Raw genomic sequence first — 114099 nt, 5'->3', positions numbered from 1 at the left:
CAGGTACAGCGTGTCGGCCCCGGACGGCGTGATGCCGTAGCCGACCCAGTACCCCTCACGGTCCGGCGACCCGAGGATGATCGAGATGAGTGACCAGGTGAACGCGGACAGCACGCCCAGCGACACCAGGGTGTCCATGCTGGTCGAGCCGTGCCGCAGGTTGCGCCACGCCGCCTTGTGGAAGGGCAGTGCGGCCCAGAAGACGACCGGCAGCGACAGCAGCACGAGCAGCCATTCCCAGCCGGGGAAGCGCATCTGCGGGGCCAGCGCCAGCACGATGGCGATGTCGCCCAGCGGCACGGTCAGCAGGGCGGCCACGACCAGCCGGTTGCGCAGCATCCGGACCCGGTCCTCGGCGCCGGTCGACTCCTCGTCGTCGGTGACCTCGGTGGCGCCGTACCCGGCCTTCTCCACGGTGGCGATCGCGTCGGCGGCCCGCTCGGGGGCCAGGCCGGTGACGACGGCGCGCTCGGTGGCGTAGTTGACGGTGGCGCGTACGCCCTCCATCTTGTTCAGCTTCTTCTCGATCCGGTTCGCGCACGCGGCGCAGGTCATCCCGGAGATGTCGAGCTCGATGCGCTGGTCCAGGCCGGCGTACGTGGGCACCGAGAGGATGGGCGCACCTGCGGTCACGCCGGCCGGACCAGTGCTGGCCGGATCGGTGGTGGCCGGATCGGTGGTGGCCGGATCGGTGGTGGTCACCGTCGGAGCCTCCGCTCCTCGAGCTTGCGTTCCTGGTCGCGCGCCGACAGCTCCTGCAGCATCGCGTTGTAGGCGTCGTACGAGTCGTCCAGGCCGCTGTCCTGCGCCCGGTCGAGGCGGACCGCGTCGCGGCTGTCGGCCTGGAACCACTGGAGCGCCAGCGCGATGATCACGATCAGCAGCGGCACCTCGCCGACGATCCAGGTGATCTGGCCGGCGATCACCTGGTCGGCCAGCAGGTCCGGGATCCAGCGGATGTCGATGGCCTGGTAGAAGGTCGCCCCGAGCACGTGCTCGGCCTGCAGGATCATCACCGCGAACATGGCGTGGAAGGGCATCACGCCGATCACCAGAGCGAGCCGACCCATGTGAGGCAGGTTGGTCCACTTGTCGATCCCGATGACCAGGTCGAAGAACAGGTAGCCGGTGACCATGAAGTAGAGCAGCATCAGCTGGTGCGCCCAGTGGTAGCGCATCAGCCACGGGAACAGCGGGGTCATGTAGACCAGGAAGAGCGAGCTGACGTACAGCACCCACACGACCAGCGGGTTGAGGACCTTGCGCAGCGAGGTGGCGCCGTGCAGCTCGACGGTCACCTCGCGCGGGCCGGGCATCTGGCCGTGCCGGCGGATCCGCGCGGCCGCCTGCAGCAGGGTGACCGGGGCGCCGAGCAGGCACAGGACGGGGACCAGCATGTTCACCGTCATGTGCACCAGCATGTGCCACGAGTACGCGACGGTGGAGTACTCCCACAGGCCCGAGGTGGCCAGGAAGAGCACCAGTACCCAGCCGAGGGTCCAGAAGAGGGTCCGTACGATCGGCCAGTGGTCGCCCTTGGCATGGACCTTGCGCAGTCCCCAGTAGTAGGAGGCGAGCGCGATCACGGCCAGGCCGATCCACAACAGGTTCGGCCGGCCCAGGGAGGCGAGCCGGGCCGCGGTGGCCGGGATGTCGACCTGGTAGCCCAGGTAGTTCACCTGGATCGACTGCGGGATCAGGAACCGCGGCGGCGGCAGGTGGTTCTCGGCCGTGCGGAGCGCCGCGTACGCGACCATGAGCAGGACGTCGCGCAACGCCGAGCGGGCCGCGACCACCGGGGTCGTACGGGCCGGGTCGGCCTCGCCGCGGACCTGGCGCCACACCCAGCTCAGCGCGAGCAGCGCGAAGGTGACGTAGAAGCCGATCGTGGCCCAGCCGTACGCCCCGGCGAACGGGGACCGCCCGGCGAGCTGCTGCCAGGCGATCACGGTGTGGCCGGCGGCGGCCACCACGAGCAGCAGCGGGACGGCCTTCTGGTAGCGGCGCAGCCGGTTCACGGCGGTGGTCACACTGTCCGGGGCGGTGACGTCGTTGGCCCGCAGGACCACGGCGACCGCGGCGCCGGCCAGCGGGGCCCAGGCAAGCGACACCCAGATCGAGGCGTCCGTCGCCCAGTCGTGGTTCAGGCCGACGCTGACGTTGCCGGCCGACGCGACGAACGCCGTCGACACGGTGGCGGCCAGGAACAACAGCACGTATGCCGGGTAGCGGTTGGATCGGTACGCGACCACGACGGTGGCCAGCGCGACCAGGGCACTGACGAACCAGGCGAGTGCGGCCGGGGTGCTGGAGATGAAGTCGAACCAGGACGCGGGGGTGAGGGTGTAGGCCAGCGGGACGCCGTTGACGTACGCGGCGTTGGCCGCCGACAGCAGCAGCGAGCTCCACAGCCAGATCTGGGCGGAACGGCCGACCCAGCGACGGATCCGCTTCCCGACGGGGGTGAGCTGGTGGTGGGGGCCGATCGGGGTGAAGCCGATGATCGCCATCAGGCCACCGAGGGTGGCCAGCACCGCGAGCCGCGCGACGACGTCGGCGATGCCGGAGACGTACCCGGTGAAGGGGTCGGTCTCGGGGCGGGCCGGCAGCGGGGGTTGGCCGGCGAGGTAGCCCATCACCGACCAGACGCCGATCACGGCCAGGACGGCGACGACCCCGATCGTGGCCTTCGCGGCCCGGCCCAACGGGACCGGCGCGACGGGCACCTGCGGGCGTGTGATGGGGTGAGAACCTGGCACATCCACTCTTTCTGCTTGCACTGACGACTCAGGCTACCTCGCACCACCAGCAGCCCCCGGCGAGCGCCGGTGCGCGGGCCTCAGGAGCGGCACAGAGCCCGGGCCGCGGCCTCCAGCAGCATCCATCCCCCGACCTGCACCGACAGGTCCCGCTCCGGTAGGAGCGCGGCACCCACCGCCGCGGCCGAGGCGCCCGGCGCGATGGCGTCGCCGGCGCGCGGGATCCGGGCCGGCACCCGCGGATCGGGCCCGAACCACACCCCGCGGGCATCGACGGCCCGGTGCCGCCAGGTGGCACCCGCGCTGGCCGCGAGCAGGTCCGCGGCCAGCCTCCGGGCGGCCACCGCCTGTGGGCCTTCGCCGGGCAGGTCGGTCACCACCCGGCCCAGGTAGCGCGCGAGGATGCCGCGGAAGAGCCCGCCGTCGCCCCCGAACTCGGCCCGGCCCTCGAACCCGACGACCACGTGGTCGACGGCCATCCAGCGGTCCACCGCGCCGACCAGCCGGTACACGCGCCCGGCGGTCGCCTCGACCTCGGGGGCCCCGGCCCGCCCCAGCGCCAGGGCCGCGGTCAGCACGGCCACCTCGGCGCCGAGCAGCAGGCCCTGGTTGTATGTGTGGAAGGCGCGGTCGACCCGGTACGGCTCCCCCGGCGCTCCGGGCCGGATGCCGTCCACGACCAGGCCGGTGGCCGGATCGAGGTGGCGCGCGTCGAGCCATGCCAGGGCCGCCCCCGCCCGCTCCAGCTGTCCGCGGCGGGCCAGCAGGATGGTCATCGGGCCGTTGGCCGGGACGTTGCGGAACTCGTCGCCGACCCGCCACGGGATGCCGCCGCCGAGCGGCCCGTCGTCCCAGGCCCGGTCCAGCGCGGCGGTGATCCTGGCCAGCGGGCGCCGGAAGTGCATCCCGAGGTCGCGTTCGGCCCGGTCCAGGGCCAGCCCGAGCCAGGCGATGTCGTCGTAGTAGGGGTTGAGCCAGCGGCCACGGTTGCGCAGCGCCATCGCGGCCGGCCACCGGGCGATGACCTGTCGGCGCCACCGGCGGCGGTCGCGCAGCTGGGCATCGACCAGGGTCTCCAGCACGTGCGCCTGCCACCAGTAGTAGAAGGCCGCGAAGGTCCGGTGCGCCAGGTCCGGGGGCTCCGCGGCCCGGGCCAGCCGGGCCCACGGCGCGAACCAGGGCCGGCGCAGGTGCCGGCCGAGGACCGAGCGCTCGGCCTCGGCCGCGTACGCCCGCCAGTCCTCCACCGGTCGGGTCAGGCCCGGGCCAGCCAGCGCAGGAAGTCCTCGCCGCCGGCCGGGACGAGCTGGTGCACCCGCTCGACCTCCCAGCTGCTCAACGGGCGACCGTCGCCGTAGCCCATCGCCAGGACCAGTTCCTCGGCGTTCTCCACCCCGGCCACGACCGAGGTGACCCACGGCTGGGCGGCGGCGTACGCCAGGCAGAGTTCGACCGGGTCGGTGCGACCCAGCGCGGCCGCGGCACCCTCGACCGCTGCCCGCAGCGCGGCGGCCTCGGCCGGCGCCCCCTCGGCCAGTGGCGTCCGGGTGGTCAGCACGCCCTGGGCGAAGACGCCGTGGACGGTGATCACCACCCCGGCCTCGGCCAGCGCGGTGAGCTCGTCGGCGACCTGCTCGGCCCGCCGGTCGACCAGCGAGAACGGCAGGGCCAGGTGGCCGAGCCCGGGCAGGTCCTTGACCCGGTGCACGTCGGCCGGGTCGGTGAGGACCACGCCGACCTGGCCGACGTCGCCGTCGGCCTGGTAGCGCTGCAGCCGCTGCCAGGCCGCCCCGTCGCCGGCGAGCGCGTCGTCGGGGATGGCGAACAGCACCGCGTCGGCGCGCCGGCGGCCGAGTTCGGCGAAGGAGCGCTCCAGGGAGGCCTCGACCGCGTACCCGAGGGCGTCGTCGGGGATGCCCGCCAGCGCGTGCACGGTGGTGATCACCCCGACCCGCTGGCGCAGTGCCGGGTCGTACGCGACCCTGACCGCTGACTCGGAGAAGCCGTCGTCGCGCCCGGCGACCACGTGGGTGATGCCCCGGGCCACCGCCGCCGACAGGATCGCGCGCGCCTCGGCGGCATCGGGACGCCGGCGCTCGATCGCCCCGGTGTCGCGGCCCAGCTGGGAGGCGCCGAGCAGCAGCCGGGACAGGGTCAGTCCGCCGCGGCTGATCCGCGGGATCGCGCCGCCGGAGATCTCGACCTCGCGGGCGATCCCGGCGACCAGGTCGCGCCAGGACACCTGCACCGAGTCCTCGTAGCGGTCGACCAGCTGGGAGACCCGCACGTAGTCGGCCAGCGAGTCGATGGTGCAGCGGTAGGTGACAATGTCGAAGTCGATGCCCTCGGGGGCGTACGACAGTTCGCCGAGGTTGCGGCGGATCCAGGGGGTGACGTGCTCGTGGTCGTACGCCGAGGTGGCCTTGGCCGCTGCCTCGCGCAGGTTGCCGACGGTGCAGACCTCCACGCCCAGGCCCTCGGGCACCCGGGCCAGGTCGATCCGTCCGTACGTCCAGGCGGAGGCCTCCACGGCGTCGATCAGCTCATCGACGAGCTCGGCGTCGACGACCGGGTTGTCGCCGGTCAGCCGGACGACCCGGTCGGCGTCCTCCATGTCGGCGGTGGCGGCGATGAAGCGGGACAGCACGTTGTCCAGCGACCCGCGCAGCACCTGGATGCCCTGCCGGGTCAGGTGGTCGGCGATCCGCTGGTCGTACTCCTCCCGGCTGGTCGCCACCACGACCTCGTGGCCGCCCCGGGTGGCGCGGCGGGCGACGAGCTCGATCAGCGGCATCCCCCCGATGGTCATCATCGCCTTGCCCGGCAGGCGGGACGAGTTGAGGCGGGACTGGATCACGACACGGGTACGCACGGAAGCCTCCTGGACGACGTAGCGCTCAGCGTATCCGCTGAAGCGCGGGACGGCGCCATAGGCAGGGCGCCGGACGGTGTCACGAGCACAGCACCGGATCGCCTCACGGTCGGAGCGCCAGCATGGCATCCGCGACGCGGACGCGGCCATCGCCGTCGACCAGGGCGGCACCGCGTGCCCCGAGTCCTTCCCGCCAGGCAGCGTCGGTGACGAACCGGTGCAGTACCTCGCGGCCGGTCGACGCGCCGGGCTCCTCACGCAGGTCGGGCAGCAGCCCGACCGGGGCGACCAGGTCGGCCTCGAGCACCTGGTCGTAGCCGACCAGCTGGTTGGGCACCACGGCGACCAGGGCTGTCGGCACGCCGAGGCAGAAGAACTCCCAGATCGAGGTGCCGGCCGCACTGACCACCCCGTCACAGGTGGCGGCCAGGCCGGGCAGGTCGGAGACCGGCCCGATCACCTCCAGCACCTGGTCGGGGCCGGTCGGCGAGGTGCGCAGCTCGGCAGCGATCCCCTCGTTCGCGGCGACGGCGACCACCTCCACCGGCGCGCCGGTGGACAGCAGCAGCGGGACTACTGTCAGTGCCGCCCCGTACGCGTCCGTTCCGCCGAAGACGCACAGCACCCGCGGTCGGCCCTCGGTAGCCGGCGCGGTGTACGGACCCCGCGCTCCTGGGGTGTCCAGGGGTCCCGAACGGCTCCGGGCCCCGCGCCGGGACCGCACCACGTCCCGCAGCAGGGCGTACCCGATCCCGGCCAGCACCTGCCGGTCGACCGGGATCCCCGGGTCGCGGACGGCGCCGAAGTTCTGGTCGATGTAGAGGTCGGCGTCCTGGTCCAGGCCGAACCGGCCGTCCACCATCGTCGCGACCGGGATCCCGGCCGCGCGCAGTGCGGTCCCGAGCGCGACGGGAAGCTGGTAGCCGTCCAGCATCACCACGTCCAGGCCGAGGTCGCGGACCGTGGCGACCAGGGCTGCGGCATCATCCCCGACCGGGGTCATGGCCAGGCCGTGTGCCCCGAGCAACCCGTCCACCAGGGGGGAGCCCTGCACGGTGCCGAGCAGCGTCACCTCGATCCCCCGGGCGATGAACTCCTCGGCCAGGGCGAGCTGGCGCAGCACGTGGCCGACGCCCATCTGCGGGCCGCCGTCACACCTCAGTCCGATCCGGGGGGTGGTTGGGTCGTCCGTCCCGGTCCTGCCGTCGTTCCTCACGGTTCCACCCTAGAGCCAGTCGGCCGCCCACCCGACGAGTCGGTTTGCGCGCGCGGGCCGGGCCCGGTAGCGTTCTTCCGTCGGCCCGTGCGCACCCCCCAAGCGCGCGGGCCGGCTTGATTTCCCGCGGACGTCATCGACACGTCCCAGCAGGAGGGTCCGGCGGGATGTTAGCCTGATGGACGCCAGATCCGCTGCGCGGCCGGACCAGCCTGTCCGGCCCGCATCACCCAGTCCGGAGCGCCCGGCGCTCCTCGATCGTCCGGAGCACACGTGAGCATTCTTTCGGGTTCGTCCATCCTGGTCACTGGAGGTACCGGATCGTTCGGCAAGGCATTCATCTCGAAGCTACTTGCCGAAGTGGACCCGAAGCGGATCGTCATCTACTCGCGCGACGAGCTGAAGCAGTACGAGTGCCGCCAGCTCTTCAAGGACGACCCGCGGCTGCGATGGTTCCTGGGCGACATCCGTGACCTACCGCGACTGAACCGCGCGATGCACGGGGTCGACTACGTCGTCCACGCGGCCGCCTACAAGCAGGTCGACACCGCCGAGTACAACCCGTACGAGTTCGTCAAGACGAACGTGATCGGCTCGCAGAACGTCATCGAGGCCTCGATCGACGCCGGCGTCAAGAAGGTCGTCGCGCTGTCCACCGACAAGGCCTCCTCCCCGATCAACCTGTACGGCGCCACCAAGCTGGCCGCCGACAAGCTGTTCATCAACGGCAACCACTACGCAGCCGCCTACCCGACCCGCTTCGCCGTGGTCCGCTACGGCAACGTGATGGCCTCGCGCGGTTCGGTCATCCCGATGTGGCGTGCACTCGGCGCGGCCGGCAAGCCGCTGCCGATCACCGACGAGCGGATGACCCGCTTCTGGATCACCCTGCCGCAGGCCGTGGACTTCGTGATGAACAGCTTCGAGCTGATGAGTGGCGGCGAGCTGTACGTGCCCCGGATCCCCTCGATGAAGCTGACCGACCTGGCCGAGGCGATCGCACCCGGTGCCGAGCTGAAGAACATCGGCCTGCGCCCCGGCGAGAAGCTGCACGAGGAGATGATCTCCCTGGACGAGGGCCGACGCGTGCTCCAGCTCGGCGACGAGCGCTACGTGATGCAGCCCGACCTGGCGACCTGGGGCTACCAGCCGCCGAAGGACGGCGTGCCGGTTCCGGAGGGCTTCCGGCTCGACTCCGGCAGCAACGACCTGTGGTACAGCGTGGACGAGATCCGCGCGATGATCCCGGAGGACTGACCCGATGCTGCCGTACGGCCGCCAGTGGATCGACGAGGCCGACATCGAGGCGGTCACCGAGGTCCTCAGCTCCGACTGGCTGACCACCGGCCCGTGGGTGCGTGACTTCGAGCAGGCGATCGCCCGGCAGGCGCACGTCGAACACGCCGTCAGCTGCACCTCCGGCACCGCGGCGCTGCACATCGCGTACGCCGCGGCGGGCCTGGGCCCCGGCGACGAGGTGGTCACCACCCCGATGACGTACGTGGCGACCGCGTCCGGCGCGATGCACCACGGTGCGACGATCGTCTTCGCCGACATCGAGGCGGACACCGGCAACATCGACCCGGCGGCCGTCGAGGCCGCAATGACGGATCGTACGAAGGTGGTCGCGGGCGTCGACTACGCCGGCCAGCCCGTCGACGCGGACCGGCTGAACGAGATCGCCCACCGCGCCGGCGCGCTGACGCTGCAGGATGCCGCGCACTCGATCGGCTCCACCTACAAGGGCCGTCCGGTCGGTTCGCTGTCCGACCTGACGACGTACTCGTTCTTCCCGACCAAGAACATGACCACCGCCGAGGGCGGTGCGATCGTCACCGACGACGCGGCGCTGGCGCTGCGCGCGGACGAGTTCCACAAGATCGGCGTCTCGCGGGACCGCTCCTCCTACCGGCACCCCGACGAGGGCGCCTGGTGGTACGAGGTGCCGGCGATCGGCCTGAACTACCGGCTCTCCGACGTGCACGCGGCGCTCGGCCTCAGCCAGCTCGGCAAGCTCGCCGACTTCAAGGCACGCCGGGCCGAGCGGTTCGCCCGCTACCAGGAGGGGCTGGCCGGCATCGACGGCCTGCGCCTGCCGACCGTACGGGACTGGGCCGACCCGACCTGGCACCTGTACCCGGTGCGGGTGCTGGGCGGTCGCCGCCGCGAGGTGTTCGACAAGCTGCGCGAGGCCGGCATCGGCGTCCAGGTGAACTACATCCCGGTCTACTGGCATCCGGTGTTCGAGGACCTCGGCTACCGGCGGGGGATGTGCCCGAACGCCGAGCAGTTCTACAGCGAGGAGATCTCGCTGCCGATGTTCGCGCACCTGGAGCTGTCCGACCAGGACCGCGTCATCGACACGCTGCGGTCGATCCTCGGCGCCTGAGCGCCACCTGCGACCGCGAGGAGGACGACGCGTTGACTCGTGACAATCCGATCGGCCAGGGACCCTGGGTGCTCGGCACCGTCCAGCTGGGCCTGCCCTACGGCGCGGCCAACACGACCGGGATGCCGAGCGGCGAGCAGGCCGGCGAACTGCTCGCCGCCGCGGCCGAGGCGGGGATCACCCACCTCGACACCGCCCGGGCGTACGGCCTGAGCGAGGAGCGGATCGGCGCGGTCCTGGCCGCCGGCCCCGCTGGCCGGCTGCGGATCGTCACCAAGGTCCGCCCCCTGTCGGAGATCACTGCCGACGCCCCGCCCGGGCAGGCCGCCGCCGCGGTCCGCGCATCGGTGCAGGACTCCCTGGCGGCCCTGGGGACCGACCGGGTCGACGCGCTGCTGCTGCACCGCTGGGACGACTGGGCCAAGGGTGGCGAGGCCGTCGCGGACGTCCTCGAGCAGCTGCGCGCGGAGGGGGTGGCCACCGTGGTCGGGACGTCCCTGTCGACGCCGGCCGAACTGGTGGCGGCGCTCGGTGACCGCCGGGTGGGCTACGTGCAGTTCCCCTACAACCTGCTGGACCGCCGCTGGCTGGCGCCTGCCGTGCAGGACGCCCTGGCCGCCCGGCCGGACGTGGTGGTCACGGTCCGCAGTGTCTTCCTGCAGGGGCTGCTGGTGGCCGGCGCCGCCGCCCGCTGGCCGCTGGCCGCTGAACGCCGGCGTCGACCCGTCGGACCTCTCCGACCGGATCGCCCGGCTCGTGCACCGCCTCGACCGCGACTCCGCGGCGGACCTGTGCGTGGCGTACGTCCGGGGCCACTCCTGGGTCGACTCGGTGGTGCTCGGCGCGGACACCGCCGACCAGGTCCGCGACCAGGCCCGGCTGGTCGCGCTCCCGGCACTGACACCGGAGCAGATCGCACGGGTGCGCGACGAACTGCCCGCCGGATCAGCCGACCTGATCGACCCCGCCCGCTGGCGGCACTGACCTCGAGGAGCAGAGATGACCGACCCATTCGACCTGACGGGCACGATCGCCGTGGTGACCGGAGCATCCGGGCATCTCGGCCCGGCCATGGTGGCCGCACTGGCCGAGGCTGGCGCGACCGTACACGCCGTCGCCCGCAACGCCGAACGTCTTGCCGCCGCGATGCTTCCGCTGCGCGAGGCGGGACTGGACGTCGTGGACGCTCCCTGCGACGTAACCTCCCCACAGTGGGCAGATCTGCTCTCCGCGGTCACAGCCGAGCATGGCCGGCTCGATGTCCTGCTGAACAACGCCCACATCGGCCACGGAGGATCGCTTCGCACTGCTACCGAAGAGCAGTTCGACGAGGCGTACGCCCTCGCCGTGAAGTCCACCTGGCATGGCATAGGAGCGGCCCGGCCAGGGCTCCGGGCGGCAGCCGCCGCCGGCGGATCGCCGGTCGTGGTGAACGTCTCCTCCATGTATGGCCTGGTCGCGCCCGACCCGAGGCTGTACGACACCGAGGAGGGACGGAACCCTCCGTACTACGGCGCAGTCAAGGCCGCCCTGGTCCAGCTGACCCGCTATGCGGCCGCCGAGCTTGGTCCGGAGGGGATCCGGGTCAATTCGATCACCCCGGGCCCGTTCCCGGCCCGCGCCGCGCAGGCCGACCCGGCCTTCCTGCGCCGGCTGGCCGGCCGCACCATGCTGGAGCGCATCGGGAGGCCCGATGACCTCCAGACCGCCGTGTTGTTCCTCGCCTCGCCCGCGTCCCGCTTCGTGACGGGGATCAACGTACCTGTCGACGGTGGGTGGACCGCCTGGTGACCTGGATCCGACCATGCCGCGGGGACTCCCGGTCGACCGTATGGCCGTCCGTCCGTGACCTGCGCGGATCACGGACGCCGGATGAGGGCCTGCCCGTCCGGTCCTGCACCGCAGGACCGGGTCCCCAGCGTCACCACCGGGCCGCCCGCCCATACCAGGGGTCGAAGCTCGCCGTCGGCCCCCCGGCGCGCAATCGTACGCACACTCGCCCCGGTCCAGGGATCGTCTGCGACCGTCCCGAACGCGGCTGCCGCCTCCACCGTCGCAGCGAACCGCGTGCCGTCCCAGACCGCGGGAATCTCGACAGGCGCTTCGGGACGCGGACCAGAGCTGACCAGGAGTCCGGGACCGTCGGGACAGGTCCCACGCAGGACCAGACCGGCTCCCGTGGGCTCGGCCGCCTCGACCCGGGCAGGGTCCGGCACAGCGGTGAAGCCGAGCACACCGGTGTCACCGGCACCGGCGACGACCCAGCCCTGCTGCTCCCCCACCCAGCCGGACACCTGGTCCGACAACGGCGCAGCCGGGTTCCGGGGTCCGGAGGCGAGGGGAACCAGGACGGAACGCCGGACGCCTCCACTGCGGACGTCGAGTCGAACAGTGCACCGACCCCCCGAGGCCAGCGCGGTCGCGACCGCGGATGCCGGCACGCGCAACTCGAAACCGGAGCGGTCGGGCCGACCGAGTTCATCGGACCCCTGGCGCCGCTCGACCGGTAGCTCGACGGTCAGGTCACCGGGCCCGACAAGGACGGCCCGCACGGCACTCCCCCGCCCCATGCTGAGATCACCGATCCAGGCTCTGCCGCTGATCCTCCACTCGCCGACCACACCGTCGGCGGTCACGGTCGCGGTGAGCGGGTCGACCACGCAGTGCGCGGTCCACGTACGGCGGAGGATCTGGTAGCCCTGACGGGCGAACCGACGGCGGCGGCGGGCGGCGGGATCGTCCCCGGCGACACGCAACGCAGCCAGAGCGCGGGTGGTACGGACGTCGCCTGCCTGCAGTGCACGCAGCATGAGCCGGTCGACCAGGGGCCGGCGGGCCGCGGCGGCCGGTTCGACCCGGCGGGCCAGTTGCCTGCCGAGGGCCGCGATCGTCGGCCACTGCTCGGGGGGAACGCTGACCAGGGCCCGGGCGATGGCGGCCAGGTCGACGCGCAGCAGGAGCACCTGCAGTCCCCAGCGGACCTCTGCCGGCGCCCCGGTGACGATGTCCAGGGTCCGAACGGCTGAATCCACCCGGTCGGCGAGGTTGCCCAGGTCGTGGACGGCCTGGGTGATGGACCCGCCCGACTCGCGAACCCGCCAGTAGTAGATCGGGTCACTGAGGATGTCCACGGCTCGCGCGGCGAGGTGGGCGGCCATGGACACGGGGTAGTCCTCGTAGCGGATGGCCGGGAAGGCGAACCCGTGCCGCTCCCAGAAGTCCCGCCGATACACCTTGTTCCACGCCATCCGGTCGCCCACCAGGTCGGGACGTTGGCTGATGGACGTCCCGATGTCGTCGACGGCGAAGGCTTCCCGATGCGCCCAGGACGGGCGAACACCGTCCACGGCATCGAATCTGCAGGCATTTCCTGCGGCGAAGTCGGACCCGGACCGCTCGAGGGTGCCCACCATCAACTCGTACGCCCGTGCCGGCACGAGGTCATCGGAGTCCACGAAGGTGAGGTAGCGGCCCGAGGCCAAGGCGGCGCCGGTGTTCCGCGCCGGTCCCAGGCCGGCGTTGACCTGCTCCACGACCCGGAACCTGTCGTCGGCCCGGGCGTACGACCGGGCGATGCGCCAGCCCTCGTCATGTGACCCGTCATCGACCAGGATCACCTCGAGGTCGGCGAGCGTCTGCCTGCGCAGCGACTCCAGGCACTCAGCGAGGTAGTCCTGCACGCCGTAGAACGGGACGACGACGCTCAGCAGGGCGGCCACGGTCAGGACCTGCGCAGGCGCCGCTTGATCATGCCGCCCACCTTGATGCCCCGGCGCAACACCCCGCCCAGACCGGCCGCCCGCAAAGTCGAGCGGACCGCCCGGCCGGTGCGGAAGAGTCGCGAGGACCGCCACTCCACGTTCTCGCCACGCAGCCGACGGATCGTCTCCTCCCGGCTCTTCAGGGATGCGTCACGGAACTTCAGGGTCCGCTCCAGGCCGAAGATGTGTCCCTTCAACTCGGCCATGTCGTGCAGGGCCCGGTCACGGTCGGCGAGGGCCTCACGGACGGTGAGGGGCCGGACCACCAGGGCGGCGCGACGGGACGAGGCGGCCTCATCGGCCAGCCGGCGGCCGGTGTCCAGGAGTCGCGCATCGGCCTCCACCCCCGACATCGCCAGCCAGGTCCGGACCAGGTCACGGCCCTCCATCCACGGGGGCCAGGGGTGACGGCGCTGGGCTCCGACCAGCAGGTCGTGGAAGGTCCACCAGGCGGCGGCGAGGTGCTCCGCCGCCGACGCGGGCGCACGGCGGACCCACGGCGAGGCTCCGCCGACGACCTGGTCCCCGTCGAGCCAGAGATCACCCAGGTCGAGGACCTGGGTGGAAGCGTCCCCCTGCCGGCGCGCAGCGCTCCCGATCCGGGCCGCGAGGTCGCGGAAGGCCGGCACGTCGTCACGGGCCGCGAGGCGGACCAGAATCGTGGCCACGTCCGGGCCTGCCGGCCAGGAGTCGGCCAGTCGAGCCGGCTCGGTGCCGAGCAGCACCGGCCCCGGCTCGGGAAGATCCTGCAGCAGGGGCTCCGGCGGCTCGAAGCCCTGGCCGTCCCCGGGCGGCATCCTGGCGGGTTCCGGCGCCGGCCGGGGCACCAGATCGGCGAGCGAGCGGGCGGGCACGGCCTCGGTCGCACCGAGCAGCGTCCATCGGCCATCGGCGGGCGCCGCGCGAACGACCGTCCCGGACCCGTCGTACGGGCCGACGTGGGCCACGACACGGGCAACGGCGGGGGCACCGGCGAGAGCGGGCCCGGCCACCACGAACCAGGAGTCCGCAGTAGCGGCCAACTGGCCGGAACGGGCCGCCGCCCCGATGGCTTCGGCGGGGTCGGCGAGCAGCGGACGCCCGGACGCGCGGGCGGCGTGGACCGCCCGGGCGACGAGCCATCCCTCCTGGAGGGGAACGGAGACCACCGTGGTGTCCGCGAGGACCTCGGGCTGCGCCGCGGGCCCGAGGCCCACGGTCGTGAGCACGACCTCGGCGCCCAGGCCCCGGACAGCGGTGACGAAGGAGTCGATCGACCCGGGACGGGTCTCATCGTCGTGGAACGGGAGCCATTCCTCGTCACCGAACCGGCGCTGGAGCGGGCGGGCATCGAGGGTGTTGCCGATCGCGAAGGTGTTGTCCGCCGCCACCACCACGCGGGAGCCCGGCTCCGCCCGGTCGAGGAGGAGGCGCAGCGCGGCCTGCCAGGAGAGGTCGGCACTGTCCGTGGACAGGGTGCGTTCGACGCCGGCGAGGGCGAGGACCAGGTCCCAGCGCCCATCGGCCCGGTCAGAGGCGAGCCCGTCCAGCGGACCGGCGAGGACCTCCACCGTTGAGGGCAGGACGGACACGAGGTCCTGGGCGTCCTGCACGCCCCGGACGACGAGGGTCGTACGATCCGACCGCTCGACGACGCGGGAGATGATGCCGAGGTCGTGAGGGCCGACGATCAGCGCATGGCGGTAGGTCCGGTCCCCGAGCAGGTCGACGAGCCAGGCCTCCAGAGCCGGGCCGCCCGCAGGGCGCCGGTCACCCCGGTAGTCGGTCCAGGGCTGCATCTCGCCGGTCACCAGACCGAGTACCGCTGTCCCACCCATCGGGACCGATTCCGTGCTGTCAGTCATTGTTCGTCTCCGCGTCGTAGAGCAACATCGCCAGTTCCTGGGGCGGCAACCGGTAGCGGACGCCCAACTCCTCGTCCGTGATCGCACGGGCCACTGCCGGGTCGATGACCTTCTCGACCATCTCCGGCCACAGTCGTCTCACCCGTGGGTAGCCGCCGAAGAGCGGGTCCTCGGTCGGTAGGCTCATCGGATCGCCGTAGACCGAGGGCTCACACCCCACGGAAACCCCGTAGAAGATCGCGGTGGCGAGCCGGTTGGACGCCACCCGCTTGAAACCGCGGAAGGCCTCCAACTGCTTGTAGAGGAAGCGAGTGTCAGTACCTTCGTAATTCCAGCCTCGGCGTCCGAAACACATGACCTCGAAACCTGCGTCGAGGTAGATCTCGCGGATCTCGGGTTGGTCGTACTCCGTGTAGTACAGGCTCATGGTCACCGGCTCCGTCTCGGTGTCCTTGATCTCGTCGATCAGCGCCTGGTGGTCGCCGGTGATCTTTCCGCCCTCCCAACCGTGGAAGGGCATCCAGAGAGTGCCGCGACGCTCGTCCTCGGGTACGACGCCGAGATCGGGTTCGAGCTCCAGCAGGTAGAGCCACGGTGCACCGATGACGTGGTAATTGTGTCGCCGCTCCGAGTAGCCCCGACGGGCGGGCCGCTCGCTCCACACGTACCGCCAGGCCCCGTCGAAGAACTCGTGCTGGGGGTTCCAGCCGTCACCGACGTTCCACCCGTGCTGCAGGTACCCGCGGATGCGCGGCGGGAACTCGTCGTCGAAGCCGCAGTAGCGGGCGAGGATGTGCGCCTGCCCGTAATAGTGGTTGTGGTGGTGCACCGACCTATCCTTTCCGCCATGGCAGGCCCGGGCGCCGGCCAACGGTGGCGGATCCCCGTTCCGGCTCGGATTCCCGCATGATCGTCGCGCGCAGTGCACCCGTGGCCTGGGTCAGGGTCGGTTCGCCCTGCACCCACCCGTGCAGGGGGTGGCCGTCCTCGGCGGTGCCCTCGAACCTGACCGGAAGCCTGCCCGCCGCGAAGGGATCGACGAGGACAGCCCTCGCGCCGCCGTCGTTGTACTCAAGCAGGTGCCACAGCAGGCGTTCATCCCCACCCAGCACGCTGTCCTCGCTGGTGAACGACGCCAGCCGGCGCAGCGGCACGCGTATCGACCAGCGATCCCCGTCGACCGATGCGCGGACGCCGGCGTCCACCGGATCGTCGGACCCGACAGGGAAGTGGCACCAGGCCAGTGAGGCGGCGGTGGGGTCCCCGATGGTCACCCGACCCTCGACGACGAGGACGCCTCCGGCCACCTCCACCCGATCGGCGTACGTGGCCAGGAGGTCGGTCTCCGCGACCGCCACCTGGCTCGTGGCCGTACGACTCAGGCGCAGCACCCGCCCGTCGCGGGGCACGGCGATGGTCCCCTCTGCGAGACCCCACAGCAAGGGTTCGAGCGGCCGGACGACGATCGCACCCTCATCATCGACCTCGGTGGGAGGGTCGGGTACGACGCTCAGCGAGCGCACCCGGGTCAGCGGGATGGGCTCGTCGTGGTCCGCTCCGGCCACCAACTCACCGAAGCCGAGCCGGACGCTGCCGACCGCCCCCGCCCCATCGGGATGCCAGTCACAGGGCCGACGCAGCTCGGGGATGCCGGGACTCCAGGCCAGGACGATGTCGCCCTTGCTCCGAGCGGTGGCCGCCCGGAGCGTGAGCAGCACTCCGTCGGGCCGGACGTCGACCCCCTCCAGCAGGATCGGCTCCCGGTGCCAGGTGATCGCGTAGGGCCAGCCGCCGCGTTGTCCGGGCATGGCCACCAGCGTTGCGTCCAGGCGGCGGAACTCCGGCCACCGGGGGCTGCCCGGCTTGGTCGCCCTGAGAATGCCGGTGCGGTGGTAGCGGCCGGAACGGACCTCGACCCCGAAGGTCAGCTGGTCGGACGAATCGGCCCAGGTGCGCATGTGGTCGAGGGGGACGTCGACCTCGAAGCCGACCGGTGCAAGGTTCCCGTGCGAGTCGATCGCAGTGGAGCGCCGCACCTCCAGAGGGATGGAACTCTCGCCGGCGATCGCCCGGACGGCGATGGAGGAACGGTCGGTGGTGGGGACGTGGCGGATCTCAGCGGTGCCCCCCAGCCGCAGGGAGGGCCGCTCACCCTCCACCCACTCGACGGACCCGACGGTGGCGCGCAGGGCGACGGCTCGCCGCGGGACCCGGTAGAGGGAGGTGGAGGTCCAGGGGCGATCGCGGCCGGGATAGTTGTATTCGAGCCGTCCGAGGGGAGGCACGGTGTGCGCCCTGCTGAGGTCCCCCAGGATGCCCTCGTCGCGGCGCTCCGCGAGGACGCGCAGCAGGTCCAGGTCACCATGGCGCATCGCCTCGACCTGGAGCCGGTCGTAGGGGTGCCGCTTGCGCAGCGCCCGCGCGCCGAGGAGGTCGACGAGTTCCTCGCCGAGGGCCATCAGGTCCTTCGCACTGTCCTCGGGCACCCGGTAGAAGGCCTGGAGCACGGCCAGCAGGTCGGAGTCGGCCAGCAGGTCGGCGACGAGCGGGCGCAGGACGGGCGCGGACCGATCGACCACGGACAGCACCATGGCCGCCGACGTGATCCGGTCACGCAGGTTGTCGTAGCGGAAGACCTGCTGGGTGATGGAGTCCCCGGACTCGCGCTCACGCCAGCAGTACACCGTCTGGGCGAGGCAGTCGACGGTCACCGCGTCGATGTGGGCAGCCAGGGTGACCGGATAGTCCTCGTAGCGGATGGCGGGGAACCGGTAGCCGAACTCGTCCCAGAAGCTGCGCCGGTAGACCTTGTTCCACACCATCCGGTCGCGCGCCAGGTCCCGGAACTCGAGCACGTGCGTCGCCTCGCGTGATCGGGCGTAGGCGACGCGGTGCGCCCAGGAGGCCGTGACGTGCGAGGAGTTGAACCTCCACGCGTTGCCGCCCGCGAGGGATGAACCTGAGTGGTCGAGGGAATCCACCATCGACTCGAAGCCATGCCGGCTGACCAGGTCGTCGGAGTCGACGAACGTGAGGTACTCCCCGACCGCCTCCTCGGTGCCGGTGTTCCGCGCCGGCCCGAGGCCCTGGTTCTCCTGGGTGACGATACGGAAGCGGGGGTCCTCGGCGCAGAACTCCTCAGCGATGACGCGCGAACCGTCGGGCGAGCCGTCATCGACCAGGATCACTTCGATGTCCCGCAGGCTCTGGTCACGGATGGACGCGAGACAGTCCCGGATGTATGCCTCGACGCCATAGAACGGCACCACCACGCTGAGTCGCGGTTGCCCGGCGCCGAATTGCATGGACGTCACTCCCTCCAAGTAAATCGTGGACCGGCGCCACCCTAGCAGCGCCTGTCCCGCGTCGGCCTGTTCAGATGAGGTCCCAGGACAACGCGGTCCCCCTCGCCACGTCCGTGCGGAACCTCCTGCCCTCCACCACCGAGAACAGGTCGGGGGCCAGTCCCAGCGCGGGACGGACGGACCGGACGTTCTCGGCACTGACGACGTCGCCGGCCTTCACGTCGGCGGTCACGTAGAGCGAGCGGCGGAAGCGGAGGCCCTCTGCCTCCACGTCGCGGGCGCCGATCACCGGCTCACCCATCGCCTGCCATGCCGTCCGGGTCTCGCGCACCAGCGCGGCCAGCTCCGGGGGCTCGAGGGAGAAGGCCGAGTCGACGCCGCCGGAGGCGCGGTCGATGGTGACGTGCTTCTCGACCAGCACCGAGCCGAGCGCGACCGAGGCGACGGCCGCACCGATGCCGAGGGTGTGGTCGGACAGGCCGATCATGGTCCCGAACGCGTCCCGCATCACCGGGATGCCGCGCAGGTTGGAGTCCCGCGGGTCGGCCGGGTAGGAGGTGGTGCAGGAGAGCACGATGATCTGCTGGTTGCCGGTCGAGCGGGCCGCCTCGACCGCGGCGTTGATCTCGCCGAGCGAGGCCATTCCGGTGGAGATGATGATCGGCTTGCCGCACGCGGCCGCGCGGCGGACCAGCGGCAGGTCGACGATCTCGGAGGAGGCGATCTTGTACGCCGGCACGTCCAGCGACTCGAGGAAGTCGACGGCGGTCGGGTCGAACGGGCTGGAGAAGGCCAGGATGCCGCGCTCGGTGGCCCGGTCGAAGATCGGCTTGTGCCACTCCCAGGGGGTGTGCGCCTCCTCGTACAGGTCGTAGAGCCGACGCCCGCCCCACAGCGCGTGCTCGTCCTTGAGGCGGAAGTCGGGGCTGTCCACGTCGAGGGTGATCGTGTCGGCGGTGTAGGTCTGCAGCTTGATCGCGTGCGCGCCGGCGTCGGCGGCCATGTCGACGATCTCGAGGGCCTTGTCCAGCGAGCCGTCGTGGTTGCCGGACATCTCCGCGATGATGAACGGCTCGTGGCCGGGGCCGATCGCGGTGGGGCCGATCCTGATCTCGTCGAGCATGGTCACTTCTCCTCCTTGCGGGCTGCCGGACGGGTCCGGCGGACGTGGTGGACCAGCACGGTGGTCCCGTTGATGTCGCGGTCGTAGGTCTCGACGTCCACGAAGCCCTGGCGGGCGTTGAACGAGCGCACGCCCTCGTTGATGTCCAGGACCTCGGCGTCCATGGTGTCGATGCGGTGCCCGTCCAGGTCGAGCGCGTCGACGTACCTGACCGCGTCGCGCTGGATCTGGATCCAGGCCGGCAGCAGCTCACCGCGAGCGGTGAGCCCCTCGTTGTCGAGGTAGTAGCCCCACCACAGCGATCCGGCCTCGCGGTCGATGTCCCACAGGGAGACGACGCCGGCGGGGATCCCGCCGCGCTCGTAGACCAGCACCTCGCGGGTGGGGTCGGTCCTGACCCGTTCCCACCACGCAGCGTGCTCCGCGGGGCCGATCTCGTGCTGGGTCAGGGAGACCGCCCGTACGTCGGGGTGGTTGCGCCAGACGCGGACGTGTTCACGGTCCTCGTCAGTAGCGGGACGCAGCATCTTGGACTCCTGCCGTATCGGATGCCCCAGCCTAGCGCGCGCCGTGAGCCGCCCCCGGGGTCTAGACTGCGTGACCGAAGCTTTTCCTGACCAGGGTGGAGACCATGAGCCAACTCAGCCGCGAACAGATCCGCACCATGATGGGTGAGGTCCTGGCCAACCAGGGCAAGGAGCTGCCCGCCGACGACTCGGCCTCCCTCGACGCGATCGGCTTCCGCTCGCTGGACTTCTCCGAACTGGCCCTCTCGGTCGAGGACGAGCTCGGCACCGAGCTGAACTTCGACGCGCCGGGCCTGCGCTCCATCACGACCGTCTCCGACGTCCTGGACTTCATCGAGCAGCTGCAGAGCGCCTGATGATCCAGGGCAGCAATCGGATCGTCTCCCGGGGGTTCACCGGCACCTGGGAAGAGTTGGGGACGTACGACCTGCCGCCCGCGGCTGCGGTGTTCGTCCGGGACCACGCCGAGGGCGTACGGGCCGCCTGGACGCACGCCACCTCCGAGCGGGAGACCCTGGTCGCGTCGGTGAGCCGCGCCGATGACGACCTGGTCACCGACATGGTGGGCAACGGCCTGGCCATCGCGCACACCGAGGGTTCCAGCGTGCAGGTGGTGCCCGCCACCGCTGCCCGGGCCCCGCACCCCGGCCGGCTGTGGCTGCTCACCTCCGGGTCGACCGGCCGCCCCAAGCGGGTCGCGCACACGCTCACCTCCCTCACCACGGTGAAGGGCGACCAGCCGGCGCGTACGTGGCTGTGCCCCTACACCCCCGGCGCGTACGCCTGGTGGCAGGTCGTCACGCTGGCACTGGCCCACCCAGGCAACGACATCGTCTTCGTCGAGCCCGACCAGCTCGAGGACTGGCCGCAGCTCGCGCTCGAGACCGGTGTCACCGCAGCCTCGGGCACGCCGACCTTCTGGCGCCAGGCGATCCTGCGCTCCGGCGACACCATGGCCCAGCTTCCCCTGGTCCAGATCACCCTGGGCGGCGAGCCCGTCGACCAGGGGATCCTGGACCGCCTGCACGAGATCTATCCGCAGGCCCGGATCTCCTGGATCTACGCCTCCTCCGAGGCCGGCGCCTCGATCGCCGTGCACGACGGGCGCGCCGGGTTCCCCGAGGCGTGGCTGGAGCGGCAGACCGGGGACCGACCGCGGCTCAGCGTCGTCGACGACGAATTGGTGATCGAGTCGCCCTACCGCGCCGAGGGCATGGACCGCGACCTGCACACCGGCGACCGGATCGAGGTCCGCGACGGCCGGGTGCTGATCGTCGGCCGACTGGCCTCCGACGAGATCAACGTCGGTGGTTCCAAGGCCTCCGCCTCCGCCGTTCGTGGTGCGCTGCTGGACCATCCGGCCGTGGCCTGGGCTGCGGTCCGCGGCCGCAAGGCCCCGCTGGTCGGCCACATGGTGACCGCCGAGGTCGTCCTCGAGCCGGGCGCCACCGCCACGACGGAGGAGCTGGCCGCCTGGTGCGCCGAACGGCTCCCCGAGTACGCCGTCCCGCGGCGGCTGAAGATCCTCGCCCAGATCCCGATCAAGGAGAGCCTGAAGTCCGATGTCTGACGCAGTGACCGAGAACCAGCAGACCGAGAACCAGCAGGCGGCGACCGAGCAGGCCATCTCCGACCAGGCTGCGGCCACCAATGCCGCCGCAGCCCCCGTCCCGGCCTGCCAGGTCGTGCTGATCAGCGGTGGCTCCCGAGGGCTGGGCCTGGCCCTGGTCCGGATGGTGCTCGACGCCGGTGCCAAGGTCGCCACCTTCGCCCGGACGATCACCCCCGAGCTGGAGCAGCTGGCCGCGCAGTTCCCGGACCGTACGTACGTCGCCTCGGTCGACATCACCGACGTCGACGCGGTCAACGGGTTCGTCAAGGACGCCGCCGCCAAGCTCGGCCGGATCGACGGCATGATCAACAACGCCGCGGTCGGCCAGGACTCGATGCACATGCAGACGTCCCCTGCCGATATCGCCCGGATCATCGAGACCAACCTGACCGCCCCGCTGGTGCTGACCCGCGCGGTGCTGCGGAACATGATCCGCCGCAACGGCCGCGGCCGGATCGTGATGATCACCACCGTCGGCGCCCAGCGTGGCTACGCCGGACTGACCACGTACGCGGCCACAAAGGGCGGCCTGGACGCGGCGATGCGGACCCTCGCGCGGGAGATGCACGGCCGGGTGCTGGTCAACTCGATCGCCCCGGGATTCTTCGCCTCGGAGATGAGCTCGGTGCTCGGCTCGGAGCAGCTGGGCGCGATCACCCGTCGGACACCCTCGGGCCGGCTGGTCGAGCCGGAGAACATCGTTCCGATCGCGCGCCTGCTGATGTTCGAGGACACCAACCTCAACGGCCAGGTGATCACCGTCGACGGGGGCAGCTCGATCTGAGGCGTGGCCGCGGCCACCACGACGGTCCTGCGGACCTTGGCCGCCGTTGCGGACCTTGGACGTTCGCTGCCAGCCTGTTGGTGAGACAGGCGGGCAGCGAACGCGGGGATTAGGAGCGCTCAGATGATCGATGTAGAGATTGGGATGACCCCCACCGGGCAGCGCACGTTCCCGTTGGGGTTCAGGATCGAGTTCTTGCGCCAGTGGGACCAGTGTCTGGAGCGGGGCGACAAGGTTCGCCTGTTGCGTGAGCATGGGTTGCATCGCAGCACGATCGACCGCTGGCTCCAGGCGCGTGAGCGTGGGGAGTTCACCCGGTCGGCGCTGGCAGCAGCAGAAAGGTCACCCCACCGGATGGACGGCAAACAACGCGCCGAGTTGGCCCGGTTGCGCGCGGAGAACCAGGCCCTGCGCGCCAAGGTCGCACAGGCCGAAGCGGCCCAGGAGATCCTGGGAAAAGCATTCGAGCTCTTGGACGGGATCAACAAGGGCGAGATCAGCTACGACCAGATCCCGCCGGGGCTGATCAGCCCCGAGGAGTACCAGGCCTGGCTGGAACGCCGCAAGCTGTCCTGACCGGCACGGTGACTGACCTGGCCACCGCAGGAGTACCACTCACCCGGGCCTGTCGGTTGGTCGGGGTGGCGCGGGCCTCGTACTACCGCCGGGTCCGGGGCTACCGCCACTACCAGCCGGTGGCCGACCCGGTCCCCCAGGCCGACCGGTATCAGCCGGCGGCGTTGAGCCAGGCCGAACGCGACCAGGTCCTGGACGTGCTGACCGACCCCGACTATGAGGACCTGTCGGTCGTCGCGTCCTACTGGGCGGCGTTCGATGCCGGCCGGTTGGCCTGTTCGCAGCGCACGTTCTACCGGGTCGCGCAAGCCAACGGGCTGGTCAAGGACCGTCGCCGGGTCCGACGCCCCGGCACCGGTGGTGGCCGCAAGGCCCCCGCGGTCGCCGCGGCCGGGGTCGGGGACCTGTGGTCCTGGGACGTGACCGAGCTGGCCGGGCCCGCACGCCAGCGCTACCAGTTGTATCTGGCGATCGACGTCTTCTCCCGCTACCCGGTCGCCTGGCGCATCGAGCACGACCAGTGCCGGTTCAAGACGGTGGAGATGTTCACCCAGGCGATCGCGGTCCACGGGGCGCCCCGGACCCTGCACGCCGACAACGGCTCGATCCAACGAGCCGGCGACACCATCACCGCGCTGACCAACCTGGGAGTGCTGACCTCGTTCTCCCGGCCCCGGGTCAGTGATGACAACCCGTTCTCCGAATCACTGTTCAAGACCATCAAGTACGACCTGTCCTGCCCCGAACGATTCACCGACATCGAGCATGCCCGGACCTGGACCGCGGCGTTCCTGCACCGCTATGCCACCGCGCACCGCCACTCCGCGCTGGGCCGTCACACCCCACAACAGGTCCACGACGGCACCGCCGCCCAGGTCCAGGCCACCCGACAAGCACGCCTCGACACCTACTGGCAGGCCCACCCCGAACGCTTCCGGAAACCCCCGCAAGCCCCACCACTACCCAAACCAACCGGTATCAACACCCACCTGCTGTCTCAGACAGGTTGACAACTACCGTGGAACGTCCGCAACCCGCACCAACGTCCGCAGGGCCGGGCCGGCCACCAGAGGGCCGGGCCGGCTCCGCAGAGGGGTCACGACCCGTCGCGATCAGTGGCGCGGCCCGTGGTGCGGCTCGATGTGCTCACCGGCTTCCATCGCGGCCACGGTGGCCGTCCCGGCGGCACTCATCGGCCGGACCAGGATCGTCCTCGCGATGGCGTAGCTGACCGGCACCGCCAGAACGGTGGCGACCAGCGGGGCGATCCGCTGGTCCCAGCCGAACACCTCCACCATCAGCAGCACCCCGGCCGAGGACAGCACGATGTTGGGGATGCTGGACAGCGGGAACAGCAGGAAACCGCGCCAGGTCGGTCGTACGTGGTAGGTGAAGTAGCAGTTGAGCAGGAACGACACCAAGACGCCCACCACCCAGCCGAGCACGAACGCCGCCATGTAGGGCATCACCAGGCGCAGCCCGAGGTAGACCAGGTACGAGATCAGCGTGTTGACCACACCGACCATCAGGAACTTGATGAAGGGCCAGTACCGCACCCACGGAGCTCTCACGGTGGCCTATCGGTCGGGGGGGTCGTACGGGTCGGGCGCCACCGAGCGGTCAAGCCGGTGTGCGGTTGGCGCCGGGCGGCGCGTCGGGGTGCCGTACACGGCCTGGAGGCCATACAGGGGCCGGCCCTTCGCCTCGGTGTAGATCCGGCCCACGTAGGAACCGATGATACCGATCATCACCGTCTGCACGCCGCTGACGAACAGGATCACGATGATGGTGAAGGTCCAGCCCGAGACGACCGCCTCGGGGTACACCACCTTGCGGACCACGGCGTAGCCGATGCCCAGCAGCGCCAGCAGCGCCATCAGCCAGCCGACCCGCGAGATCAGCTGCAGCGGCTTGCCGGAGAAGCCCATGATGCCGTCCGCGGCGAAGCGGATCATCTTCTTCAGCGGGTAGCCGGTCTCGCCGGCGTGGCGATCATGCCGGTCGAACAGGACGGGCTTCTGCCGGAAGCCGATCTCGGCGACCATGCCACGCAGGAAGCGGTCGTGCTCGCGGTAGCGCCGCAACTGTTCGGCGACCTTGGCGTCGATCAACCGGAAGTCGCCGGTGTCCTTGGGGATCTCGACTTCCGAGAGGCCGTTGAGCACCCGGTAGAAGGCGCTCGCGGTCCAGCGCTTGAACGCGGTGTCCTGGCGGCTGCGGCGCTGGGCGTAGACCACGTCCCAGCCTTGCTCCCACTCCCCGATCAGCTCGAGGCTAACCTCGGGCGGGTCCTGCAGGTCGGAGTCCATGATGATGATCGCGTCACCGACGGCCGCGTCGATGCCCGCCGTCACTGCGACCTGGTGGCCGAAGTTGCGGGACAGGTCCAGCACCCGCACCCGAGGGTCGCGCTGGGCGAGCGAGGTCAGCAGCGCTAGTGAGGCGTCCCTGCTGCCGTCGTTGACGAAGATGAATTCGACCCCATGGATGAGGTGCGCGGTGACCTCGTCCATGGTCGACCAGAGCAGCTCGATGTTCCCCTCCTCGTCGTGGACGGGAAAGACGTAGGAGATGAGTTTCACGGGACGCTCCGATCGGTCGATGCAGCGACGCTATGTCCGCGTTCCGTGTGCACCGTGTGGCGTTTCTGTGCGGTTGCCGACCCGTAGGACGACACCGGGCCCGGCCGGAACAGCTGCCCCTCGCCACCCACTACCCTTGGCACCAGCCAGCCACCCGGAGGTCCCGATGTCCCTGCCCACCGTCGCCGCCGTCGTGCTCTCCCAGGGCACCCGCCCGGTCGAGCTCGCCAAGGCACTGGACACCCTGCTGGCCCAGACCGGGATCGAGCTGGACGTGCTGGTGGTCGGCAACGGCTGGGTGCCGGAGGGCCTGCCCGAGGGCGTCCGGTCCCACCACGAGCCGCAGAACCTGGGCATCCCCGAGGGCCGCAACGTGGGTGCTCGGCTCTCCCACGGCGACATCATCCTGTTCTACGACGACGACGCCTGGCTGCCGGCGCCGGACACGCTGGCCCGGCTGGTGGCGACGATGGAGTCCGACCCACACCTGGCGATCGTGCAGCCGCGCCCCACCGACCCGGACGGCAGGCCCGGACCGCGCCGCTGGGTGCCGCGCCCGGGTGCGAACGGCGCCGAGGTGGGCGGCGACATCGTGCAGTTCTGGGAGGGCGTGCACCTGGAGCGCCGCACCGCCTTCGACCAGGTCGGCGGCTGGCCGGGCGAGTTCTTCTATGGCCACGAGGGCATCGACCTGGCCATGCGGCTGCTGGACGCCGGCTGGCGGATCCTCTACGCCCCCGGCATCATCGTGCACCACCCGGCGCTGCCGGCCAGCCGGCACGCGGTGTTCTACCGGATGAACGCCCGCAACCGGGTCTGGGTCGCCCGTCGGAACCTGCCCCACCCGCTGGACTGGACGTACGTGGCGGTCTGGGTGCTGATCACCCTGCTGCGGACCCGCGACCGGGAGGCGCTGCGGATCTGGTTCGCCGGGCTGCGCGAGGGCTACACCACCGACGCCGGCCCCCGCCATCCGATCTCCTGGCGGACGGTGGCCCGGATGACGGCGCTCGGCCGCCCGCCGATCATCTGAGGGTGCAGCCGATGCCCGCCGCCCCGCTGTCCCCGCAGGCCGCCGGGATCGTGCTCACCACCGAGCACCCCGAGCGCCGGCGCGGGCCACAGGGTGGCACCCGTCCCCCGTACGGCGCCCCCGTCCGAACCCACCTGCCCGACGGCACCGTGCTGTCCTGGCGGCCCCTCGAGCTGGACTCGATCGTCCGCTACGCGATCGACGCCGAGTACGCCGACCGACCCCTGCCGCGGGCCCTCACCCGCCGCTTCGGTACCGAGGACTTCTGGACCCGGTGGACCCGGGGCGAGGTCTGCGCGAAGCTCACCGACACCCCGATCCTGCTGTGGGTGGACACGTACGGCCTGCCCGCCGACCCGGCCGCCGGGACCGCCCTGCGGGTCAGGTCCTTCGACCTGGCCGGCCCGGACGGTCGGACGATCCGGGTCAGCGCCGGTGTCGCCGGCGGTGTCGTCGCCGGCCGATAGGCTGGGCCGGTGAGCGAGCCCCAGGACGTCCCCCCGCCCGACGACCGCACCGTCGCCGTGACGCTGTCCGGGGTCCGCAGCCGGACGCACCTGGTCCACGTCGCCTCGTACGTCCGCCAGCTGCTCACCACCCGCACCGGCGCGCTCGTCGTGCGCAGCCTCGGGACCGGTGGCTTCCTGGGCCGCACCACAGTCACGGCCGAGGACGTCGTCGCGTTCCTGCCCGACGATCCGCGGCTGGACGTCCGCACCGACCCCGATCCGCACACCCTTGCCCCCGGGACCGACGTGGACTGGGTCTACCTGGCCGTCGGTGCCCCGGGCATCAAGCCGTGGGCCCGGATGGTCGCCCACCAGCCGCTGCACCGGCCAAGGGTCGTCGTGGTCGACGAGGGACTGGGTACGTACGGCACCTGGCGCACCCGCCGCGACGCCTGGGTACGCCAGGGCGGCGGCCGGGTCTGGCCGACCGTACGGGCCCTCGCCGTGACCGGCGCCGGCAGGCTGCTGACCGACGAACGCTGGCCGCTGTACCTCCACACGCCCCACCCCGCTCGTACGGGCCCGGGCAGCACCGCCGGTACGAGCGCGGCCGGCGGGCCGGCCTGGACGGTGAACCCGCTGGTCGCCGAGGAGTTCCGCCGCCGGACCCCGGCGCCGGCGACCCTGGCGGACCGGGCGCTGTACCTCGCCCAGCCGTGGGTCGCGATGGGCGTCCTCGACGCCGCCGACCACCGGCACCACCTGCAGGCGGTCCAGGCCGCGGTGCGGGCCGCCGGGCTGGACTTCGTCATCCGCCCGCACCCGGCCGACCCGGACGGCATGTACGAGGGGTTCCCGGTCGCGCTCGGGACCGGACCGGCGGAGATGGATCCCGACGTGGTCGGCTCACGGGTCGTGCTGGGCACCACCAGCACCGCCCTGGTCAACCTCGCCGCGCTGTACGGGACCCATGCGGTGCGGATCCGGCACGAGGCGCTGGGCCACCTGGACGACGAGCTCGGCCCGGACCAGCGCTCCCTGCTGGAGCAGTACGTCCCACGTACGGCCACGGCGGCCGGCCTGTCCGCCGCGATTCGGGCGCTCGACTGACCACATGACCTCTCCGGACCGCCCGGCCCCTAGAGTCAAGACGACACCCTGTCCCCCACTGCCGCTCGGCGGCCCGCGCACCAGAGGAAGCCCGATGAGCCAGGACCCGTACCCGACCGGACCGAACGAGCCCTCCCCTCGCCCGGCCCGGGACCTCCCCCCGCAGGCCCCGGACTTCGCAGCGCAGGCCCCGGACTTCGCACCCCCAGCCACGCCCCAGCCGTACGGACGGCCGGGTCCTCGGCACCAGCCCCAGCAGTACGAGGCCGGGACGCCCTACGGGGCGCCGGGCCAGTACGGCCAGCCTTCGCACGGGCAGACCTATCCGTACGAGCCGGCCGAACCGTACGACCAGCCCTATCCGCCCGCCGGGCAGGCCCAAGGCCCGTACCCGGCGCCGGCCCCGTTCGAGTCGCCCGCCAAGGACGACAACCCCTTCGCCGCCCTGCTCGACGTGGGCTTCACCCAGTTCGCCACCCCCGCGGTGACCAAGTTCCTCTACATTTTGCTGGTGCTGGTCGGGGTGATCGTCTGGCTGTTCGCGATCGTGACCGGCTTCGCGTGGAGCGGGGCGTCCGGCCTGGGCGCACTGGTCGGCGGCGGACTCGGCCTGGCCGCCTGGATCCTGCTGGTCCGGGTGTCGCTGGAGTTCTTCCTCTCGATCGTCCGGGTCGCCCAGGACGCCCAGGCGATCCGCGAGGGGCTGGACGAGCTGCGCGCCGAGCCGCGGCACGACGAGGGAGCCGCGCCTTCCGAGCGTGACTGAGGCTCCGGGGCCCTCATCCAGGTGGGCATTCGTTCGCGACACCTGCTGGAGGTCTGCGTGCAGCGCAAGTGCCACACGTTGTTCACCGGGAGGACAACCTGAGTTCTTCCTGTGCTCGTCGGCCCTCCCTACGGTGAGGCTGCGACACCACTCCGGTGCCGCGTCCAGCACTTCGGAGGGTTCATGAAGCGCACTCTGTCCACCATCACCTCGGCCTGCGCGGCCGGGGCGCTCGTCGTCTCGGGGCTCGGCTCCGCGATGGCGACGCCGGCATCAGCCGCGCCGACCGCCGCCACCACCACCAGGTCTGTCGCCGGCGCCAACAACGGCCAGATCCGGAACGTGATCTACCTGCTGGGTGACGGCATGGGCCGTACCCACGTGACCGCAGGCCGTGAGCGGTTCTACGGCAGCAACGGCAAGATGGTCATGGAGACCATGCCGGCCCAGGGCTACGTCAGCACCTATGCGGTCGAGAAGAAGTCGGGCCAGCCCGGCCAGGCCGATTTCCGCCCCAACTACGTCACCGACTCCGCGTCCGCCGCGACCGCTTGGTCCTCGGGCGTGAAGACCTACAACGCCGCGCTCGGCATCGATGCCAAGGGCACCGTCGTCCCCACCGTGATGGAGATGGCCAAGCAGGCCGGCTACCGCACGGGCAACGTCAGCACCGCCGAGATCACCGACGCCACCCCGGCCGGCCAGATGAGCCATGCGCTGGCCCGCGGCTGCCAGGGACCGGTCTACTCCGACAAGTCCTGCCAGGACACGGCCGTCACCGGCGAAAAGCTCCCCACCAGCGACGTGCGCGTCACGCCGATCGCCAAGCAGATCGCCCGCAACGGCACCGCCGACGTGATCCTGGGCGGCGGCCTGAGCCGCTTCGACTCCGCCGATGAACAGGCCCTGAAGGACCAGGGCTACGACGTCCTCGGCTCGCCCGCCTCGCAGACCGTCGCCACCGGCGCCGATCTGGCCGCGGCGCAGGGCGACAAGGTGTTCGCCCTGTTCAACAAGGGCAACCTGACCGTCGAGAAGTCGAAGCAGGACGCCCCGGCATCGACCGAGGCGAAGGAGCCGACGCTGGCCGCGATGACCCAGAAGTCGATCCAGCTGCTCGACTCCGGTGCGGGCAAGCAGGGCAAGGGCTTCTACCTGCAGGTCGAGGGTGCACTGATCGACAAGCGTTCGCACGCCAACGACGCCGCCCAGACCCTGGAGGAGATCAAGGCCTTCGACGACGCCGTCGCGGCCGCCCTCGACTTCGCCAAGAAGGACGGGCACACCCTGGTCATCGTCACCGCCGACCACGAGTGCGCGGGCTTCAACATCATCGAGAAGGGCAGCTTCACCAACGCCGAGGCCGCCAACCCCCCGGGGAACGTGGACGGCAGCAACACCGCCAACAACTCCACCCCGACCCGTCCCTACAGCGCCAACACCAAGGACGCCACCCGCTCCAGCGGCATCGTCAACGGTGCCGGCGCGGGCGACCCGCACAACTTCGCCCCGGCCACCTTCCGCACCCCCGATGACGCCGCGGGCGTGAAGGACGGCAGCCCCGAGGCCAGCCTGTGGCTGTCCTACCTGTCCGGCAACCACACCGGCGCCGACGTCCCGGTCTACGCGTACGGGGCCGGCTCCGAGAAGATGCAGGGCTCGGTCGACAACACCGACCTGTTCGACATCATGACCGGCGCACTCCGCGTCAGCTGACCGACCGACGACCAGGTGGGGGACGGCGAGAGCCGTCCCCCACCGCGTACCCCAGGACAACGATGAAGTCCCTCCTCGCCCCCACCCTCCTGACAGTCGTCCTGCTGGCCGGCTGTTCCGGCTCGCCGTCCACCGACGGACCCGAGCCGGCCGCCACGGCCCGCCCGGCAGCTGCGGTCACCGAGTTTCCCGGCCTCGCGGCCGCCACCGGAGAGCCCGACGTACCCTCGCTGGCGCAGGTCCACCCCCGGCCGGGCCAGGCGATCCGGGCGGCCGGCCCGTTCGACGACCGCTTCCAGATCAACGGCCTGGCGTTCACGGACGGCCGGGTGAGCGGTGCCGTCCGGATCACCTCGGACGTCAGTACCCTGCTCGAGCTGCAGGTGGTCGCCGGCTTCTACGACGCCGACGGCAAGCTGCTCGGCACCTCCCGGTTCGAGCACCACACCGACGAGTCGGCCGGGGACACCCATACCGGTGCGCCCAGCGAGTCCGAACCGTTCAGCATCGCGGTCCCCACGGAGGCCGCCGCAAAGGCTGTCTCCGCTGCCGTGGCCGTACCGATCCTGGTGAACGAGTAGCCGCCGCCCTGCGGCGGCTGCGCCGGGCCGGGGCCGCCTCCAGCCGCCGCGTCACGGGCGGGGCCGCGCCGGCAGCCCACGCCGACAGCACCGGACACCGACCGGTGAACGGACGAGGTCCCGGGATCCGAACGGACCCCGGGACCTCGCCCTGACGACCGGCCACCCCCCGGAGGGCCGGCCGGGCTCAGAAGAGCAGCGCCAGCGCCGGATCGGCCAGCAGCCGCGCCACGTCGGCAAGGAACTTCGAGCCGCCCTCGCCGTCGACCAGCCGGTGGTCGAAGGAGACCGCCAGCGTGGTCACCCAGCGCGGCTCGATCCGCTCCGACGAGCCGGTGCCGATCACCCAGGGACGGCGTGAGATCGCACCGAGGCAGAGGATGCCGGACTCGCCGTTGTTCAGGATCGGGGTGCCGGCGTCGACGCCGAACACGCCGACGTTGGTGATGGTGAACGTGCCGCCGCGCAGCTCGGCCGGCTGGATGCGACCCTCGCGGGCGGTATGGGTCAGCTCACCGAAGTGGCGGGCCAACTCGAGCAGGCCCATCTGGTCGGCGCCCTTGATGTTGGGCACCAGCAGGCCGCGCGGGGTGGCCGCGGCGACGCCCAGGTTCACGTCGCCGTAGTAGACGATCTCCTGCGCCTCCTCGTCCCACCGGGCGTTCAGCTCCGGATTGGTCCGCAGGGCCAGACAGGCGGCCTTGGCCACCACCAGCATCGGGGACACCCGTACGTCGCGGAACTCGCGGGCACTCTTCAGCTTCTCGACCAGGTCCATCGTGCCGGTGACGTCACAGGTCAGCCACTCGGTCACGTGCGGTGCGGTGAACAGCGACCGGGCGACCGCCTGCGCGGTGGCCTTGCGGACCCCGCGGACCGGAACCCGCCCGTACGACAGCTTCGGCGGCCCGAACAGCTCCTCACGCTCGGTCCCGGTGTCGCCACCGGCTGCGACCGCCGCGGCGACCGGGGAGACCGGAGGCTCGATGTGCGGGGCCGGGGTCGGGTGGCCCTGCCGGGACAGCCAGGCGTCGACGTCGGCGTACGTCACGGTCCCGCCCGGTCCGGTGCCGGGCACCTCGCGGAGTCGTACGCCCCGGTCGCGGGCGTACTTGCGGACCGGCGGCTTCGCCATCGCGGGGCCGGGCTTGCGCGGGCGACGGGCCGTCGCAGCGGCCTCGGGGCCGTAGCCGACCAGGTTCGCCTTGGCGGCGGCGGGCGCCTCCGGCTCCGGCGCAGCGGCCGGGGCGGCAGCGGTCCTCGGGGCGGCCGGGGTGGAGGGCCCGGCGGACGGGCCGGCAGCGGCGGGGGCCGCCGGAGCCGATGCGGCAGGAGCGGCCGCGGCCGGCGCGGCGGGTTCGCGGGCCGGCTCCTCGTCGCCGGTGCCGTCGTCGATCACGACGATGTCGTCGCCGACCAGGACCTCCTCGCCGACCTCGGCGAGGAGTTCGACGATGCGACCGGCCCACGGGCTGGGCAGCTCGACCAGGGACTTGCTGGTCTCGACCTCGACGAGCGGGTCGTTGACCTTCACCTCGTCACCGACGGCGACGAGCCAGGTGACGATCTCGGCCTCGGTGAGGCCTTCCCCCGGGTCGGGGAGCGGGAAGCGCTTCATGGTCTGTCCTTCCGGGTCAGTAGTCGAGGGATCGGTCGACGGCGTCGAGCACCCGGTCCAGGTCGGGCAGGTGGTGGCGTTCCACCTTGCTCGGAGGATAGGGGACATCGAAGCCGGTCACCCGGAGGACGGGGGCTTCCAGCGACCAGAAGCACTGCTCCTGGATCCGGGCTGCGACCTCCGAGCCCAGGCCGAGGGTCTGCGGCGCCTCGTGCACGATGACCAGGCGTCCGGTGCGGCGCACCGAGGCCTCGACCGGCCCCAGGTCCAGCGGGGAGAGCGTGCGCAGGTCGATCACCTCGATGCTGTTGCCCTCCTTGGCCGCGGCCTCCGCGGCCTCCAGGCAGGTCGGGACGGTCGACCCGTACGCGACCATCGTCACGTCGGTGCCGGGCCGGACGACCGCCGACTCGAACAGGCCACGCGGCGGCGCGGACGGGTCGACCTCGCCCTTCATGTGGTAGCGACGCTTGGGCTCCAGGAAGACCACCGGGTCATCGGCTGCGATGGCCTGCTGGATCATCCAGTAGGCATCGTTCGGGGTGGAGGGGCTGACCACCTTCAGGCCCGGGGTGTGGATGAAGTAGCTCTCCACCGACTCCGAGTGGTGCTCGATGGCACCGATGCCGCCCTGGAACGGGATCCGGATGACCACCGGCATGTTCACCCGGCCCGCGGTGCGCGAGTGGATGTGGGCCAGCTGGGTGGTGATCTGGCTGAACGCGGGGAACACGAAGCCGTCGAACTGGATCTCCAGCACCGGCCGCCAGCCGCGCATGGCCATCCCGATCGCGGTGCCGACGATGCCGGACTCCCCCAGCGGGGTGTCCCGGACCCGGTCCTCGCCGAACTCGTCGAGCAGGCCCTCGGTGATCCGGAACACGCCACCGAGGGTGGCGACGTCCTCACCGGCGATGATCACCCGGTCGTTCGCGGCCATCGCGGCGCGCATCCCGGCGGTCAGGGCCTTGCCGAAGGTCAGCGTGGTCGGCTCGGTCAGGACCGGGGCGCGGCGGGTGGTCTCCTTGGTGCTGCGGGCGGCGCTCATCGGCGCACCTCCTCGTCGTCGAAGGATGCGGCGTACGTACGGTAGGCCTGCTGCTGTTCGGCCAGCTCATCGGTCTGCTCGGCGTAGACCTGGTCGAACCAGTCGGCGAAGTCCGGCGGGTCCAGGGCCAGGGTGCGGGCGCGCAGGTCAGCGGCGAAGTCGTCCACCTCGACCTGCAGGGCGTCCAGCCATGCCTCGTCGATCGCACCGGCGCGCATCAGGTAGGTCCGGACGCGCTCGATCGGGTCCTTCGCCCTCCAGCGGTCCTCCTCCGCGCGGGAGCGGTACTTGGTCGGGTCGTCCGAGGTGGTGTGTGCGCCCATCCGGTAGGTGAACATCTCTATCAGCTGCGGGCCACCGCCATGGCGGGCCCGCGCGAGGGCTGCCTCGGTGACCGCCTGTACGGCCAGCACGTCGTTGCCGTCGACCCGTACGCCCGGGATGCCGAAGCCCTCACCCCGCCGGGCCAGCGGAACGACGGTCTGGCGGGTGGTGGGCACCGAGATGGCCCACTGGTTGTTGGTCACGATGAAGACGACAGGCGCCTTGTAGCTGGCGGCCCATACCAGCGCCTCGTTGACGTCACCCTGGGCGCTCGCGCCGTCGCCGAAGAACGCCAGCACGGCGCCGTCATCGGCCTTGCCGTTGCCGGTCAGTCCCTCCAGCTGCAGGCCCATCGCCCAGCCGACGGCGTGCAGCGGCTGGGAGCCGATCACGATCGCGTAGCGGTTGAAGCGGGTGGCGATCGGGTCCCACCCGCCCATGTCGACGCCACGGAACAACGACATGATGTCGACCGGGTCGACCCCGCGCATCAGCGCCGCACCGTGCTCGCGGTAGGTGGGGAAGCACATGTCGGACGGCTTCATCGCGTGCATCGTGCCCACGCCGACGGCCTCCTGGCCCAGCGTCGGGGGCCACAGGCCGAGCTGTCCCTGGCGCTGCAGCGCGGTGCCCTCGGCATCGAGCCGGCGCGTCATCACCATGTCGCGCAGGGCGCCGGCGATGTCGGTATCGGTTCCCCGGTACGCGTGGTCAGCGTCCTCGACCCGTACGCCGTCGGGGCCGAGCAGCCCGATCATGCGTACGCCCGTGCTGTGGTCCGCCATGCGGCATCCTCCTGAACAATCCGAAACCTACGGTGGCGTAGCTTCACCGCTGAGGCTACGGGACCGTAGGTTGCCACGTCTCCACAGGGTCGACAAGAACTCCCGGGGGCGAGTTGGCGGGTTCCCACAAACACGGGGAGCGGCGCCGCACCGCTGCCGGTAACCTGCAGTCCATGGAGCCCACCCCCTCGCCGACCGAGCCCACCGGCGCAGCCCAGCAGGTCACCCCCGAGCCAGGTCCGGTGCAGCCCGCCGGTCGCCACGTCACAGTGGTGGGGGCGGGCGTGTCCGGGCTGGTCGCCGCCCGCGACCTGGCCCGGGCCGGGTTCCGGGTGACGCTGGTCGAGTCCGCCGACCGCCTGGGCGGCCAGGTCCGGACGATCGACTTCGCCGACCGGCGCGTCGACGTCGGCGCCGAGGCCGTGTACGTCCGCCCGCCGCACCTGGCCGGGCTGGTCCGCGAGCTGGGCCTGTGGGACTCCGCTGTCGGCTCCCACCCGGGCACCACCCTGCTCGGCCACCCGCACGGGGCCCAGCCGATGCCGGCAGGGATCGGCCCGACCGGACCGACCCAGCTGATGCCGGTGGTCCGCTCCGGGATGCTGTCGCTGCCCGGCATGGTCCGGGCCGGCCTGGAGCCGTTCCTGGCCCGGATGACCCCGCCGCTGCCGGTCGACCAGGACATCAGCGTCGGCGGGTTCCTCGCCTCCCGGTTCGGGCACGAGGTGGTGCGCCGGTTCGTCGACCCGATGCTGGGCAGCCTGCACAGCGGCGACGTCTACCAACTGTCGTTGCGCGGCAACGCCCCGCAACTGGTGGCCGCGGCCGAGCACAACAAGTCCCTGATGCTCCAGCGGACACCGAAGGCGACCACCAGCGGCCCCGGCTTCCTGTCCTGGACCGACGGCCTGCAGACCCTCACCAATGCCCTGGCCGCCGACATCGTCGCCCACGGCGGGACCATCAGCACCGGCGTCGACGTACGCCAACTGGCCCGCGTCGCCCAGGGTTGGCAGGTCCGCACCTCCGCCGGCGGGTTCGAGACCGACGCGGTCGTCCTGGCCACCCCGACCCAGGTCACCGCCGACCTGCTCTCACTGCTGCGCGGCAGTGCCGCCGAGACCCTGCGCAAGCAGCGCGCCGCCAGCATCGCGAACGTGCTGCTGGCGATGTCTGCCGACCAGGTCTTCACCCACCGGCGCGGCGACCGGACGCTGCTGCGGGCCACCCCGGAGACCAACGGCATCCTGCTGCCCTCCGACGCCCCGTGGACGATGAAGGCCGCCACCTTCCTGACCACCAAGTGGCCGCACCTGCGCCTGACCGCCGACGGCCGGGACGACAACACCTTCCTGGTCCGGGTCTCCGCGGGCCGGGTCGGCCGCCACGAGATCGACGACCTGGACGATGCCGCGCTGGTGGCGCAGATGGCCGACGACCTGCACCGCACCACGGGGATCAGTGCCGAGGTCCGCGAGTCGAAGGTGGTCCGCTGGCCGGTCGTCCCCCAGTGCGAGGTCGGCCAGCCGGCCGACGTCGCCGCGATCCGCGCCGACCTGGCCCGCCAGCTGCCGACGCTGGCCCTGGCCGGCGGCGGCATCGACGGACTGGGCATCTCCTCAGTGGTGCGGTCCGGCCAGAACGCCGCCCGGACGATCATCGACGCCCTCGCCTGATGGCGGGCGTCCTGGTCGCCGGGACCTCGTCGGACGCCGGCAAGTCCCTGCTCGTCACCGGCCTGTGCCGGGCCCTGGTCCGCCGCGGCGTACGGGTCGCGCCGTTCAAGGCACAGAACATGTCGAACAACTCGATGGTCGTCGCCGGCCCGGACGGACGCGCGGGCGAGATCGGCCGGGCGCAGTGGCTGCAGGCCCGGGCCGCCCGCCTGGAACCGACGGTCGACATGAACCCGGTCCTGCTCAAGCCCTCCACCGACCGGCGCTCCCACGTGGTGCTGCGCGGGCAACCGCACGGCACCCTCGAGGCCGGCCAGTACGCCCATGGTCGCGGTGAGCTGGTCGCGGCGGCCTTCGCGGCGTACGAGGCGCTCCAGGAGGCGTACGACCTGGTCGTCTGCGAGGGGGCCGGATCGCCGGCCGAGATCAACCTGCGCGCCGGCGACTACGTCAACATGGGCCTGGCCCGGCGGTTCGGGCTGCCGGTGGCGCTGGTCGGTGACATCGACCGGGGCGGCATGCTCGCCGCGGTGTTCGGCACCTGGGGGCTGCTGGAGGCCGAGGACCGCGCCCTGCTCGCCGGCTACGTGGTGAACAAGTTCCGCGGCGACGTGTCGGTGCTCGAGCCCGGCCTGGTCACGCTGAGCGAACGCACCGGGCTGGCCTGCTTCGGGGTGGTGCCGTGGCTGGAGGGGGTCTGGCTGGACAGCGAGGACACCCTGAAGGTCAGCACGCCCGCACCGAGCGCCCGGGACACCGGGCCGCGGCTGTCGGTGGCGGTCGTCCGCCTGCCGCGGGTGTCGAACGCCACCGACCTCGACGCCCTGGGGGCCGAACCGGGCATCGACCTGACCGTCACCACCCGCCCGGACGTGCTGGCCGCCGCCGACCTGGTGGTGGTGCCGGGCAGCCGCTCGACCATCGGGGACCTGGACTGGCTGCGGACCGCCGGCCTGGACCGGGTGCTCGCCGAGCGGGCGACCGCGGGCCGGCCGGTGCTGGGCATCTGCGGCGGCTACCAGTTGCTGGGTCGTACGATCGCCGATCCGGACGGCGTGGAGGCCGGTGCCCCGGGCACCTGGGAGGCAGGTCTGGGGCTGCTGCCGGTCAGCACCGTCTTCCACGCCGAGAAGTCGCTGGGACGCCCGCGCGGGGAATGGGCCGGCCACCCGGTGGTCGGTTACGAGATCCACCACGGCGTCGCCACGGTCGACCCGGGCGCGGAGGCGTTCCTGGACGGGGCCCGGTCCGGGGCGGTGTTCGGCACGATGTGGCACGGGACGATGGAGGACGACGCGTTCCGGCACGCCTTCCTGGCCGAGGTCGCTGGGCTGGCCGGCTCGGGCTGGCGGCCGGACCCCTCGGCCCCCGGCTTCGACGAACGCCGGGAGACGATGATCGATTCCCTCGCGGATGCGATCGAGGAGCATGCGCCGGCGCTGCTGGCGCTGGCGCTGGACCAGCTCGGCTGATCGGCCCCCGGGCCCTGGGTCTGTGTGGCTGAGGCGCCCGGCTCGGGGGCTGCCCGGGGCCGCCCAGTTCGAGGCGCCCAGCTCGAGGCGCCCAGCTCGAGGCGCCCAGCTCGAGGCGCCCAGCTCGGGGCCTGTACTGAATCCCAACACGGGCCCTCGATCGCACTGATCTCGTGACGGGACGACTGGGATCGAGCGCAACCGTTGGGATTCAGTACAGGGATCTCCGAGAGCCGACCACTGGACACGTCCCAGCCGGCATGCGATGGTTGAAACCCTAACCAATCCAGGAGCCCGCATGTCGCAGATCACCGCCGCCCACTGGTCGCGCCCGGAGGACGAGCGCGCCGGCACCACGCTGGTGGTCGCCCTGCACGGGCGCGGGTCCGACGAGAGGCCGATGCTCAAGCTCGGCCGCCTGATGCCCGACTCGGTGACCCTGGTCGCGCCGCGCGGGCCGATCCCGGTCGGATCGGGCTGGACCTGGTTCGACAACAAGGGCATCGGTCGTCCCCGCGAGGAGTCGATCAAGGAGACCGCCGCCGCCCTGCTGGCCTGGTTGGGCGAGGTCGCCGAGGCCCACTCCCGCATCGTCCTGCTCGGCTTCTCTGGCGGCACTGCGATGGCCGGTGGCCTGTTGTTCACCGACCCGGAGCGCTTCGCCGGGGCCGTCCTGCTGTCGGGCACCCTGCCCTGGGACGCCGGCTTCGAGACGCCGGAAGGCCTGCTGTCCGGGATGCCGATCTTCTGGAGCATCGATCCCGAGGACCGGGTTATCCCCACCGACCTGGCCACCCGCAGCCACGACTGGCTGGTCGCGCAGTCCGGCGCAGACCTGACCGAGCACGTCTACCCCGGCGTCGGGCACGAGATCAGCCAGCAGGAGGCGCAGGACATTGCCGCCTTCGTGGGCGCGATCGCCGCGGTCTGACCGCACTCCGCCCGGCCCGATCACCGCGGCCTGAGCCCGTCCGGTCACCGCACCGGACCGGCGCGGCCATCATCCCGGCCGATGGCAGGATGACCGCATGATCAGCACAGTGCAGGTGATCGGCATCGGGACGGGTGACCCGGGGCTGGTCACGTACGAGGCCGCGGCCGCCCTCCGCGAGGTCGACGTGTTCCTGGTCGCCGACAAGGGCGACGCCAAGGCCGACCTGGTCGAGGCGCGCCGGGCGCTGTGCGAGCACTTCATCGGCGATTCCCATCCGTACCGGTTCATCGAGGTCCCCGACCCCAAGCGCGGCCCGGATGCCGAGCGCGACAGCACGGCGTACGGTGCGGGCGTCCGGGACTGGCACGCCGCCCGGGTCGCCGCGTACGCCGCGATCATCGACCAGCTTCCGGAGGGCAGCACGGTCGGGTTCCTGGTCTGGGGCGACCCGGCCTTCTACGACTCGACGCTGCGGATCGTCGACGCGCTCCGGGAGACCAGTGGCCCGTTCGAGGTGCGCGTCCATCCCGGGATCAGCGCGCCCCAGCTGCTCGCCGCCCGGCACGCGATCCCGCTGAACCGGATCGGCACCTCGATCCATGTCACCACCGGGCGCCGGCTGGTGCAGGAGTACTCCCCCGACCTGGGCGACGTCGTGGTGATGCTCGACGGGCACCTGGCCTGCCGCGACCTGGTCGACCAGCACCCCGACCTGACGATCTACTGGGGCGCCTACCTGGGCGGCCCTGCCGAGGTGCTGCGGTCCGGGCGGCTCGCCGAGGTCATCGACGAGTTGGTCGCCCTGCGCGCCGAACTGCGCGAGCAGCACGGCTGGGTGATGGACACGTACCTGTTGAGGCCGTAGGCGGAACCCGACGAGCGACGCCGCGAGGTTCCCAAAACTGGGGCCCCGCGACCCTCGACACCTCGGTAAGGCGGACCTAACCTGAAGGCGTCATAGACGTGTTCGAGGCGCTGCCCCGGCTCACCCCGAGGTTTGCGCCGCGTCGGCCAGGTCGGAGGGTGTCATGAGCGCTGGGATGCTCGAGAAACTGCGAGCTACGGTGAAGGGCCCGGTCGTCGCTCCGGGCGACTCTGGCTATGACGAGGCCAGGAAGGTCTACAACTTCATGATCGACCGCCACCCTGCCGCGGTCGTGACGTGCAGGACGACGGAGGACGTCGTCGCCGTCGTCCGGCTGGCCTCGGAGACCGGCACCGAACTGGCCGTGCGCGGAGGTTCGCACAGCGTTCCCGGCTACGGAACCGCGGACGACGCCCTGGTGGCCGACCTCTCCGGCCTCACGTCGGTCACGGTGGACGCCGCCGGGCGGACTGCCCGGGTCGGCGGGGGCGCGACCTGGGGAGGTTTCAACGAGGTGGCCGGAGCCCACGGGCTGGCGACGACGGGGGGCATCATCTCGACGACCGGGGTGGGCGGCCTCACCCTCGGTGGCGGGATCGGCTACCTTGCCCGGGCCCACGGCCTCTCCTGCGACAACCTGCTGGAGGCCCGGGTCGTCACGGCCGACGGCACCACGCTGACCGCGAGCGAGTCCGAGAACCCGGACCTGTTCTGGGCACTGCGCGGCGGCGGCGGAAATTTCGGCGTCGTGACGGAGTTCACCTTCCGGATGCATCCGGTGGCCGAGATCTACGGCGGTCCGATGTTCTTCGATCTGTCCGATGGTGATGCCGTGCTGAGCCACTTCAACGAGTTCATCAAGACCGCGCCCCGCGAGTACGGCGGCTTTCCCGCCTTCCAGATCGCGCCGCCGCTGCCCTTCATACCCGGGGACAAGGTCGGTGAGCCCCTGGTGGGGATCGTCTCCTGCTGGACCGGCGCGCCGGACGACGGGGAGAAGATCATCCAGGGGTTCCGGGACGTCGCCCGACCGGTCGCGGAGATGATCGGGCCGATGCCGTACCCGGCCCTCAACAGCGCCTTCGACGCCCTGGTCCCCCGCGGACTGCAGCACTACTGGAAGACGGCCTACGCGACCGATCTCTCGCCCGAGCTGATCCGGGCACACCTCGAGCACGGCCCGAAGCTGCCCGTCGTCAACTCGACCGTCCACCTCTACCCGATCAACGGCGCTTGCCAGGACGTGGCCGCCGATGCGACGGCCTTCGGGCACCGGGACGCCACGTACGCGATGGTGATCGCCGGAATGTGGCCCGATCCTGCCCAGAACGAGGCCAACACGCGGTGGGTGCGGGACTACTACGCCGCCATCGCCCCCCACTCGGAGGCCGGTGGTTACGTGAACTTCGCCTCGTCCGATGACCAGTCGAAGGTCGAGGCCAACTACGGGGTCAGCTACCGGCGGCTGCAGGAGGTGAAGCGCCAGTACGATCCGGACAACCTCTTCCACCTCAACCAGAACATCAAACCCTGATTCCGGTCGGACCGTGCGTGCCCGGAGGCCGGCCCCTACCCCAGCGGCAGCAGCGGCCGGCCGGCGAGCCGGGCCGCCACGGCATGCACCGCGACGACCGGAAGCTGGAGGAACGCCGCGGCGGTCATCGCGACGTCGCCGGCCAGCGAGCTGCCCGGCAGCTTCTCGCCCCGCTTGCGCGCCTGCAGGCCCGACAGCGCGATCCCGTACGCGTTGCCCCACATGATCATCCGGATCGCTCCGAGGATGCCACGGGCCAGGTCCGGCCCGTACATGTCGATGACCACCTGCCAGGCGGCCGGATCGGGGTGGCCCTTGGTGTCGGCGTAGTGCTGGCCGAACATGATGGCCGGCAGTTCGGAGGCCGGCGCGTCGGCGACGTCACCGTCCAGCATCATCCGGATCTCCTCCTCGGGCAGCCCGGCCTCCAGCGCCATCCTGGCGTGGCCGTAGGAGCAGACCGGGCAGCCGTTGACCTCGGTGACCGCCAGCATGATCCGCTCGATGAACGGCAGGCCCAGTTCCTGCTTCCGGCGCCGGAAGTCCGGCAGGCTCCTGGCCGCCAACACCGCGACCCGGTACCCCTCGACCAAGGAGTAGCGCTGCTTGGGGCGGATGAGGGGCGACGCGGGGACCGCGGGGAGGGACGTCATACCCCCGAGGGTATCGGCGGCAGGTCCGGGCGCCAGCTGTGTCCCATCGGCAGGCCTGGAGCGGGCTGCTGGCCGGGCCCGTGGCTCCACTTCTTGGTCCTGCACCGTCCTGCGTGCACGATCAAGAAGTGGAGCCGGGATCCACGGCCCCGGCCCGACCTCATTCCTCCAGGTCGCCCTCCACGTCCAGGTACACCTGCTGCATCCGCGCCATCAGCTCCGGATCGGGTTGTTCCCACAGGCCACGGTCGGCGGCCTCGTGCAGCTTCTCGATGATCCCGTTCAGCGCCCACGGGTTCGCGTGCCGCATGAACTCCTGGTTCTGCTCGTCCAGCACGTACGACTCCACCAGCTGTTCGTACATCCAGTCGTCGACCACCCCGGCGGTCGCGTCGAAGCCGAACAGGTAGTCCACGGTCGCGGCGAGCTCGAAGGCGCCCTTGTAGCCGTGCCGCTGCATCGCGGCGATCCAGCGCGGGTTGACCACCCGGGACCGGAACACCCGGGCGGTCTCCTCGGCCAGGGTCCGGGTCCGGACGGCGTCGGGCACGGTCGAGTCACCGACATACGCCTTCGGCTCAGATCCCGTCAGCGCCCGCACCGTCGCGATCATCCCGCCGTGGTACTGGAAGTAGTCGTCGGAGTCGGCGATGTCGTGCTCGCGGGTGTCGACGTTCTTCGCCGCGACCTGGATCCGCCGGTAGTTGGCCTCCATGTCCTCCCTGGCCGGGCGCCCGTCCATGTCGCGTCCGTACGCGAAGCCGCCCCAGGTGCTGTAGACCTCGGCCAGGTCGGCGTCGGTGCGCCAGTTGCCGGCCTCGATCAGCGGCAGGATCCCGGCGCCGTACGAGCCGGGCTTGGAACCGAAGATCCGCGTCGTGGCCCGGCGCGCATCGCCGTGGGCCGCCAGGTCGGCGCGAGCATGGGCACGTACGTAGTTGTCTTCGTCGTCCTCCTCCAGCCCGGCGACCAGCTCGACCGCATCGTCCAGCATCGCGATCACATGCGGGAACGCGTCCCGGAAGAAGCCCGAGATCCGTACGGTCACGTCGATCCGGGGCCGGCCGAGCTCGGCCAGCGGGACCACGTCGAGGCCAGTGACCCGGCGGGAGGCCTCGTCCCAGGCCGGTACCACGCCCATCAGCGCGAGCACCTCGGCGATGTCGTCACCGGAGGTACGCATCGCGGAGGTGCCCCAGACCGACAGGCCGACCGACTGCGGGTAGTCGCCGGTCTCCTCCAGGTAACGGGCGACGACGGACTCGGCCATCGCCGAGCCGGTCTCGTACGCCAGCCGCGAGGGGATCGCCTTCGGGTCGACCGAGTAGAAGTTGCGCCCGGTCGGCAGCACGTTGACCAGCCCGCGCAGCGGCGAACCCGACGGGCCGGCCGGGGTGTAGCCACCCTCGAGGGCGTGCAGCACCGCGTCGATCTCGCGGGTGGTCCCGAGCAACCGGGGCACCACCTCCTCGCACGCGAACTTCAGCGAGGCGAGCACTGCCGTACGATCCGGCCCGGGCGCTGCTGCCCCGTGCTGCGTCGCATCAGCCGGCACCGCATCAGCCGGCACGGCATCGGCCGTCACGACCTCACTCAGCACCGCCTCGACCACCTCGGGGACCGCTGCGACGTCCCAGTCGTTGCGGGCCAGGCCCTCGACCAGCGCATGCGCCTGCCCCTCGACCCGGTCCACCTCGGCCAGCGGCGCCTCCTCGGCCAGGCCCAGGGCCCGGCGCAGGCCCGGCACCGCGTTCACCGAACCGCCGAAGACCTGGTTGGCGCGCAGCACGGCCAGCACCAGGTTGACCAGTTCCTCGTCCTGCGGCATCCGGCCCAGGATGTGCAGGCCGTCGCGGATCTGCACGTCCTTGATCTCGCACAGCCAGCCGTCGATGTGCATCACGAAGTCGTCGAACGCGGCGCCTTCGGGCCGGTCGTCCAGCCCCAGCTCGGCATCCATCCGGGCGGCGCGGATCAGCGTCCAGATCTCGGCCTGCAGCGCGGGCGCCTTGGCCGGGTCCATCGCCGAGACGTTGCCGTACTCGTCCAGCAGCTGCTCCAGCCGGGCGATGTCGCCGTACGTCTCGGCCCGGGCCATCGGCGGGATCAGGTGGTCGATGATCGTGGCGTGCGCCCGGCGCTTGGCCTGGGTGCCCTCGCCCGGGTCGTTGACCAGGAACGGGTAGACCACCGGGATCGAGCCGAGCGCGGCGTCGGGGCCGTCGGCCGGCGACAGGGCGAGGTTCTTGCCGGGCAGCCACTCCAGGTTGCCGTGCTTGCCCAGGTGGACGATCGCGTCGGCGCCGAACTCCTCGGCCAGCCATCGGTAGGTGGCCAGGTAGTGGTGGGTCGGCGGCAGGTCCGGGTCGTGGTAGATCGCGATCGGGTTCTCCCCGAAGCCGCGCGGCGGCTGGACCATGATCACCACGTTGCCGGCCCGCAGCGCCGCCGAGACGATCTCCCCCTCCGGATCGCCCGAGGCGGGGCTCGTACGATCCAGGAACAGCTCGCCGGGTGCCTCGCCCCAGGCCCCGGTCACCGCCTCGCGCAACTGCTCGGGGAAGGCTGCGAACCACTCCCGGTAGCGGGCCGCCGGCACCCGGATCGGCTGCCCGGACAGCTGCTCGGCGGTCAGCCAGTCCTCGTCCTGGCCACCGGCCGCGATGATCGCGTGGATCAGTTCGTTGCCGCGGGTGGTGTCCTCGGCCTCCCCTGCCGGGGGCTGCCCGACCCGCTCCAGCAGGTCGGCGTACGGCTCGGTGCCGGGGATCTCGCCCGGCTCGCCGATGTCGTAGCCGGCCCCCTTCAGCTGCCGCAGCAGCCGGACCAGGGAGACCGGGGTGTCCAGGCCGACGGCGTTGCCGATCCGGGCGTGCTTGGTCGGGTAGGCCGACAGCACGATCGCGATCCTCCGCTCCTCGGCGGGGATGTGCCGCAGCCGGGCGTGGTTGACCGCCAGTTCGGCGACCCGGCGGGTCCGCTCGGGGTCGGGCACGTAGTGCGGCAGCCCGTCGGCGTCGTTCTCCTTGAACGAGAACGCGGTGGTGATGATCCGCCCGTCGAACTCCGGCACGGCGACCTGGGTGGCCACGTCCAGCGGGCTCATCCCCTCCGCGGAGGACTCCCACGCCTCCCGGCTCCAGGTCAGGCACAACCCCTGCAGGATCGGTACGTCCAGGCGCGCCAGCGCGTCCACGTCCCAGCCCTCGTCGTCCCCGCCGGCCTGGGCGGTCGCGGCACGGGTGCCGCCCGCGGCCAGCACGGTGGTGACGAGCGCGTCGTACCCACCCAGGTGGTCCAGCAGGTCGCCCGGCGCCTCGCGCAACGAGGCGGCGAAGATCGGTACCCCGATCCCGCCGGCCGCGTCGACCGCATCGGCCAGCGCCTCGACGTACGCGACGTTCCCGGCCGCCCACTGGGCCCGGTAGAACAGGATGCCGACCCGCGGCCGGGGGCGTCCGTCCGCGCCCGTCCCATCGGTGGCGCCCACCGCGGCGGTGGGTGCGCCGGCGCCCGGCTCGCGCAGCGCCCCCCAGAACGGCTGCTCGGCCGGCGGCTCGAATCCCTCACCGGTGAGCAGCACGGTGTCGGACAGGAAGCCGTGGACCTGGCGCAGGTTCTCCGAACCGCCCTGGGCCAGGTAGACGTGCGCCTGCGCGGCGACGCCGATCGGGACGGTCGACAGCTCCATCAGCGCCGCGTCCGGGCGCTGCTCGCCGCCCAGTACGACCAGCGGGCGCCCGGCGCCGCGCGCCGCGGCGAAGGTCGCCGGCAGTTCCTGTGGCCCACCGAGGAAGCGGAAGACGACCAGGTCGGCCCGGGCCGCCAGCTCGGCCACCTCGGTCTCGTCGGCCTTCGTCGGGTTGGCCCAGACCCAGTCCGCACCGCACGCGCGGGCGGACAACAGGTCGGTGTCGGAGGTGGACAGCAGGGCGATCGTCGTCACGTGGCTCCCTCGGCGTGTGTTGTCGCGCCATCCTAGCGACGGGGTCTGTCATCCCGGGGCCGTAGGATCGTGCCCCATGAGCACTCCCCGTCCCGAGACCGACCGCTGCCCCGGGCTGACCCGCCCGTTCCGCGCCAGTGACGGCGCGATCATCCGGGTCCGCAAGCCCGGTGGCCGCCTGCCCGTCGAGGTGCTGCGCCACCTGCTGACGATCGCGGAGCGCTGGGGCGACGGTCGGGTCCAGGTCACCACCCGGGCCAACCTGCAGGTCCGCGGTCTGGCCCTGGAGGCCGACGGTTCGGTGCCCATCGAGGTCGCCGACGCGGTCCGTGCGACCGGGCTGATGCCGCCCAGCCACGAGTTGGTCCGCAACGTGCTCTGCTCCCCGCTGCCCTCGCTGACCCGCCCCGACCTGCAGCCGATGGTCGCCGAACTGGACGACGAACTGCTCGACGTGCCGCTCCTGGAGGAGCTGCCAGGCCGCTTCCTGTGGGTGCTGGACAACGGCTCCGGCGACGTCGCGGGCGAGCCGTGGGACGTCTGCTACCAGGCGATCGACGAGGACCACGGGCTGGTCTCGGTGCAGGGCGGCGGCACCTGGCAGGCCTCCCGGACCGACGCCGTCTCGACCATGCTGGCCCTGGCCGAGGAGTTCCAGCTGGCCCGGACGCAGGCCACCCGGCCGGTCTGGCACCCCGCCGAGCTCGGCTTCGACCTGGGCGAGGGGCTCCCCGACGCGACCGATGCCCGGATCACCGTCACCGCTCCGGCCACCGTCGGCACGTACGGCCCCGACCTGCTGGCCGGCGTGCCGCTGGGGCTGTTCACCGCGGAGATGATCCGCGCGCTGCCGGCCCTGGCCGATGTCACCCTCACCCCCTGGCGCCAGGTGCTGGTCCCCGGCGCCGCCGTGGCGGCCGCCACGTACGCAGCGGCGGGCTTCGTGGTCGACCCGAAGGACCCGTGGGCCTCGATCAGCGCCTGCACCGGCCTGCCGAACTGCGCGAAGTCAGCCATCGACACCGTCGCCCTGGCCGAGCAGCTGGCCGAGGCCGCCGGTACCGATCCCGGCATCACTGAGCGCCCGGTGCACGTGTCGGGCTGCGACCGGCGCTGCGGCGAACCGCACGGGGACCACGTCGACCTGCTCGCCCCGGCCGACCTGGCCGAGGCGCTGGCCCAGCTGGCGCAGCAGCGTGAGTCGGAGCAGCAGCGGGAGCAGGAGCGATGACCCTGCCCGCCCGGCCGCCCCAGCTGTACGACTACGACACCGACGGCACCTCGATCTACCGGAAGTCGTTCGGGATGATCCGCGCCGAGGCCGACCTGGACCGCTTCGCGGAGCCGGAGCGTACGGTAGCGGTCCGGATGATCCACGCCGCCGGCGATACCGGGCTGGCCGAGGCGATCGCCTTCTCCCCCGGCCTGGTCGAGGCGGCCCGGACCGCGCTGCGCGCCGGGGCCCCGATCTACACCGACGCGACCATGATCGCCGCCGGCATCACCCGGCGCCGGCTGCCGGCCGACAACGACGTGCTCTGCACGCTGAGGGACCCGCGCGTCGCGCAGGTCGCGCTGGCCTGGGCCACCACCCGGAGCGCCGCCGCGGTCTCGCTCTGGGACCGGCTCGAGGGTGCCGTGGTCGCGATCGGCAATGCCCCGACCGCCCTGTTCCAGCTGCTGGAGATCGTCGCCGCGGGAGGCCCCAGGCCGGCCGCGGTGATCGGGATCCCGGTCGGGTTCGTCGGTTCACCGGAGTCCAAGCAGGCGCTGGCGGACAACCCGTTCGGCCTGGAATGGCTGGTCGTGCACGGTCGGCGGGGCGGTTCAGCACTGGCCTCGTCGGCGATCAATGCACTCGCCCGCGAGCAGGAGATCTGAGCGTGCCGGTACCTCCGCCGTGGACGTGCGGCCTAGTATCGTGGCGTGGCCCTATCCGACACGCCGCCAGACCGCTCGCCGGGCCTGTCGCGACCGTACGCAGCGCGTGACGGGGGCCTCGTCCGACTCCGGATCCCGGGCGGCCGGATCACGTCCCAGGTGCTGCGCCAGCTCGCCGATATCTCCGCCGAGCACGCCGACGGGCTGCTGCAGCTGACCATCCGCGGCAACATCCAGCTGCGCTCGATGCGCCTGGACAGCGCCGGCGCGGTGTCGACAGCCGCCAGCAACGCGCTGGTCGCCACCGGGATCGTGCCCTACAGCCACGAGCGGGTCCGCACGATCATGTGCTCGCCGGTGCCGTCCTCCCGCCGCCCGGACCTGCACCCGATGGTCGAGGACCTCGACGACGCGATCCTGGCCGAGCCCGACCTGGCCGACCTGCCCGGCAGCTTCGTCTGGGCCCTGGACGACGGCGGCGGCGACATCGCCGCCGAGCGCTGGGACCTGTGCTACCAGGCCGTCACCTCCTCCGCGGGGATCGTCGCCACGAGCACCGGCGAGACCTGGGAGGTACTGGCCCGCCAGGCCGTCCCCACCCTGGTCCGGCTGGCCGGGGAGTTCGCCACGCTCCGCCGCCAGCAGGACCCGCCGGCCCTGCACCCCTACCAGCTCGGCTTCCGGCAGCAGTCCCGCTTCGGCGCCCGGCTGTCGATCGAGCTGGGCGCCGCCGGTTCACGTACGTTGCACCGGGGCTCCCGGCTCCGCGTCGGACCGGTGGGGGACGACCTCGTAGCCGGCGTACCGCTGGGGCTGCTCACCCCCGAGATGATCGACCTGCTCCCCCGCGGGCCCGTCACGCTCACGCCGTGGCGCCAGGTCCTGGTGCCGGGAGGGGCGTACGACACAGCGGCCTACCGTGCCGCGGGCTACGCCATCGACCCGGCCGAGCCATGGGCCCGGGTGACCGCCTGCACCGGGGCGATGGGCTGCGTACGGACCGAGGTGGACACCATCGCGACCGCCGAACGACTGGTGGACGCGGTGACCAACGGGGAGGTCGTCCTGTCCGAGGACGTGCACATCTCCGGCTGCGAGAACCGCTGCGGAGCCCCGCGCGGGGAGTACGTCGACGTGGTCAACCCCCGGCACGTGGTGGTGGCCATCGATGCGATCGAGGAGAGGCGCTACGGCATGCAGTCCGACGAGAAGTCCCCGGGAGTCGGCCGGTGAGCGGGCACCTGTGGGGTGTCGGCGTCGGTCCCGGTGACCCGGAACTGATCACCCGCAAGGCGGCGCGGCTGATCGCCTCCGCCGACGTGGTCGCCTACCACTCCGGACCCCGCGGCGAGTCGATCGCCCGGACCATCGCCGCCGAACTGATCCCCGACGGGGCGGTCGAGGAACTCCTCCGCTACCCGGTGACCACCGGGCCCTCCACCCACGCGCTGGGCTACTACGGGCAGATGGCCGACTTCTACGACGAGTGCGCCGAACGCCTCGCCGTGCACCTGGCCGCCGGACGCGACGTCGTGGTGCTGGCCGAGGGCGATCCGCTGTTCTACGGCTCGTACATGTACCTGCACGACCGGCTCGCCGACCGCTTCCCCGCCGAGGTGGTGCCCGGGGTGCCGGCGCTCGCCGCGGCGACCACGGCCGTCGGCACCGGCCTGGCCCGGCACGAGGACGTGCTGACCGTGCTGCCGGGCACCCTGCCGGTGCCCGAGCTGGCCCGCCGGCTGGCCGACACCCAGGCCGCCGTCATCATGAAACTGGGGCGTACGTTCCCCGGGGTGGTCGAGGCGCTGCGCCAGGCCGGGATGCTGGAGCGGGCCTGGTACGTGGAGCGGGCCAGCGGCGCCGGGCAGCGGGTGCTGCGGGTCACCGACGTGGACCCGGGGTCGGTGCCGTACATGTCGATGGTGCTGGTCCCCGGCCCGGACACCCGCGCCGACAACGCGGGCCGGTCGGCCGAGGTGGGCATGGTCCCCGGCGGCATGGTCCCCGGCGACCCGGCGCCGGCCGAACTGCTGGTCGTCGGCCTGGGCCCCGGACCGGACGGCTGGCTCACCCCCGAGGCCTCCGCGGCCCTCGCCGGGGTCTGCCACGTCGTCGGCTACGCCCCGTACGTCAACCGGGTGCCCCAGCGCGCGGGGCTGCAGCGGCACTCCTCCGGCAACACCGTCGAGGTCGACCGGGCCCGGTTCGCCCTGGACCTGGCCCGGGCCGGGGAACGCGTCGCCGTGGTCTCCGGCGGGGACGCCGGGGTGTTCGGGATGGCCGCGGCCGTGTTCGAGGCCGCCGAGGACCCGGCGTACGTCGATGTCCCGATCCGGGTGCTGCCCGGGGTGACCGCGGCGCAGGCCGTGGCCGCCCGTGCCGGTGCCCCGCTGGGCGCGGACTTCGCGCTGATGTCGCTGTCGGACCGGCTCAAGCCCTGGCCGGTGATCGAGGACCGGCTACGCCACATCAGCCGCGCCGACCTGGTGCTGGCGCTCTACAATCCGCGCTCCAGCGCCCGCCCCGACCAGCTGTTCGCGGCACGCGACATCCTGCTCGAGGAGCGCGACGCCGAGACCGTGGTGGTGATCGGCCGGGACGTCGGCCGGGCCGAGGAGTCGCTACGGGTGACAACGCTCGGCGAGCTGGACCCCGCGACCGTGGACATGAAGTGCCTGGTCATGGTGGGGGCCCGCTCGACCCGGGTCACCCCGGGCGGGCAGGTGTGGACGCCGCGGTTCGTCGAGGACTGAGCAGGTGGCGACGAGGCTCGTGGACGTCGAGTTCTGGCCGGCGACGGGATTCGTCGACCAACCCTGGCTCGACGACCCGGCCGCTGACGCCTTCGCGTCCGCCCCTGAGCAGTCGCACGAGATCCGATTCGTGGGCGGTGGGCCGATGAACAACACCTCGCGCGACTACGTACGAGCTCTCACAGACCCACGGCGGTCGGACGGTGCGCTTCGTACTGGCGTGACGGTCAGCTCACTCGTCACTCGATCCTGAGCGCCAGGGCGTGCAGGCTCTCGACGACATCGGCGACGACCCCGGTCCGGTCGGGCACCTCGCCCGCCTCGCGTGCCAGGAAGATGCCGTCGAAGAAGGCGAGGGCGACCGGCAGCAGCCGGTCGGCGACCCGTTCCGCGCGCTCCTGCCCCCAAGGCCGGTAGGCGTCGATGAGATTGGTCCGCAAGCCTGCAACGCCCTTCTCGCGGACCGCGCCCACGCGCTCCCGGATGCTCGCCTCGTCCTCGGCACCGACCAGGAAGGCGAAGTAGAGCTTCAGGAACGCCGGGTGCGCGAAGACCGCGCGGGTACTGCCGTCGATGACCGCGTGCAGCCGCTCGCGGGGATCATCCTGACCGGGCCGGGCGGCGGCCGCCGCCACATCGTCCAGGAAGGCCTGCTCGCCGCGTTCCATCACCGCTGCCAGCACGCCCACCTTCGACGAGAAGTGCCAGTAGATCGAGCTGGACGGCACGCCTGACTCCTTGATCAGTTCGGCCATGCTCGTGGCACTGAAGCCCTTGGTGGACATCAGCCGCTCAGCCGTGTCGAGGACGGTGTCGCGGGCGGGCTGACCTCGGTCGACGGGCTGGTGGGTGGTACGGGACATGGCCCGCATCCTACGGGTCCCCTGCCCCGCCGCGGCGTTCTGCGGAATCCACTCTTGACGACCCCTGTGACACACCTTACATTCATCGTACTGGAATGATCCATCCAGTTCCCGGACAGAACAGGACTCCTTCGATGACGCAGGAACCCACCACCTCGCCTGGCTCCCCCGACTTCGACGCCGACGTCGCGATCGTCGGCTACGGACCGGCCGGCGTCACGGCCGCCACCTACCTCGGCATGCAGGGCGTGTCCGTGATCGTCCTGGAGAAGGACGCCGACCTCTACAGCCGCGCCCGCGCCGTCACGGTCAACGACTGGACGATGCGGATCTTCCAGGATTTCGGCATCGACGAGATCGTCAAGCGCGACATGGACGTCGCCCGCGCACTGACCTGGAAGACGTACGACGGCAAGGTGATCTTCCGGCTCGGGTTCACCGACGGCGGGCTGGGCCACGCGGAGTACATGATCTACCAGCCCGACATGGAGCGGGAGATCCGCCGCAACGCCGAGCAGTTCGACAGCATCGACCTGCGCCTCGGCCACACCTTCACCGGGATGACCCAGGACGCCGGCGGCGTCACGATCACCGCCCAGGACACCGACGGCGCGGACTACCGGTTCCGCGTGCGCAACGTGCTCGGCACCGACGGCGGATCCTCGAGCGTCCGCAAGGAACTCGGCTTCAACATGATCGGCAAGACCCGTCCGCGGCGCTGGCTGGTGATCGACGGCGAGATCACCAAGTGGTGGCCCGAGTGCAACGAGCTGGTGTTCTGGTCCGACCCGGAGCGTCCGGTCGTCGACATCCCGCTGGCCAAGGGCAACCACCGCTGGGAGATCCCGCTGCAGGAGGGCGAGACCGACGCCGACTTCGACACCGAGGAGAAGGTCTGGGCGCGGCTGAAGATGCTCGGCATCGACGAGTCGAACGCCCGCCTGAAGGGCTGGGCGTTCTACAGCCACCACCTGCGCCACCTGGAGGCCTGGCGCGGCCGCCACGTCACCCTGATCGGCGACGCCGCACACCTGATGCCGCCGTGGGCGGGCCAGGGCATGCAGTCGGCCATCCGGGACGCCCAGAACGCCGCCTGGAAGTACGCCCTGGTCGCCAAGGGCCTGGTCGCTGAGGACATCCTCGACACGATCCAGTCCGAGCGCTGGCAACACGTGGCGTTGATGACCGAGATGACCAAGCAGCTCGGCTTCCTGATCGAGGCCGACGACCCGAAGCTGATCAAGCTGCGCAACACGCTCGGCCCCTACGTGATGCACCTGCCGGGGCTGTCGAAGAAGATGCTGCCCAACACCGACACCAACCGCTTCGAGGTCGGCTGGGTCACCGGGCTGCCGAAGAAGGACAACGCGCTGGGCCGGATGATCCCGCAGCCGGAGGTGTATGCCACCACCGGCATCATCCACCGGCTGGACGACCTGCTCGGACAAGGCTTCTTCGTCCTCGGCCTGGACACCGACCCCCGCGAGGCGATGACGCCGGAGCAGGTGTCCGGCTGGGAGCGCCTCGGCGCCCGGCTGATCACCGTCGTCGCTTCCGCCGCCGCCCGCAGTGACGCGGACACCATCGTCGACCACACCGGCACGCTGCGCCGCTGGATGACCAAGTACGGCGCCAAGATCATCGTGCTGCGCCCCGACCGCTTCGTCGCCGCCGCCGACCCGACCGGGCTCGACGTGCCTCCGGCGCGCGGAAACCTGGAGTTCACCGCCAAGCACACCTCCGTCTTCCCCAAGAACCTGCGTGAGTTCGCCCGCTCGCTGCGCGCGAACCTGCCGGTCTGATCCCCTGCGTTCCGACTCGACCCGCCCCAAACCCCGACCCTCCAGGAGAACAACCATGATCCAGTCCCTCGGCTACGCCGGCTTCACCTCCCCACGCCACGAGGAGTGGCTCGAGTGGGGCCCGAAGTACCTCGGCCTCGAGGTCTCGTCCCACCGTGGCGCCGACGGCGCCGTACGCCTCCGCATGGACGACACCGCCTATCGCCTCGCCATCCACCCCGGGGAGCGCGACGACCTGGCCTACATCGGCTGGACGGTCGAGAGCGCCCGCGCACTCGCCGCCCTCGAGCAGCGGCTGCGTACGGCCGGCGTCGAGGTGGTCCGCGAGACCGAGCTCGCCGCCGAGCGTGGCGTGGTGGAGCTGATCTCCTTCCACGATCCCTTCGGCCTGCGCAACGAGGCAGCCTGGGGCGTCACGACCTACCCGAGCACCTTCCGTCCCGGGCGCCCGATGTCCGGCTTCGTCACCGATGACGGCGGACTGGGGCACATCGTGCTGATCACCCCCAGCCTGGAGCAGTCCGAGGCGTTCTACTGCGACCTGCTGGGCTTCGCGCTCACCGACGAGATCCAGCCCACCGGCGGTCCGCGGATCCACTTCTACCACTGCAACCCGCGCCACCACTCCCTGGCGATGGCCGAGATTCCGGGCATCACCGGTGTGCAACACCTGATGCTGGAGACCCGCAGCCTGGACGACGTCGGCACCGCCCTCGACCTGCTCAAGGCCGACGGCCACAGCATCCAGATGAACATGGGCACCCACACGAACGACCACATGACCTCGTTCTACGTCCGTACGCCCGCGGCCTTCGACATCGAGTACGGCTGGGGCGGCCTGCTGGTCGACCACGAGCACTCCCGGCCGCACCGCTACGAGTCGATCAGCATCTGGGGCCACAAGAACGATGCCGGCCAGCTGCCGCCGCCCGGCATCATCCGCCCGCTCGGCCAGCCGGCCGAGGCCGAGGTCCTGGCATGAACCCGATCACCTCACGCGACGTGCTGGCCGGCGAGCACCTGCTGCGGGTGTACGAGGCCGGCGACCCGTCAGCGCCGACGATCCTGTGGCTGCACGGCTCGGGTCCGGGCGCCGGCGCCCTGTCGAACTGGCGGGCCCTGCTGTCGACGATGCCGTCCTACCACCACGTCGCCCCGGACCTGCTGGGCTACGCCGACTCCGAGCACCCCGACCTGCCGCCGGGGGTCCCGGCGACCGTCGCCGCCAGGGCCGCGTCGATCCTCGCCCTGCTGGACGAGCTGGGCCTGGCCAAGGTCCATGTCGTCGGCAACTCGATGGGGGGCATGATCACCCTCCGCCTGCTGCTCGAGGCACCCGAGCGCTTCGATCGGGCGATCCTGATGGGCAGCGGCGGCGCGCCGGTCCCGCCGACCGAGGACCTGATCCGGATGGTCACGTTCTACCGGGAGCCCACCCCGGCGACGATGCAGGACCTGATCGGTCGGTTCGTCCACGACACCGCCATGTTCGGCGACCGGCTGCAGGAGATCAGCGAGGACCGTACGGCGGTCGCGACCCGTCTCGACGTGCGCCGCTCCCACGAGGCGACCTTTGCTCCGGGCGGAGAGCCGCTCGTCTACACCGCCGAGCAACTGGCGACCATCACGCAGGAGGTCCTCCTGGTCCACGGCCGCGAGGACCGGATGATCCCGCGTGAGGCCTCCTGGTACTTCGAGGAGCACCTGCCCAACGCCCAACTGCACGTGCTGCCGCACGCCGGCCACTGGGTACAGATCGAGCAGGTCGAACGGTTCCGGGCGCTGGCCGAGCTGTTCCTGGGCGAAGGCGCCTGAGCGCGGTGGAGCACAACTGAAGGTGAGGGCTTTCTGGCCGACGTCGGCAAGAAAGCCCTCACCATAGGCTGTCTGGGCGGGAGCCCCCGCTACCGCGGCACCATCGTGTTCGTGACCACGGCGAGCAGTCGGTCGTCGTCATCGGTCACGTCCACCTGGGCGACGACGATCGTACGACCCATCTTGACCAGCCTGGCGACGGCGTGCGCGTACCCGGACGAGGCGTTGGTCAGCAGGTTGGTGCTGGACTGGACCAGCAGCGGGAACTGTCCCTGGGGTACGTGGCGCATCGCCAACCAGGTCGCGCAGACGTCGGCCAGGCCGAACAGGGAGGCCGCCGAGAACATCCCGGCGATCTGGCGGATGTTCGGCCGCAGCGCCATCTTCAGGTGCACGTGCTGGTCGTCGGCGCTGACCGGCTCCAGGCCGAGCGAGACGGCCACGTCGTCGACGTCCTCGTAGAAGTCGGCCCACTGGCGGTGGAAGTCGGGATCGGACATCGCGCTCCTCAGGTCTGGGGAAGGTCGTCGACGGCGGTGGACTGGGCGGCGACGCGCGCCGCCTCGGCCACCCAGAGGACGGCCGCACCGCCCTCGGGCAGGTCGACCTCGACCACGCCGTGCATACCGGCTTCCCGGGCGAGCGCACTGCCGGCCTCGTCCTCGGGCCGGATCGCCGCGACGATCCGCCGGCGGTCCGGCTGCTCCGCGAAGAGGGCCTCGAGCACGGCGGCCAGCCCGGCGCCCGATCCGGCGGCCACCTGGAGTTCCAGGTCGAGGGCGCCGACCGGGTACGTGTCGCGCAGGTGCGAGCCCAGGGCGTGCCTGACCTGCACCCGGGTGGTCGTCCCGTCTGCGTCCGTCGCCTCGCGGGCGCTCTCCCACCCCGGGAGGGCGTCCGTCGTACGGACCTGCTGCTGGTCGGTCATGCTGCCTCCTGTCGGCGGGCCTGCACGAGCGCCCGTACGGCCTGCTTGTCGATCTTGCCCGCGGCGTTGCGCGGTACCGCGTCCACCGCCCAGAGCTCGCGGGGCAGCTTGTAGCGGGCCAGCTGGGTCTCCCCGAAGGCGCGCACCGCGTCCAGGTCGGCCTCGGCACCCGCGGCGAACTCGATCACGGCGACGACCGTCTCGCCCCACTTCGGGTCGGGCGCGCCGACGATCGCGACGTCGCGGACGCCGGGCATCCGGTGCAGCGCCCGCTCGACCTCGGCCGGGTAGATGTTCTCCCCGCCGGAGATGACCATGTCCTTGCGCCGGTCGACGATGAAGTAGAAGCCGTCCTCGTCCCGGTAGCCGATGTCACCCGAACGGAACCAGCCATCCGGGAACGCCGCCGCGGTCGCCTCCTCGTCGTTCCAGTACCCGATGGTGACGTTCGGGCCCCGGACGCACATCTCGCCCGGTACGTGCGGGTCGGTGATGTCCTCCCCGGTCGCCACGTCGACCAGCTTGATCTCGGTGTACGGCATGGGTTCCCCGCACGAGCCGGCCTTCACCCCGGTCATCCGGGCGGGCAGGTAGGTCGCGAACGGTGAGGTCTCGGTCAGTCCCCAGGCCTGCTGGACGGCCATGCCCTTGGCCGCGTACTCCTGGATCAGCGCCGGCGGGACCGGGGCGCCGGCACAGATCGTGGCGCGCAGGCTGGACATGTCCGCGTCGTTGAAGACCGGCGACTTGGCCATCGCGACCAGCTGCGCGGGCACCAGGAAGGCCGAGTTGACCCGGTACTTCTCGATGTCGAGCAGGGCCTGCTCCGGTGTCACGGCGCGCCGGACGACCGTCGCGTTGCCGCGGACGAAGGCGCGGATGGTGAACGAGTTCAGCGCGCCGATGTGGAACAGCGGAGCCGCCGCGTAGTTCATGTCGCCCGGACGGGTGTCGACCAGGGTGTCGACGTTGATGGAGTTCCAGAAGATGTTGCCGAACGAGAGCATCACCCCCTTGGGCAGGCCGGTGGTGCCCGAGGTGAACATCAGGATGCCCAGGTCGTCCATCGAGCGGCGCAACGGCTCGGGGGTCTCGTGCTCGGCGACGTCGAACGAGGCCATCCCGGTACTGACCCGCTCCCACGAGGCCGGCTCCGCACCCGTCGGCGGGACCGCGGCGTCGTCGTCGATCAGCAGGACGGTGATGTCCTCGAGCCCCTCGACCTCCTCCAGGACCGAGGCGTGGCCGGGTTCCACGACGATCACCCTCGGGCCGCCGCGCTCGACCAGGGCGGAGATCTCGGCCGCGGCCAGGCGGAAGTTCAGCGGCATGAACACCCCGCCGGACCACCAGGTGCCGAACATGGTGACCAGGAAGCCTCGCGAGTTGAGGCCGAGGTAGGCGACCCGGTCGCCGGCGGTCACCCCGTGCGAGGCCAGGTAGTGCGCGAACCGGCGCACCCGCGCGGCGAACGCGCCGTACGTCCAGTCCTCCTGCTCGTAGACCAGGGCCAGCTTGCCCGGGTGGTACTTCGCCACCCGCTCGACGTACGAGGTGGGGTTGACGTCGATGTCGTAGATGTTTCCGCGTAGTTCCTTGACGCTTGTCATGCGGGGCCTCCTCGGAAGGTCAGGGGTCAGAAGAACGTGGAGATGTTCTTGGCCAGCAGCACGTTCGACTCGAGCAGGATGGTGCGGCGCGCCACCCGCAGTCTCCCGTCGGGGTGCAGCCTCAGCAGGTCGGTGCGCGAGCCGGCGTAGATGTCGACCTCGCGCTCCAGGCGGGACCGGTAGACGATGAAGGCCGAGCGGGCGGTGAACTCCCGGGCAGCCACCGTGCCGGTCTCGGTCGCGACGGGCTCGGTCCCGGACTGCTCGGTCCCGGCCTGCTCCGTCTGGGGCCGGCGACGTACGACGACGTTGGTGACCAGGTGACGGGTCCGCGAGGGCGGGTCCTCCGACCAGGCCATGCCGGAGTCGTAGCGACGGATCCGCCAGGCCAGTGACTCCTTGGTCTCGTCGTAGAACGCCGCCTCGCCGGGCCGGGCGACCGACAGTGCCTGCTGGCGGCGGGTGCGGTTGGACCGGGTGGGCAGCCAGTAGTGCAGGTCGTCGTCGAACAACTCCAGCCAGTCGGCGTAGCGGCCCTCGTCGAGCACCTCGGCCTCGTGGTAGTAGAACTGCTGGACCAGGTAGCCGAACCCGGCGTCGACCAGCGGGCCCTCGACCTCCTGCTGGGCGTCCGCGGCCGGGCCGAAGCCGGTCGGGTGCGGCAGGTGGTCGATCGTGCCGGTGTCGTTCGTGCCGGTGTCGATCGTGCCGGTGTCGGTCGTCCCGGTCTCGGTCATGCTCGTGTCGGTCATGCTCGTCCCTTCTGTCCGTGCCCGGTCAGGCCTGCTCGTGCCAGGCCGGCGTACGCATCAGTTCGGCCCAGCGCCGGTAGAACGCCCGGCCGGCGGAGTCCGACAGCAGCTCGGAGGTGGTGCCCGGGTAGCCGGGCTCCTCCCGGTCGCTGCCGATGCCCATCTGGTAGTTCAGCGGGGTGGTGTTGGTCATGAAGCCGTGCGCGATCGCCTGGCACTCCGACCAGTTCTCGCCGTCGTCCTGCTCGAAGATGCCGGACGGGCCGAACGTACGGAGGTTGTAGAGCCGCTGCGCCTCGCGGACCTCCTCGGGCATCGAGCGGTCCAGGATCGTCCAGGCCCACACCTCCATCCGGTCCGGCCCCTTGGGGTGCCAGACCCGGATCGAGCCGTTGATCGGCAGGTAGGAGAAGTTCGGGAAGACGGTGCCGTGACCGTTGGTCAGCGGGCCCTCGACCCGGGAGTCGCCGAGCCGCTCCCGCAGGGCGTCGTAGTCGTACCACTGGTGCACGGTCTTCGCGTCGAACCTGTTCTTCGGGTGCACCGGGAAGCCGTGGGCGTGGCCGTGGTCGTTGTGGAACTGCCGGCCCGTACGCTCGGCGATCTCCTTCTTCGGGCCCTGGCCGGTCGGCGAGAGCACCTGCAGGGCGGAGGCGTGCGACATGTTGACGTGGTACCAGTCGGTGGCGAACTGCTCGGCGGCGAGCTTCCAGTTGCCGTGCAGCACCCACTTCATCACCCCGCCGACGACCACGGTGCCCTCGGGGTCCCGGTCCAGCATGGCGTCCAGGTACCAGCGCATGTCGCCGAGGTCCTCCTCCAGCGACATCGCGTCCGGGTCCCAGTTGCCGAAGATGAGGCCGTGGTACTCCTGCACGTTCGGCACCTCGACCAGCCCCCAGTCCTCGCGCTGGAAGGTCTCGGGGTAGCCGCCGCTGTTGGGGACGGAGATCAGCGACCCGTCCAGGCCGAAGGACCAGCCGTGGTAGGTGCAGGTGAAGGCCTTGGCCTGGCCCTCGTCGGCGCGGCAGACCCGGGCGCCGCGGTGGCGGCAGGAGTTGAGGTAGGCGCGGATCCGCTTCTGCTTGTCCATCGTGACGATGATCGGGTCCTCGCCCATGAAGGTCTGGAAGAAGTCGCCGGGCTTGTGGAACTGGTCGCGGTGGGCCAGGAAAAGCCAGCTGCGGGCGAAGATCCGGCGCATCTCGGTGTCGTAGACCGTACGGTCGGTGAAGATCGCCCGGTCGACCGCCCCGGACCCGGGATCGACCATGGTGGACACGTCCGGCACGCTGGTCAGGCCCTCGGGCCGGCGCAGCCCTGAGTTGGCGGGGCCTGCTTCGCGGAGGCCGTTCGGCGCGAATGGGTTGGGCATCGTTGCTCCTTGGCGGCAGGGTGCGCGCATCTCAGCGGCGGGTCCATGCCCCGTCGAGTGCTGCGCTGCTACTCGTCGGCCGGCCCCCCACGGGGCCACCGGCACGTGCCCAGTCAAGCGGAAGTGGGAGAACTCCCGCAGGAGGTATGCCGAACCTTGGAACCACGACTTGACACCACCCGCTGTCCCGAACCTCGGAACGGCGCTCCTCGGCCACCAGTCGTGCCGTTCAGCAGCACGGATGGGGGTCGTGGGCGCTCACGCCAGCAGGTCGTCGACCACCCGCCCGATCAATCCCTTGCCGTTGGCCACGTCCAGGATCGACCCGGACGTGGTGATGCCGTACTTGCGGGAGGCCAGCAGCACGTACGCCCCGGTGTAGTCGACCGCCTCGGGGCAGCGCTGCAGCGCGGACTTCTTTGCCACCATCGTGGCCATGTCCAGGCCACTCACCGAGGTGTCGGCCAGGCCCATCGAGGCCGGTCCGCGCAGGTCGCTGACCATCCCTGCCGGCGCGACACCGTTGACCCGTACGTTGGGCGCCAGCTCGTACGCCAACTGCTTCACCAGGCCGGCGCCGGCGTGCTTGCTGGAGATGTACAGCGAACCGCCGCCGCCCGGGTAGAGCGCGGCGTTGGACAGCGTCATGATGAACGAGCCGTTGCTGGCCCGCAGCGCCTCCAGTGCGGCCTTCGCGGCCAGCAGCGGGCCCTTGACGTTGAGCCGGTAGAGCTCGTCGAAGCCCCGGTCCAGCTCCTCGGGCGTCATGTCGTCCAGGCTGCGGGAGAAGTCCCACAGCCCCGCGTTCGCGATGAAGGTATCGAGCCTCCCCCACCGGGCGACCGCCAGGTCGACGGCCTCCCGGTTCGAGGCGTACGTCCCGGCGTCGCCCTGCACGACCGCGACCCGCCCGGGATCACACTCCGCCTCCAGAGCCCGGCACTTGTCCGGGGAGTACTCCAGCACGACGACCCGCGCCCCCTCCTCCAGCAGGGTGTCGACCAGAGCCCGCCCCAGTCCCGAGCCACCGCCGGTGAGTACCGCCACCTGTTCGTCCAACCAACCCATGTCCGTCTCCTTCATCCGTATCCGTCTGCCTGTTTCCGGCCAGGCCTCAGCGCGTCCGCGCGGCCATCACGCCGAACCCGGCGATGTACTCCGGGATCGGCTCGTAGTACTCGTACGTCGTCTCGTACGGTCCGGCCGCGGCCAGCGCGCTGAACGCGGCGACCCAGGTGCGCACCTCGTGCGAGGAGTGCCCGGCCTCCTCGGTCATCGCGTCCGCCTCGTACGCGTCGAAGCGCGCCACGTCACCGGAGGCGCAGTCCGCCATGAACGTACGATCCCACCCGGGGTTGAGGTCGCGGATCGCGGCCTCGCCGCGGGCGAAGGCGGCGGCCCCCTCGATCACCCGGCGCTGGCGCGCCTCGCGCGCCTCCGCACTGGGGTGGCGGCCATCGATGAGCCCGGCGCGAACGGCCTCGGGGGCGGTGTCCCACTGCGGCACCGGCGGGTCGTGCGAGAGCCCACCGGAGGCGATCACCAGCACCCGCTCGTCCAGGGACGCCAGGTAGTCCCCGACCGCCTGCCCCATGGCGCGGATCCGGCGCATCGGCACGAACGGCGCGGCCACCCCGTTGACGAAGACCGGCACCACCGGACGGGCATCGATCCCGCCGAACAGCGTCTCCAGCGGCTGGACGGCGCCGTGGTCGACCTCCAGGCGGCGCGACAGCGTCATGTCGACGTCGGCCTGCTGGGCGTGCCGGACGATGGCGAGGGCGTGGTCCTCGTCGACCGACAGCGGGCCGGCTGTGGACCCGTAGTCGCCGATGCCGGTGGCGGCCAGGCCGACGGCGAAGGGCGGCAGCATGTCGTAGAAGACGCCGTTGTAGTGGTCCGGCGCGAAGACCACGACCAGCGTCGGGTCGTACGCCCGGGCGAAGTCGTGGATCGCGGCGAACGCGGCGTCGACACGGGCACGGACGGCATCGGAGGGCGGGAGTTCGGCGGTGTGCAGCAGCGGGCTGTGCGACATCGCGACGAGGGCGAGTGACATGGGGATCCTTCGGGACGTCGGGAGACGACGCGGTGCCCACTCGTTCCGGAGCGGCCGGCAGCCCACCGGCCCGCTGCCGGGCCCTTCGAGGCTAGGCGCCGCTCGCGGCGGGGTCAACCCGCTCGGCCACGACGGGCGACGGGTGCCCAGTCACCAGCTGGGCCATCCCGCTCTCCCGCTCCCGGAAGAAGCCGGGCACCGGCTCGCCCACCTGTTCGCAGGCCACCGCCACCATCCGGTCCATCATCACGGTGGCCAGGCCGGTGATGAACTCCTCGTCGCGCACGGTCCCGCCGACCCGGGACAGGATGCAGCCCTCCACGATCGCCAGCGAGTAGTCGGCCATCCGGACCGGCAGGTCGGGGGTCTCGGCCAGCACCCGGGCGGGCACGTGCTCCAGCCAGGCCCGGGTCAGGGCCGCCTGGGTGGCCACCCGCAGCGCCCGGATCTCCTTGGCCGTCTTGGAGTCCCGCATGTCGGGATCCAGCATCAGCTGCACGTTGAACCGCCACAGGCCGTAACGAGCAGGGTTCTGCACGATCGAGTCCAGCACCACCTTGACCGGGTTGGGCGCATCGCGCGGATCGAGCCGCTCCAGCAGGTCGCCGGACTGCTCGTAGGCGTACCGGACCAGGGCGGCGAACAGGGAGTCCTTGTCCTCGAAGTGCCAGTAGAAGGAGCCGGGGTGGACGCCGGCCTCCTTCTGGATCATCGCCAGCGTGGTGCCTTTGTAGCCGCGGTCCCGGGCGATCAGGCGCGCGGCGTCGAGGATCCGCTGGCGCGTCGTTGCGGCGTCGGCAGGCTTCCTGGGCACGGGTGTCCTTCCTGGTGGAACGGTCCCTGTCGATCGTACGACAAGCCCTCTACCGTCGAGATCACCAAGACTTGAGTGCCCACTCAAGAACAGGCACTCGTATTCACCTCGAAGGCATCCAGCGTCGGACAGCCCTCGACCCTCCTCGGTCGACCGGCACTGGACCCGCCCTCCCCCGGTCCGTTGACAAAGGAGTTCCCATGGCCGACATCACCGACCTCGTCGACATCGAGAACGGTCGCCTCAAGGGCGCCGTCTTCACCGACGAGGAGATCTACGAGCAGGAGCTCGAGAAGGTCTGGAAGCGGGCCTGGGTGATGCTGGCCCACGACTCGATGATCCCCAAGAAGGGCGACTTCCTGCAGACCTACATCGGCGAGGACCCGGTGATGGTCGTCCGCCAGAAGGACGGCTCGGTCAAGGGGTTCCTCAACCAGTGCCGCCACCGCGGGATGCGGATCTGCCGGGTCGACAAGGGCACCGCCAAGGCCTTCACCTGCACCTTCCACGGCTGGTCGTACGACCTGGGTGGTGACCTGATCCAGGTCCCGCGCCAGGACACCGCCTACCCGGAGACCTTCGAGCGCGGCGACTACAGCGCCGTCAAGGTCCCCCGGATCGAGTACTACAAGGGCTTCTGGTTCGGCACCTGGGACGAGGACGCCCCCTCGTTCGTGGACTACCTCGGCTCGGCCGCGTACTACCTCGACGGCTACATCGACCGCTGGGACGGCGGGATGGAGCAGGTCGCCTTCCACCGCTGGGTGCTGCCGAACAACTGGAAGTTCATGGCCGAGCAGCCCACCTCCGACATGCAGCACTCCGAGATCACCCACGTCTCCGCCGCCACCGTGCTGAACAAGGGCTCCGACGCCGCGGACCGCACCAAGCGCGGCACCAACCCGGTCGGCCGCCAGTTCTTCTCCGACTACGGCCACGGCGGCGCGTGGTACGGCGAGAAGGGCGCCGAGGTCCCGAACACCGGCCAGGCCATCCAGGCGTACGAGTCGCAGCCGGAGATCGCCGAGATGATCGCCCGCCGCCTCGGCGACGACCGCGAGGTCCGCGGCCACCTGAACATCTGGCCGACCTTCATGGTGCTGGGCAACTACACCATCCGCGTCACCCACCCGCGCGGCCCGCACGAGATGGAGGTCTGGGCCTGGACCTTCGTCCCCAAGGACGCCCCGGAGGACGTCAAGGACTCCATCCGCCGCGACGTGCTGCGTACGTTCACCCCCGGCGGCATGTTCGAGGCCGACGACGCGCTGAACTGGGAGGAGATGCAGCACGTGCTGAAGGGCAAGGTGGCCCGCGACACCGGCTACCTGTACCAGATGGTCGGTGCCCCGATCCAGTGGGACGAGGGCTGCTACCCCGGCGGTTCGTCCCAGCACGTCTTCTCCGACAACGCCGCGATCAACATGTACGCGAACTACCTCGACATGATGACCTCCGACTCCTGGGAAGAGCTGATGGAGAAGCGCGCCCAGCACCGGATGGGCCTGGAGCCCGCCTCCGTCGAGGCCTGAGCGCCACCCCGTACGACCCGACCAGACCAGACCCGACGCACGACGAGGTGTGACATGACCCTGACCGCGATGCCCCAGACCGACGAACCCACCACCCCGGACACCGCCCATCCCTTCGGCGACCCGGCCGCCGCCGCCCGCCCGACCACCGCGACGACCGACAAGCTGACCGCCCTGCTGGCCGAGGTCGACCCGGCCGTCGAGCGCGCCCTGACCCGTTTCCTCTACGAGGAGGTGCAGGTCCTCGACGACTGGAAGTGGGGCGAGTGGCTCGACTTCTTCGCCGAGGACTGCATGTACTGGGCCCCGACCCAGGAGGACCGGCTCTCCCGCGAGCGCTCCAAGCGGATCGCCGACTTCCGCACCTCGGCCTACTTCGAGGAGAACAAGGTCCAGCTCAAGCAGCGCGTCGACCGCCTGCTGACCAACATGGCCTGGGGCGAGGAGCCGCCGTCGCGCCAGCGGCACATCATCACCAACATCCGCATCACCAAGGGTGTCGCCGAGGACGAGTACGTCGTGAAGTCCAACTTCTACGACTACCGCTCCAACGGGCAGCGCTCCCAGGACTCCATCACCGGCGAGCGGATCGACCGGATCGTCCGTGACCCCTCCTCGGTGTGGGGCTACGTGATCAAGGAACGCCGGATCCTGTTCGACATGTCGATGATCCTGAACAAGAACCTCAGCCTGTTCTACTGACCCCTGGCCCACCGCCTGACCCCCCCGACCGAGGAACCCCATGAACATCACCCGCCTGACCGGCATCGGCGTCGTCGTCCGCGACCTCGACCGGGCGACCGAGCAGTACGCCCGACTGCTCGGCATCGACGAGTGGAGCGTCGCCGACCTGGGCGCCGACCGGCTGTCGGAGTCCGTCTCGTACGGGCGCCGCAGCGCCGGCACCTACCGCGCGGCGTACGGGGCCACCCCGTACGATCCGGCCGGACCCGGCCCGATGGGGGGCGCCCCGCGGCCGGTGCCGTTCGAGCTGGTGCAGCCGACCGGCGGGGAGACCCCGTTCAACGAGTTCCTGCTGTCCAGAGGTGAGGGCATCGGTTGGCTGACCGTGCTGGCAGAGGGCATCGACGAGGCCGGGATCGGCGAGCACTTCGCCGGTCTCGGCATCCGCCCGGCGCACTCCCACGTCGTCGACGGGACCGTGCGACGTACGTTCTGGGACACGCGCGACCTGCTCGGCGGCTACCTGCTCGAGGTGGTCACCTCGGCGCAGGTCCCGGCCGGCGAGCCGGTGACGTACGACGGGGCGGCGCTGCGCGGGGGCCGGCGCGCCCTGCCGATGCAGGGCATCAACCACTTCGGCGTCGTGGTCGACGACACGATGGCGACGATCGCGAACTACCACGACGTGCTCGGCATCGAGAAGTTCGCGATCAAGACCTGGCAGACCGAGGAGGGCCGGCTCGACTCGCCGTACTACCGCGACATCAAGCCGGTCCAGCACGGTTACTTCACCGCCCAGGGCTTCGCCGGCGACTTCGGCTTCGAGGTGATCCAGTGCACCTACGGGCCCTCGCACTACAACCGGGAGTTCACCGACCAGCGCGGGCCGGGCATCCACCATATCTTCCCGTACCTGACCATGGACGCGGCCGACTGGACTGCCAGCGTCGAGGCGATGACCCAGCTGGGAGCACCGCTGTGCATGGGTTCGGACCTGCGCGGGGGTGCCGCGGAGTACGGTTACTTCGACACTTTCGACCACCTCGGCGGGTTCCTGGTCGAAGGCGTGCACCGGCGCTTCCCGGCCGAGCCGCGCTACCTGGCACCGGACTGGGAGGTCGACTTCGCGACCCAGGTGGAGGAGGTCTGAGATGCTCAGGGTCCTGCACGAGTTCGCCGACGCTGACGACCTGGCAGCCCTCCGGGCCGTCGCCGAGCAGCTCCGGCAGGAGCCCGGCTGCGCCAGCGCCGAGCTCTACGCCACCCTCGCCGAGGGCGAGGACCGGCTCGCGCTGACCATGCTCTGGGACGACGAGGCGGCGTACGACGAGTTCTGGGCCCGCGCCCTGGCCGGCGAGCACCCCGCCCTGGTCACCCCCTTGACCGGCGGCACCGGGCCCGACGACATCGCGAGCACCGAGTTCTATCGGCGCGCGACCTTCGCGCTGCGGGCGGGCACCTGGGTGCCCGAGCACGCCGACGAGGGGACCCGGAAGATCTTCTGGCCCGCCGGCGGCCCGGTGCGGATCATCATCCAGAACGCCGTGCACGCCACCGAGGCGATGTACGACAAGATCCGCGCCGAGATCGCCGAGACCCGCCGCGAGGAGGGCTGCCTGGACTACGGCTGGTACGAGGACGTCGACCTGCCCGGCCACCTGCTGCTGCTCGAGCTGTGGGCCGACCAGGTCGTCTACGACCGGCACTGGGCGCTGCGCGGCGCCACCGCCGCCTTCGTCGGCGACAACCTGCGCGTCCCCGCCGAGCCGCAGCGCGGACCGGTGGCCCGCGAGTTCTATCGCTGGCAGGATTTCCGTCACCACTACGACCGCTGGCTGCCGGCGGACCCCGACGCGTACGCCACCACGGTGCTCTGGCCCGCCGGCTGACCACTGACCACCCCGACCCCATCCACCAGGAGGACCACCCATGACCGAGCCGATCAAGGTCGCCACCGTCGGAGACATCGAGGACGAGGAGGCCATCGTCGTCGACGGCGAGACCAACGGCACCGGCGCCGACATCGCCGTCTTCTACTCCGCGGGCCGATACTTCGCCATCGACGACACCTGCACCCACGAGGACGCCAGCTTGGCCGACGGCTGGATCGAGGGCGAGGAGGTGGAGTGCCCGATCCACTCCGCCCGGTTCTCGCTCTGCTCCGGCGCGGCGCTCTGCCTGCCGGCCAGCATCCCGGTCCGCACCCACAAGGTCGAGTTGCGCGGTGACGAGATCTGGCTGTACCCGGGCGTCCCGGTGGCCGAGGCCGTGACCGAGGTGACCCCGTGACCGCCCCTCGCGAGGTCGCGATCGTCGGTGGCGGCCTGGCCGGCTTCACCACCGCCCAGGAACTGCGCAAGCACGGCTACGACGGCCGGATCAGGATCATCGATCCGGAGGGCGTTCCGTACGACCGGCCGCCGCTGAGCAAGGAGTACCTCGACGGCTCGATGCCGGCCGAGAAGCTGCCGTTCGTACCGGACTCCTGGTACGCCGACAACTCCGTGGAGCTGGTCACCGAGCGGGTCGCCGCGCTGCTGCCCGCCGAGGGCCGGCTCACCCTGGCCGGTGGCACCGAGCTGTCCGCCGACACCGTGGTTCTGGCGCTGGGCGGACGGGCCCGTACGCTCCCCGTCCCCGGCGGTGACCTGCCCGGCCTGCTGTACCTGCGGACCAAGGCCGACGCCGACCTGTTGCGCACCCGGATGGTGCCGGGCGCGCGGATCACGATCATCGGGGCCGGCCTGATCGGCGCCGAGGTGGCCTCCACCGCCGCCAAGGCCGGCGCCACAGTCACCCTGGTCGACCCGGTCCCGGTCCCGCTGGCCCCGATCTGCGGCGCCGAACTGGCGGTCCGCCTGCACGCGATGCATGCCGAGCACGGCGTCGACGTCCGCTGCGCGATGACCACCGCGATCGAGGCCGACGGACCGGAGTACACGGTCGCCCTGAACGACGGCAGCCGGATCGTCTCCGACACCGTCCTGGTCGCGGTCGGGATCGTGCCGGAGACCGGCCTGGCCACCGCCGCCGGCCTGGCGACCGACCAGGGCATCGTCGTCGACGAGGCCCACCGCACCTCCAACCCCGCCGTGTACGCGGCCGGTGACGTGGCCCGGATCCGGCACTCCGACGGCACCCTGCTGCGCCGGCACGAGCACTGGGAGTCGGCGATGCACGGCGGCCAGGCGGTCGCCGCGTCGATCGTCGGCCTGGACCTGCCCCAGCACGGGGCCGGCTGGATGTGGTCCGACCGCTACGGGGTCCACGTGGAGGCCGTCGGCGACATGGTCAACGGGACCCCGATCGTCCGTACGGTCGACGGCGTGCCCGTGACGGCCTTCCGGATGGAGAGCGACGGCCGGATGATCGGGGCCTGCACGATCGACGGCGGAACCGCGATCCGTGCCGCCCGGCGGATCATCGACCGCGGGATCGTGGTCGATCCGAGCAAGCTGGCAGATGCGACCGTCGAGCTGAAGAAGCTCGCCCGCTGACCGCTGCCGCATTCGACCGCACAATTTGTTCGACAGACCCTGCAGCCTGACGAGAGGAACACCATGGAGCTGACCTACGAGAACACCAGCCGGATGATCGACACCGCTTCCGGCCGGATCCACATCAACGAGGCCGGCCCCGCCGACGCGGAGACGCTGATCCTGCTGCACGGCTCGGGCCCCGGCGCGACGGGCTGGACCAACTTCTCCAACAACATCCCGGTGTTCGCCGAGAAGTACCACGTCGTGGCCGCCGACATGCCCGGCTGGGGCGAGTCCGACCCCGTCACCTGGCAGGAGCGCAACCACCCCAAGGCCGTCGCGGACCTGATGGACGCGATGGGCATCGAGAAGGCCACCCTAGTCGGCAACTCGATGGGCGGCGGCACCACCGTCCGCTTCGGCTACGAGTACCCCGAGCGCGTCACCCGGCTGATCACGATGGGCTCCTCCTCGGGCGCCAGCACGCTGTTCGGCCCGGGAGGGCTGACCGAGGGCCTGAAGATCCTCCAGCGCGGCTACCGCGAGCCTTCCTTCGAGGTGATGAAGGAACTCGTCAACGTCATGACGTTCGACAACAGCTTCGCCACCGACGAGCTGATCCAGGGCCGCGCCGACATGGTCGCCGCCCAGCCGGAACACAACAAGAACTTCATCGACGCGATCGGCAAGCGCGCCGTGGTCGAACTGGACCACGCCAAGGTCCGGACCATCAAGGCCCCGACACTGCTGTTCCACGGCCGCGACGACCGGGTGGTGCACTTCGAGCACAGCCTGCGCCTCGTCTCGCTGATCCCCAACAGCCGACTGGTGCTGATCAACCGGTGCGGCCACTGGCTGCAGATCGAGCACGCCGCCGAGTTCAACCGGCTCGTCGACGAGTTCGTCAGCAACAACTGACCGAGCATTGATCGTGGACACCACCCGGCCGGGGCCGTCACTGCGAGGATGGTTCGGCCGGGTGCTGTCCGTACGGGCCACCCGGCGGACACGACCGCGGCAGGAGGAGCCCAGGATGACCAGCACGCCCGACCCGATCCGGGTCGCCACGATCGGGGACATCGACGAGGGTGCGGCCCTGGTCGTCGACGGGGACGTCAACGGCACCGGTGAGGACATCGCCGTGTTCCTCAGCGAGGGCCGGTACTACGCGATCAACGACATCTGCACCCACCAGTACGCCTCGCTCGCCGAGGGCTGGGTCGAGGACGGCGCTGTCGAGTGCCCGGTGCACAGCTCCCGCTTCTCGCTCTGCTCCGGCAGGGCACTCAACCTTCCGGCCACCCAGCCCGAGCCGACCCACCGGGTCGAGCTGCGCGGCGAGGAGATCTGGCTGTACCCGGGTGTGCCGAGCGACTGCGTCGAGGAGGATTGAGCCATGACCGATCCCCGGGCCGCCGGCGAGGGCGCCCTCGCCGCCATCGAACGCACCGGCGTCCCCTTCACCCGGCACGCCGACCTGCCGCGGGCCCGGAGCCTGGAGGAGCACGCGGCGCACCTGGGCGTGGCGCCCGCGGACGTGACCAAGACCCTGGTCGTGCGGCGCAGCGAGGACGACTACTTCTTCCTGCTGGTCCCCGGCGGCCGCAAGGTCTCGTGGAAGAAGGTCCGCGCCGCCCTCGGGGTCAATCGGCTGACCATGCCCGGACCCGACGAGGCGAAGGAGGCCAGCGGCTACGAGCGCGGCACCATCACCCCGTTCGGGGCGACGCATGCCTGGCCGGTGTACGCGGACCGTACGCTGGTCGATCCGCCCGGCCGAAGGGTCTCGATCGGCGGCGGCGCCCACGGGGTTGCGCTGGTGCTCGCGGCGAGCGACCTGGTCCGCGTGCTTGACGCGACGGTCGTGGACGTCACCGACCCGGAGTGATCCGGGCCACCCGTGGGCTAGCATGTGGCCACGCAGGCCCGGGTGAACGAGGAAGCCGGTGGGAATCCGGCACGGTCGCGCCACTGTGAGTCAGAGTCAGGAACTCGTCCGGGTCATCACCACCATCGGGACGCGTCATCCCGGGAAGGACAGTGCCGTGCACATCGCCGAGGGGTTCCTTCCCGTCCCCCATGCCGTCGGGTGGGCCGTCGCCGCAGCACCGTTCGTGGTGCACGGGGTCCGCGCGACCGTCCGCCAGGTCCGCGAACACCCCGAGGACCGCGTCCTGCTCGCCGCCGCCGGCGCCTTCACGTTCATCCTCTCGGCACTGAAGATGCCCTCGGTGACCGGTTCCTCCTCCCATCCCACCGGCACCGGCGCGGGCGCGATCCTCTTCCGGCCGCCGGTGATGGCCTTCCTCAGCACGGTGGTGCTGCTGTTCCAGGCACTGCTGCTGGCGCACGGCGGGCTGACCACCCTGGGCGCGAACGTCTTCTCGATGGGCATCGCCGGCCCCTGGGTGGGCTACGGGGCGTACGCCGCCCTGCGCCGGCTGCGCGCCCCGCTGGAGGTCCAGGTGTTCTTCGCGATGGCGCTGGCCGATCTCGCGACCTACCTGGTCACCTCCTTCCAGCTCGCCCTCGCCTACCCGGACCCGTCGGTCGGAGCGGCCTTCGCCAAGTTCGCCACGATCTTCGCCCTCACCCAGGTCCCCCTGGCGGTGATCGAGGGTCTGGTCGGGGTCGTGCTGTTCCGGGTCCTGCGCTCGATCGCGGGCCCGGAACTGGAGCGACTCGGGATCCTGGCCCGCCCCGCGGAGAGGGCCGCGACCGAGGACGGCGTCCATGCCTGAGGCTCGTACGGGTGCCGCCGCCGGGCCACGGGCCTGGGTGACCTGGGCACTGCTCGGGCTGGTCGTGGTCCTGCTGGTGGCGACCTTCGCGCTCGCCCGGGCCCAGGCGCCGGGCACCCAGTTCGCCGGCTCCGACTCGACAGCCGTCCAGGTGCTGCAGGACCAGGGCGCCAGGCCGTGGTTCACGCCGATCTTCCAGCCGGGCAGCCGGGAGATCGAGTCCGGGCTGTTCGCGGCCCAGGCCGCCCTGGGCGGAGCCGTCCTCGGCTGGGCCCTCGGGAGGCTGCAGTCGCGCCGGGAGATCCGGCGGCTGCGCGAGCAGTCCTCCGCCGCAGCGCAGCAGGGCGCACCACAAACCGCGCCCGAAACCGCACCCGAAGCAGCAACCGGCACTGCCCCTACTGCTTCTCCCGACGCCACGCACGACCAGGCCTGAGCGCCGGTGGCCTTCTCCATCGATGCCGCGGCCTGGGGCAGCCCGTGGCGCCGGATCGCGGTCGCCGACAAGGCGCTGCTCGTGACCGGCACGCTGGTGCTGGACCTGCTGGTTCCGGCCTGGCCCGGCACCCTCCTGGTCGCTGCCGGGCTGACCATCGCGGCGATCGCCTCTGCCAGGGTCGACTGGCGGCTGTGGCTGGCTGCGCTGGCCCTGCCGCTCACCTTCGTCCTGACCGGCGTGCTCTCGATCGCCCTGCAGGTCGGCCCGCCCGCCCCGGGCTCGACGCCGTGGTGGTCGTGGGGTCCGCTGGCGGTGACGGCCGAATCGGTCGCGCGCGCCGGGACCGTCCTGGGCCGCAGCCTGGCCGGGACCTGTGCCGTGGTGCTGCTGGCCGTCTCCACCCCGATGGTCGACCTGGTCGACGCCGGGCGGCGCCTGGGCGTCCCGGCCCCCGCGATGGACATCGCGGCGCTGATGTACCGGCTGCTGTTCGTCCTGTGGGAATCCGCGGTGACGATCCGGAGCGCCCAGGCCGCCCGGCTCGGCTACGTCGGACTGCGCCGGTCGGTGCGCTCGTTCGGGTCGCTGGCCGCCGGGGTGCTGGTCAGCGCCTGGGACCGGTCGCGCCGGCTGGAGCAGGGCCTGTCCGGGCGCGGGTACACCGACGACCTGCGGACCCTGCGCCACGTACGCCCCCACTCACCGGTGTTCCTGGCGGCCACCGGTGCCTGGCTGCTCGCCCTCGCCGCCATCGGGACGTACGGATCCGGAGTACTGGGATGATCCTGCAGGCTGAGGGGCTGACGGCCGGCTACCGGTCGCGCGGCCGGGTACTGGACGGGATCGGCGTGACACTGGCGCCCGGTGAGCGGACCGTGCTGCTCGGCGCGAACGGGTCGGGCAAGACCACCTTGCTCGGCTGCCTGTCCGGGGCCGTGGTGCCGACCGGCGGGGTCGTCGCCGCCGACGGGATCCCGCTGCAGCACACCCGGCGCGGCCTGACCGACCACCGCCGCCGGGTCCAGCTGGTGCTGCAGGATCCCGACGACCAACTGTTCAGCGCCGACGTCGGCCAGGACGTCTCGTTCGGTCCGCTCAACCTCGGACTGTCCGAGGACGAGGCACGGGAACGGGTGGCCGAGGCCCTCGACCTGCTCGGCATCGCGCACCTGGGCGAACGTGCCACCCACCAGCTCTCGTACGGGGAGAAGAAGCGGGTGGCCGTGGCCGGCGCCGTGGCGATGCGCCCCGACCACCTGCTGCTCGACGAACCCACCGCCGGCCTGGACCCCGACGGTGTCGAGGACATGCTCGCCGCCATCGCGCGGCTGGAGGCCCATGGGACGACCATCACGATGGCGACCCATGACGTCGACCTGGCCCTGTCGTGGGGCACCTCGGCGATCGTGGTCACCGGCGGACGGGCCGTCCAGGGGCCGGTGGCCGAGCTGCTCGGGGACGCCGATCTGGTCACCGCCGCCCACCTGCGGATCCCGTGGCCGCTGGAGCTGGCCACCCGGCTGGGCTGGTCGACCCGCCCGCGGGACCTGGACGAGGTGCTGCGGCAGTTGAGCTGATGCGCGGGCCGCTGACCCGCGCACCGCTGACCCGCGCACCGCTGACCCGCGCACCGCTGATCCAGGCACCGCAGACCCGCGCACCGCCGACCCGCGCACCGCCGACCCGCGCACCGCCGACCCGCGCACCGCCGACCCCCGCACCGCAGCCGCGTCGCCGCCGACCCCCGCACCGCAGCCGCGTCGCCGTCAGTTAGCCGCTACGCGTCGACCCGAAGCGGCTAACTGAAAGCGACGCGGCTCCGGGGCACGCCGACTGGAAGCGACGCGGCTCCGGGGCACGCCGCCTGAAACCGACGCGGCTCCGGGGCACGCCGCCTGAAACCGACGCGGCTCCGAGACCGCGCGCCTGAAACCGACGCGGCTCCGAGACCGGCCACCTGAAACCCGAGCGGACCCGAGCCCCGGCGCCCGGAGGTCGACCTGGACAGCCCTAGCGGTGCCGGGTGCGGTAGAGGTGGGACTCGGGGAAATCCTCGACGTCCAGCGCCCACCCGACGATGATGATCGCCGCCTGGCGCAGTCCGTGCGCCTCCACCTGGTCGGCGATGTCGGCGAGCGTCCCGCGCAGGATCAGCTCCTCGGGCTGCTCGGCGCGGGAGACCACGACCACCGGGCAGTCCTCGCCGTACTCGGGGACCAGCACCTCCTGCAGCTGCCGGACGAAGGTGATCGCCAGGTGCAGCACGAGCGTGGCGTGGGTCCTGGCCAGCTCCCGCAGCGACTCCTCCGGCGGCATCTTCGTCGAGTCGCGCTGGGCGCGGGTGAGGATGACCGTCTGGGCGACCTCGGGGACGGTGAGCTCTTTGCCGACCAGGGCGGCGGCCGCGGCGTACGCGGGAACGCCGGGGGTGACGTCCCACTCCACGCCCTCGGCATCGAGCCGGCGGGTCTGCTCGGCGATGGCCGAGTACAGCGACGGGTCGCCCGAACACAGCCGGGCGACGTCACGGCCCTCCTCGGTGGCGCGCTTCATGATCGCTACCTGCTCGTCCAGGTTCACCTTGGCGGTGTCGACCAGCTCGACGTCCGCCGGGCAGTGCGCCAGCATCTCCCGCGTGATGTACGTGCCGGCATAGAGGCAGACCGGTGCGGCGGCCATCAACGCGGCGGCGCGGAAGGTGAGCAGGTCGGCCGCGCCGGGGCCGGCGCCGATGAAGTGGACGGTCACGCGGTCTCCTCGGTGGTTCCGGTCTCCCGGGTCGTGCCGGTCTCCCGGGTCGTGCCGGGCAGTTGGATGATGCCGGTCTCCTGGGTGGCGCCGGTCCCGTACGGCTTGGTGGCCGCCCACTGGACGACCGGGCGGGCCGGTTTCCAGCCGGTGAACCGGCCGAGCGGCAGGGCCGTCTCGATCGCGAGCCGGGTCAGCTCACCGCCGTGGCGCTGCCATGCTGCAATGACCGCCTGCTCGGTCTCGATGGTGACGGTGTGCACCACCAGTCGTCCGCCGGGAGGGAGCGCGCGCCAGCAGGCCTCGACCACCTCGGCGGTCGCGCCACCGCCGACGAACACCGCGTCGGGGGTGGGCAGGTCGAGGGCCCCGGTCACGACCGCGGCCGCGTCGGCCCGGACGACCTGCAGCTCCGGTACCCCGAGGTGGCCGGCGTTGCGGGCGATCCGGGCGGCGCGCTCGGGGGACCGCTCGATGGCCAGGGTCCGGTTGCGCGGGTCCTGGCGGGCCCACTCGATGCCGATCGACCCGGCGCCGGCACCGACGTCCCAGAGCAGCTCGCCGGGCAGGGGCCGCAGCGCCGCGAGGGCGCAGGCGCGGATGTGCTGCTTGGTGAGCTGGCCGTCGTTCTCGTACGCACCGTCGGGCAGGCCAGGGGCCAGCGATGCCGCGACAGACTCGCCGGCGACCTCCAGGCACAGCACGTTGAGGGCAGGCACGGAGTCGTGGGGCCAGGACTCGGCGGTCCCGGTGCGGCGGTCCTCGGCGGCGGTACCGAGGTCGGACAGGACGGTCATCCGGGTCGCCCCCAGGCCCTCGTCCGCGAGGATCGTCGCGACCTCGCGGGGGGTGCCGGAGCCGCCGGAGAGCACGACCACCCGGTTGCCGGGTGCGAGGTACCGCCGGACCCGGTCGACGTCGCGGCCGACCACGGTGACGACGTCGCAGGACTCCGCCGGCCAGCGCATCCGGGCGCGGGCCAGCGCGACAGAGGAGACGGCGGGGCGGATCCGGACCGCGTCGGGTCCGAGCAGGTCGACCAGGGTCGAGCCGATGCCTGACACCAACGGGTCACCCGAGGCGAGCACGACGACGCGCCGATCGGCGAAGGAGGCGACGAGAGCGGGCAGGGCCGGCTTCAGCGGTGAGGGCCAGCGGACCAGTTCGGCCGCGACCCCCGCAGCGCGGGCCATCGCCAGGTGCCGTTCGCCGCCCAGGACGACGTCCGCCTCGGCCAGGAGCCGCCGGGCCACGTCATCCGGACCCTCTGCCGACACTCCCACGACCTCGATCACGGGTACACCCTAGTGGTCGGGCCCCTCCCCCGGTCCGTGCGGACCGGAGACTTCGTACCCCTCCCCTCGGGACGCCGTGACCTCTAGGATCGGGGCATCACCGACGGACGGGATGTCTGATGACCGAGCAGACCGAGCACGACCAGACGGATCAGCTCCGCCAGCTCCTCGAGGGCCAGCGGTTCATGATGTTCACCACCCAGGACGATGCCCAGGCCCTCGTCAGCCGGCCGATGACCGTCCAGGAGTTCGAGGACTGGGTGTTCCGGTTCATCGCCCAGGACGACGACGCCGTCACCCGCCAGGCCGATGGCCGGCAGGTCAACCTGTCGGTGATGGACGGGACCACCTACGCCTCCTTGTCCGGCACCGGTCGGGTCGAGCGTGACGTCAGCAAGAAGCGTGAGCTCTGGGACCGCCTCACCGAGGCGTACGCCGGCGACCCCGAGGACCCGGCCAACATCATCATCGAGGTCACCGCCTCCGCCGGCGAGTACTGGGACGGTGGGAACCGGGTAGGCAACGTCATCGGCCTGGCCCGGGCCGCCCTGACCGGCAAGCGTCCCGACCAGGGGGAGCACGGAACCGCCCGGCTCTGAACGGTTCACCTTTCTCGGTCTGCGACCTGCGCTCCCGCCTCCCGAGATCCTGGCTTCGCGCCGCCCCCCACCCATCAGTACGCCGAGCCTGAGGTTCGGTACATCGGGTTCCAAGCGACGGACGTGGCAGGAGGGAGGGCAGACGTCCACCGCGCCGGCGTTCATCGCCAATCGTCCCTGGGGCCAGTAGTGGGACAGCGAACGTCGCCTCCTGGATCGCGTCGCTGAAGTCCTGCAGCACGCCGACGGCACGGATTTCGTGCCGACGGGCTCGCTGCCGTGCAGGACGCCCCGACCCGGACCCACCCCGGATGACGGCGAAGCGGTCGGCAGCGCGTCCGACAGACAGATCCTGCCCGCCATCCCGGCCCCGGAGGTCGTCATCGGCGCCCCGGAGCGCCGGGAGCGCACGAGCGGCAGGGCGGTCCGAGTCACCCACCACGCCAGCCGTCGGGACCCCCAGCGAACTCATAGCTCTCACCCTATGGACAACTAGTCTGCTGAGCGATAGATTCGTAAGTGCCGTTGAAACAGTTGATGACTCGATGATGCGTGAATCGCTAGAAGATGGCCGGGCCCCTACCTCTGGGCGCGGGGCCCATGATTCTCACGGACCGCATCATTGATGTCAGAAGCGAGACGACACCTACCCGCCTCGGCGCCGTTCCGTCCGGCCCCGACCGGGTAGAACAACCACGCCGACCACCCCTGTGGTGGATGGACACGAACCCGTCGACAGATGCAAAGGAGCACTTTATGTCGAGCTTCGAGGAGAGAATCGCCGCTGCACCCATCTCCTGGGGAGTCTGGGAGGCCAACGGGGCCACCGGATGGACCGTGGACCCCGACACCTACCTCTCGGACGTCCGGGAATTGGGTCTTGGAGCGACCGAGCTGGGACCCGAGGGCTGGCTCCCGGCCGACCCGCTGAGCCGCAAGGCGAAGATTGACGCGTACGGTCTCAAGGCGCTGGGCGCCTTCGTCCCGGTCCTGCTCCACCAGGCCGACCATGACCCGCTGCCCGAGGTCGAGACGATCCTCGACGCCTACGTCGTCACCGGCGCCTCGACCATCATCTTCGCGGCCCTCAGTGGAGGCCAGGGCTACAACGACCGTCCCGTCCTCTCCGCGGCCGAATGGGACTTCTTCTTCGCCAACCTCGACCGGCTCGTACGGGCCGCCCGCAGCCGCGGCATCAACCCCACCCTGCACCACCACATGGGGACGATGGTCCAGACCGCCGAGGAGATCGACAGACTGCTGGAGCGCTCCGACATCGGCCTGTGCCTCGACACCGGCCACGCCACCATCGCCGGGATCGACCCGGTCCAGCTCGCGAAGAAGCACGCCTCCCGCGTCAACTTCGTCCACCTCAAGGACGTCGACAACGCCGTCGCCCGGCGGGTCCAGGACGGCGAGCTCCTCTACATGGATGCCCTCGACCACGGCATCTTCCGGCCCCTCGGACAGGGGGAGGCCGGTATCGACCGGCTGATCCACACCCTGGAGGGCGCGGGCTACGACGGCTGGTACGTGATGGAGCAGGACACCGTCCTCACCGACGCCTCCGACCTGGCCGGCGCACTCGCGGACGTCCGGGCCGGCCTCGAATTCCTGAAGACCCTCGACCTGGTGGAGCGCACCCATGTCTGACACGACCAACAACCTGACCTTCGGCGTCGTGGGTATCGGGCGCATCGGCTCCGACCACGCCCGTACGATGCGGACCGTGGAAGGCGTGGGTGACATCGTCCTCGCCGATGTCAATCCGGCCCGGGCCGAAGAGGTCGCCACCGAGCTGGGTGCCCGTACCGTCACCCCGGAGAAGATCCTCGACGAGGTCGAGGCCCTGGTGGTCACCACCCCGACCAGCCAGCACGCCGAGTACATCATCGCGGCCGCCGAACGCGGTATCCCGGTCTTCACCGAGAAGCCTGTGGCTCTTGACGCCGAGACGACCAAGAAGGTCGCCGATGTCGTCGCGCGAACGGGCACCCTGGTACAGGTCGGCTTCCAGCGGCGCTTCGACGGCGGCTACGCCAATGCCAAGAAGCGCTTCGAGACGGGCGACATCGGCGAGCTCCGGCGGGTGCACATCACGATGGGCGATTTCCCGCCGCCGCCCGCATCTTACATCCCGGGGTCCGGCTTCCTCTACAAGGACTGCCTGATCCACGACATCGATGCCCTGCGCTGGGTGACCGGGCGCGAGATCGTGGAAGTGTTCACCGTCGGCAAGAACCGCGGCGCCTCCTACTTCGGCGAGCTCGGCGACATCGACGAGAGCGTCGGCGTCTTCACCCTCGACGACGACACGATCGCCACCTTCCAGCTGTCCCGCTACAACGGCGCCGGTTACGACATCCGGATGGAGCTCTTCGGCACCGAGGAGACCCTGGCCGTCGGTTTCAACACGTTCATGCCCGTCACCTCCGCCGAACCCGACTTCGTGTTCGAGCAGGCGGGCGAGCGGTTCCCGAACTTCTACCCCCGCTTCATCCCCGCCTACAAGGCCGAGATCCGGGAGTTCATCTCCACCGTGCACGCCGGCGGGACCAGTGCCGTCACCGTGGCCGATGCGCTCCAGGCCCTGTACGTGTGCGACGCCCTCGATCTCTCCCGGCACGAGCATCGACCCGTCCGGGTCGCCGACGTGCGCGTCTAGCAGATCGCACGGTCACATGATGCCGCAGGTGCCGGGTGTCCCCAACCCGAGCACCGGTGCCTGCGGTATCCCCCGGCAACCCCTCCCCCGCGACTCGATGGCCGCCTGATCCCCGCGCGCATTCGCTGGATCGGCTTCGGTCCCCTCGCTGTTCCCAGTGGCTGACCGGCTTGGTCATGATCCCTGGTCGACGCCCCCGGCTGGCAACACCGCCGGTTTCCCTCATCACTCACGCCGCTCGGCTCGTCGCCGGTCGGCACCCCCTGCCCACCAGTCCGAACAATGAAGCTCGGACGTATCGACCACAAGGAACTCCAGTGCAGAATCAAACTGATCTCGCCGTCAACACCGCCGCACCACCGTCCGGCTCGCGGCGCCTGGGTGTCATCGCTGTCATCGCCACCTTCGGCGGCCTCCTGTTCGGCTACGACACCGGCGTCATCAACGGTGCCTTGGCACCGCTGCGCGCCCAGCTGGGCCTGACAACATTCACCGAAGGCCTGGTGACCTCTATCCTCCTGGTCGGCGCGGCCATCGGCGCAGCGATCGGAGGCCAACTGTCGGACCGCTTCGGTCGCCGCCACAACATCCTGCTGCTGGCGATCGTCTTCGCCCTCGGTACCCTCGGCTGTGTCCTGGCGCCTCACTGGGGGGTCCTCGCGGTCTTCCGTTTCGTCCTCGGCCTGGCGGTCGGAGGCGCGTCGGCGACAGTTCCTGTCTATCTCGCCGAGATAGCCCCCGTCGAGCGCCGCGGCTCGCTGGTCACGCGCAACGAACTGGCGATCGTCTCCGGGCAATTCGCTGCGTTCGCGATCAACGCCCTCATCTACAGCATCTGGGGCACCACCGTGATGGTGGGGGGCGTCGAGGTGTACCAGCACCCGAACATCTGGCGCTGGATGCTCGTGATCGCCGTCCTGCCGGCCTTCGCGTTGTTCTTCGGCATGCTGCGGATGCCCGAGAGCCCGCGGTGGTTGTTCGAGCACGGCCGGGAGGACGAGGCCCTGGCGGTCCTGCGACAGGTGCGCAGTCCCGAACGGGCGCAGTCCGAGATCGACGAGGTGCGGGAGCTGGTCCAGGAGGAGCGAGAGCACAAGATCGTTCGCTGGTCGGCGTTGAACGTCGGGTGGATGCGCCGCCTGATCCTCGTCGGCATCGGCATCGCGATGATCCAGCAACTCACCGGCATCAACTCGGTGATGTACTACGGCACCGCCCTGCTGGAGAAGGCCGGCTTCGCGGCCGATGTGGCGATCGTGGCCAACACCGCCAATGGCATCATCGCCGTCGTCGGTTGCCTGTTCGGCATGTCGATCATGAACCGTGTCAACCGCCGCACGATGCTGCTGGCAGGGTTCATCGGGACGACCGCCGCCCACGTGCTGATCGGGCTGTCGGCGAAGCTGGTGCCGGACGGCGCCTCCTACAAGCCGGTCCTCATCATGATCTTCGTCGTCCTGTTCGTCTTCATCATGCAGGCCACCGCCGGCCCGCTCGCCTGGCTGATGCTGTCCGAGATGTTCCCGCTGCGCTTCCGCGGATTCGCCTACGGGATCAGCGGCTTCATGGGCTGGATGACGAACTTCCTCGTCACCCTCTTCTTCCCCTCACTGATCGCGGGGGTCGGGATCGCCAACACCTACTTCATCTTCGCCGGGCTGGGAGTGGCCGCGATGGTCTTCATCGTCAAGATGGTGCCCGAGACACGCGGGAAGACGCTGGAGCGCATCGAGGAGGACATGATCGCCGGCCATTACCGCTGAATGCGGGACCGCCGACAACCCGACGCCGGCATTATCGCATCATCCTCCAATTCGATAGAGTGGGAAGCTGTCCCGGCATCAGAGAGAGTCGGGGCAGCCCGGTGACCAGCCGGGGTCACACGGCCGTGCGAGGATGCGCGACCTGTCATGGTCCCCGCTGTGCTCCTCGCGGCAAGCATGCGAGGAGAGAACGCGATGGATCAGTACCCCCCGACGAACAGGTTCACCGGTCCGCACGAAGGGGACGAAGGGGCGGCGCGGCCCGCCGTCGATCGAGCGACGATGGAGGTCACCGTGGTGATCTGCGTCGTACTGGCCGCGATGCTACTGCTCGCCACCCTGGTCCTCGGATCCGCCCTCGCCTCGGTGATCGGCCTGGTGAACCTCGTCCTGGCCTCGGCCATGACCGGTCTTTGGGCCCGCCTCAACTCCTGACTCCCCCGGCGGAGACACCTTGGATTCTCTTTCTCTTTCTATTGACAAGATGTTCACTGAATAAGAAACTGGATCGGTGGTCGGGGCAGTCGCCCAGGGGCGAGTCATCATCCTCGCAGCGATTCCCTCGCACCGACAGGGAGCTCCCGGGTGGGCCGGCGAGGCGCGGCCCACCACCAGAGACTCTCTCCGCTCGCCCCTTCCTGCTGGCGACAGCCCCCAGCCCGCCGACCTGTGGCGGCCCGGCCGACTCCCGGTCGGGCCCCCCGACTCCGGCACCATCCATCCGGACGACATCCATACCCCCGCGACCACCCGGTGGCCCGCGGCGAGGCCGTCCGCCAAGCATCACGTCAAATGACTGAGAGTGAGTGACAATGTTGCGTTTCGCCATGCTCGGTGCCGGCCGTATCGCCGGTGCCCATGCCCGTTCCTTCACCGCGAACCCGGACGCCGAACTGCGGTGGGTCGCGGACCCCGTACCCGGCGCGGCCGAGCGCATCGCGGGCCCTGCTGGGGCACGCGCCACGCTCGATGCTCGTCAGGCGATCGAGGCCGACGACGTCGACGCCGTGTTGGTCTGTTCGCCCACGCCGACCCACGTAGACATGATCCTGGCCGCGGTGGAGGCCGGCAAGGCGGTGCTGTGCGAGAAGCCGATCGACCTGTCGATGAGTCGGGTGGATGAGCTGCTGACAGCCCTGGACGGCCGGGAGGCCCGGGTGATGATGGGCTTCAACCGTCGTTTCGACCCCTCCTTCGCAGACATCCATGCCCGCGTCACGGCCGGCGAGGTCGGCTCGGTGGAGCAGGTGGTGATCGTCTCGCGCGATCCGGCCGCTCCGCCGCGGGAGTACGTGGCGAGCTCGGGCGGCATCTTCCGCGACATGACCATCCACGACTTCGACATGGTCCGCTTCTTCCTTCCGGAGATCGTGGAGGTCTCGGCCTCCGGCCAGAACGTCATCGAGCCGTTCATCGCCGAGGCCGGTGACTTCGATGGCGCCGTCACGACGCTTCGTGCCGCCAATGGGGCCGTCGCCACGATCATCAACTCGCGCCGTTGCACGTTCGGCTATGACCAGCGGTTGGAGGTCTTCGGCTCCCTCGGCATGCTGCAGGCGGCCAACGTCCTGCCGAACTCCGTACGCTCGTTCGGCACGGACCACGCGGAGAAGACCGCGCCCTACCCCAACTTCTTCCTGGAGCGCTACGTCGACGCCTATGCGGGCGAGCTGGCGGCGTTCATCGAGGCGGTCCGGACCGGTGGGCCCTTGTCGCCCTCCCTCGAGGACGGCAGGCAGGCCCTCGTCCTGGCCGAGGCGGCCGAGAAGGCCGCCCGCAGTGGGCGTACGGTCACACTGCCGGCTCCGACGACGGTGAAGTGAGGACGACGATGACGAACACGGAACTCTTCGCCACCTGCTGGACGACGGCCGGGGACACCAGCCCCCTCGAGCCCGACCAGCGCTCACCAGTTGACTTCCGGACCCGGGTCGAGGCGGCCTCGGCCGCCGGGTTCAGCGGCGCCGGCTTCCTCTACGTGGACCTGCTCGAGGCCGAGCAGACCTACGGCCTGAACGGTATGCGGGCGATCCTTGCGGACAACGGGATAACGCGGTGGGAGACCGAGCTCCTCACGGACTGGTGGCCGGACGCGCCCACCCGCAAGGTCTCCGACGAGCAGCGTACCGGCATGCTGCGCCTGATCGAGGCCCTTGCCGGCCACGACCTCAAGATCGGGCCCGACGAGTCCGGCAACCCCTGGGATCGGGAGCGGTGGGCCGAGGAATTCGCTCGCCTGGCGGGGCAGACGGCCGATGTCGGCGCACGCCTGGCGATCGAATTCCTGCCGTGGTCGAACCTCCCCACGATCGGCGACGGTCTCGCTCTAGTCGAGGCCGCCGGACACCCTGCCGGTGGACTGATCATCGACAACTGGCACATCGAACGCGCCGGAACGTCCCATGACGAGGTGGCCGCCTGTCCTGTCGAGCGCATCGTCGGGGTGGAGCTGTCCGACGCCGATGCGACGGTGGTGGGCACCTTCGTTGAGGACACGGTGTTCAACCGCCGACTGTGCGGCCAGGGGGACTTCGACCTCCGCGGGCTCATCGCCGCGCTGCGCCAGGCCGGCTGGACCGGGCCCTGGGGAGTCGAGATCCTCTCGTCCACCTACCGCAAGCTGCCCGTCGCCGAGGCCGCCCGACAGGCTTACGAGTCGGCGAAGGCGATTCTGGATTCCTGAACCGCCGGCCCGTCCACGAGACGTCCGGCTCCTGCCGAGCGCGGCGGTCGACCCAACAGGGGTCGGCCGCCGCGCTCGTGTCCCATCCACGAGAGGCTGCGCGCGGAGTGCCGCCGTGGCCGAAGCAGCAGCACGGCGGATCCGGGGCCCCAGGTCGACGGTCAGGAACCAGGCAAGGCGTCCACCGCCGAGGACAGTTCCTTGTACAACTCCTCCTCGCGCCGGGCGAGGTCACCGATGAGGGTCCCCACCGAGAGGACGCCGCTGCACCGCCCCTGGTCATCAGGCACGGGGACACCGAGGGCACCCGCCCCGGGAGTGACGTCCTCCTGGGACAGGACGTAGCCGCGGCGGTGGGTCGACTGCACGTCGGCCCGCAACTGCTCCGCGGTGGTCAGGGTGCTCGGCGTCAGCGCCGGGAAGGGTGCCGCCGCCAGGTAGGCCTCGCGATCCTCGGCGGCGAGCCCCGCCAGGGTCCCGCGACCTGCCGCGCCGACGTAGAGGGGCAAGGAACGTCCCGGCTTGAGGATAAGCAGCTCGACCGCCCGTCCCTTCACCCAGTCGATGCACATGGCCCGGTCCCCCGCGGGGATGCTGAGGTAGGTGGTACACCCGGTCCGCTCGGTGACCACCCGCATCGCGGACCGTACGCCCGCCCACTCCGTGCGCGCCGCCTGGACGGCGTCCCCCAGGGCCAGCCAGCGTTGCGACAGGGTGACCCTGCCGTCCGCAGCGGTCAGCACCAGGTCGATCGCGGTCAACCCCTCGACGAGTCGGTACACCGTTGACCTCGGGACGTCGATGGCGTCCGCGAGCTGGGCCGGCGACATCGCCTCGGTGTCCTTGAGGGCATCGATGAGGTCGCGGGCGTGGCGAAGGAGGGGTGACGTGGTGCCGTTCATCGGGACTCCTCCTGTGGTCGGAAACCCAGCCCTGCGCTGACCCGCTGCGCTGCCGTCGTCACGAGTCGGCTCATCTCGGACTCATCTCCCAGGATCTGTTGCCGGATACCGCTGATCGAGATGGCCGCCGTCAGCTCGCCGCGGTGGTCGAACACCGGGGCGCCTAGGGCTGCCACTCCCGGCGTCACGTCCCCGTCAGAGACCGCGTAGCCGCGCGCCGCATCACGACGCATCCCGTGCTCCAGTTCGGACCGCGGAGGGATGGAGCTGTCCGTCCGCGCCGCGGTCTCGAATGCCTGCAGGACCTCGGCGGCCTCGGCCGGCGGGAGTTGCGCGAGCAGGGCCCGTGGTCCCGCGCCGGCATAGAGCGGCAGCGTGCCGCCCAGGATCTGCTTGAGGGAGCGGACCCCGCGCCCCGCCAGCCGGTCCACACAGACAGCCCCGGTGCCACGGGGGACGTGCAGGAAGACGGTCACCCCCGAGTCGTCGCGCAGGCGTACGAGCTCGGGGCGTGCGGTGGCCAGCAGGTCGAGCCGATCATCGCAGACCCCACCGACCTCCAGCACGTACAGGCCCAGCCGGTAGGTGGCCCGGCTTGCGCCTTTGTCCACCCAGCCGATTGCCACGAGGTGGGAGAGCAGGCGGTACATGCTGCTCAACGGCTCTCCCGTGGCGTCGGCCAGCTCGGACGTGCTCAGGCTGCCGCCACGCTCCAGAGCACGCAGCACCGCGTCCGCCTTGGACAGCAGCTCCAGACCGCGAACGTTCTCACTCACTGGCCCCTCCTTTCAATCTTCAATCTTCTCGTCCAGTGGACAAAGAATAGCGGAAACCTACGGGTCGCAGTCGGCCCCAGCTCAGCCCGGGAGGCTGTCGGGAAGCGACATCCCACCCCGCTGCCCGGACATGCACGAGCCGAACCATCACGAAACAATAATCTCACTCCGTTGACGCTCCGTCCATTGGATGATAACTTATTGGTCAGTGCAGCGGTACGTAGCCGACCAGCAGCCGGCCCGTCCCGCATCGGAGGGCCGAACAGTGGGTCGCGATCCGTGCACCGGTCGGACGCTCAATGACGAGAGGAATCTTGATGACCACCCAGAACACCCTTCGCCTGACGGTGGGGCAGGCAACCGTGAGGTTCCTGGCCCAGCAGCAGGTGGAACGCGACGGTGTCAGTGCCCCGTTCTTCGGCGGCGCCTTCGGCATCTTCGGTCACGGCAACGTGGCCGGGATCGGCCAGGCCCTCCTCCAGTACCGGGAGGAGTTCCCGTACTACCAGGGCCGCAACGAACAGGGGCTGGTCCACTCGGCCATCGGCTATGCCAAGGCCCGCAACCGGCTCGGCGCCCTTGCCGTCACCACTTCGATCGGCCCGGGCGCAGCGAACATGATCACCGGGGCGGGCACGGCGACCTCCAACCGGCTGCCCGTGCTGCTGCTGCCCTCCGACTACTTCGCCACCCGGCGTACCGGATATGTGCTGCAGCAGATCGAGGACCCCACGACACCCACTGACTCGACCAGCGACGCCTTCCGCGCCGTCTCGCGGTTCTGGGACCGGGTGTCGCGGCCCGAGCAGCTCCCCGAGGCGCTGCTGGGGGCCATGCGCGTCCTGACCAGCCCCGCCGACACCGGCGCCGTGACCGTGTCCTTGCCCCAGGACGTCCAGGCTGAGGCCTACGACTTCCCGGTCGAGCTGTTCCGCGAGCGGACCTGGTACGTGCCCCGGGCGCGCGCCGACCTGGCGGCCCTGCACCGTGCCGCCGAGGCGGTGCGCCAGGCGAAGCGGCCGATGATCCTGGCCGGCGGCGGCGTGATCTACTCCGACGCCACCGCGGCCCTGGAGGAGTTCGTCGACGCGACGGGCATCCCGGTCGGACTCACCCAGGCCGGCAAGGCCTCGCTGCCGTGGAGCCACCCGCTCAACGCCGGGGCAGTCGGGTCCAGCGGCTCCCGGTACGCCAACCAGTTGGCCGCCCAGGCCGACCTGATCATCGGCATCGGCACCCGCTACACCGATTTCACCTCGGCCTCGAACACCCTGTTCCAGAACCCCGACGTACGTTTCCTGAACCTCAACGTCCAGGAGTTCGACGCGTACAAGGAAGGTGGGCTCGCCCTCATCGGCGACGCCCGCGAGTCGCTGCGCGAACTCGGCGCTCTCCTGGGGGACTGGCAGGTGGCGGAGGACCACCGCCGGCGCGCGAACGGGCTGGCCGACGAGTGGCGCCAGGAGGTCGACCGCATCATCGCCCCCGAGCCCGACGCACCCACCCTGCCCCAGGCGGTGGCCATCGGCCTGGTGAACTCCTTCGCCAAGCCGAACGACGTGGTGATCAATGCCGCGGGCTCCATGCCCGGCGACCTGCACCGGCTCTGGAAGCCGGGCGGACCGTTGAGCTACGGCATCGAGTACGGCTACTCGTGCATGGGCTACGAGGTCGCCGCCGGCGTGGGCGCCAAGCTGGCCGACCGGGACCGCGAGGTGTTCACCTTCATCGGTGACGGAACCTGGCTGATGCTGTCCTCCGAGTTGCTCACCTCCATCCAGGAGGGCCTGAAGCAGATCGTCCTGCTGGTGGACAACAAGGGGTACGGCTCCATCGAGGCGCTGTCCAGGACCGTGGGCTCGCAGGGCTTCGGCTGCCGCTTCCTGTACCGGGACCAGGCCACCGGCCAGTTCTCCGACCGGACCCTGGAGGTCGACTTCGCCCAGAACGCGGCCAGCTACGGCGCCACCGTCTACACCGCCACCACCGCCGATGAGCTCAAGGAGGCCCTCGAGGCCGCCGTGGCGGGCGAGGAGACGGCGGTCATCTACACGGTGGTCGACGCCCAGGGACGCTTCGGCGGCTCCGGCGCCTGGTGGGAGGTCCCCGTCGCCGAGGTGGCGGAGATCGACTCGAGCAACGAGGCGCGCAAGACGTACGACGACCACCGCGCCGCCCAGAGGCTCCACGTCTAGGCGACGGCGGAGCGACCGGAACGAAAGAGGTTTCACATCATGAGGACCACACAACAGGAAGAGGCGTCACCGCAGGAACTGCATGGCGCCCTGGACACGCAAGCCCTCGAGAAGATCGCCCGCCGGGTCCGGTGGCTGATCATCTCCACGGTGGCCAACAGCAAGGCGGGCCACATCGGCGGCCCGCTGTCGGCCGCCGACATGCTCGTAGCGCTCTACTTCAACGAGATGAGCATCGACCCCTCACAACCGCACGCCCCGGATCGGGACCGCTTCATCCTGTCGAAGGGCCACTGCTCGATCGGGCTCTACTCGGTCCTGGCGCTGCGCGGCTACTTCCCGGTCGAGGAGCTGGCGACCTTCGACCACGGCGGCTCCCGCCTGCAGGGCCATCCCGACATGAAGCTGACCCCCGGCGTCGACGCCTCGACAGGATCATTGGGCCAGGGCCTGTCCGCCGGCCTGGGCATGGCCATCGGGGCGAAGAAGCTGGACCGGGACTTCCACACCTGGGTGATGCTGGGTGACGGGGAGAGCGAGGAGGGACAGGTCTGGGAGGCCGTGATCAGCGCCCCACGCTTCGGGGTGGACAACCTCACCGCGATCTTCGACGTCAACGGTCTGCAGCAGTACGGCTGGCCCGCCCAGGAGCGGGACCGGTTCGACCGGTCGGAGCCGCTGGGGCACGTCGACCTGGAGGCCGTCCTGACCGGTTTCGGCTGGAACGTCCTGACCGTCGACGGCAACGACTTCGGACAGATCCTGTCCGCGTTCGACCAGGTCCGGGCCTGGCACGGCACCTCGGGCAAGCCGACCGCGATCGTTTCGCGGACCTCGAAGGGGCAGGGCATCTCCTTCACCCAGGGCGTCTTCAAGTGGCACAACGGGGTCGCCACCCCGGAGCAACTCGCCCAAGCGCGACACGAACTGCTCGGCAACGACCCAGAGGGAGAACTGCAATGAAGGCCCAGCGCAATGTGTGGGGGGAGGAGATCCTCTCCCTGGCCCGCTCCGACGACCGGGTGCTGGTCCTCGATGCGGACCTCGCCACGTCGACCCAGGCCGTGCAGGTCGCCACCGAGCTGCCGGACTCCTTCGTCGAACTCGGGATCGCCGAGGCGAACATGGTCGGGGTGGCCTTCGGACTCACCACGCTCGGCTACCGGCCGTGGCTGTCCACCTTCGGGGTGTTCCTCACCTGCCGCGCGCTCGACCAGATCCGTATGATGGTCTCCCAGACCAATGCGCCCGTACGACTGGCGGGCGCGTACGCCGGACTCCTGAACGGTTCATCGGGCAAGACCCACCAGGACATCCAGGACCTGGCGACGATGCGCGCCATGCCGAACATGACCGTGCTGGTCCCGGCCGACGAGTTCGAACTCGCCGCAATGATGCCCTGGATCGCCGACCACGACGGACCGGTGTACGTACGGGTGGCGCGTGACGCTGTGGAGCCGGTGTTCGACGCCGACTACCGGTTCTCGCCCGGACGGGTCCACGTGCTGCGCCAGGGTGACGACGTGACGCTGGTCTCGACCGGCGTGCAGACCTCCCGGGTGATCGAGGCCGCTGGGCTGCTCGCCGAGGACGGCATCGAGGCGAAGGTCGTGCACGTGTCCTCGCTCAAGCCGATCGACGAGGACGGTCTGGTCGAGGCGATCGGCGCGTCCCCGCTGGTGGTGACGGTGGAAGAACACTCCGTCCACGCCGGCCTCGGTGGCCTGGTGGCGGAGATCCTGTCGGGGCGTGGGGGCCCCCGGGTCGTTCGGCACGGTCTGGAGGACCGCTGGTCGGAATCCGCGCCCAACGACTTCCTGCTCGACAAGTACGGGCTCTCCCCGAGGCGGGTCGCCGATCGTGTCGCGCAGGCCCTCGGCGCCAGGAGCCACGGACCACGGGTCACCGCGGGCTGACCTCGTCACCCGGGGCACTCGTGTCCCGTGCGCAGGTCACCGTGGGGCGTACGCGATGCTGCCGGGCCTGTTCCCGCGGCCCGGCAGCACCCCACAACAACATCACCGGCACGACAGCACCGGCACGACAGCAAAGGCAGGGCCCGGCGAACCATCGGCGAACCGGGCGGGACAAGATCGGGGCGGACGTGACAACGGACCGACCGGAGGGAAAGGACACGGCAATGGGTGAATGGGTATATCCGCGAGGCAGCGCACCGGAGGGCCCCTGGGAGCTCTCGGTGGGCGCGGCGGGATCCGCGGTCGAGGTGGACGGCTGGGCCCACACCGGGATCAAGGTCGCCACGACCACGGCCGGGCAGGTGCTGACACTGCCGGAGGCCGACGAGGAACGCCTCGTCGTGCCGCTGTCGGGGTCGTTCACGGTGCAGGTCGTCGGAGGTGAACGGTTCGACCTGCGCGGCCGACGCGACGTCTTCTCCGGACCGTCCGACGTGGCGTACGTGACGCCGGGCAAGGCCGTGGAGATCACCTCGGTCGTCGCCGGGACGGTGGCGGTGGCTACCGCGCCTGCGGCCACCGGCGCGCCGTCGCGGGTCGTCCGGGCCGAGGACGTCCCGGTGAGCGTACGCGGCACGGGGATGTGCACCCGGGAGGTCCACAACTTCGGCATGCCGGGAGTCCTGGACGCAGAGAAGTTCCTGGTCTGCGAGGTCATCACCCCGGGAGGCAACTGGTCGTCGTACCCCCCGCACAAGCACGACGAGATCACCGACACCGAGAACTCCCTGGAGGAGATCTACTACTTCCAGACCCGCGCCCAGCCCGGGGCTCCGGAGGGGGCCGGGGCGCCCATCGGGTACGCCCGCGCCTACTCCACCGACGACCAGCGCCCGCTGGACATCACCGCCGAGGTCCGTGCCGGGGACGTCATCCTGATCCCGCACGGTTGGCACGGCCCCGCCGCGGCGGCACCCGGCTACGACATGTACTACCTCAACGTGATGGCCGGTCCCGGCGCACGGGAGTGGCTGGTGACCAACGACCCCGCCCACGCGTGGATCCCGTCGACGATGGCCGATCTTCCCGCCGACCCCCGGCTGCCCCTGGCGGCGCAATGACCCCGGCGATGGCCCTCGCCACAACCATGGCCACGGCCACGGCCACGGCCACGGGCAGAGACACCACCACCCCTGACGCAGGATCGTCCGTCCCGGGCGTCGAGAAGAGAGGCTGACACATGAGCATCAGGTACATGAGCATCAAGGACACGGCCCCCGTCGCCCTCGCCGTGAAGGACCGCGTCGAGGAGGTCCTCGCCAGGACACCGAAGGGCCTGCTGATCAACAATGAATGGCGGGACGCGTCGGACGGGGGCACCTTCGACGTGGAGAACCCCACCACCGGCGAGACCATCGCCACCCTGGCCTCGGCCACCGAGGAGGATTGCCGGGCCGCCATGGACGCCGCCGCCGGTGCCCAGGACGCGTGGGCCCGGACCCCCTCCCGGACCCGCTCCGAGATCCTGCGGCGCGCCTTCGACCTCGTCCAGGAGCGCAAGGACGACCTGGCGCTGCTGATGACCCTGGAGATGGGCAAGCCCTTCGCCGAGGCCCTGGGTGAGGTCAGGTACGGCGGCGAGTTCCTGCGCTGGTTCTCGGAGGAGGCCGTACGCGACTACGGCCGCTACGTGGACTCCCCCGAGGGCAACCTCCGCATGCTGGTCTCCCACAAGCCGGTGGGCCCCTGCCTGCTGATCACCCCGTGGAACTTCCCGCTGGCGATGGCCACCCGCAAGGTCGCCCCGGCGGTCGCCGCGGGCTGCACGATGGTCCTCAAGCCCGCGCACCTCACCCCGCTGACGAGCCAGTACTTCGCCCAGATCATGGTCGACGCGGGCATCCCCGCCGGCGTGCTCAACGTGGTCTCCTCCACTGCCGCCTCGATGGTCTCCGAGACGATCATGGCCGACCCGCGCCTGCGCAAGGTCTCCTTCACCGGCTCGACGGCCGTCGGCAAACTACTGATGAAGCTGGCCACCGACAACGTGCTGCGCACCTCGATGGAACTCGGCGGCAACGGTCCCCTGATCGTCTTCGAGGACGCCGACATCGACAAGGCCGTGGCCGGGGCCATGGCCGCCAAGATGCGCAACATGGGCGAGGCCTGTACCGCCGCCAACCGCCTGCTGGTGCACGAGTCCGTCGTCGACGAGTTCGTGGCCAAGCTCGCCGAGAAGATGTCCGCGCTCACCGTCGGCAACGGCTTGGAGGAAGGCGTCACCGTCGGCCCCATGATCGAGGCCAAGGCCAGGGATTCCATCGAGAGGTTCGTCACCGACGCCGTGGATCGTGGCGCGGAGATCGTCGTCGGCGGCAAGCGCGTGGAAGGGCCCGGGTACTTCTTCGAGCCCACACTGCTGCGCAACGTCCCGAGGGACGCCCGGGTGATCCGTGAGGAGATCTTCGGCCCCGTGGCGCCGGTCATCACCTTCAAGGACGAGGAGGAGGCGGTCGAGCTGGCGAACGCCACCGAGTATGGCCTGGCCTCCTATGTATTCACCGAGAACATCTCCCGAGGCCTGCGCATCGGCGACCGCATCGAGTTCGGCCTGATGGGGCTGAACGTCGGGGTGATCTCCAACGCCGCCGCGCCGTTCGGAGGGGCCAAGCAGTCCGGTCTGGGCCGCGAGGGCGGCGCCGAGGGCATCCACGAGTACACCACCACGCAGTACATCGGCGTGGAGAGCCCCTGGGCCTGAGGATCGGGCTCTTCGGTGGTGACCCACGTGCTTGACCTTCCCCTCGCCGGATGGATCCTCCTCGGGGTCGCGGCGTTCATCGGCGGCTTCTCGAAGACCGCCCTTTCCGGGGCGACCACCGTCTCCGTGGTGCTGGCGGCGATGGTCCTGCCGGCCAAGGAATCGACCGCATTGATGTTGGTCCTCCTGCTCGCCGGGGACATCTGGGCGATCCTGACGTACCGCCGGGACGCCGATGTCCGCCTCCTGCTCCGGCTCGTCCTGCCCGTCGTCGTGGGCGTGGCGCTGGGCGGGGTGTTCCTCGGGCGGGTCGACGACCTGGTCCTGCGCCGCACCATCGGCGGGATCCTGCTCGGACTGCTGCTGGTCGGGCTGGTCACGCGTCGCCACCGGCCGGGCAGGACCGAGGCGCACCTCTACGGCGGCCTCGCCGGGTTCACCACGATGGTGGCGAACGCCGGCGGGCCGGCCATGAGCCTCTACCTGCTCAGCGCCCGCTACGGGAAGCTGGCGTTCCTCGGCACGACCGCCTGGTTCTTCGCCACGGTCAACCTGGTGCTCAAGCTTCCCGTGATGGTGAGCCTGGGCATGATGACCCGGGGAGTCGTGCTGACGGGTCTCGTCCTGGTCCCGTTGGTATGGCTGGGCGCCCTGGTCGGCCGCGTCGTGGTGAACCGCCTGAATGAGGTCTGGTTCGCCCGTCTGGTCACTGCCTTCGTCGTGGCGTCGGCGCTGTACCTCGTGCTGTCCTGAGCACGCTCCGCCACGAGGACCCGGGGGTCGCGCCGCCCCGGCGCGACGCGCCGTCGCCCGTCGCCGCCGCTCCCCGCTAGGATCGGCCTGCACGCCACGTGGAATCCGGTGAGATCCCGGAGCGGTCCCGCCACTGTGTGGACGTACGCCCGACCAGCACGACCGGCGCGTACGCCCGAGCCAGGGCATCGCGGCGCGCCGGCCCGTCCTCCCCGGACGGCCGCCACTCGACCACGCGGGCGCGGCACCCGCACGGAGGCCCCATGCGCAGTTATCCCTTCTCGGCCGTCGTCGGCTCCGACGACATGCGGCTGGCACTGGTCCTGACCACGATCTCCCCGGCGATCGGCGGCGTGCTGGTCCGGGGCGAGAAGGGCACCGCCAAGTCCACCACCGTCCGCGCACTGGCCGAGTTGCTGCCACCCCAGGACGTCGTCGCGGACTGCCGCTTCGGCTGCGACCCCGCCGCGCCCGACCCGGCCTGCCCCGACGGCCCGCACGACGTCGCCTCCGCCACCAGCACAACGACCAGGCCCGCCCGGCTGGTCGAACTGCCGGTCGGCGCGACCGAGGACCGGGTGATCGGCTCGCTCGACCTGGAGCAGGCCCTCGGCGCCGGCCACGTCCGCTACGAGCCGGGCCTGCTTGCCGACGCCAACCGCGGCATCCTGTACGTCGACGAGGTCAACCTGCTGCACGACCACCTGGTCGACCTGCTCCTGGATGCCGCCGCGATGGGCCGCAACAGCGTCGAGCGCGACGGTGTCTCGATCTCCCACGCCGCCCGGATCGTCCTGATCGGCACGATGAACCCCGAGGAGGGCGAGTTGCGTCCCCAGCTGCTCGACCGCTTCGGCCTGACCGTCGAGGTCGCCGCCCCGCGCGACCCGCGGCTGCGCGCCGACGTGGTCCGGCGCCGGCTGGCGTACGACCTGGACCCGGAAGGCTTCGCGGCCACGTACGAGGCCGAGCAGCAGGCCACCCGCGCCCGCCTCGCCGACGCCCGCGACCGCCTCGACGCGGTCCTGCTGGACGAGGCCGCACTGCTGAAGATCGCCGAGATCTGCGCGGCGTTCGAGGTCGACGGGATGCGCGCCGACATCGTCACCGCCCGCGCCGCGAGCGCCCATGCCGCCTGGAACGGTCGGACCCGCGTCACCAAGGACGACATCCGGGCCGCCGCCCGGCTCGCGCTGCCGCACCGGCGCCGCCGCAACCCGTTCGACGCACCCGGCCTGGACGAGGAGCTGCTGGAGCGCCTGCTCGACGACCTGGACGACCCCGAGCCCGAGCCCGACCCTGACCCGACCGACCCCGAACCGCCCGCCCCGGGCTCCGAGGACGACCAGGTCGACCAGGAGGGCCAGGGCCACCCGGACGGCTCGGACACCCCCGACGGCGACGACGCGCCGACGGACCGCCCCGCCCCGCCGCGCCCCGAGACGGCGAACGGCCCCGACCAGGCCCCCGGCACGGACCCCACCCCTGAGACCGACCCCACCCCCGAGGCCGAGGCCCAGGACGCCGACCGCCCCGGCGCCGCCGCCCGCCTGGTGCTGGCCTCGGCGGGCCAGCCCTACCGCACCCGCCGCCTGGAGGCCACCGGTGTCGGCAGCGGTGAGGCGGGTCGCCGTTCCCGCGCGATCACCTCCCAGGGTCGTACGGTCGGCGCCGGCCCCGAGGGCCGCACCCTGCACCTGCCCGCCACGATCCGCGCCGCCGCGCCGCACCAGGCCGCCCGAGGCCGTTCCTCCGGCAAGCTGCGGCTGGACGCCGGCGACCTGCGCCGCACGGTCAGCGAGGGCCGGGAGTCCAACCTGGTGCTGTTCGTGGTGGACGCCTCCGGCTCGATGGCCGCGCGCCGTCGGATGGAGGCGGTCAAGACCGCCGTGCTCAGCCTGCTGCTGGACGCCTACCAGCGCCGCGACAAGGTCGGGCTGGTCACCTTCCGCGGCACCGACGCGACCCTGGCCCTGCCGCCGACCACCTCGGTCGACACCGCCGCCCGCCGGCTGGAGGAGCTGCCCTCCGGGGGTCGTACGCCACTGGCCGAGGGCCTGGCGATGGCCGCCGAGGTGCTCCGGCTGGAGAAGATCCGCGATCCCCGGCGCCGCCCGCTGCTGGTCGTCGTCACCGACGGTCGCGCCACCGCCGGCCCCGACGCACTGGCCCGGGCCCGAAGGATCGCCGGTTTCCTGGCCGGCGGGGACGCCGTCGTGGTCGACTGCGAGACGGGCCGGTTCCGGATGGGCCTGGCCGCCGACCTGGCCGCCCGGATGCGCGCCGACCTGGTCGACCTCGGCGACGTGGGCCGCGACGGCACTGAGGCCGCGAGCCGTACGATCGTGGACACCGTGCGGCACCGTACGTACGACACCGCGCAGCACCCCACCGACCTCCGACGAAAGGCCGCCTGACATGCCCGAAGGCCAGCCACTCTCCGTGCCGGACGACGGGCTCACCACCCGCCAGCGGCGCAACCGCCCGCTCGTGATCGTCAACACCGGTGCCGGCAAGGGCAAGTCGACCGCCGCGTTCGGCCTGGCGCTGCGCGGCTGGAACCAGGGCTGGGACATCGGCGTGTTCCAGTTCGTGAAGTCCGCCAAGTGGCGGATCGGTGAGCAGACGGCGCTGGAGACCCTCGCCACCGTGCACGCGCAGACCGGCCAGGGCGGCCCGATCGAGTGGCACAAGATGGGCTCGGGCTGGTCCTGGTCGCGCAAGGAGGGCTCGGACGAGGACCACGCCGTCGCCGCGCGCGAGGGCTGGGCCGAGATCAAGCGCCGGCTCGCCGCCGAGCGCCACCAGTTGTACGTGCTCGACGAGTTCACCTACCCGATGAAGTGGGGCTGGATCGACCCCGCCGACGTCGCCGACACCCTGCGCCACCGCCCGGGCAGCCAGCACGTGGTGATCACCGGCCGGGACTGCGCCCCCGAGGTGCTCGAGGTGGCCGACCTGGTCACCGAGATGACCAAGGTCAAGCACCCGTTCGACAACGGCCAGAAGGGCCAGAAGGGGATCGAGTGGTGAGCGAGCAGACGCCGCTGGCGCGTGTCGTGATCGCCGCGCCGGCTTCCGGACAGGGCAAGACCACCGTCGCGACCGGCCTGATGGCCGCGCTGTCCCGCCAGCCGTACGGGCTGGACGTGGCCGGCTTCAAGGTCGGCCCGGACTACATCGACCCCGGCTACCACGCGCTCGCGACCGGGCATCCCGGCCGTAACCTCGACCCCTGGATGCAGGGCGAGGAGAGGATCGTGCCGCTGCTGCTGCACGGCTCCCAGCACCCGGTGGCCGCCAGGGTGGCGATCATCGAGGGCGCGATGGGGCTCTTCGACGGCAAGCTGGGCACGGATGGCTATGCCTCGACCGCGCACATCGTCGCGCTCACCGAGTCCCCGGTCATCCTCACCGTCGACATCTCCCACGCCTCCCGTACGATCGCCGCGACCGTCGGAGGCCTGGCGGCGTTCGAGGAGCAGGTCCGGATCAACGGCGTCATCCTCAACAAGGCCGGCTCGACCCGGCACGCCGACGAGGTCAAGCGCGCGCTGAAGCGGCTCGGCATCCCGGTGCTCGGCGTGCTGCCGCGCGACGAGGCGATCCACGTGCCCTCCCGCCACCTCGGCCTGGTGCCGGCGGCCGAGCGCGACGAGGCGCTGGCCGCCCTGGACGCGCTGGCCCAGCGGATCTCCGACAACGTCGACCTGGCCCGGGTGGTGAAGATCGCGATGACCGCCCCGCGGCTGTCCGGCCCCGCCTGGGACCCTGCGGCCGAGGTCCACCCCCCGACCCATCCGACCGACTCGACCGGTCCCGGCGCGACGACCGAGCCGCCGGCCAGGCCCCGGATCGCCGTCGCCGGTGGACGCGCCTTCACCTTCCGTTACGCCGAGACGACCGAACTGATGGAGGCGGCCGGCTGCGAACCGGTCGAGTTCGACCCCATCAACGACCCGATGCTGCCCGCCGGCACCGCCGGCATCTACCTGGGCGGCGGCTTCCCCGAGGTACACGCCGACGACCTGTCGACCAACGCGCCGATGATCGCCTCGATGCGCGAAGCGATCGCCGCCGGCACCCCGACCGTCGGAGAGTGCGCCGGACTGCTCTACCTGTGCCGCGAGGTGGACGGGCACCCGATGGTCGGCGCTGTCGAGGCGAGCGCCGAGATGACCCCCAAGCTCACCCTCGGGTACGTGGAGGTCGAGGGCACCCGCGGCCACGAGTTCCACCGCACCGCCACCGACCCGGCCGAGCCGGCGATGCCCGCGAACGTGCACGCCTCCTACCTGCACGTGCACTGGGCCGGCAACCCGGAGCTGGCCCAGGAGTTCTGCGACGCCGTGCACGCGTACGACGCGGCCCGCCCCGACCTGGACCACCACGGTGACACCGAGGTCGGCGAGGGCCTGGTCGACCTGGCGGTCAACGTCCGTACGCCCACCCCGCCCGCCTGGCTGTCCGAGGTGATCGCCGCCACCATCCCGCAGCTGGGCGCCTACCCGGACGCCACCGCCGCCCGGGAGGCGATCGCCGCCCACCACGGGGTCACCCCGGACATGGTGCTGCCGACCGCCGGTGCCGCCGAGGCGTTCACGCTGGTCGCCCGCGCGATCCCGGGCGAGCACCCGGTCGTGGTGCACCCGCAGTTCACCGAGCCGGAGGCGGCGCTGCTGGCCGCGGGCCGTACGCCGCACCGGCACGTGCTGGCGCCGCCGTTCACCCTGGACGTCGACGAGCTGCCCGAGACCGACCTGCTGCTGGTCGGCAACCCGACCAACCCGACCAGCGTCCTGCACGACGGGGAGTCGCTGTGGCGGCTGGCTCAGCCGGGACGGATCGTGGTGATCGACGAGGCGTTCATGGACTCGGTGCCCGGGGAGCACGAGTCGCAGATCGACGCCGAGATGGACAGCCTGCTGGTGCTGCGCTCGCTGACCAAGACCTGGGGCCTGGCCGGGCTGCGCGCCGGCTACGTGGTCGGCGACCCGGCGTTGATCCGGCTGCTCGCCGCCCAGCAGCCGCCCTGGTCGGTCTCCTCCCCCGCCCTCGCCGCCATGGTCGCCTGCACCACCGATCGCGCGTTGGTCGAATCGCAGCTGGCGGTGATCACCACCACCCGGCACCGCGACCACCTGGTCGAGGCGCTGACCGGTCTCGGCTGGGGCGTCGTGACGCCCGCCGAGGGGCCGTTCGTGCTGGCCGACACCCACGACCCGGGTATGCGCCGACGGCTGCGCGAGCGCGGCTTCGCGGTCCGCCGGGGCGACACCTTCCCCGGTCTGGGGCCCAGCTGGGTGCGCGTGGCCGTCCGCGAGCCCTCCGTCACCGATGCGCTCGTGGAGGCCGCCCGTGTTTGAGATCGACGTCACCGGCCGGGAGGTCCTGATCACCGGGGTGGACGAGGCGACGACCGGGCAGGTGGCAGCCCTGCTCCGCGACGGCGCCCACGTCACGGTCGCCGCCGAGCAGTTGCCCACCTCGCTGGTCGACCTGGTCGAGCGCGGCCTCGTCACCCACGACGTGGACCCGCAGGGGTCGTACGACCTGGTGATCGCCCCGCCGCCCCGGCGGCCCACCGCCGCCACCGAGCCCGAGCAGGCGGGCGGCTCCGGCCGGGTCACGCTGGTCGGCGGCGGCCCGGGAGATCCCGGCCTGATCACCGTCGCCGGCCTGGCGGCACTGCGCGAGGCCGACGTGGTCGTCACCGACCGGCTCGCACCGCTGGAGCTGCTGGCCGGCCTGCCCGCCTCGGTCGAGGTGATCGATGTCGCCAAGATCCCCCGCGGGGAGCAGACCTCCCAGGAACGGATCAACCAGGTCCTGGTCGAGCAGGCGGGGCTGGGCAAGCACGTGGTGCGGTTCAAGGGCGGCGACCCGTACGTGTTCGGGCGTGGGGGCGAGGAGGTGCTGGCGCTGTCCGCCGCCGGCATCCCGGTCCGCGTCGTCCCGGGGGTCACCTCCTCGATCGCCGCCCCCGAACTGGCGGGCATCCCGGTCACCCACCGCGGGCTCACCCAGGGCTTCACCGTGGTGTCCGGCCACGTCCCCCCGGGCGACCCACGCTCGACCGTCGACTGGTCGGCGCTGGCGCACAGCGGCACCACGCTGGTCGTCCTGATGGGCGTGCACACCCTGCACCGGATCTGCACCGGCCTGGTCGAGCACGGCATGGACCCGGCCACCCCCGCCGCAACCATCGCCGACGCCGGCCTGGCCAGCCAGCAGGTCGTCCGCGCCACCCTGGCCGACCTGCCCCGGATCGTGAAGGAGGCCGGCATCGGCTCGCCCGCGGTGACGGTGATCGGCGCCGTCGCCGGCGAGCACCTGCCCGGCACCGGGGACCTGGCCGACCAGGGCCTGGTGCGGTGACCGGAGGCCAGGGCGGGATCCTGGTCCTGGGCGGGACCCGCGAGGCCCGCACCCTGGCCGCGCTCCTGGACGGTTCCGGCGTACCGGTGACCACGTCGCTGGCCGGCCGGGTCTCCCGGCCCGCGCTGCCGGTCGGCGGCGTACGCGTCGGCGGCTTCGGGGGCGCCGACGGGCTGGCCCGCCACCTGCGCGAGGAGGGCGTACGCGCGGTGGTCGACGCGACCCACCCGTTCGCCGCCACGATCAGCGCGAACGCAGCCGAAGCCGCCCGGGCCACCGGGGTCCCGCTGCTGCGCCTGCAACGTCCCGGCTGGGAGGACCGTCCCGAGGCCGCCGGCTGGCACTGGGTCGACTCGACCGAGGAGGCCGTCACCGCTGCCGAACACCTGGGCGAGCGCACCTTCGTCACCACCGGACGCCAGTCCCTGCCTGCGTACGCGGGGTGGACCGACCGCTTCGCCCTGGTCCGGGTCGTCGACCCGCTGGACGGACCCGTGCCGGCCGGCTGGCAGGTGCTGCTGTCACGGGGACCGTACGACCTGGCCTCGGAGACCGCGCTGATGCGCGAGCACCGGATCGACGTGCTGACCACGAAGAATTCCGGCGGTCCGCTGACCGAGGCCAAGCTGCAGGCGGCGGCGGACCTGGGCGTCGCGGTGGTGGTCGTGCGCCGGCCCGCCGCGCCGGCCGGCATCCCCCTGGTCACCTCCGCCGGAGAGGCCGCGGACTGGGTGGCGGGCCTCCTGCGCTGACCCAGCCCCGACTCCTCAGCGCAGCTTCCAGCTCCGCGGGATGTTGCGCATGTTGGACCGGGCCATCGAGACGACCTCGCCGGCACCACCGTTGAGCACGGTCTTGCTCATCGCGGTGGCGAAGCCGATCAGCTGCTCACCTGTCACCGCCGGCGGCAGCGACAGGGCATCGGGGTCGGTGATCACTTCGACCAGTGCCGGGCCGCGGTGGGCCAGGGCCGTACGCAGCGCCGGCTCGACCTCCTCGGGCCTGGCCACCTGCTGCGCCTCGAAACCGAGGGCCGCGGCGACCTTGGCGTAGCTGACCGGGGGCACGTCGGTGCCGTAGCCGGGCAGGCCGTTGACGAGCATCTCCAGCTTGACCATGCCGAGGGTGGAGTTGTTGAAGACCACCACTGTCAGCGGCAGCTGGTACATCTGGGCCGTCACCAGTTCGCCCAGCAGCATCCCCAGGCCGCCGTCGCCGGAGACCGAGATGACCTGCCGGTGCGGGTACGCGAACTGCGCGCCGATCGCGTGCGGGAGGGCGTTGGCCATCGACCCGTGCAGGAAGGAGCCGATCAGCCGGCGACGCCCGTTCGGGTTGATGTAGCGGGCGGTCCACACGTTGCACATGCCGGTGTCGGCGGTGAAGATCGCGTCGTCGGAGGCGACCTCGTCCAGGACGTTCGCGACGTACTCGGGGTGGATCGGCCGGTTGCCGGCCTGCTTCTTGCCGGTGTAAGCGCCGACGGTGGAGGTCATCAGCTTCTGGTGCTTCTTCAGCATGTCCTGCAGGAAGCCGCGACGATGCTTGCGCTTCAGCAGCGGCAGGAGCGCCTCCAGCGTCGGCAGGATCTCGCCCTGGACGGCCAGGTCGACCTGCGTCCGCCGGCCCATCGTGGCGGCGTCCCGGTCGACCTGGGCGGTCTTCGTGCCGGGGAGGAACTGGTCGTACGGGAAGTCGGTGCCGAGCATCAGCAGCAGGTCGGCGCCCTCCATGCCGGCCGCCGCCGCGCCGTAGCCGAGCAGGCCGGTCATCCCGACGTCGTACGGGTTGTCGTACTGGATGAAGTCCTTGCCCCGAAGCGAGTGGCCGATCGGCGCCCCGAGCAGCTCGGCGAGCCGGATCACCTCGTCGTGGGCTCCCTCGACGCCGGCGCCCGCGAAGATCGCGACCTTGTCGGCGGCGTTGATCATGTCGGCGAGTTCGGCGACCGACTCCGGGTCCGGGACCAGCCGGGCGGGACGGACGTCGTGCCACGCCGGGGTCGGCGCGGTGGCCTCCTCGTCGGCGACGTCACCGGGGATCGTCAGGACGGCGACACCGTGGTCGGCGAGGGCGTGGTGCATCGCCGAGTCGACCAGGCGCGGGAAGACACCCGGGTCGGTGACCATCTCGCTGTACACCGAGCACTCGGTGAACAGCCGGTCCGGGTGGGTCTCCTGGAAGTAGCCGGTGCCGATCTCCTGGCTGGGGATGTGCGAGGCGATCGCCAGCACCGGCGCACCGCTGCGGTTCGCGTCGTACAGGCCATTGATCAGGTGCAGGTTGCCCGGCCCACAGGACCCGGCGCAGACCGCCAGCTCCCCGGTCAGCTGGGCATCCGCCGCGGCGGCGAAGGCCGCGGCCTCCTCGTGTCGTACGTGGATCCAGTCGATGCCACCGTTTTCGGAGCCGCCGGATCGGCGGACGGCATCGACGACGGGGTTGAGCGAGTCCCCGACGATCCCGTAGATCCGGCGGACACCCGCTTGCTGCAGCTGGGCGACGAGTTGTTCGGCGAGCTTCATGACGTGCCTCCCGGGGCTTCGTGGACCCCCTAAAGAAGTTGACGTTTTGACTATATTCCTCATGAGCCCCGGGTGACCGCGTCCGTGCCTGATCGAGATACTGCGGGAGACCGACGGGTGATGGCAAGGGTTCGCGACAGTTTCCCCGGCGGTGGTCCAACACCCCCGCAGCCGGGCCCCTGCTCCCCATCGTCGGCCGGGAGGTCACCTGGCACCGGGGAACCCGCCGGGCAACGGCACGTCCGGCGAGGCGGGCCGCCGACTGAGTGGGCCGATCGACCAAGACCTTGACATACTGCGCTGGTAGGACCGATCGATCTGGTCACGACTTCAGGAGCCGCGATGCCCGACAACTCCCTGCCCGTGCTCAACTGGCTCACCGACATGGACGGCGTGCTCGTGCACGAGAACCGCGCCGTGCCCGGGGCCGCGGAGTTCCTCGAGGCACTGCGGCGCGCCGAGCGCAACTTCCTGGTCCTCACCAACAACTCGATCTTCACCCCCCGCGACCTGCGCGCCAGACTGTCCCGCAGCGGTATCGACCTGCCGGAGATGAACATCTGGACCTCGGCGCTGTCCACTGCCGCGTTCCTGAAGGACCAGTCCCCCGGCGCGACGGTGTACGTCATCGGTGAGGCCGGCCTGACCACCGCCCTGCACGAGGCAGGGATGATCCTGTCCGAGACCGACGCCGAGTACGTGGTGCTGGGCGAGACCCGGGCCTGGTCGCTGCCGGCGATCACCAGGGCGATCAACCTGATCATCGGGGGGGCGAAGTTCATCGCGACCAACCCCGACCCGACCGGTCCGTCCCCCGAGGGGATCCTTCCCGCCACCGGATCGGTCGCGGCGCTGATCACCCGGGCCACCGGGATCGAGCCGTACTACTGCGGCAAGCCGAACCCGTACATGATGCGGGCGGCACTGAACCGGATCGGCGCCCACTCCGAGCAGGCCGTGATGATCGGGGACCGGATGGACACCGACGTCATCTCGGGTCTGGAGGCGGGGATGCGGACGATCCTGGTGCTGTCCGGCATCACCCAGCGCGGCGACCTGGGCCGCTTCCCGTACCGTCCGACCCGGATCTGCGACTCGATCGCCGACGTGGTGCCGCTGGTGGAGGAGTTCGCGCGATGATCCGACGCCTGCTGATCGGCCTCGGCGCCGTGCTGGCGCTGGTGTCCGCACCGCTGAGCGCGCAGGCCATCACCTGGGGCCACCCCGACGGGACGGAACATCCGGAGGTGGTCGGCATCATCGGCATCCGGATGGATGTCCTGACCGGCACACCGTATGAGGAGGCGTGCAGCGGCACTCTCCTGTCCAGCGACCTGGTGCTCACCGCCGCACATTGTGTGGAGGATTCCCACGGTGTCTCCAACTTGGCGACGTACGTGTCGAACTTACCGCAACTGTCGGCGGACAGGAGGGCCTGGGTCACCGGTACGGCGATCGCCCACCCCCAGTTCGACAACTTCGCCGACCAGTCGCACACCTACGACATCGGCGTCATCCAGCTCGACACCCCGATCGACACCGGCGGCGTCTACGGCAAGCTCCCCCCGCTGGGGTTCCTCGACCAACTGGCTACCTCGCGGGGGAAGCTGTCGGAGCGCAAGGTGTCCGTCGTCGGCTACGGGGTGCAGGGCACCATCCCCCCCAGGGCAGCGTACGACGGGCGGCGCTGGACGGGGACGGCCGCGATCACCGGGCTCAACAACCCACAGTTCCTCGGGGACCAGTCCGTGCGCCTGAGCAACAACCCGGGCCAGGGCACCGGCCCCGGCGGGGTCTGCCTGGGGGACTCCGGGGGGCCGGCCTTCTGGATCGACCCGGCCACCGGCCAGGAGACGAGGATGGTGGTGGCCCTGACGTCCCTCGTGACCGGGCAGTGCGCCGGCAACTCGTACTCCTTCCGCACCGACACCGCAGTCGCCCAGGGCTTCCTCAGCCCCTACCTGGGGAAGTGACCCGGCGAACACGTGACGAGGGGGCCGGCGCTGTCTGCGTCGACCCCCTCGATCTCGATCTCGATCCTGAGCCGTTGGAATCGTCAGCCCTCGGGAGCCTCAGGCCTTGGAGGAGCGGTGGGCCACCCCGTACCGGCGGCGGAACTTCTCCACGCTGCCGGCGCTGTCGACGACCCGCGCCCGGCCGGTCATGAACGGGTGCGAGGCCGAGGACACCTGCACGTCGACCACCGGGTAATCCCGGCCGTCCTGCCAGGTGATCGTACGGTCCGAGGTGGCGGTGGAGCGGGTCAGGAAGGCGAAGTCGGCTGACCTGTCGCGGAACACGATCTGGTGGTAATCGGGATGGATGGCGTTCTTCATCAGTGGGTCTCCTTGAATTCGACGTGACGACGCACGATCGGGTCGTACTTGGTGAGCGAGAGCCGGTCCGGAGTGTCCCGGCGCGACTTGCGGGTGACGTACGTGAAGCCGGTGCCGGCGCTCGAGCGCAGCTTCACCAGCGGACGCAGGTCGTTCCTCTTGGCCATTTCGGTTCCCTTCCGGCGGCCCGTCCACGGTCCACCTGACGATGCCCATCCGAGGACGAGCTCCTGACAATGGTTTTCAACACCGGGTGGGGTGGGGATATTCCCGCCCGCGTACGGACCTCAGTCGCCGGCGCGGTCGGACGCGCCCGGATCGGGAGTCACACGGCGGCCCTCGAGCTGCCGGTAGTACCACGTGCCGACCACCAGCAGCAGGACCCCGACAGCGATGAAGGCGGCGGCCCGCCAGAGTCCGGGCAGGGACCGGGTGTCGAAGAGGAAGAGCTTGGCCACCGCTGTCACCGCCAGGCCGACCGCCAGCCGGGCGCGGGCGCGCCGCTCCCGCCCCGCCTGGAGCCGCGGGGACACCAGGACGATGCACAGCAGCGCGAGACCGATCGTCACCAGGACGTGGGCCACCCGGAAGCCCCGAGCCATGTCGCCGAGCGAGGATCCGACCAGGGATCCGGTCAGCACGACGGCGGCCGCCCCGACCACCACGGCGCCGGACCAGGCGAGGTGCAGCGCACGCGTACGTTGGCGCGGGAAGAAGGTCTTGTACGCCCGGTAGGCCAGGGCGGCGACGACCAACCCGAGGAGCGACTGAACCACCCGCTCGACACCGCGGTCGGCGACGTCCACGACGAAGGACGTGTGGAACAGCACGGGCAGCACCGGGAGCCACCACACCAGGCCGACCACGCCCAGGATGCTGCCTGCGACGAGTACCGCTGTGGACCGCGACCGTTCGGCCAGTGCCAGGCAGACGATCGCGAGCGCCCAGGGCAGATAGCCCAGGAACTGCCGGCCGAGCGCTACCAGCACCCCGAAGGCCAGGAACAGCACCCCGAGGGGGACGGTCGTCGTGCGGACCTCCACCGTGCTGCGACGCGAGGCACCCCACGCCATGACGGCCAGGAGGACCACGCCCAGGACCAGGCAGGCGGTGGCGGCCGGCGCAACGGTCTCCTGGGTCTGGGCGACGACCATCAGCGGGGTGGACAGGGCGGTCAGGCCCGCCGCCTCGGCCACCCGCTCGCGCCGGCTCGCGGACCGGTGCAGCAGCGCCAGCGCGAAGCTACCGAGGGCCAGTACGGCGGCCAGCAGGACGGCGACACCGATCGACCGGACCAGGGACAGCCCCGGCCCCCAGCGGAAGACCGACGGAGAGGCCGCCACCCAGATGGCGTACAAGACGGTGGGAACGGTCCGGCCCAGGAGCAGCCAGACCCATCCCAGTCCGAGCTGGGCCACTCCGGCCACCAGGGTCAGCAGGACCATGAAGCCGACGACCGCCAGCGTGCCGTCGGCCGGACCCGTCTCGACCACCGGCGCGACGAGCAGGCCGCCCAGGACCGCTGCGACGGCGATCCCCTGGCTCCGCCAGGACCGGGCCGCCCACAGGCCGGCGAGCCCGACCAGGCCTGTCACCACCAGCCCCGGAAGGAGCGCCACCAGCGGCCGGCCCTGGTCGTCGACGAAGCGTACGGTCAGCGCGAGCACGCACAGGTACACCGACACGAGGCCGGTGGCCAGGAGGGCCCGGGCCCCCACGTTCGCGGGATCGATCCGGTGCTGCCAGACGGCCGCCACGACGGCGATGACGGCCAGCCCGAGGCCGAGCGCCGTACGGGTGAGCTGGCCCGGCACGGCACCACCGGCAGGCAGCAGCACCGACGCGACGCCGATCAGGGCCACGGCCGATCCGGCGACCGTGAAGAACTTGGGCAGGCCGCTCCGTGCGGGCCGGCGGGTGGGGATCTCCGGCTGCTGCGGCTCCTGGTCCGGCTCGTCTTCAACCGGCTCGTCTTCCACCGGCTCGTCCGATGTCGTCACGTCCGGTGGGTTCCCGTCCGATCCCCAGTCGTCCGGCAGTTCCTCCTGGGGTGGACCCGGGACAGTGCGTTGCCGGGGGGCCACGGACTCCGCCAGCAGCCTCAGGTCAGCGGCCAGCGCCTCCAGCCGGCCGGACAGGAAAGAGACGTCGGCGCGGATGCGAGCGGCGATCGTGTCGGGATCCTCGGCAGTCATGGCCGTGCCTCCGTCCGGACCAGGAGCGAGTTGACCAGTCGTATCCATGGACGGTAGCCCGTGGGAGGACCCCATCGACAGGGGCGCGCGCAGGCCGGGAGAAGTCCGCCCCGCCGCAATGACGAGGCCCCGGTGGCGCTCCCCTCGATAGGAGCAGGCGTCCACCGGGGCTCCACGTCACCAGCAGCCCATCGGCACGCAAGACGCCCACCGGAAACGAAGAACGCCTGGGCCTACTTCCGTAGGTCCAGGCGTTCCATTTGTGCGCGAGAGAGGATTTGAACCTCCACGTCCCAAGGGACACTGGCACCTGAAGCCAGCGCGTCTGCCGTTCCGCCACTCGCGCAAGTGACTCGGGCGGCCATTGAGGCCTCCCGTAGCAACCGGAAAACCATAGCACACACCTCCCCCCAAACACGAAATCGGCCCAGGGGCCCGCTCCCGGTACCGTGGGCAGCGCCCGACAGGGCCGACAATCGTAGGGTGCGCGCACCCCGGCGCATAAGATCAGGATTGCGATACCCGTGCAGTCAGCCGGAAGGAACTGAGAGTGGGAGTCTTCGACCGCTTCGAGCGGAAGCTGGAGGGCGCCGTCAGCGGCGTCTTCGCCCGCGCGTTCAAGGGTGACGTCCAGCCGGTCGAGATCGCTGCGCGCCTGCAGCGCGAGCTCGACGCCGAGGCCAAGGTGGTCTCCCGCGATCGCCGCCTGGTCCCGAACAACTTCACCGTCCGGCTCTCCCAGCACGACCACGAGCGCCTGACCCCGTACGGCAAGACGCTGAGCCGGGAGATCGTGCCGGAGCTGAAGCAGCACGCCTCCAGCCAGGGCTACATCTTCAACGGCCCGATCACGATCAGCTACGAGCTCGACACCTCACTGCCGACCGGGCAGTTCACCGTGACCTCCGAGGCCGTCGCCGGCGTCGACCCGGGCCCCACCCCGCCCAGCACCACCCAGATCAGCCGCTCGAGGCTGGTCCTGGAGGTCAACGGGATGCGCCATCCGCTCACCCCTCCCGGCTTCATCATCGGCCGGGGCACCAGTGCCGACCTGCGGATCAACGACCCCGGCATCTCCCGGCAGCACGCCGAGATCAAGGTCTCCGGCACCGGTGACGACCAGCAGGTCACGATCGTCGACCTGGGCTCGACCAACGGCATCATCGTCAACGGACAGCGGGTCACCCAGGCGCCACTGCACGACGGCTCGCGGATCGAGATCGGCTCGACCCGGATGCTCGTCCACTCGCCGTCCACGGAGCACTGATGTCGGACATCCTGCTGTCGGGCCTGAAGATCGGCTACCTGGCACTCCTGTGGATCTTCATCCTGCTGGCGGTGAACGTCATCCGCACCGACCTCTTCGGTCGCCGCGTCCCGGCCTCCGAGCTGCCGGCTCCCGAACCGCGGCCCGTGAAGACCCGTAACCGGCGCGCCGAGCGCACGCCCGCGGCTCCGCTGCCGGGTCGTCCGGCCCCCGCCTCGGTGGTCCCGGCCCGCCTGATCGTCACCAACGGACCCCAGACCGGCATGGCCGCCGAGGTGGACCAGGCCGGCACGTACGTGGTGATCGGCCGGTCCCCCGAGTGCGCGATCGTGCTCGAGGACGACTACATCTCGACCCGCCATGCGCGCGTGGTCAACGGGGACCAGGGCCTCTACCTGGAGGACATGGGCTCCACCAACGGCACCTATGTCAACGGCCGGCGGATCTCCGCCCCGACCAGCGTGGGGACCGAGGACGAGATCCGGGTCGGGCGCACGATCCTGAAGCTGGAGCCCTGAGTATGCCGTTGACGCTCCACTGCGTAGCTCACTCCGAGATCGGCCTCGTCCGCAAGAACAACCAGGACTCGGGCTACGCCTCCGCCCACCTGCTCCTCGTCGCCGACGGGATGGGCGGTGCCGCGGCGGGGGACCTGGCCTCCAGCGTGGCGGTGACCCGCCTGCGCGACCTCGACCAGGAGCTGTCCGCCGAGGCGGAGCGGCCGGTCGGCGAGGCCCTGCTCGAGCGCCTGACCCAGCGCCTCCACGAGGCCAACGAACTGATCGCCGACCTCGCCGCCGACGATCCGGGGCTGGAGGGGATGGGAACCACCGTCACAGCCGCCGCCTTCGACGGCACCGACTTCGCGGTGGCGCACATCGGCGACTCCCGGATGTACCGGCTCCGCGAGGACTCGTTCGTCCGTGTCACGCACGACCACTCCTGGGTGCAGTCGCTGGTCGACGAGGGCCGACTGACCCCCGAGGAGGCGGCCACCCACCCGCACCGCTCGCTACTGCTGCGGGTCCTCAACGGCGCCCCGCAGAACGATCCCGACATCGGACTGATCGACGCGGCGGCCGGGGACCGGCTGCTGCTGTGCTCCGACGGGCTCTGTGGGCTGGTCGACGACGTGGACCTGGCCCGAATGGTCGCCGTCCCGGACCGTGAGGAGGCGCTGCGCCAGCTGGTCTCCGCTGCCCATGCCGCGGGCGGCTCGGACAACATCACAGTGGTGCTGGCCGATGTCGTCGAGGAGGCCCCAGCCGAGGACGGGAACCCGGCCACTGCGCCCGCCACCGTGCCGGTCACGGTCGGCGCGGCGGCCACCGCCGCCATCCCGCAGGTCTCGGAGCGTACGCAGGAGATCCCGATCGACCCGGCCGAACTCGACGCCGTGGTGCTGGTCGACGCCGAGGGCAACCCGATCCCCGAGGACGTCGCCAGCCAGGCCCAGGGCGCCGACGTACACAGCCATGACATCGAGGTGGTGCCGATCCCGGCCCACGTCCCACCCCAGCACCTGGCCACCACCCCGCAGGAGGACGCCCGCTACGCACCGCGGCCGGCACCCCCACCACGGCGCCGGGCGCTGGGTATGGCGCTCTCGTTCCTGGTCGCCCTGGCCGTGCTCGCCGCGGCGGTGCTGGGCACCTGGGCGGTCTGGCGCAACAGCTACTTCGTCGGAGCGGACAACGGCCAGGTGGCGATCTTCCGCGGCTTCAACGCCAACGTGGGCTCCTGGCACCTGAACAAGGTGGTCGAGTCCCAGCAGATCCCGGTCGCCGACCTGTCCCCGCGCTTCCAGCAGCAGGTCAACGACACCATCACGGTGCAGTCGCTCCAGGCCGCCCATGCCAGCACCGCGGAGCTCGCCGCGAACGCCGAGTACTGCCGCTCCGTACGGACCAAGGCCGACAGCGATGCCGCCGCGGCCACCGAGGCCGCCCGCAAGGCCGCCGAGGAGGCCAGGAAGGCGGCCGCCTCGGCGTCCCCCTCCGCGCGGCCGCCGACGCCGGTCGCGACCCCGACACCTGTCGTGCCTGACTACGGGGAGTGCTGATGGCTGAATCCGTCGTCGTCCACCGCAAGCGTCGCAACGTCGAGCTGGCGATGGTGCTGCTGGCCCAGTTCATCGGACTGGCCGGCTACGCGCTGACCCACATCAACCTCCAGGGCAGGCTGCCCTCCAACATGTGGGCGGTCAGCCTGCTGTGGTTCGGGCTCGGGCTGCTGATGCACATCGTGGTGCGGTGGCGGACCCCGTACGCCGATCCCCTGATCCTGCCCAGCGTCCTGCTGCTGAACGGCATCGGCCTGGCGATGATCCACCGGATCGACCTGATCCCGGACCCCCCGCGCAACGACGTCCTGGTCCAGCTGATCTGGACCGGCCTCGGCATGCTCCTCGCGGTGCTGGTGATCGCCGTGCTGCGCGACCACCGGCCGCTCCAGGGCTACACCTACTCGCTGTTCCTGGCCGGCCTGGTGCTGCTCCTGCTGCCGCTGGTGCCAGGCCTGGGCGTGGAGCTGAACGGCGCCCGGATCTGGATCCGGGTCGCCGGGTTCTCCTTCCAGCCCGGTGAGCTCGCCAAGCTGCTGCTGACCATCGCGTTCGCCTCCTACCTGGTCGACAAGCGCAACGCGCTGGCCGTGGTCGGGCGGCGCTTCCTGGGCATCGGCTTCCCCCGTCCGCGCGACCTGCTGCCGATCGGCGTGATGTGGGCGGTCAGCCTGCTGGTGCTGGTCTCGCAGAGCGACCTGGGCACCTCGATGCTGTTCTTCGGCCTGTTCGTGGTGATGCTCTACGTCTCCACCGAGCGTCCCGGCTGGCTGGTGATCGGCGCGCTGGCCCTCGGCGCCGCCGCGTTCGCAGCCTCGACCCTCCACCACGTCCAGGTCCGGATCGACGCCTGGCTGCACCCGTTCGACAACTTCGACCAGAACCTGCAGATCATCAGCGCCCAGTTCGGCTTCGCCTGGGGCGGCCTGCTCGGGCGCGGCTGGGGGCTGGGCCGGCCCGGCCTGACGCCGCTGTCGAAGTCGGACTTCATCTCGGCCGCCATCGGCGAGGAGCTGGGGATCACCGGCCTGATGGCCCTGATCATGGTCTACGCGCTGTTCGTCATGCGTGGGCTCCGGATCGCCCTGGCCGCCCGCGACGACTTCTCCAAGCTGCTGGCCACCGGGTTGTCGTTCGTGTTCGCCCTGCAGGTGTTCCTGATCACCGGCGGCGTCATCCGGCTGCTGCCGATGACCGGCCTGACCACCCCCTTCATGAGCCAGGGCGGCACGTCGATGATCGTCAACTGGATGATCGTCGGGTTGCTGCTGGTGATCTCCCACCAGGTCCGCAAACCGGTCGCCACGTCCGGGGAGCTGAGCATCGCCGACGACAGCACCCAGCTCATCTCCGTCCCGACCACGGAGGCACGCCCATGAACAAGCCGATCCGACGCATCGCGCTGGTCGCGATGGTGATGTTCGCCGCGCTGCTGGTGCAGGTGACCCAGATCATCGTCTTCCAGCAGGGCTCGCTCAACGCGAACGCCCAGAACCGCCGCGTCCGCGACGAGCAGTTCGGCGCCCAGCGCGGCGCCATCGTCGCGGGCAAGACCGTCCTGGCCACCTCCCAGCCCACCTCCGGCGGACAGTTCGCCTACGTACGCTCCTACTCCGACGGTGAGCTCTACGCCCCGATCACCGGCTTCAACTCGTACGACCGTGGGTCGTCCGGCCTGGAGCGGGCGTACGGCCCCGAGCTGGCCGGCACCGCGGACTCGCTGTTCGTCCGCCGGCTGGTCGACACCATCACCGGTCGCAAGCCGGTCGGTGCGACCGTGGAGACGACTATCGATCCCAAGGCGCAGCAGGCCGCGGCCAAGGCCCTCGGCAACCGGACCGGTGGCGTGGTCGCCCTGGACGCCCAGACCGGCGCCGTGCTGGCGATGGTCTCGCACCCCTCGTACGACCCGACCCCGCTGTCCGGCACCGACATCGGAGCCGCCGGCAAGGCGTACGAGTCACTGCTGGCCGACCCGGCCAAGCCACTGGTCAATCGCGCCTCCAACGAGATCTACCCGCCCGGGTCGACCTTCAAGCTGGTGACCGCGGCCGCCGCCCTGGAGAGTGGCATGCAGCCCAGCACCGAGATCGACACCCCGTCGGCGCTGACCCTGCCCGGCACCAGGACCAAGCTGCCGAACGAGACCCAGTGCGGTGACGGCAAGCAGACCCTCGACCGCGCGCTCCAGCTGTCGTGCAACACCTCTTACGCCAACGTCGGCATCCAGCTCGGCGGCGCCGCGCTGCGCACGCAGGCCGACAAGTTCGGCTGGGGCTACCAGCTGTCCGACGTCGGTGGCGTCGCGGCCCAGTTCCCGCAGAACCCCGATCCGGCCCAGACCGCCCTCAGTGCGATCGGCCAGTTCGATGTCGCCTCCAACCCGCTGCACATGGCGATGGTCTCGGCCGGCATCGCCAACGACGGCAAGGTGATGCGCCCCTACATCGTCAGCACCGTACGGGCCGCGGACCTGACCCCGGTGAAGACCACCCAGGCCTCCCAGCTGTCCCAGGCCATGTCGGCCGCCAACGCCCAGAAGCTGCAGGGCATGATGGTCAACGTCGTCGAACGCGGCACCGGCACGAACGCCCAGATCAGCGGCCTGACCGTCGGCGGCAAGACCGGCACCGCCCAGACGACCAAGGACCGGCCACCGTACGCCTGGTTCACGTCATTCGCCGAGAACAACAACCGCAAGATCGCCGTGGCAGTATTCGTCGAATCAGCCAACATCCCGCGCTCGGAGATCGGGGGCAACGTCGTTGCCGCCCCGATCGCCAAGTCCGTGATGCAGGCACTCATGTGAGCCCGGGAGGTTCAACCGGTATGGACACCCAACCCCGCATTCTCGGCGGTCGCTACCAGCTCGGCCCGACGCTGGGCCGCGGCGGCATGGCCGAGGTCAACCGGGCCCGGGACCTGCGCCTGCAGCGAGAGGTGGCGATCAAGCAGCTGCGCGTCGACCTCGCCTCCGACCCGACGTTCCAGGAGCGCTTCCGGCGCGAGGCGCACTCGGCGGCCGGGCTCAACCACCCCAACATCGTCGCGGTCTACGACACCGACGAGGAGCGCAACGAGGCCACCGGCGAGATCGTCCCGTACATCGTGATGGAACTGGTCGAGGGCCGGACGCTGCGCCAGGTGCTGAACTCCGGCGACATGTTCACCTCCGAGCGGGCCCTCGAGATCACCCAGGGCGTCCTCGACGCCCTCGGCTACTCCCACCGCGCCGGGATCGTGCACCGCGACATCAAGCCGGGCAACGTGATGCTGACCGACGCCGGCGGCGTGGTGAAGGTGATGGACTTCGGCATCGCCCGCGCCGTCGCCGACACCCAGGCGACGATGACGCAGACCGCCGCGGTGATCGGCACCGCCCAGTACCTCTCCCCCGAGCAGGCCCGCGGGGAGAAGGTCGGCTTCCGGTCCGACCTCTACTCCACCGGCTGCCTGCTGTACGAGCTGCTCACCGGCCGCCCGCCCTTCACCGGCGACTCGCCGGTGTCGGTGGCTTACCAGCACGTCCGTGAGCAGGCGCCGGCACCCTCCACGATCGTCCCCACGCTGGGGCCCGACCTCGATGCCGTGCTGTTGAAGTCGCTGGAGAAGTCCCCCGACCGCCGCTACCAGACGGCGCGGGAGTTCCAGGACGACCTCGCCCGGATCCTCGCCGGCCAGCACCCGCTCGCCGCCCAGGAGGGCTACGCCGACGCCGCCGCGGCCGGTGCCCTGGGTGCCACCGCCGTGGCCGGTGCCGCGGAGAGCGGCCTGGCCACCCGGGCGATCCTGGCTGTGGGCGCCACCGAGGCCGGCGTGTCGACGACCCCCCAGCGGGCCCTGGTCGACTCCACCGGCGAGACCTCGTACGTGGACGACGACGCCCGCCGGCGACGCCGGCGGCGCGCCTGGTGGACCGTCTTGGCCGTCGTGCTGGCCGCGCTGGTGATCGGCGGCGGCGTGTGGTGGGCCAACGGTGGCCTGGGGGCCAAGCAGGTCGCGGTGCCGGACGTGGTGACCAAGTCCCAGGTCGTCGCCGAGGAACTGCTCCGTGCCGAGGGGCTCGAGCCCAGCGTGACCAGCGTCGAAGGTCCGGATGACGCCACCGTCGGTCGGGTGACCGCGCAGGATCCCGCCGGCGGGACCCAGGTCGACACCGGGTCCAAGATCACGCTAACCGTCAACGCCGGCCCGAAGAAGCTCCAGGTCCCCGACGGGCTGGTCGGTCGCAGCCTCGACGAGGCCCGCTCCGCGCTGTCATCGGCAGGCTTCACGAACATCCGGACCGTCGCGGCCGACTCCACCGAGGCGGCGAACACCGTGCTCAGCGTGGAACCGGCCTCCGGCACCCAGATCGTGCCCAGCCAGCAGGTCGTCCTCACGTACGCGTCCGGACGGGTCACCCTGCCGGACTGGAAGGGCTTCAACCGGCAGGCGGTCGAGTCCGCTGCCAAGGACCTGGGCCTGACCAACGTGAAGTTCACCACGAAGGATTCCAGTGCCACGGCCGGGACGGTGCTGTCGCAGTCACCGGGCGCCGGCACCAACGTCGGCCGTGACGCGGCCGTCACCGTGGTACTTGCCGCCGCGCCCCAGCCGACAGCGGCTCCGACCACGGCGAGTGCCGCCCCGACCCAGACCCAGACACCGACCGCACCGGCGCCGACGCCGACGCCGACGCCGACCGCGACGACCGCGACCATGTCCCCGGGCAACTCGGGCAGCAACCCGAACAGCGGAAGCGGCAACAACAGCGGCAACGCCAACAACAGCGCGACGAGCGGCCCCGGCAACGACTACACCCTCCCCCTGTTGAGCAGCGAGAAGCCGTGACGAACCGACCCGCAACGAACGCACCCACCGCGCACGAGAACGCCGCGCACCAGAAGACCG

102 protein-coding genes, 1 tRNA gene, 2 pseudogenes and 2 riboswitches (1 of these 107 running past the window's edge) are annotated in these 114099 nt (G+C 71.1%); of the genes and pseudogenes, 69 read left to right on the top strand and 36 right to left on the bottom strand.

What is annotated here, in order from left to right:
• The 5 genes from GA0111570_RS04560 to GA0111570_RS04540 all read right to left on the bottom strand — a co-directional run.
• Positions 1 to 633 carry the start of a heavy metal translocating P-type ATPase gene (locus GA0111570_RS04560; RefSeq protein WP_425438607.1) on the bottom strand. The gene continues 1863 nt to the left of window position 1, outside the view, so only the first 633 of its 2496 coding nucleotides appear in the window; the start codon lies at positions 631 to 633; its stop codon lies off the left edge, out of view.
• A 65-nt stretch (positions 634 to 698) separates the two neighbouring features.
• Entirely contained in the window at positions 699 to 2726 is a 2028-nt protein-coding gene (locus GA0111570_RS04555; protein ID WP_092606928.1) for a cytochrome c oxidase assembly protein, read from the bottom strand.
• 113 nt (positions 2727 to 2839) lie between these two features.
• On the bottom strand, positions 2840 to 4006 hold the full coding sequence (locus tag GA0111570_RS04550; RefSeq protein ID WP_092606925.1) for a glycoside hydrolase family 76 protein: 1167 nt from the start codon (positions 4004 to 4006) through the stop codon (positions 2840 to 2842).
• Positions 4007 to 4014: 8 nt separating this feature from the next.
• Positions 4015 to 5631, bottom strand: a complete 1617-nt coding sequence (locus GA0111570_RS04545) for an aldo/keto reductase (protein ID WP_175557316.1) — start codon at positions 5629 to 5631, stop codon at positions 4015 to 4017.
• A 103-nt stretch (positions 5632 to 5734) separates the two neighbouring features.
• Entirely contained in the window at positions 5735 to 6847 is a 1113-nt protein-coding gene (locus GA0111570_RS04540; RefSeq protein ID WP_217634011.1) for a PseG/SpsG family protein, read from the bottom strand.
• A 273-nt stretch (positions 6848 to 7120) separates the two neighbouring features.
• On the opposite strand from GA0111570_RS04540, the gene pseB reads away from it, so the two are divergent.
• The 5 genes and pseudogenes from pseB (at position 7121) to GA0111570_RS04515 (ending at position 11027) form a co-directional block, all read left to right on the top strand.
• Positions 7121 to 8104 carry a UDP-N-acetylglucosamine 4,6-dehydratase (inverting) gene (gene pseB, locus GA0111570_RS04535; protein WP_092606916.1) on the top strand — a complete coding sequence of 328 codons (984 nt, stop codon included), beginning with the start codon at positions 7121 to 7123 and terminating at the stop codon, positions 8102 to 8104.
• 4 nt (positions 8105 to 8108) lie between these two features.
• Complete coding sequence (gene pseC / locus GA0111570_RS04530) at positions 8109 to 9236, top strand: UDP-4-amino-4,6-dideoxy-N-acetyl-beta-L-altrosamine transaminase (RefSeq protein ID WP_092606913.1); 1128 nt, start codon at positions 8109 to 8111, stop codon at positions 9234 to 9236.
• Between the two features lie 122 nt (positions 9237 to 9358).
• Positions 9359 to 9850 (top strand): annotated as a pseudogene (locus GA0111570_RS18385) (aldo/keto reductase); the annotation flags it as partial.
• A 34-nt stretch (positions 9851 to 9884) separates the two neighbouring features.
• Entirely contained in the window at positions 9885 to 10220 is a 336-nt protein-coding gene (locus GA0111570_RS04520; RefSeq protein ID WP_092606910.1) for an aldo/keto reductase, read from the top strand.
• Between the two features lie 15 nt (positions 10221 to 10235).
• Positions 10236 to 11027 carry an SDR family NAD(P)-dependent oxidoreductase gene (locus GA0111570_RS04515; protein WP_092606907.1) on the top strand — a complete coding sequence of 264 codons (792 nt, stop codon included), beginning with the start codon at positions 10236 to 10238 and terminating at the stop codon, positions 11025 to 11027.
• Between the two features lie 68 nt (positions 11028 to 11095).
• On the opposite strand, the gene GA0111570_RS04510 is transcribed toward GA0111570_RS04515, so the two are convergent.
• The 6 genes from GA0111570_RS04510 to GA0111570_RS04485 form a co-directional block, all read right to left on the bottom strand.
• Complete coding sequence (locus GA0111570_RS04510) at positions 11096 to 12955, bottom strand: glycosyltransferase (protein ID WP_175557315.1); 1860 nt, start codon at positions 12953 to 12955, stop codon at positions 11096 to 11098.
• A gap of 2 nt (positions 12956 to 12957) precedes the next feature.
• Positions 12958 to 14841, bottom strand: a complete 1884-nt coding sequence (locus GA0111570_RS17590) for a hypothetical protein (RefSeq protein WP_175557314.1) — start codon at positions 14839 to 14841, stop codon at positions 12958 to 12960.
• A complete protein-coding gene (locus GA0111570_RS04500) occupies positions 14834 to 15670 on the bottom strand; it encodes a hypothetical protein (protein WP_092606898.1) in 837 nt (278 codons plus the stop codon). The genes GA0111570_RS17590 and GA0111570_RS04500 overlap by 8 nt, the downstream gene beginning before the upstream one ends.
• A gap of 4 nt (positions 15671 to 15674) precedes the next feature.
• Complete coding sequence (locus GA0111570_RS04495) at positions 15675 to 18146, bottom strand: glycosyltransferase family 2 protein (RefSeq protein ID WP_092606895.1); 2472 nt, start codon at positions 18144 to 18146, stop codon at positions 15675 to 15677.
• 70 nt (positions 18147 to 18216) lie between these two features.
• Entirely contained in the window at positions 18217 to 19269 is a 1053-nt protein-coding gene (gene pseI, locus GA0111570_RS04490; protein ID WP_092607160.1) for a pseudaminic acid synthase, read from the bottom strand.
• 2 nt (positions 19270 to 19271) lie between these two features.
• Entirely contained in the window at positions 19272 to 19796 is a 525-nt protein-coding gene (locus GA0111570_RS04485; RefSeq protein ID WP_092606892.1) for a GNAT family N-acetyltransferase, read from the bottom strand.
• A gap of 104 nt (positions 19797 to 19900) precedes the next feature.
• On the opposite strand from GA0111570_RS04485, the gene GA0111570_RS04480 reads away from it, so the two are divergent.
• The 5 genes from GA0111570_RS04480 (at position 19901) to GA0111570_RS04460 (ending at position 23778) form a co-directional block, all read left to right on the top strand.
• Complete coding sequence (locus GA0111570_RS04480; protein ID WP_092606889.1) at positions 19901 to 20152, top strand: acyl carrier protein; 252 nt, start codon at positions 19901 to 19903, stop codon at positions 20150 to 20152.
• Complete coding sequence (locus GA0111570_RS04475) at positions 20152 to 21366, top strand: AMP-binding protein (RefSeq protein WP_092606886.1); 1215 nt, start codon at positions 20152 to 20154, stop codon at positions 21364 to 21366. Before GA0111570_RS04480 ends, GA0111570_RS04475 begins: the two co-directional genes overlap by 1 nt.
• The gene (locus GA0111570_RS04470) at positions 21359 to 22192 is read left to right on the top strand and encodes an SDR family NAD(P)-dependent oxidoreductase (protein ID WP_092606883.1); all 834 of its coding nucleotides are present in this window, start codon (positions 21359 to 21361) and stop codon (positions 22190 to 22192) included. The genes GA0111570_RS04475 and GA0111570_RS04470 overlap by 8 nt, the downstream gene beginning before the upstream one ends.
• Positions 22193 to 22315: 123 nt before the next feature.
• On the top strand, positions 22316 to 22768 hold the full coding sequence (locus GA0111570_RS04465; protein WP_092606880.1) for a hypothetical protein: 453 nt from the start codon (positions 22316 to 22318) through the stop codon (positions 22766 to 22768).
• Between the two features lie 8 nt (positions 22769 to 22776).
• Entirely contained in the window at positions 22777 to 23778 is a 1002-nt protein-coding gene (locus tag GA0111570_RS04460) for a DDE-type integrase/transposase/recombinase (RefSeq protein ID WP_245703013.1), read from the top strand.
• Between the two features lie 102 nt (positions 23779 to 23880).
• On the opposite strand, the gene GA0111570_RS04455 is transcribed toward GA0111570_RS04460, so the two are convergent.
• Both GA0111570_RS04455 and GA0111570_RS04450 read right to left on the bottom strand, forming a co-directional pair.
• Positions 23881 to 24339 carry a GtrA family protein gene (locus tag GA0111570_RS04455; protein ID WP_139283140.1) on the bottom strand — a complete coding sequence of 153 codons (459 nt, stop codon included), beginning with the start codon at positions 24337 to 24339 and terminating at the stop codon, positions 23881 to 23883.
• Between the two features lie 6 nt (positions 24340 to 24345).
• Positions 24346 to 25350, bottom strand: a complete 1005-nt coding sequence (locus GA0111570_RS04450) for a glycosyltransferase family 2 protein (protein ID WP_092606871.1) — start codon at positions 25348 to 25350, stop codon at positions 24346 to 24348.
• Between the two features lie 166 nt (positions 25351 to 25516).
• Between GA0111570_RS04450 and GA0111570_RS04445 the strand changes: the two genes are divergently transcribed.
• The 6 genes from GA0111570_RS04445 to GA0111570_RS04425 all read left to right on the top strand — a co-directional run bounded on the left by GA0111570_RS04445 (position 25517) and on the right by GA0111570_RS04425 (position 31005).
• The gene (locus GA0111570_RS04445) at positions 25517 to 26383 is read left to right on the top strand and encodes a glycosyltransferase family 2 protein (RefSeq protein WP_092606867.1); all 867 of its coding nucleotides are present in this window, start codon (positions 25517 to 25519) and stop codon (positions 26381 to 26383) included.
• A gap of 11 nt (positions 26384 to 26394) precedes the next feature.
• Positions 26395 to 26850, top strand: coding sequence for a hypothetical protein (locus GA0111570_RS04440; protein ID WP_139283139.1), 456 nt, complete (start codon positions 26395 to 26397; stop codon positions 26848 to 26850).
• A gap of 9 nt (positions 26851 to 26859) precedes the next feature.
• A complete protein-coding gene (locus GA0111570_RS17585; RefSeq protein ID WP_175557313.1) occupies positions 26860 to 27942 on the top strand; it encodes a hypothetical protein in 1083 nt (360 codons plus the stop codon).
• Positions 27943 to 28036: 94 nt separating this feature from the next.
• A complete protein-coding gene (locus GA0111570_RS04435; RefSeq protein WP_175557312.1) occupies positions 28037 to 28708 on the top strand; it encodes a DUF4282 domain-containing protein in 672 nt (223 codons plus the stop codon).
• Positions 28709 to 28891: 183 nt separating this feature from the next.
• Positions 28892 to 30424, top strand: coding sequence for an alkaline phosphatase (locus tag GA0111570_RS04430; protein WP_092606858.1), 1533 nt, complete (start codon positions 28892 to 28894; stop codon positions 30422 to 30424).
• A 62-nt stretch (positions 30425 to 30486) separates the two neighbouring features.
• Positions 30487 to 31005 carry a hypothetical protein gene (locus GA0111570_RS04425; RefSeq protein WP_092606855.1) on the top strand — a complete coding sequence of 173 codons (519 nt, stop codon included), beginning with the start codon at positions 30487 to 30489 and terminating at the stop codon, positions 31003 to 31005.
• 187 nt (positions 31006 to 31192) lie between these two features.
• On the opposite strand, the gene GA0111570_RS04420 is transcribed toward GA0111570_RS04425, so the two are convergent.
• The 3 genes from GA0111570_RS04420 to pdhA are packed head-to-tail and all read right to left on the bottom strand — an operon-like array spanning position 31193 to position 34753.
• Entirely contained in the window at positions 31193 to 32623 is a 1431-nt protein-coding gene (locus GA0111570_RS04420) for a dihydrolipoamide acetyltransferase family protein (RefSeq protein ID WP_092606852.1), read from the bottom strand.
• Between the two features lie 16 nt (positions 32624 to 32639).
• Complete coding sequence (locus GA0111570_RS04415) at positions 32640 to 33671, bottom strand: alpha-ketoacid dehydrogenase subunit beta (RefSeq protein ID WP_092606849.1); 1032 nt, start codon at positions 33669 to 33671, stop codon at positions 32640 to 32642.
• On the bottom strand, positions 33668 to 34753 hold the full coding sequence (pdhA, locus tag GA0111570_RS04410) for a pyruvate dehydrogenase (acetyl-transferring) E1 component subunit alpha (protein ID WP_217634030.1): 1086 nt from the start codon (positions 34751 to 34753) through the stop codon (positions 33668 to 33670). Before pdhA ends, GA0111570_RS04415 begins: the two co-directional genes overlap by 4 nt.
• A gap of 200 nt (positions 34754 to 34953) precedes the next feature.
• On the opposite strand from pdhA, the gene hemG reads away from it, so the two are divergent.
• The 5 genes from hemG (at position 34954) to GA0111570_RS04385 (ending at position 41261) form a co-directional block, all read left to right on the top strand.
• Positions 34954 to 36456, top strand: a complete 1503-nt coding sequence (gene hemG, locus GA0111570_RS04405; RefSeq protein WP_092606844.1) for a protoporphyrinogen oxidase — start codon at positions 34954 to 34956, stop codon at positions 36454 to 36456.
• On the top strand, positions 36456 to 37928 hold the full coding sequence (locus GA0111570_RS04400) for a cobyric acid synthase (protein ID WP_092606841.1): 1473 nt from the start codon (positions 36456 to 36458) through the stop codon (positions 37926 to 37928). The genes hemG and GA0111570_RS04400 overlap by 1 nt, the downstream gene beginning before the upstream one ends.
• 298 nt (positions 37929 to 38226) lie before the next feature.
• Complete coding sequence (locus GA0111570_RS04395; protein ID WP_092606838.1) at positions 38227 to 38859, top strand: alpha/beta hydrolase; 633 nt, start codon at positions 38227 to 38229, stop codon at positions 38857 to 38859.
• Positions 38860 to 38956: 97 nt separating this feature from the next.
• Positions 38957 to 39727 carry a precorrin-6A synthase (deacetylating) gene (gene cobF, locus GA0111570_RS04390; RefSeq protein ID WP_092606835.1) on the top strand — a complete coding sequence of 257 codons (771 nt, stop codon included), beginning with the start codon at positions 38957 to 38959 and terminating at the stop codon, positions 39725 to 39727.
• A gap of 163 nt (positions 39728 to 39890) precedes the next feature.
• Positions 39891 to 41261, top strand: coding sequence for an FAD-binding oxidoreductase (locus tag GA0111570_RS04385; protein WP_092606832.1), 1371 nt, complete (start codon positions 39891 to 39893; stop codon positions 41259 to 41261).
• 35 nt (positions 41262 to 41296) lie between these two features.
• On the opposite strand, the gene GA0111570_RS04380 is transcribed toward GA0111570_RS04385, so the two are convergent.
• Positions 41297 to 41914 (bottom strand): carboxymuconolactone decarboxylase family protein, encoded by a 618-nt coding sequence (locus tag GA0111570_RS04380; protein ID WP_092606829.1) that lies wholly within the window; start codon positions 41912 to 41914, stop codon positions 41297 to 41299.
• Positions 41915 to 42074: 160 nt separating this feature from the next.
• Positions 42075 to 45860, bottom strand: coding sequence for a cobaltochelatase subunit CobN (gene cobN, locus GA0111570_RS04375; protein WP_092606826.1), 3786 nt, complete (start codon positions 45858 to 45860; stop codon positions 42075 to 42077).
• A gap of 76 nt (positions 45861 to 45936) precedes the next feature.
• Here cobN and GA0111570_RS04370 point away from each other — a divergent pair, with 76 nt between their 5' ends.
• From GA0111570_RS04370 to GA0111570_RS04355, 4 genes are read left to right on the top strand one after another with little or no spacing between them, the layout of a single operon-like run.
• Entirely contained in the window at positions 45937 to 47091 is a 1155-nt protein-coding gene (locus tag GA0111570_RS04370; protein ID WP_092606823.1) for a hypothetical protein, read from the top strand.
• A complete protein-coding gene (locus GA0111570_RS04365; RefSeq protein ID WP_092606820.1) occupies positions 47088 to 47741 on the top strand; it encodes a precorrin-8X methylmutase in 654 nt (217 codons plus the stop codon). Before GA0111570_RS04370 ends, GA0111570_RS04365 begins: the two co-directional genes overlap by 4 nt.
• Before the next feature lie 45 nt (positions 47742 to 47786).
• Positions 47787 to 48974, top strand: coding sequence for a hypothetical protein (locus GA0111570_RS18005; RefSeq protein WP_092606817.1), 1188 nt, complete (start codon positions 47787 to 47789; stop codon positions 48972 to 48974).
• The gene (locus GA0111570_RS04355; protein ID WP_092606814.1) at positions 48971 to 50494 is read left to right on the top strand and encodes a precorrin-2 C(20)-methyltransferase; all 1524 of its coding nucleotides are present in this window, start codon (positions 48971 to 48973) and stop codon (positions 50492 to 50494) included. The genes GA0111570_RS18005 and GA0111570_RS04355 overlap by 4 nt, the downstream gene beginning before the upstream one ends.
• 239 nt (positions 50495 to 50733) lie before the next feature.
• Here the strand turns inward: GA0111570_RS04355 and GA0111570_RS04345 are convergent, their stop codons facing one another.
• Positions 50734 to 51357 (bottom strand): TetR/AcrR family transcriptional regulator, encoded by a 624-nt coding sequence (locus GA0111570_RS04345; protein ID WP_175557311.1) that lies wholly within the window; start codon positions 51355 to 51357, stop codon positions 50734 to 50736.
• Between the two features lie 95 nt (positions 51358 to 51452).
• Between GA0111570_RS04345 and GA0111570_RS04340 the strand changes: the two genes are divergently transcribed.
• The 3 genes from GA0111570_RS04340 to GA0111570_RS04330 are packed head-to-tail and all read left to right on the top strand — an operon-like array spanning position 51453 to position 54974.
• Positions 51453 to 53159, top strand: coding sequence for an FAD-dependent monooxygenase (locus tag GA0111570_RS04340; protein ID WP_092606805.1), 1707 nt, complete (start codon positions 51453 to 51455; stop codon positions 53157 to 53159).
• A gap of 55 nt (positions 53160 to 53214) precedes the next feature.
• Positions 53215 to 54141 carry a VOC family protein gene (locus GA0111570_RS04335; RefSeq protein ID WP_092606802.1) on the top strand — a complete coding sequence of 309 codons (927 nt, stop codon included), beginning with the start codon at positions 53215 to 53217 and terminating at the stop codon, positions 54139 to 54141.
• On the top strand, positions 54138 to 54974 hold the full coding sequence (locus tag GA0111570_RS04330; RefSeq protein ID WP_092606799.1) for an alpha/beta fold hydrolase: 837 nt from the start codon (positions 54138 to 54140) through the stop codon (positions 54972 to 54974). Before GA0111570_RS04335 ends, GA0111570_RS04330 begins: the two co-directional genes overlap by 4 nt.
• Before the next feature lie 89 nt (positions 54975 to 55063).
• Here GA0111570_RS04330 and GA0111570_RS04325 read toward each other — a convergent pair whose 3' ends face one another.
• The 8 genes from GA0111570_RS04325 to GA0111570_RS04290 all read right to left on the bottom strand — a co-directional run bounded on the left by GA0111570_RS04325 (position 55064) and on the right by GA0111570_RS04290 (position 62512).
• On the bottom strand, positions 55064 to 55474 hold the full coding sequence (locus GA0111570_RS04325) for a PaaI family thioesterase (RefSeq protein ID WP_092606796.1): 411 nt from the start codon (positions 55472 to 55474) through the stop codon (positions 55064 to 55066).
• An 8-nt stretch (positions 55475 to 55482) separates the two neighbouring features.
• Positions 55483 to 55902: a hypothetical protein gene (locus GA0111570_RS04320; protein ID WP_092606792.1), complete on the bottom strand. Its 420-nt coding sequence runs from the start codon at positions 55900 to 55902 to the stop codon at positions 55483 to 55485.
• Positions 55899 to 57512: an AMP-binding protein gene (locus GA0111570_RS04315; RefSeq protein ID WP_092606789.1), complete on the bottom strand. Its 1614-nt coding sequence runs from the start codon at positions 57510 to 57512 to the stop codon at positions 55899 to 55901. The genes GA0111570_RS04320 and GA0111570_RS04315 overlap by 4 nt, the downstream gene beginning before the upstream one ends.
• Before the next feature lie 26 nt (positions 57513 to 57538).
• Positions 57539 to 58264 (bottom strand): aromatic-ring-hydroxylating dioxygenase subunit beta, encoded by a 726-nt coding sequence (locus GA0111570_RS04310; RefSeq protein WP_217634009.1) that lies wholly within the window; start codon positions 58262 to 58264, stop codon positions 57539 to 57541.
• Between the two features lie 25 nt (positions 58265 to 58289).
• Complete coding sequence (locus GA0111570_RS04305) at positions 58290 to 59639, bottom strand: aromatic ring-hydroxylating dioxygenase subunit alpha (RefSeq protein WP_092606785.1); 1350 nt, start codon at positions 59637 to 59639, stop codon at positions 58290 to 58292.
• A 258-nt stretch (positions 59640 to 59897) separates the two neighbouring features.
• Entirely contained in the window at positions 59898 to 60707 is an 810-nt protein-coding gene (locus GA0111570_RS04300; protein WP_092606782.1) for an SDR family NAD(P)-dependent oxidoreductase, read from the bottom strand.
• 46 nt (positions 60708 to 60753) lie between these two features.
• On the bottom strand, positions 60754 to 61698 hold the full coding sequence (locus GA0111570_RS04295; RefSeq protein WP_092606779.1) for a 3-carboxyethylcatechol 2,3-dioxygenase: 945 nt from the start codon (positions 61696 to 61698) through the stop codon (positions 60754 to 60756).
• 91 nt (positions 61699 to 61789) lie between these two features.
• A complete protein-coding gene (locus GA0111570_RS04290) occupies positions 61790 to 62512 on the bottom strand; it encodes a TetR/AcrR family transcriptional regulator (RefSeq protein WP_175557309.1) in 723 nt (240 codons plus the stop codon).
• A 200-nt stretch (positions 62513 to 62712) separates the two neighbouring features.
• Here GA0111570_RS04290 and GA0111570_RS04285 point away from each other — a divergent pair, with 200 nt between their 5' ends.
• The 14 genes from GA0111570_RS04285 (at position 62713) to GA0111570_RS17260 (ending at position 73161) form a co-directional block, all read left to right on the top strand.
• Positions 62713 to 64044: an aromatic ring-hydroxylating oxygenase subunit alpha gene (locus GA0111570_RS04285; RefSeq protein WP_092606773.1), complete on the top strand. Its 1332-nt coding sequence runs from the start codon at positions 62713 to 62715 to the stop codon at positions 64042 to 64044.
• Positions 64045 to 64098: 54 nt separating this feature from the next.
• Positions 64099 to 64746 carry an aromatic-ring-hydroxylating dioxygenase subunit beta gene (locus GA0111570_RS04280; protein ID WP_092606770.1) on the top strand — a complete coding sequence of 216 codons (648 nt, stop codon included), beginning with the start codon at positions 64099 to 64101 and terminating at the stop codon, positions 64744 to 64746.
• A gap of 40 nt (positions 64747 to 64786) precedes the next feature.
• Positions 64787 to 65878: a VOC family protein gene (locus GA0111570_RS04275; RefSeq protein ID WP_092606767.1), complete on the top strand. Its 1092-nt coding sequence runs from the start codon at positions 64787 to 64789 to the stop codon at positions 65876 to 65878.
• 1 nt (position 65879) lies between these two features.
• Positions 65880 to 66617 carry a putative quinol monooxygenase gene (locus GA0111570_RS04270; protein WP_092606764.1) on the top strand — a complete coding sequence of 246 codons (738 nt, stop codon included), beginning with the start codon at positions 65880 to 65882 and terminating at the stop codon, positions 66615 to 66617.
• Between the two features lie 40 nt (positions 66618 to 66657).
• On the top strand, positions 66658 to 67017 hold the full coding sequence (locus GA0111570_RS04265) for a non-heme iron oxygenase ferredoxin subunit (RefSeq protein WP_092606761.1): 360 nt from the start codon (positions 66658 to 66660) through the stop codon (positions 67015 to 67017).
• Entirely contained in the window at positions 67014 to 68225 is a 1212-nt protein-coding gene (locus GA0111570_RS04260) for an NAD(P)/FAD-dependent oxidoreductase (protein WP_092606758.1), read from the top strand. Before GA0111570_RS04265 ends, GA0111570_RS04260 begins: the two co-directional genes overlap by 4 nt.
• Positions 68226 to 68288: 63 nt before the next feature.
• A complete protein-coding gene (locus GA0111570_RS04255) occupies positions 68289 to 69125 on the top strand; it encodes an alpha/beta fold hydrolase (RefSeq protein WP_092606755.1) in 837 nt (278 codons plus the stop codon).
• 115 nt (positions 69126 to 69240) lie between these two features.
• Positions 69241 to 69600: a non-heme iron oxygenase ferredoxin subunit gene (locus tag GA0111570_RS04250; protein WP_092606752.1), complete on the top strand. Its 360-nt coding sequence runs from the start codon at positions 69241 to 69243 to the stop codon at positions 69598 to 69600.
• A 3-nt stretch (positions 69601 to 69603) separates the two neighbouring features.
• Positions 69604 to 70095 (top strand): aminoacyl-tRNA deacylase, encoded by a 492-nt coding sequence (locus GA0111570_RS04245; protein ID WP_092606749.1) that lies wholly within the window; start codon positions 69604 to 69606, stop codon positions 70093 to 70095.
• Positions 70096 to 70112: 17 nt separating this feature from the next.
• A riboswitch (cobalamin riboswitch) is annotated at positions 70113 to 70221 on the top strand.
• Positions 70222 to 70252: 31 nt separating this feature from the next.
• A complete protein-coding gene (locus GA0111570_RS04240; protein WP_092607154.1) occupies positions 70253 to 70948 on the top strand; it encodes an energy-coupling factor ABC transporter permease in 696 nt (231 codons plus the stop codon).
• On the top strand, positions 70941 to 71384 hold the full coding sequence (locus tag GA0111570_RS04235) for an energy-coupling factor ABC transporter substrate-binding protein (protein WP_092606746.1): 444 nt from the start codon (positions 70941 to 70943) through the stop codon (positions 71382 to 71384). Before GA0111570_RS04240 ends, GA0111570_RS04235 begins: the two co-directional genes overlap by 8 nt.
• Before the next feature lie 6 nt (positions 71385 to 71390).
• Positions 71391 to 72170, top strand: a complete 780-nt coding sequence (gene cbiQ, locus GA0111570_RS04230) for a cobalt ECF transporter T component CbiQ (protein ID WP_092606743.1) — start codon at positions 71391 to 71393, stop codon at positions 72168 to 72170.
• Positions 72167 to 72964 (top strand): energy-coupling factor ABC transporter ATP-binding protein, encoded by a 798-nt coding sequence (locus tag GA0111570_RS04225; protein ID WP_092606740.1) that lies wholly within the window; start codon positions 72167 to 72169, stop codon positions 72962 to 72964. Before cbiQ ends, GA0111570_RS04225 begins: the two co-directional genes overlap by 4 nt.
• Positions 72964 to 73161 (top strand): hypothetical protein, encoded by a 198-nt coding sequence (locus GA0111570_RS17260; protein WP_139283138.1) that lies wholly within the window; start codon positions 72964 to 72966, stop codon positions 73159 to 73161. Before GA0111570_RS04225 ends, GA0111570_RS17260 begins: the two co-directional genes overlap by 1 nt.
• A 236-nt stretch (positions 73162 to 73397) precedes the next feature.
• On the opposite strand, the gene cobM is transcribed toward GA0111570_RS17260, so the two are convergent.
• The gene (gene cobM, locus GA0111570_RS04220) at positions 73398 to 74135 is read right to left on the bottom strand and encodes a precorrin-4 C(11)-methyltransferase (protein ID WP_092606737.1); all 738 of its coding nucleotides are present in this window, start codon (positions 74133 to 74135) and stop codon (positions 73398 to 73400) included.
• Complete coding sequence (gene cbiE, locus GA0111570_RS04215; protein WP_092606734.1) at positions 74132 to 75430, bottom strand: precorrin-6y C5,15-methyltransferase (decarboxylating) subunit CbiE; 1299 nt, start codon at positions 75428 to 75430, stop codon at positions 74132 to 74134. The genes cobM and cbiE overlap by 4 nt, the downstream gene beginning before the upstream one ends.
• Before the next feature lie 119 nt (positions 75431 to 75549).
• Here cbiE and GA0111570_RS04210 point away from each other — a divergent pair, with 119 nt between their 5' ends.
• The 7 genes from GA0111570_RS04210 (at position 75550) to GA0111570_RS04180 (ending at position 83140) form a co-directional block, all read left to right on the top strand.
• A complete protein-coding gene (locus GA0111570_RS04210) occupies positions 75550 to 76029 on the top strand; it encodes a pyridoxamine 5'-phosphate oxidase family protein (RefSeq protein ID WP_092606731.1) in 480 nt (159 codons plus the stop codon).
• A 756-nt stretch (positions 76030 to 76785) separates the two neighbouring features.
• Positions 76786 to 77682, top strand: coding sequence for a TIM barrel protein (locus GA0111570_RS04205; protein ID WP_092606728.1), 897 nt, complete (start codon positions 76786 to 76788; stop codon positions 77680 to 77682).
• Entirely contained in the window at positions 77675 to 78694 is a 1020-nt protein-coding gene (locus GA0111570_RS04200) for a Gfo/Idh/MocA family oxidoreductase (protein ID WP_092606725.1), read from the top strand. The genes GA0111570_RS04205 and GA0111570_RS04200 overlap by 8 nt, the downstream gene beginning before the upstream one ends.
• 317 nt (positions 78695 to 79011) lie before the next feature.
• Positions 79012 to 80457: a sugar porter family MFS transporter gene (locus GA0111570_RS04195; protein ID WP_245703011.1), complete on the top strand. Its 1446-nt coding sequence runs from the start codon at positions 79012 to 79014 to the stop codon at positions 80455 to 80457.
• A gap of 195 nt (positions 80458 to 80652) precedes the next feature.
• Positions 80653 to 80892 (top strand): hypothetical protein, encoded by a 240-nt coding sequence (locus GA0111570_RS04190; RefSeq protein WP_092606720.1) that lies wholly within the window; start codon positions 80653 to 80655, stop codon positions 80890 to 80892.
• Positions 80893 to 81269: 377 nt separating this feature from the next.
• Positions 81270 to 82280, top strand: coding sequence for an inositol 2-dehydrogenase (gene iolG, locus GA0111570_RS04185; protein WP_092606717.1), 1011 nt, complete (start codon positions 81270 to 81272; stop codon positions 82278 to 82280).
• An 8-nt stretch (positions 82281 to 82288) separates the two neighbouring features.
• Entirely contained in the window at positions 82289 to 83140 is an 852-nt protein-coding gene (locus tag GA0111570_RS04180) for a sugar phosphate isomerase/epimerase family protein (protein WP_092606714.1), read from the top strand.
• A gap of 161 nt (positions 83141 to 83301) precedes the next feature.
• On the opposite strand, the gene GA0111570_RS04175 is transcribed toward GA0111570_RS04180, so the two are convergent.
• Together GA0111570_RS04175 and GA0111570_RS04170 are read right to left on the bottom strand one after the other, a co-directional pair.
• Positions 83302 to 84042: an IclR family transcriptional regulator gene (locus GA0111570_RS04175; RefSeq protein ID WP_092606711.1), complete on the bottom strand. Its 741-nt coding sequence runs from the start codon at positions 84040 to 84042 to the stop codon at positions 83302 to 83304.
• Positions 84039 to 84818, bottom strand: a complete 780-nt coding sequence (locus GA0111570_RS04170; protein ID WP_092606709.1) for an IclR family transcriptional regulator — start codon at positions 84816 to 84818, stop codon at positions 84039 to 84041. Before GA0111570_RS04170 ends, GA0111570_RS04175 begins: the two co-directional genes overlap by 4 nt.
• A 314-nt stretch (positions 84819 to 85132) precedes the next feature.
• Here GA0111570_RS04170 and iolD point away from each other — a divergent pair, with 314 nt between their 5' ends.
• The 12 genes and pseudogenes from iolD (at position 85133) to GA0111570_RS04115 (ending at position 99573) form a co-directional block, all read left to right on the top strand.
• A complete protein-coding gene (iolD, locus tag GA0111570_RS04165; protein ID WP_217634029.1) occupies positions 85133 to 87013 on the top strand; it encodes a 3D-(3,5/4)-trihydroxycyclohexane-1,2-dione acylhydrolase (decyclizing) in 1881 nt (626 codons plus the stop codon).
• A 39-nt stretch (positions 87014 to 87052) separates the two neighbouring features.
• Positions 87053 to 87976 carry a transketolase gene (locus GA0111570_RS04160; RefSeq protein ID WP_092606703.1) on the top strand — a complete coding sequence of 308 codons (924 nt, stop codon included), beginning with the start codon at positions 87053 to 87055 and terminating at the stop codon, positions 87974 to 87976.
• Positions 87973 to 88929: a transketolase family protein gene (locus GA0111570_RS04155; protein ID WP_092606700.1), complete on the top strand. Its 957-nt coding sequence runs from the start codon at positions 87973 to 87975 to the stop codon at positions 88927 to 88929. Before GA0111570_RS04160 ends, GA0111570_RS04155 begins: the two co-directional genes overlap by 4 nt.
• A 224-nt stretch (positions 88930 to 89153) precedes the next feature.
• Complete coding sequence (gene iolB / locus GA0111570_RS04150) at positions 89154 to 90050, top strand: 5-deoxy-glucuronate isomerase (protein WP_092606697.1); 897 nt, start codon at positions 89154 to 89156, stop codon at positions 90048 to 90050.
• Between the two features lie 119 nt (positions 90051 to 90169).
• A complete protein-coding gene (locus GA0111570_RS04145; protein ID WP_245703010.1) occupies positions 90170 to 91690 on the top strand; it encodes an NAD-dependent succinate-semialdehyde dehydrogenase in 1521 nt (506 codons plus the stop codon).
• A gap of 18 nt (positions 91691 to 91708) precedes the next feature.
• Positions 91709 to 92443 carry a TSUP family transporter gene (locus tag GA0111570_RS04140; RefSeq protein ID WP_217634008.1) on the top strand — a complete coding sequence of 245 codons (735 nt, stop codon included), beginning with the start codon at positions 91709 to 91711 and terminating at the stop codon, positions 92441 to 92443.
• 101 nt (positions 92444 to 92544) lie between these two features.
• A riboswitch (cobalamin riboswitch) is annotated at positions 92545 to 92631 on the top strand.
• 75 nt (positions 92632 to 92706) lie between these two features.
• Complete coding sequence (locus tag GA0111570_RS04135) at positions 92707 to 94860, top strand: putative cobaltochelatase (RefSeq protein WP_092606691.1); 2154 nt, start codon at positions 92707 to 92709, stop codon at positions 94858 to 94860.
• A gap of 1 nt (position 94861) precedes the next feature.
• Positions 94862 to 95476, top strand: a complete 615-nt coding sequence (gene cobO, locus GA0111570_RS04130; RefSeq protein ID WP_092606688.1) for a cob(I)yrinic acid a,c-diamide adenosyltransferase — start codon at positions 94862 to 94864, stop codon at positions 95474 to 95476.
• Entirely contained in the window at positions 95473 to 97809 is a 2337-nt protein-coding gene (cobBC, locus tag GA0111570_RS04125; RefSeq protein ID WP_092606685.1) for a bifunctional hydrogenobyrinic acid a,c-diamide synthase/histidinol phosphate aminotransferase CobBC, read from the top strand. The genes cobO and cobBC overlap by 4 nt, the downstream gene beginning before the upstream one ends.
• Positions 97781 to 97996, top strand: a pseudogene (locus tag GA0111570_RS18380) (NAD(P)-dependent oxidoreductase); the annotation flags it as partial. The gene cobBC and the pseudogene GA0111570_RS18380, both read left to right, overlap by 29 nt.
• 6 nt (positions 97997 to 98002) lie before the next feature.
• The gene (gene cobA, locus GA0111570_RS04120) at positions 98003 to 98821 is read left to right on the top strand and encodes a uroporphyrinogen-III C-methyltransferase (protein WP_245703025.1); all 819 of its coding nucleotides are present in this window, start codon (positions 98003 to 98005) and stop codon (positions 98819 to 98821) included.
• Positions 98818 to 99573 carry a cobalt-precorrin-6A reductase gene (locus GA0111570_RS04115; RefSeq protein ID WP_245703009.1) on the top strand — a complete coding sequence of 252 codons (756 nt, stop codon included), beginning with the start codon at positions 98818 to 98820 and terminating at the stop codon, positions 99571 to 99573. Before cobA ends, GA0111570_RS04115 begins: the two co-directional genes overlap by 4 nt.
• Before the next feature lie 15 nt (positions 99574 to 99588).
• Here the strand turns inward: GA0111570_RS04115 and GA0111570_RS04110 are convergent, their stop codons facing one another.
• Complete coding sequence (locus GA0111570_RS04110) at positions 99589 to 101346, bottom strand: pyruvate dehydrogenase (RefSeq protein WP_092606679.1); 1758 nt, start codon at positions 101344 to 101346, stop codon at positions 99589 to 99591.
• A 342-nt stretch (positions 101347 to 101688) separates the two neighbouring features.
• Between GA0111570_RS04110 and GA0111570_RS04105 the strand changes: the two genes are divergently transcribed.
• Both GA0111570_RS04105 and GA0111570_RS04100 read left to right on the top strand, forming a co-directional pair.
• Positions 101689 to 102486: an HAD-IIA family hydrolase gene (locus GA0111570_RS04105; RefSeq protein ID WP_092606676.1), complete on the top strand. Its 798-nt coding sequence runs from the start codon at positions 101689 to 101691 to the stop codon at positions 102484 to 102486.
• Complete coding sequence (locus GA0111570_RS04100; protein WP_092606673.1) at positions 102483 to 103319, top strand: S1 family peptidase; 837 nt, start codon at positions 102483 to 102485, stop codon at positions 103317 to 103319. The genes GA0111570_RS04105 and GA0111570_RS04100 overlap by 4 nt, the downstream gene beginning before the upstream one ends.
• A gap of 99 nt (positions 103320 to 103418) precedes the next feature.
• Here GA0111570_RS04100 and GA0111570_RS04095 read toward each other — a convergent pair whose 3' ends face one another.
• The 4 genes from GA0111570_RS04095 to GA0111570_RS04080 all read right to left on the bottom strand — a co-directional run bounded on the left by GA0111570_RS04095 (position 103419) and on the right by GA0111570_RS04080 (position 106223).
• A complete protein-coding gene (locus GA0111570_RS04095; protein ID WP_092606670.1) occupies positions 103419 to 103682 on the bottom strand; it encodes a type B 50S ribosomal protein L31 in 264 nt (87 codons plus the stop codon).
• On the bottom strand, positions 103682 to 103849 hold the full coding sequence (gene rpmG / locus GA0111570_RS04090; RefSeq protein WP_092606667.1) for a 50S ribosomal protein L33: 168 nt from the start codon (positions 103847 to 103849) through the stop codon (positions 103682 to 103684). The genes GA0111570_RS04095 and rpmG overlap by 1 nt, the downstream gene beginning before the upstream one ends.
• 120 nt (positions 103850 to 103969) lie before the next feature.
• A complete protein-coding gene (locus GA0111570_RS04085) occupies positions 103970 to 105877 on the bottom strand; it encodes a DUF2339 domain-containing protein (protein ID WP_092606664.1) in 1908 nt (635 codons plus the stop codon).
• Between the two features lie 263 nt (positions 105878 to 106140).
• A tRNA-Leu gene (locus GA0111570_RS04080) sits at positions 106141 to 106223 on the bottom strand.
• A 204-nt stretch (positions 106224 to 106427) separates the two neighbouring features.
• On the opposite strand from GA0111570_RS04080, the gene GA0111570_RS04075 reads away from it, so the two are divergent.
• From GA0111570_RS04075 to pknB, 6 genes are read left to right on the top strand one after another with little or no spacing between them, the layout of a single operon-like run.
• Complete coding sequence (locus GA0111570_RS04075; protein WP_092606662.1) at positions 106428 to 107144, top strand: FHA domain-containing protein; 717 nt, start codon at positions 106428 to 106430, stop codon at positions 107142 to 107144.
• The gene (locus GA0111570_RS04070) at positions 107144 to 107662 is read left to right on the top strand and encodes an FHA domain-containing protein FhaB/FipA (protein ID WP_092606659.1); all 519 of its coding nucleotides are present in this window, start codon (positions 107144 to 107146) and stop codon (positions 107660 to 107662) included. Before GA0111570_RS04075 ends, GA0111570_RS04070 begins: the two co-directional genes overlap by 1 nt.
• Positions 107663 to 107664: 2 nt before the next feature.
• Entirely contained in the window at positions 107665 to 109206 is a 1542-nt protein-coding gene (locus GA0111570_RS04065) for a PP2C family protein-serine/threonine phosphatase (RefSeq protein ID WP_092606656.1), read from the top strand.
• Positions 109206 to 110585, top strand: coding sequence for an FtsW/RodA/SpoVE family cell cycle protein (locus GA0111570_RS04060; protein WP_092606653.1), 1380 nt, complete (start codon positions 109206 to 109208; stop codon positions 110583 to 110585). The genes GA0111570_RS04065 and GA0111570_RS04060 overlap by 1 nt, the downstream gene beginning before the upstream one ends.
• On the top strand, positions 110582 to 112015 hold the full coding sequence (locus GA0111570_RS04055; RefSeq protein WP_092606650.1) for a peptidoglycan D,D-transpeptidase FtsI family protein: 1434 nt from the start codon (positions 110582 to 110584) through the stop codon (positions 112013 to 112015). Before GA0111570_RS04060 ends, GA0111570_RS04055 begins: the two co-directional genes overlap by 4 nt.
• Positions 112016 to 112035: 20 nt before the next feature.
• Positions 112036 to 114039: a Stk1 family PASTA domain-containing Ser/Thr kinase gene (pknB, locus tag GA0111570_RS04050; RefSeq protein ID WP_092606647.1), complete on the top strand. Its 2004-nt coding sequence runs from the start codon at positions 112036 to 112038 to the stop codon at positions 114037 to 114039.
• Positions 114040 to 114099: the final 60 nt, after the last annotated feature.

It is taken from the genome of Raineyella antarctica (genome assembly GCF_900092135.1).
Classification (GTDB): domain Bacteria; phylum Actinomycetota; class Actinomycetes; order Propionibacteriales; family Propionibacteriaceae; genus Raineyella; species Raineyella antarctica.
Note: the sequence above shows the minus strand (reverse complement) of the source record. Positions and strands in the feature narration are given on the sequence as shown.

Excerpts from the sequence above, each read along its gene's own strand:
- GA0111570_RS04135 (WP_092606691.1), top strand. The coding sequence starts at position 92,707 with ATGCGCAGTTATCCCTTCTCGGCCGTCGTCGGCTCCGACGACATGCGG.
- GA0111570_RS04300 (WP_092606782.1), bottom strand. The coding sequence starts at position 60,707 with ATGGGTTGGTTGGACGAACAGGTGGCGGTACTCACCGGCGGTGGCTCG.
- GA0111570_RS04370 (WP_092606823.1), top strand. The coding sequence starts at position 45,937 with ATGAGCACTCCCCGTCCCGAGACCGACCGCTGCCCCGGGCTGACCCGC.
- GA0111570_RS04315 (WP_092606789.1), bottom strand. The coding sequence starts at position 57,512 with ATGACAAGCGTCAAGGAACTACGCGGAAACATCTACGACATCGACGTC.
- GA0111570_RS04155 (WP_092606700.1), top strand. The coding sequence starts at position 87,973 with ATGAAGGCCCAGCGCAATGTGTGGGGGGAGGAGATCCTCTCCCTGGCC.
- GA0111570_RS04060 (WP_092606653.1), top strand. The coding sequence starts at position 109,206 with ATGGCTGAATCCGTCGTCGTCCACCGCAAGCGTCGCAACGTCGAGCTG.
- GA0111570_RS04285 (WP_092606773.1), top strand. The coding sequence starts at position 62,713 with ATGGCCGACATCACCGACCTCGTCGACATCGAGAACGGTCGCCTCAAG.
- GA0111570_RS04320 (WP_092606792.1), bottom strand. The coding sequence starts at position 55,902 with ATGACCGACCAGCAGCAGGTCCGTACGACGGACGCCCTCCCGGGGTGG.
- GA0111570_RS04345 (WP_175557311.1), bottom strand. The coding sequence starts at position 51,357 with ATGTCCCGTACCACCCACCAGCCCGTCGACCGAGGTCAGCCCGCCCGC.
- hemG (WP_092606844.1), top strand. The coding sequence starts at position 34,954 with ATGGAGCCCACCCCCTCGCCGACCGAGCCCACCGGCGCAGCCCAGCAG.
- GA0111570_RS04190 (WP_092606720.1), top strand. The coding sequence starts at position 80,653 with ATGGATCAGTACCCCCCGACGAACAGGTTCACCGGTCCGCACGAAGGG.
- GA0111570_RS04295 (WP_092606779.1), bottom strand. The coding sequence starts at position 61,698 with ATGTCACTCGCCCTCGTCGCGATGTCGCACAGCCCGCTGCTGCACACC.
- pknB (WP_092606647.1), top strand. The coding sequence starts at position 112,036 with ATGGACACCCAACCCCGCATTCTCGGCGGTCGCTACCAGCTCGGCCCG.
- pseC (WP_092606913.1), top strand. The coding sequence starts at position 8,109 with ATGCTGCCGTACGGCCGCCAGTGGATCGACGAGGCCGACATCGAGGCG.
- GA0111570_RS04225 (WP_092606740.1), top strand. The coding sequence starts at position 72,167 with ATGATCCTGCAGGCTGAGGGGCTGACGGCCGGCTACCGGTCGCGCGGC.
- GA0111570_RS04465 (WP_092606880.1), top strand. The coding sequence starts at position 22,316 with ATGATCGATGTAGAGATTGGGATGACCCCCACCGGGCAGCGCACGTTC.
- GA0111570_RS04145 (WP_245703010.1), top strand. The coding sequence starts at position 90,170 with ATGAGCATCAGGTACATGAGCATCAAGGACACGGCCCCCGTCGCCCTC.
- GA0111570_RS04515 (WP_092606907.1), top strand. The coding sequence starts at position 10,236 with ATGACCGACCCATTCGACCTGACGGGCACGATCGCCGTGGTGACCGGA.
- GA0111570_RS04415 (WP_092606849.1), bottom strand. The coding sequence starts at position 33,671 with ATGAGCGCCGCCCGCAGCACCAAGGAGACCACCCGCCGCGCCCCGGTC.
- GA0111570_RS04310 (WP_217634009.1), bottom strand. The coding sequence starts at position 58,264 with ATGACCGACACGAGCATGACCGAGACCGGGACGACCGACACCGGCACG.
- GA0111570_RS04335 (WP_092606802.1), top strand. The coding sequence starts at position 53,215 with ATGATCCAGTCCCTCGGCTACGCCGGCTTCACCTCCCCACGCCACGAG.
- GA0111570_RS04470 (WP_092606883.1), top strand. The coding sequence starts at position 21,359 with ATGTCTGACGCAGTGACCGAGAACCAGCAGACCGAGAACCAGCAGGCG.
- rpmG (WP_092606667.1), bottom strand. The coding sequence starts at position 103,849 with ATGGCCAAGAGGAACGACCTGCGTCCGCTGGTGAAGCTGCGCTCGAGC.
- GA0111570_RS04160 (WP_092606703.1), top strand. The coding sequence starts at position 87,053 with ATGAGGACCACACAACAGGAAGAGGCGTCACCGCAGGAACTGCATGGC.
- GA0111570_RS04395 (WP_092606838.1), top strand. The coding sequence starts at position 38,227 with ATGTCGCAGATCACCGCCGCCCACTGGTCGCGCCCGGAGGACGAGCGC.
- GA0111570_RS04085 (WP_092606664.1), bottom strand. The coding sequence starts at position 105,877 with ATGACTGCCGAGGATCCCGACACGATCGCCGCTCGCATCCGCGCCGAC.
- cobO (WP_092606688.1), top strand. The coding sequence starts at position 94,862 with ATGCCCGAAGGCCAGCCACTCTCCGTGCCGGACGACGGGCTCACCACC.
- GA0111570_RS04365 (WP_092606820.1), top strand. The coding sequence starts at position 47,088 with ATGACCCTGCCCGCCCGGCCGCCCCAGCTGTACGACTACGACACCGAC.
- GA0111570_RS04210 (WP_092606731.1), top strand. The coding sequence starts at position 75,550 with ATGACCGAGCAGACCGAGCACGACCAGACGGATCAGCTCCGCCAGCTC.
- GA0111570_RS04435 (WP_175557312.1), top strand. The coding sequence starts at position 28,037 with ATGAGCCAGGACCCGTACCCGACCGGACCGAACGAGCCCTCCCCTCGC.
- GA0111570_RS04180 (WP_092606714.1), top strand. The coding sequence starts at position 82,289 with ATGACGAACACGGAACTCTTCGCCACCTGCTGGACGACGGCCGGGGAC.
- GA0111570_RS04340 (WP_092606805.1), top strand. The coding sequence starts at position 51,453 with ATGATCCATCCAGTTCCCGGACAGAACAGGACTCCTTCGATGACGCAG.
- GA0111570_RS04235 (WP_092606746.1), top strand. The coding sequence starts at position 70,941 with ATGCCTGAGGCTCGTACGGGTGCCGCCGCCGGGCCACGGGCCTGGGTG.
- GA0111570_RS04275 (WP_092606767.1), top strand. The coding sequence starts at position 64,787 with ATGAACATCACCCGCCTGACCGGCATCGGCGTCGTCGTCCGCGACCTC.
- GA0111570_RS17260 (WP_139283138.1), top strand. The coding sequence starts at position 72,964 with ATGCGCGGGCCGCTGACCCGCGCACCGCTGACCCGCGCACCGCTGACC.
- GA0111570_RS04430 (WP_092606858.1), top strand. The coding sequence starts at position 28,892 with ATGAAGCGCACTCTGTCCACCATCACCTCGGCCTGCGCGGCCGGGGCG.
- GA0111570_RS04245 (WP_092606749.1), top strand. The coding sequence starts at position 69,604 with ATGACCGATCCCCGGGCCGCCGGCGAGGGCGCCCTCGCCGCCATCGAA.
- GA0111570_RS04440 (WP_139283139.1), top strand. The coding sequence starts at position 26,395 with ATGCCCGCCGCCCCGCTGTCCCCGCAGGCCGCCGGGATCGTGCTCACC.
- pseI (WP_092607160.1), bottom strand. The coding sequence starts at position 19,269 with ATGCTCGACGAGATCAGGATCGGCCCCACCGCGATCGGCCCCGGCCAC.
- GA0111570_RS04325 (WP_092606796.1), bottom strand. The coding sequence starts at position 55,474 with ATGTCCGATCCCGACTTCCACCGCCAGTGGGCCGACTTCTACGAGGAC.
- GA0111570_RS04065 (WP_092606656.1), top strand. The coding sequence starts at position 107,665 with ATGCCGTTGACGCTCCACTGCGTAGCTCACTCCGAGATCGGCCTCGTC.
- GA0111570_RS04485 (WP_092606892.1), bottom strand. The coding sequence starts at position 19,796 with ATGCTGCGTCCCGCTACTGACGAGGACCGTGAACACGTCCGCGTCTGG.
- GA0111570_RS04400 (WP_092606841.1), top strand. The coding sequence starts at position 36,456 with ATGGCGGGCGTCCTGGTCGCCGGGACCTCGTCGGACGCCGGCAAGTCC.
- cobF (WP_092606835.1), top strand. The coding sequence starts at position 38,957 with ATGATCAGCACAGTGCAGGTGATCGGCATCGGGACGGGTGACCCGGGG.
- GA0111570_RS17590 (WP_175557314.1), bottom strand. The coding sequence starts at position 14,841 with ATGACTGACAGCACGGAATCGGTCCCGATGGGTGGGACAGCGGTACTC.
- GA0111570_RS04070 (WP_092606659.1), top strand. The coding sequence starts at position 107,144 with ATGTCGGACATCCTGCTGTCGGGCCTGAAGATCGGCTACCTGGCACTC.
- GA0111570_RS04330 (WP_092606799.1), top strand. The coding sequence starts at position 54,138 with ATGAACCCGATCACCTCACGCGACGTGCTGGCCGGCGAGCACCTGCTG.
- pdhA (WP_217634030.1), bottom strand. The coding sequence starts at position 34,753 with ATGATCGGGCTGCTCGGCCCCGACGGCGTACGGGTCGAGGACGCTGAC.
- GA0111570_RS04255 (WP_092606755.1), top strand. The coding sequence starts at position 68,289 with ATGGAGCTGACCTACGAGAACACCAGCCGGATGATCGACACCGCTTCC.
- GA0111570_RS04100 (WP_092606673.1), top strand. The coding sequence starts at position 102,483 with ATGATCCGACGCCTGCTGATCGGCCTCGGCGCCGTGCTGGCGCTGGTG.
- GA0111570_RS04055 (WP_092606650.1), top strand. The coding sequence starts at position 110,582 with ATGAACAAGCCGATCCGACGCATCGCGCTGGTCGCGATGGTGATGTTC.
- GA0111570_RS04265 (WP_092606761.1), top strand. The coding sequence starts at position 66,658 with ATGACCGAGCCGATCAAGGTCGCCACCGTCGGAGACATCGAGGACGAG.
- GA0111570_RS04480 (WP_092606889.1), top strand. The coding sequence starts at position 19,901 with ATGAGCCAACTCAGCCGCGAACAGATCCGCACCATGATGGGTGAGGTC.
- GA0111570_RS04200 (WP_092606725.1), top strand. The coding sequence starts at position 77,675 with ATGTCTGACACGACCAACAACCTGACCTTCGGCGTCGTGGGTATCGGG.
- GA0111570_RS04175 (WP_092606711.1), bottom strand. The coding sequence starts at position 84,042 with ATGAACGGCACCACGTCACCCCTCCTTCGCCACGCCCGCGACCTCATC.
- GA0111570_RS04445 (WP_092606867.1), top strand. The coding sequence starts at position 25,517 with ATGTCCCTGCCCACCGTCGCCGCCGTCGTGCTCTCCCAGGGCACCCGC.
- GA0111570_RS04495 (WP_092606895.1), bottom strand. The coding sequence starts at position 18,146 with ATGCAATTCGGCGCCGGGCAACCGCGACTCAGCGTGGTGGTGCCGTTC.
- GA0111570_RS04475 (WP_092606886.1), top strand. The coding sequence starts at position 20,152 with ATGATCCAGGGCAGCAATCGGATCGTCTCCCGGGGGTTCACCGGCACC.
- GA0111570_RS04250 (WP_092606752.1), top strand. The coding sequence starts at position 69,241 with ATGACCAGCACGCCCGACCCGATCCGGGTCGCCACGATCGGGGACATC.
- GA0111570_RS04420 (WP_092606852.1), bottom strand. The coding sequence starts at position 32,623 with ATGAAGCGCTTCCCGCTCCCCGACCCGGGGGAAGGCCTCACCGAGGCC.
- GA0111570_RS04110 (WP_092606679.1), bottom strand. The coding sequence starts at position 101,346 with ATGAAGCTCGCCGAACAACTCGTCGCCCAGCTGCAGCAAGCGGGTGTC.
- GA0111570_RS04105 (WP_092606676.1), top strand. The coding sequence starts at position 101,689 with ATGCCCGACAACTCCCTGCCCGTGCTCAACTGGCTCACCGACATGGAC.
- GA0111570_RS04385 (WP_092606832.1), top strand. The coding sequence starts at position 39,891 with ATGAGCGCTGGGATGCTCGAGAAACTGCGAGCTACGGTGAAGGGCCCG.
- GA0111570_RS04305 (WP_092606785.1), bottom strand. The coding sequence starts at position 59,639 with ATGCCCAACCCATTCGCGCCGAACGGCCTCCGCGAAGCAGGCCCCGCC.
- GA0111570_RS04380 (WP_092606829.1), bottom strand. The coding sequence starts at position 41,914 with ATGACGTCCCTCCCCGCGGTCCCCGCGTCGCCCCTCATCCGCCCCAAG.
- GA0111570_RS04280 (WP_092606770.1), top strand. The coding sequence starts at position 64,099 with ATGACCCTGACCGCGATGCCCCAGACCGACGAACCCACCACCCCGGAC.
- iolB (WP_092606697.1), top strand. The coding sequence starts at position 89,154 with ATGGGTGAATGGGTATATCCGCGAGGCAGCGCACCGGAGGGCCCCTGG.
- iolG (WP_092606717.1), top strand. The coding sequence starts at position 81,270 with ATGTTGCGTTTCGCCATGCTCGGTGCCGGCCGTATCGCCGGTGCCCAT.
- GA0111570_RS04425 (WP_092606855.1), top strand. The coding sequence starts at position 30,487 with ATGAAGTCCCTCCTCGCCCCCACCCTCCTGACAGTCGTCCTGCTGGCC.
- GA0111570_RS04270 (WP_092606764.1), top strand. The coding sequence starts at position 65,880 with ATGCTCAGGGTCCTGCACGAGTTCGCCGACGCTGACGACCTGGCAGCC.
- GA0111570_RS04095 (WP_092606670.1), bottom strand. The coding sequence starts at position 103,682 with ATGAAGAACGCCATCCATCCCGATTACCACCAGATCGTGTTCCGCGAC.
- GA0111570_RS04205 (WP_092606728.1), top strand. The coding sequence starts at position 76,786 with ATGTCGAGCTTCGAGGAGAGAATCGCCGCTGCACCCATCTCCTGGGGA.